The sequence below is a fragment of the Paenibacillus sp. FSL A5-0031 genome, assembly GCF_001956295.1.
Classification (GTDB): domain Bacteria; phylum Bacillota; class Bacilli; order Paenibacillales; family Paenibacillaceae; genus Pristimantibacillus.
In genome coordinates, this window is the sequence record NZ_MRTD01000012.1 from 57,672 (window position 1) to 173,014 (window position 115,343).

The 115,343-nt window shown below is 44.8% G+C and carries 84 protein-coding genes and 1 riboswitch (2 of these 85 cut by a window edge); of the genes, 77 read left to right on the top strand and 7 right to left on the bottom strand.

Features of this window, described 5'->3' with window-relative positions; all coding sequences use genetic code 11:
- From BK120_RS36055 to BK120_RS21065, 41 genes are all read left to right on the top strand, one after another.
- A protein-coding gene (locus BK120_RS36055; protein ID WP_076269435.1) for an ABC transporter substrate-binding protein crosses the window boundary here: on the top strand, nucleotides 1–372 show its end. The gene continues 993 nt to the left of window position 1, outside the view; the window shows 372 of its 1,365 coding nt (coding positions 994–1,365); the start codon falls outside the window, past its left edge; its stop codon occupies nucleotides 370–372.
- Between the two features lie 25 nt (nucleotides 373–397).
- Nucleotides 398–976, top strand: a complete 579-nt coding sequence (gene lepB, locus BK120_RS20865; RefSeq protein WP_076269436.1) for a signal peptidase I — start codon at nucleotides 398–400, stop codon at nucleotides 974–976.
- A gap of 448 nt (nucleotides 977–1,424) precedes the next feature.
- Complete coding sequence (locus tag BK120_RS20870) at nucleotides 1,425–2,351, top strand: ABC transporter permease (protein WP_076269604.1); 927 nt, start codon at nucleotides 1,425–1,427, stop codon at nucleotides 2,349–2,351.
- A 34-nt stretch (nucleotides 2,352–2,385) separates the two neighbouring features.
- Nucleotides 2,386–3,270 (top strand): carbohydrate ABC transporter permease, encoded by an 885-nt coding sequence (locus BK120_RS20875; protein WP_076269437.1) that lies wholly within the window; start codon nucleotides 2,386–2,388, stop codon nucleotides 3,268–3,270.
- 56 nt (nucleotides 3,271–3,326) lie between these two features.
- The gene (locus BK120_RS20880) at nucleotides 3,327–4,883 is read left to right on the top strand and encodes an extracellular solute-binding protein (RefSeq protein ID WP_076269438.1); all 1,557 of its coding nucleotides are present in this window, start codon (nucleotides 3,327–3,329) and stop codon (nucleotides 4,881–4,883) included.
- Nucleotides 4,884–5,156: 273 nt separating this feature from the next.
- Nucleotides 5,157–7,325: a carbohydrate-binding protein gene (locus tag BK120_RS20890; RefSeq protein WP_256710971.1), complete on the top strand. Its 2,169-nt coding sequence runs from the start codon at nucleotides 5,157–5,159 to the stop codon at nucleotides 7,323–7,325.
- 98 nt (nucleotides 7,326–7,423) lie between these two features.
- A complete protein-coding gene (locus BK120_RS20895; RefSeq protein ID WP_179089845.1) occupies nucleotides 7,424–8,086 on the top strand; it encodes an HAD family hydrolase in 663 nt (220 codons plus the stop codon).
- A gap of 97 nt (nucleotides 8,087–8,183) precedes the next feature.
- On the top strand, nucleotides 8,184–9,293 hold the full coding sequence (locus tag BK120_RS20900) for a GntR family transcriptional regulator (protein ID WP_076269439.1): 1,110 nt from the start codon (nucleotides 8,184–8,186) through the stop codon (nucleotides 9,291–9,293).
- Nucleotides 9,294–9,586: 293 nt separating this feature from the next.
- Nucleotides 9,587–10,909, top strand: a complete 1,323-nt coding sequence (locus BK120_RS20905; protein WP_076269440.1) for an ABC transporter substrate-binding protein — start codon at nucleotides 9,587–9,589, stop codon at nucleotides 10,907–10,909.
- A 67-nt stretch (nucleotides 10,910–10,976) separates the two neighbouring features.
- Complete coding sequence (locus BK120_RS20910; protein ID WP_076269441.1) at nucleotides 10,977–11,861, top strand: carbohydrate ABC transporter permease; 885 nt, start codon at nucleotides 10,977–10,979, stop codon at nucleotides 11,859–11,861.
- A gap of 5 nt (nucleotides 11,862–11,866) precedes the next feature.
- Nucleotides 11,867–12,691 (top strand): carbohydrate ABC transporter permease, encoded by an 825-nt coding sequence (locus tag BK120_RS20915; protein ID WP_076269442.1) that lies wholly within the window; start codon nucleotides 11,867–11,869, stop codon nucleotides 12,689–12,691.
- Nucleotides 12,692–12,729: 38 nt separating this feature from the next.
- Nucleotides 12,730–15,762, top strand: coding sequence for an alpha-mannosidase (locus tag BK120_RS20920; RefSeq protein ID WP_256710972.1), 3,033 nt, complete (start codon nucleotides 12,730–12,732; stop codon nucleotides 15,760–15,762).
- 136 nt (nucleotides 15,763–15,898) lie between these two features.
- Nucleotides 15,899–18,652: a discoidin domain-containing protein gene (locus tag BK120_RS20925; RefSeq protein WP_076269443.1), complete on the top strand. Its 2,754-nt coding sequence runs from the start codon at nucleotides 15,899–15,901 to the stop codon at nucleotides 18,650–18,652.
- Between the two features lie 198 nt (nucleotides 18,653–18,850).
- On the top strand, nucleotides 18,851–20,074 hold the full coding sequence (locus BK120_RS20930; RefSeq protein ID WP_076269444.1) for an enolase C-terminal domain-like protein: 1,224 nt from the start codon (nucleotides 18,851–18,853) through the stop codon (nucleotides 20,072–20,074).
- A gap of 31 nt (nucleotides 20,075–20,105) precedes the next feature.
- The gene (locus tag BK120_RS20935; RefSeq protein ID WP_076269445.1) at nucleotides 20,106–20,942 is read left to right on the top strand and encodes an NAD-dependent epimerase/dehydratase family protein; all 837 of its coding nucleotides are present in this window, start codon (nucleotides 20,106–20,108) and stop codon (nucleotides 20,940–20,942) included.
- A gap of 275 nt (nucleotides 20,943–21,217) precedes the next feature.
- The gene (locus BK120_RS20940; protein WP_076269446.1) at nucleotides 21,218–22,348 is read left to right on the top strand and encodes an ABC transporter ATP-binding protein; all 1,131 of its coding nucleotides are present in this window, start codon (nucleotides 21,218–21,220) and stop codon (nucleotides 22,346–22,348) included.
- A complete protein-coding gene (locus tag BK120_RS20945; RefSeq protein WP_083682272.1) occupies nucleotides 22,345–25,296 on the top strand; it encodes an extracellular solute-binding protein in 2,952 nt (983 codons plus the stop codon). The genes BK120_RS20940 and BK120_RS20945 overlap by 4 nt, the downstream gene beginning before the upstream one ends.
- Nucleotides 25,293–26,264 carry a carbohydrate ABC transporter permease gene (locus BK120_RS20950; RefSeq protein ID WP_076269448.1) on the top strand — a complete coding sequence of 324 codons (972 nt, stop codon included), beginning with the start codon at nucleotides 25,293–25,295 and terminating at the stop codon, nucleotides 26,262–26,264. The genes BK120_RS20945 and BK120_RS20950 overlap by 4 nt, the downstream gene beginning before the upstream one ends.
- Before the next feature lie 4 nt (nucleotides 26,265–26,268).
- A complete protein-coding gene (locus BK120_RS20955) occupies nucleotides 26,269–27,126 on the top strand; it encodes a carbohydrate ABC transporter permease (protein ID WP_054027383.1) in 858 nt (285 codons plus the stop codon).
- A 27-nt stretch (nucleotides 27,127–27,153) separates the two neighbouring features.
- Nucleotides 27,154–29,169: a YIP1 family protein gene (locus BK120_RS20960; protein WP_076269449.1), complete on the top strand. Its 2,016-nt coding sequence runs from the start codon at nucleotides 27,154–27,156 to the stop codon at nucleotides 29,167–29,169.
- Nucleotides 29,162–31,390 (top strand): DUF5696 domain-containing protein, encoded by a 2,229-nt coding sequence (locus BK120_RS20965; protein ID WP_076269450.1) that lies wholly within the window; start codon nucleotides 29,162–29,164, stop codon nucleotides 31,388–31,390. Before BK120_RS20960 ends, BK120_RS20965 begins: the two co-directional genes overlap by 8 nt.
- Nucleotides 31,390–32,283: a carbohydrate ABC transporter permease gene (locus tag BK120_RS20970; RefSeq protein WP_076269451.1), complete on the top strand. Its 894-nt coding sequence runs from the start codon at nucleotides 31,390–31,392 to the stop codon at nucleotides 32,281–32,283. The genes BK120_RS20965 and BK120_RS20970 overlap by 1 nt, the downstream gene beginning before the upstream one ends.
- Nucleotides 32,280–33,263 (top strand): carbohydrate ABC transporter permease, encoded by a 984-nt coding sequence (locus tag BK120_RS20975; protein WP_076269452.1) that lies wholly within the window; start codon nucleotides 32,280–32,282, stop codon nucleotides 33,261–33,263. The genes BK120_RS20970 and BK120_RS20975 overlap by 4 nt, the downstream gene beginning before the upstream one ends.
- Before the next feature lie 208 nt (nucleotides 33,264–33,471).
- Complete coding sequence (locus BK120_RS20980; RefSeq protein WP_076269453.1) at nucleotides 33,472–34,839, top strand: ABC transporter substrate-binding protein; 1,368 nt, start codon at nucleotides 33,472–33,474, stop codon at nucleotides 34,837–34,839.
- 259 nt (nucleotides 34,840–35,098) lie between these two features.
- A complete protein-coding gene (locus BK120_RS20985) occupies nucleotides 35,099–37,084 on the top strand; it encodes a methyl-accepting chemotaxis protein (protein ID WP_076269454.1) in 1,986 nt (661 codons plus the stop codon).
- 147 nt (nucleotides 37,085–37,231) lie between these two features.
- A riboswitch (cobalamin riboswitch) is annotated at nucleotides 37,232–37,433 on the top strand.
- A 149-nt stretch (nucleotides 37,434–37,582) separates the two neighbouring features.
- Nucleotides 37,583–41,326 carry a DUF4430 domain-containing protein gene (locus BK120_RS20990; RefSeq protein WP_076269455.1) on the top strand — a complete coding sequence of 1,248 codons (3,744 nt, stop codon included), beginning with the start codon at nucleotides 37,583–37,585 and terminating at the stop codon, nucleotides 41,324–41,326.
- 76 nt (nucleotides 41,327–41,402) lie between these two features.
- The gene (locus tag BK120_RS20995) at nucleotides 41,403–42,923 is read left to right on the top strand and encodes an S-layer homology domain-containing protein (RefSeq protein ID WP_076269456.1); all 1,521 of its coding nucleotides are present in this window, start codon (nucleotides 41,403–41,405) and stop codon (nucleotides 42,921–42,923) included.
- 221 nt (nucleotides 42,924–43,144) lie between these two features.
- Nucleotides 43,145–45,274 carry a right-handed parallel beta-helix repeat-containing protein gene (locus BK120_RS21000; RefSeq protein WP_076269457.1) on the top strand — a complete coding sequence of 710 codons (2,130 nt, stop codon included), beginning with the start codon at nucleotides 43,145–43,147 and terminating at the stop codon, nucleotides 45,272–45,274.
- Nucleotides 45,275–45,459: 185 nt separating this feature from the next.
- Nucleotides 45,460–47,238, top strand: a complete 1,779-nt coding sequence (locus BK120_RS21005; protein ID WP_076269458.1) for a glycerophosphodiester phosphodiesterase — start codon at nucleotides 45,460–45,462, stop codon at nucleotides 47,236–47,238.
- A gap of 33 nt (nucleotides 47,239–47,271) precedes the next feature.
- Nucleotides 47,272–47,997 carry a uracil-DNA glycosylase family protein gene (locus tag BK120_RS21010; RefSeq protein WP_076269459.1) on the top strand — a complete coding sequence of 242 codons (726 nt, stop codon included), beginning with the start codon at nucleotides 47,272–47,274 and terminating at the stop codon, nucleotides 47,995–47,997.
- 38 nt (nucleotides 47,998–48,035) lie between these two features.
- A complete protein-coding gene (locus BK120_RS21015; RefSeq protein WP_076269460.1) occupies nucleotides 48,036–48,824 on the top strand; it encodes an SGNH/GDSL hydrolase family protein in 789 nt (262 codons plus the stop codon).
- Nucleotides 48,821–49,732, top strand: a complete 912-nt coding sequence (locus BK120_RS21020; RefSeq protein WP_076269461.1) for an ABC transporter ATP-binding protein — start codon at nucleotides 48,821–48,823, stop codon at nucleotides 49,730–49,732. The genes BK120_RS21015 and BK120_RS21020 overlap by 4 nt, the downstream gene beginning before the upstream one ends.
- Nucleotides 49,725–50,696, top strand: coding sequence for an ABC transporter permease (locus BK120_RS21025; protein ID WP_076269462.1), 972 nt, complete (start codon nucleotides 49,725–49,727; stop codon nucleotides 50,694–50,696). Before BK120_RS21020 ends, BK120_RS21025 begins: the two co-directional genes overlap by 8 nt.
- A 42-nt stretch (nucleotides 50,697–50,738) precedes the next feature.
- On the top strand, nucleotides 50,739–51,122 hold the full coding sequence (locus BK120_RS21030) for a hypothetical protein (protein WP_372239012.1): 384 nt from the start codon (nucleotides 50,739–50,741) through the stop codon (nucleotides 51,120–51,122).
- Nucleotides 51,123–52,544: 1,422 nt separating this feature from the next.
- Nucleotides 52,545–55,034, top strand: a complete 2,490-nt coding sequence (locus BK120_RS21035) for an outer membrane protein assembly factor BamB family protein (protein WP_076269463.1) — start codon at nucleotides 52,545–52,547, stop codon at nucleotides 55,032–55,034.
- Between the two features lie 13 nt (nucleotides 55,035–55,047).
- The gene (locus tag BK120_RS21040; protein ID WP_076269464.1) at nucleotides 55,048–55,698 is read left to right on the top strand and encodes an HAD family hydrolase; all 651 of its coding nucleotides are present in this window, start codon (nucleotides 55,048–55,050) and stop codon (nucleotides 55,696–55,698) included.
- A gap of 4 nt (nucleotides 55,699–55,702) precedes the next feature.
- A complete protein-coding gene (locus tag BK120_RS21045) occupies nucleotides 55,703–56,320 on the top strand; it encodes an NUDIX hydrolase (protein WP_076269465.1) in 618 nt (205 codons plus the stop codon).
- Nucleotides 56,321–56,483: 163 nt separating this feature from the next.
- Nucleotides 56,484–57,185, top strand: a complete 702-nt coding sequence (gene sigK / locus BK120_RS21050) for an RNA polymerase sporulation sigma factor SigK (protein WP_053374990.1) — start codon at nucleotides 56,484–56,486, stop codon at nucleotides 57,183–57,185.
- 276 nt (nucleotides 57,186–57,461) lie between these two features.
- Complete coding sequence (locus BK120_RS21055; RefSeq protein WP_076269466.1) at nucleotides 57,462–58,628, top strand: DUF4317 domain-containing protein; 1,167 nt, start codon at nucleotides 57,462–57,464, stop codon at nucleotides 58,626–58,628.
- Between the two features lie 96 nt (nucleotides 58,629–58,724).
- Complete coding sequence (locus BK120_RS21060) at nucleotides 58,725–59,237, top strand: sigma-70 family RNA polymerase sigma factor (protein WP_372239013.1); 513 nt, start codon at nucleotides 58,725–58,727, stop codon at nucleotides 59,235–59,237.
- Nucleotides 59,238–59,631: 394 nt separating this feature from the next.
- Nucleotides 59,632–60,546, top strand: coding sequence for a phosphotransferase (locus BK120_RS21065; RefSeq protein ID WP_076269467.1), 915 nt, complete (start codon nucleotides 59,632–59,634; stop codon nucleotides 60,544–60,546).
- A gap of 617 nt (nucleotides 60,547–61,163) precedes the next feature.
- On the opposite strand, the gene BK120_RS21070 is transcribed toward BK120_RS21065, so the two are convergent.
- The gene (locus tag BK120_RS21070; RefSeq protein ID WP_076269468.1) at nucleotides 61,164–62,015 is read right to left on the bottom strand and encodes an AraC family transcriptional regulator; all 852 of its coding nucleotides are present in this window, start codon (nucleotides 62,013–62,015) and stop codon (nucleotides 61,164–61,166) included.
- Between the two features lie 175 nt (nucleotides 62,016–62,190).
- Between BK120_RS21070 and BK120_RS21075 the strand changes: the two genes are divergently transcribed.
- The 3 genes from BK120_RS21075 to BK120_RS21085 all read left to right on the top strand — a co-directional run bounded on the left by BK120_RS21075 (nucleotide 62,191) and on the right by BK120_RS21085 (nucleotide 66,976).
- Nucleotides 62,191–63,579 carry a family 4 glycosyl hydrolase gene (locus BK120_RS21075; RefSeq protein ID WP_076269469.1) on the top strand — a complete coding sequence of 463 codons (1,389 nt, stop codon included), beginning with the start codon at nucleotides 62,191–62,193 and terminating at the stop codon, nucleotides 63,577–63,579.
- A gap of 537 nt (nucleotides 63,580–64,116) precedes the next feature.
- Nucleotides 64,117–66,264 (top strand): sensor histidine kinase, encoded by a 2,148-nt coding sequence (locus BK120_RS21080; protein ID WP_076269470.1) that lies wholly within the window; start codon nucleotides 64,117–64,119, stop codon nucleotides 66,262–66,264.
- A 4-nt stretch (nucleotides 66,265–66,268) separates the two neighbouring features.
- Nucleotides 66,269–66,976: a response regulator transcription factor gene (locus tag BK120_RS21085; protein WP_144376810.1), complete on the top strand. Its 708-nt coding sequence runs from the start codon at nucleotides 66,269–66,271 to the stop codon at nucleotides 66,974–66,976.
- Between the two features lie 277 nt (nucleotides 66,977–67,253).
- Here the strand turns inward: BK120_RS21085 and BK120_RS36295 are convergent, their stop codons facing one another.
- The 4 genes from BK120_RS36295 to BK120_RS21105 all read right to left on the bottom strand — a co-directional run bounded on the left by BK120_RS36295 (nucleotide 67,254) and on the right by BK120_RS21105 (nucleotide 72,327).
- Entirely contained in the window at nucleotides 67,254–69,623 is a 2,370-nt protein-coding gene (locus BK120_RS36295; RefSeq protein ID WP_076269471.1) for a flagellin N-terminal helical domain-containing protein, read from the bottom strand.
- 157 nt (nucleotides 69,624–69,780) lie between these two features.
- On the bottom strand, nucleotides 69,781–69,981 hold the full coding sequence (locus BK120_RS21095; RefSeq protein ID WP_076269472.1) for a carbon storage regulator: 201 nt from the start codon (nucleotides 69,979–69,981) through the stop codon (nucleotides 69,781–69,783).
- Between the two features lie 477 nt (nucleotides 69,982–70,458).
- Nucleotides 70,459–70,620, bottom strand: coding sequence for a carbon storage regulator (locus BK120_RS21100; protein WP_076269473.1), 162 nt, complete (start codon nucleotides 70,618–70,620; stop codon nucleotides 70,459–70,461).
- Nucleotides 70,621–71,523: 903 nt separating this feature from the next.
- On the bottom strand, nucleotides 71,524–72,327 hold the full coding sequence (locus BK120_RS21105) for a helix-turn-helix domain-containing protein (RefSeq protein WP_076269609.1): 804 nt from the start codon (nucleotides 72,325–72,327) through the stop codon (nucleotides 71,524–71,526).
- A 558-nt stretch (nucleotides 72,328–72,885) separates the two neighbouring features.
- On the opposite strand from BK120_RS21105, the gene BK120_RS21110 reads away from it, so the two are divergent.
- The 10 genes from BK120_RS21110 (at nucleotide 72,886) to BK120_RS21160 (ending at nucleotide 83,115) form a co-directional block, all read left to right on the top strand.
- Nucleotides 72,886–74,343: a sulfatase family protein gene (locus BK120_RS21110; protein ID WP_076269474.1), complete on the top strand. Its 1,458-nt coding sequence runs from the start codon at nucleotides 72,886–72,888 to the stop codon at nucleotides 74,341–74,343.
- 437 nt (nucleotides 74,344–74,780) lie between these two features.
- Nucleotides 74,781–75,410, top strand: a complete 630-nt coding sequence (locus tag BK120_RS21115) for a chromate transporter (RefSeq protein WP_076269475.1) — start codon at nucleotides 74,781–74,783, stop codon at nucleotides 75,408–75,410.
- A gap of 18 nt (nucleotides 75,411–75,428) precedes the next feature.
- Complete coding sequence (locus BK120_RS21120) at nucleotides 75,429–75,962, top strand: chromate transporter (RefSeq protein ID WP_076269476.1); 534 nt, start codon at nucleotides 75,429–75,431, stop codon at nucleotides 75,960–75,962.
- Nucleotides 75,963–76,132: 170 nt separating this feature from the next.
- Nucleotides 76,133–76,999 carry a formylglycine-generating enzyme family protein gene (locus BK120_RS21125; protein WP_256710978.1) on the top strand — a complete coding sequence of 289 codons (867 nt, stop codon included), beginning with the start codon at nucleotides 76,133–76,135 and terminating at the stop codon, nucleotides 76,997–76,999.
- Nucleotides 77,000–77,488: 489 nt separating this feature from the next.
- Entirely contained in the window at nucleotides 77,489–77,935 is a 447-nt protein-coding gene (locus BK120_RS21135; RefSeq protein ID WP_076269478.1) for a MarR family winged helix-turn-helix transcriptional regulator, read from the top strand.
- Between the two features lie 60 nt (nucleotides 77,936–77,995).
- Nucleotides 77,996–78,808, top strand: coding sequence for an NAD(P)H-binding protein (locus BK120_RS21140; protein WP_076269479.1), 813 nt, complete (start codon nucleotides 77,996–77,998; stop codon nucleotides 78,806–78,808).
- A gap of 293 nt (nucleotides 78,809–79,101) precedes the next feature.
- Nucleotides 79,102–79,971, top strand: coding sequence for a YitT family protein (locus BK120_RS21145; RefSeq protein ID WP_076269480.1), 870 nt, complete (start codon nucleotides 79,102–79,104; stop codon nucleotides 79,969–79,971).
- 251 nt (nucleotides 79,972–80,222) lie between these two features.
- A complete protein-coding gene (locus BK120_RS21150; RefSeq protein ID WP_076269481.1) occupies nucleotides 80,223–80,963 on the top strand; it encodes an S-layer homology domain-containing protein in 741 nt (246 codons plus the stop codon).
- Between the two features lie 399 nt (nucleotides 80,964–81,362).
- A complete protein-coding gene (locus tag BK120_RS21155) occupies nucleotides 81,363–82,502 on the top strand; it encodes a hypothetical protein (RefSeq protein ID WP_076269611.1) in 1,140 nt (379 codons plus the stop codon).
- Nucleotides 82,503–82,548: 46 nt separating this feature from the next.
- The gene (locus tag BK120_RS21160) at nucleotides 82,549–83,115 is read left to right on the top strand and encodes a CPCC family cysteine-rich protein (RefSeq protein ID WP_083682276.1); all 567 of its coding nucleotides are present in this window, start codon (nucleotides 82,549–82,551) and stop codon (nucleotides 83,113–83,115) included.
- A 153-nt stretch (nucleotides 83,116–83,268) separates the two neighbouring features.
- On the opposite strand, the gene BK120_RS21165 is transcribed toward BK120_RS21160, so the two are convergent.
- Nucleotides 83,269–83,877, bottom strand: a complete 609-nt coding sequence (locus BK120_RS21165) for a hypothetical protein (RefSeq protein ID WP_076269482.1) — start codon at nucleotides 83,875–83,877, stop codon at nucleotides 83,269–83,271.
- 702 nt (nucleotides 83,878–84,579) lie between these two features.
- Between BK120_RS21165 and BK120_RS21170 the strand changes: the two genes are divergently transcribed.
- The 3 genes from BK120_RS21170 (at nucleotide 84,580) to BK120_RS21180 (ending at nucleotide 87,470) form a co-directional block, all read left to right on the top strand.
- Complete coding sequence (locus BK120_RS21170) at nucleotides 84,580–85,845, top strand: alpha-L-fucosidase (protein WP_076269483.1); 1,266 nt, start codon at nucleotides 84,580–84,582, stop codon at nucleotides 85,843–85,845.
- Nucleotides 85,838–86,752: a metallophosphoesterase family protein gene (locus BK120_RS21175; RefSeq protein WP_076269484.1), complete on the top strand. Its 915-nt coding sequence runs from the start codon at nucleotides 85,838–85,840 to the stop codon at nucleotides 86,750–86,752. Before BK120_RS21170 ends, BK120_RS21175 begins: the two co-directional genes overlap by 8 nt.
- A 148-nt stretch (nucleotides 86,753–86,900) precedes the next feature.
- The gene (locus BK120_RS21180; protein WP_076269485.1) at nucleotides 86,901–87,470 is read left to right on the top strand and encodes an SF0329 family protein; all 570 of its coding nucleotides are present in this window, start codon (nucleotides 86,901–86,903) and stop codon (nucleotides 87,468–87,470) included.
- Between the two features lie 21 nt (nucleotides 87,471–87,491).
- Here BK120_RS21180 and BK120_RS21185 read toward each other — a convergent pair whose 3' ends face one another.
- Nucleotides 87,492–88,241, bottom strand: a complete 750-nt coding sequence (locus BK120_RS21185) for a helix-turn-helix transcriptional regulator (protein ID WP_076269486.1) — start codon at nucleotides 88,239–88,241, stop codon at nucleotides 87,492–87,494.
- 141 nt (nucleotides 88,242–88,382) lie between these two features.
- Here BK120_RS21185 and BK120_RS21190 point away from each other — a divergent pair, with 141 nt between their 5' ends.
- The 20 genes from BK120_RS21190 to BK120_RS21290 all read left to right on the top strand — a co-directional run.
- Nucleotides 88,383–89,312 carry a nucleoside hydrolase gene (locus tag BK120_RS21190; RefSeq protein WP_076269487.1) on the top strand — a complete coding sequence of 310 codons (930 nt, stop codon included), beginning with the start codon at nucleotides 88,383–88,385 and terminating at the stop codon, nucleotides 89,310–89,312.
- A gap of 508 nt (nucleotides 89,313–89,820) precedes the next feature.
- Nucleotides 89,821–90,459: a glycoside hydrolase family 11 protein gene (locus BK120_RS21200; protein WP_076269489.1), complete on the top strand. Its 639-nt coding sequence runs from the start codon at nucleotides 89,821–89,823 to the stop codon at nucleotides 90,457–90,459.
- A 304-nt stretch (nucleotides 90,460–90,763) separates the two neighbouring features.
- Nucleotides 90,764–91,612, top strand: a complete 849-nt coding sequence (locus BK120_RS21205) for a formylglycine-generating enzyme family protein (RefSeq protein ID WP_076269490.1) — start codon at nucleotides 90,764–90,766, stop codon at nucleotides 91,610–91,612.
- A 227-nt stretch (nucleotides 91,613–91,839) separates the two neighbouring features.
- Nucleotides 91,840–92,886 carry an LLM class flavin-dependent oxidoreductase gene (locus BK120_RS21210; RefSeq protein ID WP_076269491.1) on the top strand — a complete coding sequence of 349 codons (1,047 nt, stop codon included), beginning with the start codon at nucleotides 91,840–91,842 and terminating at the stop codon, nucleotides 92,884–92,886.
- Between the two features lie 273 nt (nucleotides 92,887–93,159).
- Nucleotides 93,160–93,840, top strand: a complete 681-nt coding sequence (locus BK120_RS21215) for a response regulator transcription factor (RefSeq protein WP_076269492.1) — start codon at nucleotides 93,160–93,162, stop codon at nucleotides 93,838–93,840.
- The gene (locus tag BK120_RS21220; RefSeq protein ID WP_076269493.1) at nucleotides 93,837–95,228 is read left to right on the top strand and encodes a sensor histidine kinase; all 1,392 of its coding nucleotides are present in this window, start codon (nucleotides 93,837–93,839) and stop codon (nucleotides 95,226–95,228) included. Before BK120_RS21215 ends, BK120_RS21220 begins: the two co-directional genes overlap by 4 nt.
- Nucleotides 95,229–95,301: 73 nt before the next feature.
- Complete coding sequence (locus BK120_RS21225; protein ID WP_076269494.1) at nucleotides 95,302–97,002, top strand: S41 family peptidase; 1,701 nt, start codon at nucleotides 95,302–95,304, stop codon at nucleotides 97,000–97,002.
- Entirely contained in the window at nucleotides 96,999–97,622 is a 624-nt protein-coding gene (locus BK120_RS21230) for a hypothetical protein (RefSeq protein ID WP_083682278.1), read from the top strand. The genes BK120_RS21225 and BK120_RS21230 overlap by 4 nt, the downstream gene beginning before the upstream one ends.
- A gap of 307 nt (nucleotides 97,623–97,929) precedes the next feature.
- Complete coding sequence (locus BK120_RS21235; RefSeq protein ID WP_076269495.1) at nucleotides 97,930–98,634, top strand: ABC transporter ATP-binding protein; 705 nt, start codon at nucleotides 97,930–97,932, stop codon at nucleotides 98,632–98,634.
- 2 nt (nucleotides 98,635–98,636) lie between these two features.
- Entirely contained in the window at nucleotides 98,637–100,961 is a 2,325-nt protein-coding gene (locus BK120_RS21240; protein ID WP_076269614.1) for an ABC transporter permease, read from the top strand.
- Nucleotides 100,962–101,448: 487 nt separating this feature from the next.
- Nucleotides 101,449–103,785 (top strand): glycosyl hydrolase family 18 protein, encoded by a 2,337-nt coding sequence (locus tag BK120_RS21245; protein ID WP_076269496.1) that lies wholly within the window; start codon nucleotides 101,449–101,451, stop codon nucleotides 103,783–103,785.
- A gap of 372 nt (nucleotides 103,786–104,157) precedes the next feature.
- Nucleotides 104,158–105,981: a sensor histidine kinase gene (locus tag BK120_RS21250; protein WP_083682280.1), complete on the top strand. Its 1,824-nt coding sequence runs from the start codon at nucleotides 104,158–104,160 to the stop codon at nucleotides 105,979–105,981.
- Entirely contained in the window at nucleotides 105,981–107,483 is a 1,503-nt protein-coding gene (locus BK120_RS21255) for a response regulator transcription factor (RefSeq protein WP_076269498.1), read from the top strand. Before BK120_RS21250 ends, BK120_RS21255 begins: the two co-directional genes overlap by 1 nt.
- 292 nt (nucleotides 107,484–107,775) lie before the next feature.
- Nucleotides 107,776–109,164, top strand: coding sequence for an ABC transporter substrate-binding protein (locus tag BK120_RS21260; RefSeq protein ID WP_256710974.1), 1,389 nt, complete (start codon nucleotides 107,776–107,778; stop codon nucleotides 109,162–109,164).
- Nucleotides 109,165–109,255: 91 nt separating this feature from the next.
- Nucleotides 109,256–110,122, top strand: a complete 867-nt coding sequence (locus BK120_RS21265; protein ID WP_076269499.1) for a carbohydrate ABC transporter permease — start codon at nucleotides 109,256–109,258, stop codon at nucleotides 110,120–110,122.
- On the top strand, nucleotides 110,119–111,024 hold the full coding sequence (locus tag BK120_RS21270; protein ID WP_305953900.1) for a carbohydrate ABC transporter permease: 906 nt from the start codon (nucleotides 110,119–110,121) through the stop codon (nucleotides 111,022–111,024). The genes BK120_RS21265 and BK120_RS21270 overlap by 4 nt, the downstream gene beginning before the upstream one ends.
- 375 nt (nucleotides 111,025–111,399) lie before the next feature.
- Complete coding sequence (locus tag BK120_RS21275) at nucleotides 111,400–112,506, top strand: Gfo/Idh/MocA family protein (protein ID WP_076269500.1); 1,107 nt, start codon at nucleotides 111,400–111,402, stop codon at nucleotides 112,504–112,506.
- Between the two features lie 111 nt (nucleotides 112,507–112,617).
- A complete protein-coding gene (locus BK120_RS21280) occupies nucleotides 112,618–113,421 on the top strand; it encodes a sugar phosphate isomerase/epimerase family protein (RefSeq protein WP_076269501.1) in 804 nt (267 codons plus the stop codon).
- 34 nt (nucleotides 113,422–113,455) lie between these two features.
- A complete protein-coding gene (locus BK120_RS21285) occupies nucleotides 113,456–114,850 on the top strand; it encodes a sulfatase family protein (protein ID WP_076269502.1) in 1,395 nt (464 codons plus the stop codon).
- Nucleotides 114,847–115,343, top strand: partial view of a Gfo/Idh/MocA family protein gene (locus tag BK120_RS21290; RefSeq protein WP_076269503.1) — the 5' portion only. 508 nt of this gene lie beyond the right edge of the window; only the first 497 of its 1,005 coding nucleotides appear in the window; the start codon lies at nucleotides 114,847–114,849; its stop codon lies off the right edge, out of view. The genes BK120_RS21285 and BK120_RS21290 overlap by 4 nt, the downstream gene beginning before the upstream one ends.

The window sequence follows — 115,343 nt, forward strand, 5'->3', positions numbered from 1 at the left end:
ATGCTGAGCGGATCGAAGCATAAAGAAGAAGCATATAAATGGATTAGTTTTCAATTCGAGATGGAAGCGCAGAAATGGAAAATCGAGAAGGGAGCGAATGCTTCCGTTATAGATCCGGAGCTGACAGCTTATATTGATGAGGTTCCCTTATGGCAAGGGAAAAATATCGAAGCCGTGAAGATGACCAAGGATAACAGCCTCGTATTGCCCGGCGCCACGATACCCGGTTTTTCGGAGTACAACTGGATCAATGTTATTAATGATATCGTATTTCAAGGTGCCGACATTAACCGTATTATTCCAGAGACAGAGGCATGGAACAAAAAAACGCTGGAGCTGCGGGAGCATTGGAAGCGGAATCGTGATAAGTGAGAGCAGGCAGCGGAGGGGATGTTTGATGAGGACGAGATGGAAGGTTATGTTTATTGTTTTCTCGGGCGTCGTAATGATCATGGGTGGCTGTAGTAAGTCCATTACGGATACGGCTACAGAGAAGAGAATAGAGTTCATTCAAAACCCGGATTCCTCATTGACGAAGGTAAAAGTAGAAACGGATGGCATGCTGTCAGAGCTCGGTTATACGCATCCCCATCCATTTGCTTTAAACAATGAGGTGTTGGTTGATTTGAATTATTATAAGGAAAATCAAGTATCTCGCGGGGATATTACCTTATTCCAAGTTAAAAAAGATAAACAAGCGACGGATATAGCAAGAGTTGTTGGGCTTCCTGGTGAGGCGGTTCAGGTTAAAAAAGGGCAGGTTTATATTAATGGGAATAAACTGGATACCTTTTACGGCAGCGATCCTTCTTCCGATAAAAATGATTCTATGAATAAGCCATTGCAGCTAAAGGAGAATGAGTATTTTATATTGGCGGATGTACGTTGGCGAGGATTCCATGACAGCCAATCAGCGAGTGCTTTTGCCAAAGAGGAAATAGTAGGTAAAGTAGTCGGCTATGAGAACAAACGTTAAGCAGCAAAGTTGGTTAGGAAAGTAACCAAGAGTAATGGGAGCTATGACGTTCTTGATGAACAAAGCTACAAATGGATACAAAGCTTAATTGGTAAAAACGAAGGAAGAAGTCTGTTACTTCGTTATGTGCATGTAGAGATCACCGGTTGTTTAGGTGGTCTTTTTTTGTTTGAACTCGTATGCATAAAGAATATTTGCGGCGTCTCGGCGAGGTGGAAATGGAGCTGTAAGCACGTATGTGTTCTTACAGCTCGAGAAAGGACTTGGTTTGTTGTCGGTAAGCGCAAATATGCACTTATTGAGTAGATGAGGCGTCTGATCGAGGTGGAAAAGGAGCTTTATGCATAGGAGGATAATCTTAAACCACAAAGTATAAGATTGGCTCATAGTAAGCCCAGGCGGGCTCCCTTAGAATAAAAGTATCACATCAATGGAAGGGAAATCGATTATGAAATCTAATGGAGTCATTCGGGAATTACTTAGAAATCGAACGCTGCTGCTCATGTTCCTGCCCGTCGCGACGCTCCTTTTTCTCTTTAACTATTTGCCGCTTGCAGGTCTAGTCATCGCCTTCAAAGACTTTGACTTTGCTAAAGGAATTTTCGGAAGCGATTGGATGCACCCGCTGCTGAATAACTTTGATTATTTGTTCTCTTCTCCGACCGCTTTTCGGGCGATGAGAAACACGATACTGTTAAACGCATTGTTTATTACAGTCGGGCTCATTTTTGAAGTAGGGTTTGCCTTGCTGCTCAATGAGATTAGAAACAAATATTTTAAAAGAGTTACGCAGTCGTTAACCTTTCTTCCTTTCTTTATTTCGTGGATCGTAGTCGGAGTGTTCGCTTACAACTTAATGAACTTTGAGAGTGGAGCGATTAATCGTGTGTTAGAGACGATAGGCTTGCAGCCGATTGATTTCTACAGCGAAGCCGGATTATGGCCGCTCATTCTAACGATAGCGGTTCGCTGGAAGGTTACCGGATACGGCACAATCATTTATTTGGCGGCATTAACGTCCATCGACAATTCGTATTATGAAGCAGCGTCCATCGACGGTGCGACAAGATGGCAGCAAATCCGTTTTATCAGCATTCCGATGCTACGGCCAACGATCATTATCTTAACCTTGCTGGCTGTTGGCAGAATCATGAACGCCGATTTTGGAATGTTTTACGCAATGGTCGGCGATGCTTCTCTCTTATTTCCTACAACTGACGTTATTGACACGTTTGTTTATCGCAGCTTGCGCAAATCAGGGGATATCGGCATGGCATCTGCGGCGGGCTTCCTCCAGTCGTTCATCGCATTCGTGCTCATTATCGGCAGCAATTACGCGGCACGCAAAATAGACAAAGACTCGGCTATTTTCTAAAAACGTCCATTCACATCAAGGGAGGATCATCTGCATGCATCTGAAGAGATTTTCAATTTCACAATTTATTATCATTATAGCGATCTCCTTGTTCAGTCTGTCCTGCTTGTTTCCATTCATTATGGTCATTTCAGGCTCGTTAAGCACGGAGAAGGACATTATGGATTATGGGTACACGCTATGGCCAAAGAGCATTACTTTCGATTCTTATCGCATTTTATTTCTAGGCTCTAATCGCATTATTGATGCGTATGGTGTAAGTCTTCTCGTTACGGTAGCAGGAACAATACTATCCTTGCTCGTAACGAGCATGGGCGCATACGTAATGGCGAGACGGTCATTCAAGTATAGAAACATTTTGTCTATCTACGTCATTATAACAATGCTGTTTAATGGCGGATTAGTACCTTGGTACATCATTTGCGTGAGATATTTGGATCTAAAAGATACACTTTGGGCGCTTATTTTACCGATGCTCGCTAATGCATTCAATATGTTCCTCATTCGCAATTTTATGTTATCCATACCCGAGGATATGAATGAATCGGCCAAAATGGACGGCGCGGGCGACTTTAAAATCTTTTATCGCCTCATTGCACCGCTTTCCTTGCCTGTACTTGCAACCGTCGGTTTATTCGTAGCACTGAGTTACTGGAATGATTGGTTTCTAGGTCTCATGTTTGTCGATAAGCAGGAGCTCCAACCGCTGCAGCTGCTGCTGCGAACGCTCATCTCCAACGTGGAATTTCTGAAGAGCTCGAGCAATGCATCCGCTATGCAGCGAATATCAGCGCAAATTCCTTCGGAATCGATCAAGATGGCGCTTACGGTCGTTACCATAGGCCCTATCATTTTCTTGTATCCGTTCGTTCAACGTTTTTTTGTCAAAGGTTTGATGGTGGGCGCAGTAAAAGGATGACTATCTCGGCTTCAGCCGTGTAGTATATAAAACATAAGCTAAGGGGAGAGGTTCAGATGCAGAAAAGCATAACAAAAATGCCGCTATTTATTGCTGTCATTATGCTGCTAAGCGTTATTCTAGCAGCATGCAGCTCAAGCAACAGCAATACGCCAAGCAATAATGGGAAGGCGACTAATGCGCCAACTGGCGGAACCGAAGAAGTGAAGCAAGAGGATGAGGTTACGCTGAAGTTTTATTTTGGCGGTGATAAAAAAGCGGCTACGGATGAGGTTTGGTCCAAAGTTAGCGAATATGTGAAAGCGAAAGGTCTTAACGTGAAGTTCGATATTAACTTCATTCCGTTTGGCGACTTCAAAGAAAAGATGCTCGTTATGGCCGCATCCGGCGACAACTGGGATATGAACTTTGACGGCGACTGGCTTTCGTACAAGCAGATGGCTGCAAAAGGTTCATACATGGCATTAAACGATCTGCTGCCGGAATTTGCTCCTAACTTGCACAAGAAATATGAGGAGCAGGGTACACTTGCTGCTGCAACGGTAAACGGCAATATCGTAGGTCTTCCATGGACGATGAAAATGAATGAGCGTAAATTTACTGGCTGGCGCTCTGATCTTGTTGAGAAAGCGGGACTTGATATTCCAGCAGGCTCAATCAAAACGATTGAGGATGTCGACAGACTATTGCGCGAATTGAAAAAAGCGTACCCGAACGAAAGAATTTCCCGGACGCCGCCGGTATCCCTCATTATGATTCGTGATGAGTGGGTAGATCTTAACTTCCACGGCCTTGGCTTCTATTTAAGCGATGATAAAATTACGATTAAAGCGGTTGAGCAGCAACCATTCTACCTAGAGGCTGCAAAGCTGGCTAAAGTTTGGTATGACGATAATTTGATTAACCGTGATGCGATGATCGATAAGTCAGACGAAGCAGCAGAGTGGAGAAATGGCAAAAAGCTGTTCACTGTAACATCGCATGAATGGGTAAGTGCTAATCCTGGTTTCTCTGATCCGTCGTTCAAGATGGAATCGGCAGAGCTTTATCCTGACAAAAGATTCGTTAACCGTACGGCTCTTGCCAATGTCGTTGCCATTAACCGTAACTCCAAAAATCCAGAACGAGTGCTTCGTTTCTTGGATATGATGGAAACCGACAAAACGTTGTATGACCTTGTGCAATACGGTATTGAAGGCAAAACCTATGTATTGAACGGGGAAACGGCTGAATATCCGGAAGGCATGGAAACAACGACGAGCAACTATATGGAGTGGGGCGGACAATGGGCATTCTGGAAGCCGCAATTCATGCGTCCGACGATGACATACGGAACGGATTTCTGGCTGAAGGAAGCTGAATTTGCAAGCAAGCCTAATAACGTCAACTCGCCAATCGACGGCCTGTTTATCGCTGAAGATAATATGAAAAACGAGATTGCAAAGCGTGATACAGCAAACGATGAGCTGAACAGACCGATAGAGTTTGGCGTGGTGAAGGATGTCGAGAAGGCAGTTGCTGCTTATATCGAAACGCAAAAGAAAAATGGACTTGATGTCATCATCGCTGAAACTCAAAGACAAATTGATGAGTTTCTTGCGAAGAAAAAATAAAGTGTGACGAATGAGAAGCCGACCTTATGTAGAGGAAGGCTTCTCATTTGACAACGATTGAAAGCGGATACATTGGATGAGTATGAAAGAAGCTGCTGCGAAACGGCAGTTCTCTTGTATCGCATTTACAACCAGCAGCCTTAAAACGCGAGCCTGGTCCCCCGGGGGACCAGGCTTTTTTCGATACCCCAGAAGCATTGAAGGAGGTGGTAGGATCGAATAAATAGGGATTGGAGCAGCCGCTGTATCATCCATTTTTTGAGGAGGGAATTTATGCTGGTTAAAGGAAGAAGACAGGTTTACGTCATCCTATTGCTTGTTCTGGTTCTTATTTCAACGCAGCTCTCGTTATCACCATCCATGGTATCGGCAGCTGGCAATTTGGCGATGAACAAAAGTGTAACGGAAAGCAACCACACTCAGAACTATGTAGCTTCAAACGCAACGGATGGCAATCAAGCAAGCTATTGGGAGGGAGCTGCAAGCAGTTATCCGAACTGGATTAGGGTCGATTTGGGCAGCAGCCAAGCCGTCAATCAAGTGGTTCTTAAGCTGCCGCTTGCTTGGGGTGACCGTACGCAAACCTTATCTGTGCAGACTAGCAGCGATGATGTTAACTACAACACCATTGTTGCTTCTGCGGCCTATACTTATCAATCTGGTACAAATGCGGTCACCATCAACTTTACAAGCACCAATGCGCGTTATGTCAAAATAAATGTGACGGCCAATACTGGAGCGACTGGCGGACAAATATCGGAGCTTGAGGTGTATGGACCAGTTGTGGCAACGCCAACGCCTTCACCGAGTGCGACGACAGTTCCAACAGCTACACCTGCTCCAACAGCTGCGCCAGGCTCGATATCAGCTTTTGTTCAAACGGCAGCTTCCGCCTTTAACAGTCAATTCGGCACGCAATTGGAAAACTCCAGTGAAGGCGGTCAAAATGTCGCTTATGTGGACAACGGGGATTACCTTGTATTTAACAATGTGAACTTCGGGAGCGGAGCCTCATCGGTTGCGCTGCGTGTGGCAAGCCAAACAACCGGCGGCAATGTTGAAATTAGACTGGACAGCTTAAGCGGCACGCTGGCAGGTACCTGCGCGGTAACGACTACGGGCGGCTGGCAGTCATGGACAACCAAAAACTGTTCCATTAACACAATAAGCGGAGTCCATAATCTATATTTAAAATTTACTGGAGGAGCAGGTAATCTGTTTAATATCAATTGGTTTAAATTTGCTGCTGCCGCAATTGGCGGCGATGTAGTCGGAAAGGTGTTTGCTGGCTACCAGGGCTGGTTTACCGCTGGGGGTGACGGATCACCTCTAAACAACTGGACACATTGGTCCAAAAACAATAATAATCTGACAGCGAATTCCAACGTAAACTTCGAGATGTATCCGGATTTAAGAGAGTATACGAAGCTGTATCAAACGAACTTAGGCAATTTAGGCAACGGTCAGCCAGCCAAGCTGTTCTCCTCTTATGATCAAGAAACGGTGAACAAGCATTTTGAATGGATGCAGACGTACAACATTAGCGGCGCAGCGCTGCAAAGGTTCGGGGCGGATGCAAACTATGCGCCCAACAATTGGAATCAGAACCGCGACAGCGTAGCTGTGAAGGTGAAAAATGCTGCAGAAACCTATAACCGCAAATTTTATGTGATGTACGACATTACGGATCTCAATCCAAGCCAGTGGGTCAATGCGGTCAAAAATGATTTTACCAACAATGTTGTTGGCACGATGAATTTAACCTCATCCACTGCCTATGCCAAGCAGGACGGTAAGCTGGTCATTTGTATTTGGGGGATCGGGTTTACCGATCGGCCGGGAACAGCAGCGGAATCCGCAGACCTAATCGCTTGGTTCAAGAACCAAGGCTATTATGTGATCGGCGGCGTTCCTACTCATTGGCGAAATGGGGATAATGATTCGAAGCCTGGATTCCTCGATGTGTACAAATCACTTGATATGCTGTCGCCTTGGTTTGTCGGTCGGTTCAGCCAGCTAGCGGGCGCTGATCATTACAAGACGAATCAGTGGGCGCCGGATTTCGCATTTACTCAGCAGAATGGCATCGTATATCAGCCCGTGATTTGGCCGGGTTTTGCATGGAAAAACATGAAAAACGGTCCCGTCAACGAGATTCCTAGGCTGCATGGCGATTTCATGTGGCGACAGGCTTACAATTTAAAAAGTTTAGGCATCAATACAGGTTATATTGCGATGTTTGATGAATATGACGAGGCGACAGCGATTGCCAAAGCCGCAGAGAACAGTTCGATGATTCCGAACAATCAATATTTCCTTACGCTCGATGCGGATGGCGTAGCCGTATCCTCTGATTTCTATTTGCGGTTGACTGGCGATATTGCCCGTCTTTTCAATAATGAAATCCCATTAACCGCAAATCATCCGACCAGCCATCAGTAAACATTCACAGCTTTAAATGAAAAAGGCGTTCCCCTAGCGGGATCGCTTTTTTCATGATTATAATAGAGAGAGTTAGTAGTAGGAGAGGAGAGATTGTTTTGAACAACATTAAACATATTATTTTTGACTTTGATGGTACACTGGCTGATACTTGGCCGGTGATGTATCAAGTGATTTCAGGTGTATTCCAGAGATATGATGGCAGGCAAGTGTTGATTGAGGATATGTACGCATTGGCAGGGCCGACGGAGCTTCAAATTATTGAACAGCATCTGAACAATCGCGAGCAAGTGGAAGCAGCCATAACCGAATATGTAGCTGAATACGAGCAGCGTCATGACGAGCTCGTAGAGCGAAATACGGAAATAGCAGATTTGCTAGTCTCATTGCGGCAATCAGGCATCGGTATTGCCATGTTCACAGGCAAATCGCGGCGTACGCTCGATATTTCGCTGGACAAGCTGGGCTGGGAGGTTAGCTTCGACAAGATTGTAACGGGCGATGATGTGGAGAAGCGCAAGCCATCAGCGGAAGGGATCCATCTTATATTGAACGAGCTTGGTTGGGCAAAGGAAGAAACTATTTTTGTCGGCGACAGCAACGATGATATGCTGGCAGGTCAAGAAGCTGGAATACGTACATTTGCTGCTCAGTGGATGGCTGTCGTGCAGGATAAAGATTATCGCGTCTTGCCGGAGCGGATTTTTAACGAGGTGGAAGCGTTCAAGCAGTTTGTACTTGAGCAAGTAGAGAAAGTATAAATAGCAGCTTCTTATACAACTGTAGCAGTTGTCGATTGACACAGATGATACAAATGGAATATAGTCATGGTATTCTTAGTCGCAAGAAAGGAATGCCATGTCAAACTATCCCTATACCCGAATTAAAGATGATATTAAGCAGCGCGTGTTGGAAGGAGAATGGCTTGCGGAGATGCGTTTGCCCTCCAGCCGCAGCTTTGCGCAGGCATATAACTCCAGTGTAAATACAGTAGAGAAAGCAATAAAAGAACTGTGCGCGGAGGGGCTTCTCAAAAGAGACAATCGCAGAGGAACCTTTATTGAGAATGGTGTTGTATCTCCACTCGGTCAGAACAGATCTGGGCTTGTAGCCGCCTCTGTCATTGGAATAGAAAATCCGCTATGGGCTACTGCATTAAGAGGAATTGAGGATGTACTTCATCTGCACGGCTATCACCTTCTCAGCTATAGCGATGACCGAAGCCTCGATAAGCTGGAGGCACTCGTTAAAGGCGCTGTAGCTAAAGGGGTTGATGGTGTCATCTTAAGTCCTATTTATGACAAGCATCATGAGGAGCGCAATCAGCGTCTGTACCGTTTGCTGGCGAGCAGCAAAATTAAGGTTGTTTTCCTTGACCGGCATTTATATAACAGCAACATCCCCTTCGTTACGAGTGATAATGTCGCGGGCGCATACAATTTGACGAAGATGCTCATTGAAAAGGGGCATCGCCGAATTGCGTTTATTCGCAACTCGGACTTGAGTACGTTTAATGAACGGCTGCTCGGTGTGAAGCAGGCGTTTATTGATTCAGGCCTTTCGTTTGATTCTGACTTAGATATGCTGATACCGACCGAATTTGAAAACTTTGAAGAGGAATTTGAGTCATTCAGCAGTAAAATAGCGGAGAAGCTTAACAAGACGCCATGTACAGCTGTTTTCGCTGCGAATGATCAAATTGCAGAATCGGTCATTTCGGCGATGACACAGCTTGAGCTGCGTTTCCCTGAGGATTTATCGCTTGTGACCTATGATGCATTAAATCTTAACCGCAAGCTGAAGCTGAATGTTACGGGCGTTAATCAACCGTTTTATGACATGGGACGAACGGCAGCAAACCAGCTTATGAATCTGCTGGAGGGCAAAGAGCATCTATCCGTGCTCGGTCAAATCTGCAAAGCTGAAATTAATGAAGGCAGCTCTATTATGCCAGTGAAGCTCACATAAACAGAAATATGATGGGCCATTGTCGTTCGCGACAGTGGTCTTTTTTTGTATTAACTGTATCAAAATAATAATATATTAAAGTAAACTATTGACACAGATAACGTTTGGAACTAATATAACGTTATAAAAGTAATACAGATTAATTGTGTTTGTATTACTTTTATGATACAGAAACAAAATATTCGGTCATTAACACGTACGACAGTATGAATCAACCATCGATTGTAAGCGTTATCGGACAGATCGGGGACGAGACGCTGACGATAAACAAATGTACAAGGGGGATTTAACAAATGAGAAGACGGTTCGGCAAGCTGGCAATTATATTATTAATTACGGTTTTAATGGCGGTTCTGAGTGCTGGCTGTGGAAGCAATTCGAATGATAAGGGCAATGCTGGAAATGAAAGCGCTGGCAACAAAAATGCCGCATCTGGAAAAACCGAGAAGCTTGTCTATTACGGATTCTCAGAGTGGGTTACCGATCCTAATTTTGCACCGGTGTTTGATGAGCTGAAAGCGAAGTTTGCGAAAGAAAATCCAGGCTTTGAGGTGGAATTCCAAAGTGACCCTTGGGGAACTTGGGAAACGAAGTACAAGGTTATGTTCGCAAGCGGCAACGCGCCCGATGTATTTATCGTAAACAATCCGGACTTCCCCACCTTTGCTAACTCCGGTTATTTGCTAGATTTGGGCGAGCAGCTTAGTGAAGAGGCATTCAAGGACTTTTTCCCTGGCATCTTGTCCATGTATACGTGGAACGGCAAGCATATGGCTTTGCCCTATACGACGGATGCTAGGGTGCTGTGGTACAACAAAGAGCTATTTAAACAAGCGGGTCTTGATCCCGAGAAGCCGCCAGCAACATGGGCAGAGCTGAAGGACTATGCTTTGAAAATTGCAGATGCAACAGACGCAGCAGGTTTCGGAATGGATTTAGGCCTGAAAGAGTTTCCAGCGCAAAGCTTGTTCACTGCATCAAGCGGAACCATTATAAATGTGGATGGCAGCGGCAGCATCACTCCGAATGTCAATACCGCGGAGTTCAAGGACTATCTTCAATTATTAAAGGACATGGGACCTGCTTATGAAGCTGATTTTGCTACACTGGATCATCTGAAGGTGGCTACTTTGTTCGCACAGCAAAAGGTGGGCATGGTGCTTGCTGGAACTTGGGTAACGGATCAGAACCCAGATTTGAAGGGCGCTGCATTTTACGGTCAATCACTCGTTCCAAAATACAATGCCAGCGCTCCGGACGGCTCATTCGGCGGTGGTTTCGGAATCGGAATATCAGCGAAAAGCAAACATCCCGAGCAAGCGATTAAACTAGCGCAAATGCTGACCTCAGTCGATTTCAATGCACGCACGATGAGCGATGTGCCAGCCAACAATGCATCGCTTGCTGTATCTAAATTCGCAACCGATCCCGCTTACAAAATTTTTATGGATCAAATCAAATTTGCTAGACAATCTCAGCCGAAGACACTTTTCTACAAAGAAATTGACTCCGCTATATACGATACGGTGTCTAAAGTACTGATAGGCAATGAAGCCATTGATGGGGAGATCAGCAAGCTTGAAACGAAAATAAAAGAAATTTCGACTCAAAAATAATTGGCGGGGCAGATGAATAAACATTCGTCTGCCCTAACTCCTAATCGATGAACCTGGAGGCATCAAGATGATTCGTAAACGGCTTTTTCGACATTCGGTTCCCTATTTATATCTGCTGCCCTCGTTAGTCATTATTATGAGCCTGCTGACGTATCCGCTGCTTTACAATCTTTATGTCAGCGTGCATCGCTGGCAGTTAAGCAGACCTGACAAACCTTTTATCGGGCTTGATAATTTCACAGCCATTGTAAAAGATGATATTTTCCAAACGGTATTGTGGACGACGGTTAGCTGGACTTTGATTGGCGTGCTGCTGCAAATGGCAATTGGCTTGATAAGCGCTCTGTACGTGGATGAGAGAAGGCGAAGCAAAGGGGCGCTCAGATCGCTGCTGCTGCTTCCGTGGGTATTGCCCGGTGTGGTCACTGCACTGATGTGGAGCTGGATGCTGCAATCAGACATGGGGATTATAAATGAGCTGTTAAAAATCTTTCATATTACGAGCGAAAATATTTCTTGGTTAGGCTCTGATCATATGGCGCTTGGCACTTTGATTTTCGTAAATACATGGAAAGCTTTCCCGTTTTGGTTTCTTATGCTGCTTGCAGGCTTGCAGGATATTCCGAATGAGCAGGTGGAGGCGGCTCGTATTGACGGAGCGCGTTGGTTTGGCATTGTAAGGTATATCAAAATACCGCATCTAAAGCCCATTATAGGGGCCACGGGTGTCATTACGACCATTTGGACGCTCAATTATTTTGATCTCATATGGGTAACGACAAAGGGCGGACCAATGGATTCAACCTCTACGCTGCCCATTTATACCTACCGCCTAGCATTCGAATTTTTTGATTTTGGCAAATCATCGGCTATGGCGCTTATTAGTTTGGTCATTATCGGTATCGTTTGCTTGCCTTATATGCGAGCTATGCTGAAGTCTATTAAGGAGTGACATAAGTGAAAGGGATTCGTCTTGGAGGTCACATACTATTATTTATTGTCATTGCTGTCATCATCTTGTTTCCCTTATATTGGCTGCTTGCGACTTCAGTTAAGCCGTCTGCCGAAATTTTTGCCGCACCACCAACGCTGTTTCCTGAACAATTGAACTGGGATCATTACCGCAGCGTTTTCCGTGATTCAGAAATTGTTGTGTATTTTATAAATTCGATGCTGATTACGGCTGTAACAGTATTTATTGTGCTGATTATTGCAAGTCTCGCTGCGTACAGCATGACCCGTTATACATTCAGAGGAAAGCTAACTTACTTTACCGTCATTTTGTTTGCACAAGTCATGCCGCTTACGACATTAATCGTTCCGTTATACATCCTGTGGGGCAAGCTGGAGCTGCTGAATACATATACCAGCATCATTTTGACCTATTGTGCGATTTTGCTGCCGATGGCGATATGGTTGTTAACCGGTTATTTCAAGGGTATTCCGAAGGATATTGACGAAGCCGCAACCATCGATGGCTGCTCCTCATTCGGAATTTTAGTGCGGATGATTTTACCGCTTGCGCAGTCCGGGCTCGTTGCTGTCGGGTTAACCGTCTGTATAACGGTATGGCAGGAAATTATGGTTGCGATGACGTTTGTAAGCTCAGATGCCATGAGAACGCTGCCTGCGGGCATCAATACTTTTATAACAAAATCGGGCATTCAATGGGGCCCCCTTACGGCCTCGGGCATTGTGACCACACTGCCGGTTCTTATTATCTTTATTATTTTCCAGAAGGCGCTCGTTAAAGGACTTACCGCAGGTGCGACAAAAGGTTAGGCCCCCGAGTGCCCATCAAGAAAAACGAGGAGTTTATTATGCAACCGAAAGAATGGCTGTACCATATTGAGAAATGGCTAAAGGAGAAAGAGCAGTATTTGTATCGTCATATTGCACCTCTGTCATTCGAATATTTACCTGCCGATTGCCGGCTGTCGTACGAGGAGGCGCTTCAAGGACATTACGTCCAATTGGAACCGGGCACCGAGTGGGGCGAGAAATGGCATTATGGCTGGTTTAAAGCAAGCGTGCGTTGTCCACTAGAGGCAGCAGGAGAACGTGTGGAGCTGCAGCTGGCGCTTGGCGGAGAAAGCACAATATATGTAAATGGCAAACTCGCAGGCGCTTATGATTTGCAGCATCATTCCCTTACTTTGACAAGAGAAGCTTTTGGCGGACAATGTTTTGAGGTTGTGGCCGAGGCGTATGCAGGGCATGACCGTGATCTTCCGATTTACGGACAGTCGTTTTTGACGATTCTTAATGAAGAGCTATATCAATTTTTTATTGATCTGAATGTGCTGCTCCAGCTTCGAGCGGTCCTCCCGCCAAGCTCATTAAGGGTTTCCGAGCTTGATCAAGCCTTCTTAAAGCTGATTGCATTCATGAATTGGGGTTTGGAAGGCGAAGAGCTGACGAAGCAGGCGATACAAGGCAGGGTGATCATGAAGCCTTTGCTTGATTGTGTGAACGGTTCAACCGTACCGAAGCTGTATATGATGGGGCAATCCCATTTGGATATCGCTTGGCTGTGGCCGATCGAGGAGACAAAACGCAAGATTGCCCGTACGATGTCTAATCAGCTAAGTTTGCTCGATGAATATCCGGAATATCGTTATGTGCAAAGCCAGCCTTACTTGTTTCAATTAGCAAAGGATTTATATCCGGAGTTGTACGATCGAATAAAGCGTTATGTAGCGGAAGGAAGAATTATTCCCGAAGGCGGCATGTGGGTTGAGCCGGATACGAATATTCCGAGCGGTGAGAGTTTAATCCGTCAGTTTTTGTACGGCGAACGTTTTTTTAGAGAAGAATTTGGCGTAACTAATGAAATGCTTTGGCTGCCTGATGTATTTGGCTATTCCGGCAATCTGCCTCAAATTATGAAAAAATGCGGAATCAACTATTTTGCATCGATAAAAATGTATCAAACCTATGATAATATTACGGACCCCTTTCCGTTTAATACGTTTACGTGGGTAGGCATAGACGGCTCAGCAGTGCCCGTGCATCTGCTTGATTATGGTCCATTCCCAAATCCGGCTGATGTGAAATACGCCAGCTTCCAGTGGGAAGAGAGAGTGCAAAAGGAAGGGATCTCCACGCGACTGGTGCAATTCGGCTATGGAGACGGAGGCGGCGGGGCAAACCGCGATGACCTCGAGTTTCTGCGACGGATGGCTAATCTCGAAGGAATACCGCAAACCGTCATTTCTTCCCCCATCGAATACTTTGAGGATTTGCAGCGAAGAGGCATGCCGGATGCTCATTATGTAGGCGAGCTCTATTATCCGGCGCATCGCGGGACACTTACCTCGCAGGCTAAGATGAAGCGGGGCAATCGTAAAAGCGAGATTGCGCTTCGTGAAGCAGAACTGTGGGCCGCTGCCGCTTATTTAAGGGGACGCGCAACCTATCCGAAGAAGCTGCTCGATGAGGCATGGCGCAAGCTGCTGCTCCTGCAATTTCATGATATTTTACCGGGGACATCCATCACGAGAGTGCATGAGGAAGCGGAGGCTGATTTCGAAGAACTGCTGCAATTGGCGGCAGAACTAGGCCAAGCAGCTGCATCTGCGCTCACGGATGGGTCCAATGATGGCATAACCTACTTTAATTCACTGCCTTGGGTTCGGACAGCACTCATTGAGCTGCCAGACAACTATGTTGGCGCACGGAATTCTGAAGGGGAATTACTAGACCTTCAGCTTTATGGGGATAAGAAAGTTGCTAAAGTGGTCATTCCCGCGATGAGCCATCTCTCTGTCATGCCAGATGAAGCAGGAGAGATAAGCGAAGGAGTCAGAGCAACCTCGAACAGTCTAGAAAACGAGTGCTTAAAAATGACCTTTAATGATTACGGTGAAATCACAAGTTTGTTCGATAAGGAAACGAATGAGGAATGGGCAAGCGGCTTAAGCAATCAATTTCTGCTTTACCGTGATCAGCCTTCTAATTATGATGCATGGGAAATTGATCGCAGATATGCGGACTCTGTCATTATTTTGAGGGAGCCTGCGAAAATGACGGTCAGCACTCAGGGGGCTCTGTTTGCTGAAATTCAGCTGAAGCGTACGATCAATGAATCTGTTATTTTGCAAAAAATTCGTTTGGAGCGCGGCAGCAGAAGGGTTGATTTTCGTACAAAGGTAGATTGGAGAGAGAAGCATAAGCTGCTTAAAGTAGGCTTCAAGGTTAATCTCCACGCTTCTGAGATGATGAATGAAATTCAGTTCGGTTATGTGAAACGGCCCAATCACCATTCACGCCCGCATGATGCTGATCGTTTTGAAGTGAGCCAGCACAAATGGTCGTCAATCGTGGAAGGGGATCGCGTATTTTCTTTACTCAACGATGGCAAATACGGGCTGAACGCTTGCGGCAAGGAAATGAATTTGACCCTGCTTCGCTCGCCGACCTGGCCGGATGATCGGGCAGATGAAGGTCAGCATGAATTCACCTATGCGCTTCATGTTTGGAACAACGGCTTTATGAGCAGCCCAGTCATACGCGAGGCTTATGAACTCAACTGTCCGGTGCTTGCCGCTGCTGGACAGGCCGAACCTGCCGCTGCGCTTCTGACATGCGATCAGCCTAATATTATGATTGACACGATTAAGCTTAATGAGGGTGACTTGGATGATTGGATTGCTCGAATATATGAAGCGAAAGGAGCCTCAACTCGCTGCTCCGTACAATCCGGATTCGAGCTAGCATCGGCATGTGAAACCGACATGCTGGAGGAGCAGCCCATTCGCACGCTTGAAATCATACCTGGCTCTAATACCATTCTGTTATCCTTTAAGCCTTTTGAGGTGAAGACGATTCGTTTCAGAACTATCCTTCATTAAAGTAATCCATGCAGCACTCGCTCTTCTAGCAGGAGCGAGAAGCTGCTTAGGATATAACGCTGTGTAAGAAAGGAGGATATGTATTTTTCTTTTCTTTTTATGTAAGCGCTTTATAATTGAGGGGGAGGCAATGTTCATGGTTCAAAACAAGTGGAGAAAACATTTGAAAAGAGGAGGAGTGACGGTTTTGCTGTTTTCACTGTTAGGCGCTTCAACCTTCGGTACCCCGTTTGGTCCTGAGCGAGCGAATGCGGATGGTTTGACAGCGGCTCATGCTCAGCGTATCGCAGCTGCTTATCAAGGTGTCTATACGTCACCGCCATCCAACAGTAATTTTTCACGCACGCCGAATGCGCCTTTGCTTGGAAACGGTGATGTAGGTGTGACCATGGTAGGCAATATTGACAATATGGTCATGGTGCTCGGCAAAAATGAATTTTGGTCGCTTGCCGAAGGACAGGTGAAGTCGATGGCAAGACTAAACATTGCAGTCGCTTCAATGAATGGGGCGTCCTATCTTGCAGAGCAAAAGCTTGCCAGTGCGCAAGTTAACGGTACGTTTAGTCTTGCTGGCAATACGATTCGAACAGAAAGCTGGATGCAGGCAACGGATACCGTAAATAATTTACTGCTTACCAAGTTTACTTATACAGGCAGCGGGTCCAAATCAGCAGCCATCTCGCTTGCCAAAGGCAATGAGAACAGCTATGCCAGCTCATCTGGTTCATCAGGAGATGTGCTCTATCTGGATGTCAGGGGAGATAGCGCGGATACGATAAGCGGCTATAATACAAGAAAAGTGAGAATTGCCACTCGAATTGTAGGCACAGCAGGTTCGATCAGCGGCAATACGCTAACGTTTACGATGACGCCGGGCAACACGTATTCGCTGGTTACGAGTATAATGAGCGATGCTGACAGCAGCGGTTACCAAGCGGCAGCGATAAACAATGTCAGCTCCAAAACGCAGGCGAATGTGGATGCACTGCAGACAAGCCATCAGAGCTGGTGGAGCAGCTTTTATGGCAAATCCTTCATTGAAATTCCGAATAAGACAATTGAGCAGTCATTTTATGCGTCGCTTTATTTGATGGGCAGTACGTCTCGAGCTGGGGAGATGGCACCTGGCTTATGGGGGAACTGGCTAGCCCGCAACGGTGAATGGAAAGGCGATTATCACCTCAACTACAACTACGAAGCCCCCTTTTATTTTACATTGCCAACCAATCATATTGAGCTTGCAGAAAACTATGACAAACCAGTACTGGATTGGATTCCAAAAGGACAGGCGTTAGCGGCGGCTAATGGTTATAGCGGCGTATTTTATCCTGTTGGACTGGGACCTCTTCCGAATGGGTCAAGTGACGGCAATATCCATGGTCAAAAAACGAATGCTGCTTTTGCTGCGACCAATATGATTATGCGGTATTACAATACGAATGACATGTCCTATGCAAGCATGGTGTATCCTTATCTGAAGCAGGTTTCGGCATTTTGGCAAAATTATTTGGTTTGGGATGGAGCGAGATATGACATTGTCAACGATGCGCAGCATGAGGGTGATGCTTATCCGCAAACGAATGGCATCATGTCGCTTGGCCTTGTCCGTTATTTGCTGCAGGGAAGCATCGATATGAGCGTCGCATTAAATCAGGATGCGGCACTGCGGACGACTTGGCAAAACATAGTAAACAATCTTAGTCCATTCCCAACGTTTACACGGAACGGCCAGACCGTATTTAGGTACACGGAGATTGGCCGGGAATGGAGCACTGATAATGCCATTGGTATTCAGCATATTTACCCTGCTGGCCAAATCGGGTTGTCTAGTGACGCTTCAACACTTCAAACAGCCAAAAATATGGTAGACCAATTGGGCAGCTGGAACGACGGCAATGGCACAAACACATTTTATCCTGCAGCAGCAAGGGTCGGTTATAATCCAGCTTCTCTATTAACTCGTTTAACCTCGTTCATTAACGGCTACAGCTATCAAAATCTTCATATTGCAACGAACGGCGGCGGTATCGAAAACTTTAATACGGTTCCTGCGACAATCTCGGAAATGTTCTTGCAGTCCTTCCAAGGGAAAATAAGAATATTCCCGAACTGGCCGGAAAATACGGATGCAAAGTATGGCGATCTGAGAGCTGATGGGGCGTTTCTTGTTTCGAGTGAAAAAAGAAACAATCAGGTGCAATATGTACGATTGATTAGTGAAAAAGGCAAATCGGCAGCAATCGTCAACCCATGGCCGAATCAAACGGTGCGTGTTTACCGCAATGGCGTAGATGCTGGAACTGTAACGGGCGCTGAGTTTACGATTACAACTTCAGTTAATGAGACGGTGCACCTTGCACTGAGTGGTACAGCTTACAGCACGATTGTGCAGCTGATGAATCAAGCGCTAAGCGGGGGCGGTGTGACAAACCCTGGCAATCTCGCGCTTAATAAAACGACAGCTGCAAGCGATACCATTGGGGGAACGGAAACGAAGGAGAAAGCAGTTGACGGATCTGCCAGCTCGAAGTGGACATCGCTGCCACTGAGTTCAGCGCCGGGAGATAAATGGCTGAGTGTGAATTTGGGCGCTAATGTCATGATTAACCGCTGGGTTGTGAAGCATGCTGGTTCAGGAGGAGAGTCTGCGGCTTACAACACTAAAAATTTCAAGCTGCAAAATAGTAATGACGGTGCAGTCTGGACGGATGTTGATGTAGTTACAGGCAATACAGCTTCGGTTACAGATCGCACAGTCGTGCCTTTTAGCGCCAATTATGTGAGGCTGTATATTACAGCTCCAGTACAAGATAATGCTGGATACTATCAAGTGCCGGGCGATCGAAGCAATGCTCGCATTTACGAGCTAGAGTTGTATGGACCGTCATAATTTCTTTTGATTTATGCTGTAGAAGAGAGTGTCCAAATAGGGGATGCTCTCTTTTTTTATATTGTAACTACTAAGGCAATAAGCATCATAGGATTAGGAAAGAGGCTAACAATAGGACAGAAAGTTTAAAAATGCCTCATGTGGAATGCCGTGTGATTGACTTAAACTAAACGAGACACGGAAAGGAAAGGTGAGGGCATGGCGAAAATAACGGGAATCAAATGTATTCGAACGCGTAAGAACGGAACTTGGACGATCGTAAAGGTGATGACCGATCAAGACGGGCTTTATGGACTCGGCTCGGCTTCGGATGTCTACAATCCGGAAGCCGTTGTACAAGTTATTGAGCAATTGCTGGCGCCGCTTCTGATCGGCAAAGATGCCGCTAACATAGAAGATTTGTGGCAGACGATGTATATGAGCGGCTATTGGAGAAACGGAGCTATTTTGCATACGGCTATCGGCGGTATTGATATGGCATTATGGGATATTAAAGGGAAGGAAGCGGGGTTGCCGGTCTATCAATTGCTCGGCGGGGCAAGCCGCGCGGCTGTTCCTTGTTATGGACATGCAGGTGGATCGGATATTTCCGAGCTCAAAGAGGATGTGCAGCGTTTTATGGAGGAGGGCTATACCGTCATTCGCGTACAGATGGGCGGGTATGGGGGAGGCGGCTTCATTAACGCTGACAAGGCGAACCTGCCGGAGCGTGCTTGGACAAAAGGTCCAGTGTTTGACGAGCAGGCTTATTTGAATGCCATCCCGAACATGTTCGAGCAATTGCGGACAACGTTTGGCATGGGTATCCAGTTTACGCATGATGTCCATGAGCATTTGTCGCCTATCAATGCGATCCAGCTGGCGAAGCGGGTTGAGCCCTATGGTCTGTTCTTTCTTGAAGATGCGCTCGCACCGGAGCAAATTAGCTGGTATCGCCATCTTCGTCAGCAGAGCGCAACGCCGCAGGCGGTTGGCGAGCTGTTCGTGAATCCGCAGGAGTGGACGGAGCTCGTTAAGGAGAGACTGATTGATTTCATTCGCGTTCGCGTCTCGAAGGCTGGGGGCATTACGCCATGCCGCAAAATAGCAGCGCTGTGCGAGGCGTTTGGCGTACGTACCGCGTGGCAGGAAGGCGGAGAGAATGATCCCGTTAACCAAGCGGCAGCGGTACATCTTGATATGGCGATATGGAATTTCGGCATTCAGGAAGTGAACCATTTTAGAGCGGAAGAGCTTGATGCCTTTGAGGGGCATATCGTTAGAAAGGGCGGTTATCTTTACCCTTCGAACAAGCCGGGTCTTGGCATTGAGCTGGATGAGCTGAAGGCGCAGCTGCTCGTTGGGGATAACTGGAATCGCTCCGCATATCACAATCCTTATCATCTGGATCGAAAGGCTGACGGTACGCTTGTGCGGCCATAATACAAAGTTGGAAATTGGAGGTGCTTCTTCTATGAAAACAATTGCAGTAACTGGCGGGAGCGGCAAGCTCGGAACACAGCTCATTGGGGCGCTTCAGCAGGATGGCTATCAGGTTGTTTCCTTGGACAACGAGCGGTCAAATCAGCTGCATTGCAAGCAAATAAAAGTAGATTTAAATGATTTCGGGCAAGTCGTTTCAGCGCTGCACGGTGCGGATGCCATCGTACATATGGCTGCTATACCTGCACCGCTTGGCCATACGTACCCGCATATATTCGCGAACAACACGGTTGCAGCGTATCATATTTTGGAAGCCGCCTCGATTCTTGGTATTCGCAAGGTTGTTATGGGCTCAAGCGAGTCTTCTTACGGCTTTGCATGGGCACCGACGCCGTTTGCACCGGATTATTTGCCGCTGGACGAGGATCATCCGCAGCAGCCGCAAGAGTGCTACGGTCTGTCGAAGGTAGTGAATGAAGTGACCGCTGCGATGTTCGATCGAAGGAATGGCATGCAGGTCATTTCACTCCGTTTCTCTATGATTACTAAACCTGAGGATTACAAGCATCTTGCGGTTGATAAGCCGGATTCCTTTAAACATATTTTATGGAGCTATATTGATATACGAGATGCAGTCAGTGCATGTATCGCGTCGCTTCATGTGGAGGACCGCGGAGCGATTTGTCTCAATATTACGAGCAACGATACGCTTAGCGAATGGTCAACCGAGCGTTTGCTGCAGCAATTTTATCCGGGAGTCATCGATCTGCGCGCGCCTTTAACTGGACGGACAGCCGTAGTCAGCAATCAAATGGCGAAGGATACGCTGGATTGGAGCCCTAAGTATTCTTGGGCAGACCATCGGTAAACAGCTGAATAAGTACAAATGAAAGAGGCCAACTCAACAGGTGCAAACCTAGCGAGGCGGTCTCTTTTTTTATTGGCAGCAGAAGAGACTGATTATGGATTTGTTTCCATTATAGAAAGCGCTTTCTAAGAATGGAGGGAAAATAGTGATTTTCAGCTGATAGAGGCTAATTTTTGACAACAAAAGAAAATATCACCTCATATTTGCCGGCGAATGTATGCGTTAACATTAATAGTAGCAAGAGGAAGACAATACGTCATGAGAGGTGAGCAAGGGTGGGAAGCATTACGTTTAGCCATGTATATAAGCACTATAAAGGGGAGTCGCGTCCGGCGGTCAACGATTTCCACCTTTCCATTGAGGAGGGGGAATTCCTGGTGCTCGTCGGTCCTTCCGGCTGCGGCAAATCAACAACGCTCCGGATGCTGGCTGGCCTAGAGGAAATCACCGAAGGAGATCTGTACATCGATGAGAAGTTCGTAAATTATGTCTCGCCCAAGGACAGAGATATTGCGATGGTATTTCAGAACTACGCCCTATACCCGAATCTAACCGTTTACGAAAATATCGCGCTAGGACTTAAACTTCGCAAGACGGCAAAGCACGATATCGAGCTAAGGGTCAACCGTGTGGCGAAAATTTTGGAAATATCGCATCTGCTGGAGCGCAAGCCAAGCCAGCTGTCAGGCGGTCAGAAGCAGCGTGTCGCACTTGGCCGAGCGATAGCAAGGGAGCCGCAAGTGTTCCTCATGGATGAACCGCTGTCGAATCTCGATGCGAAGCTGCGTGCTCAAACAAGAGCGGAGATCATTAAGCTTCAGAGCGACCTCAAGCGGACGATGGTCTATGTGACGCATGATCAAGTCGAAGCGATGACAATGGGAACGCGGATTGTCGTTATGAAGGATGGCGTTATCCAGCAGGTTGCCCCGCCTCGCCAGCTTTATGATGAACCGACGAATTTGTTTGTCGCCGGATTTATCGGCTCGCCCCAAATGAATTTTATGGAGGGGAGCCTAGTCTTGGAGGATGGTCTTTATTATTTCGTTAATAAGCGAATAAAGCTGCTCGTTCCAGAACGTCATTATGCGCATTTTGCGGTAAAAAGCGGATCGCTTCGCAACTGTGTGATGGGCATTCGCCCAGAGCATGTATGGCTGAAGCGGGAAGAAGCAAACGCGGAGGAGGAAGATTTCTTTCGATGCGTAGTAGAGATGACGGAAGTAACGGGAGCCGATTCGTACGTGTACGTGAAGGTAGGAGAGAAAACGCTCATTGGCAGAACGGAGCCGGAGATCGTTTATCACAAAGAGGAGAAGCTTGTCGCTAATTTCAACATGAGCAAGGTTCATTTCTTTGATGAGGAAACCGGCGTATCTTTGGCAGCTGGAGGAGAAGACAGATGAGGAGAATGAGGATGCTGGGCATCGCTCTTCGTCTCATTCTGGTACTGGCGCTGGTGTTCGGAGTCATCCGCTGGATTACGGCCAGCGAACCCGTTCTTCATGCAACCTCGGTGAGCACGGAGCAGCTGCTGTCCTATAAGAGCAAAACAGAGGAGCTGCCATACGCGATGCTGATGTACCAATATCCGGAGGCGGCCAAAACCGACGAGAGTCTTCCGTCCATTCTGATTTCACCAACCGAATATCAAGCTGCTGCTGAAGAAGCGGCGGTCAGGATTGATAAGGAGCAAGGTGAAGCTGCGCTTTATTGGGAAAACGAAAAGGGCTGGGTGGAATGGACGTTCGACGTGCCGAAGGGCGGCTGGTATGAGCTTCATATTGATTACAAGCCTTTAGAAGGCGGGAACGCCTCCGTCGTACGCGGCGTTCAAATTGATGGGCGATATCCTTTTACGGAGTCGGCACGCATTGAACTGGAGCGACTTTGGAAGGATTCCAAATTTCCATATGATCGCAACGAGATCGGACAGCAAATTCGTCCTCCGCAAACCGAGCTAGCCGGTTGGAGCGCAAAAGCGGCAACGATATTTTCTGCTTCATCCGAGCCAGTACTCTACCAGTTGGAACAAGGCCAGCATAAGCTGCGGTTGGTTGGGGTGAGAGAGTCCGTCGCGCTCCGAGAAATAGCTTTCAAGCCAAAGGAAGAAATTCCAGCTTACGAGTATTACAAAAACTTGTATCCGCCGGAAGAGGAGAAGCAGAGCTGGTTCAGCATGATTGAAGCGGAGCAGTTTCAGCGGAAATCAAGTCTTGCGATTCAGACCGATTTTTGGTCGGAGCCTTATATTTCACCTGACCCGAAAGGGCGAATTACTTATAACGTCTTGGGCGGTCAGCGCTGGCGATTGCCGGGCGAGTGGGTGGAATGGGAGCTTTCTGTGCCAGAGTCCGGCTGGTATGAAATCGACCTGAAAACATTTCAAAACTATCGCAATGGCTTTGAGGCATATCGCACCATCTCGATTGATGGGAAGACACCGTTTCAGGAGCTGCTTCACTACGGTATTCCGACGAAGAAGGAATTTGACATTGGCACGCTTGCTGATGCAGAAGGCAAACCTTTCCTCTTTTATTTGGAGAAGGGCGCACATGTCCTGCGCATGACCGCTGACTCCTCACTCGTTCAGCCCGTTTATCTGGCTTTGAAGGAGACGCTGGATCAGCTTGCAATATTCGACCGGCATATACGATTGCTTACAGGAAACTATAGCAAATCGGCTTTTGACGCCAACATCGATTCAACACGAACGTGGAATATGAAGAAGCTTGATCCAGATGTGGAACAGAAGATGACGGAATTTGTCGCTCAGTTAACGAATATTCGGAATTATATCAATGGTCTCAATAAAAAGGATTCTGATTTATCTGAGGCGATCAAAGGTTCCGTAGCGATACTCGAGAAGATGCTGGTGGATGTGAACGAAATACCGAATAAAATCAATGATTTCTCGACGATTCAGAACAATATTGGGACGTGGATGGCAACGCTGACTCAGCAGCCTTTGCTCATGGATTATATCGTCGTTCGGACGCCAAATACGGTGACGGATCTGAAAGTGCCTACGACGCTTTCAAGAGTGCCTTACTCGATTGCTGATTTTGGCCGCTCCTTCTATTTGGACTACGACACGCGCAAGCATAACAAGAAGGAAGCACTTACTATCTGGGTGCAGCGCGGTCGGGATTACGTCGAGCTGCTGCGTGAGATGGTGGATAATGATTTCACGCCTCGGACGGGAATTGAAGTCAATATCAATCTAATGACCAACCCGAACATGCTCATACTTGGAAATGCGGCAGGAGACGTGCCTGATATTGCGCTTGGCGTTGGGGAGTCTACGCCAGCTGACTTCGCAATGCGGGATGCGGCCGCGGAGCTGTCTGACTTTCCAGGCTTCAAGGATGTGCTTGATCGATTTATTCCCGGCGTCAGCCGTTCGCTTAGCTACGACGGAAAAATGTATGGACTGCCAGAGGTGCAGAACTTCCAGATGATGTTTTACAGAACCGACATTCTAGAAGGCTTGAACCTGAAGGTTCCGGATACATGGGATGAAGTGTTCGATATTTTACCAACGCTTCAGGAAAACGGGATGACGATGAATTATCCGAAAAGCGATTTCACTACACTTTTTTTCCAAAATGGTGCAGAGGTGTATTCGCAAGACGGTTTGAAGGGTGCGCTCTCGAGCGATGCCGGCCAGCAAGCATTCAAGCGCTGGACGGAGCTCTACAAGAAATACAATCTGCCGATTGACATTCCAGCATTTTTCCAGCATTTCCGTGATGGAGATATTCCTATAGGTGTAGCAGATTTCAACACCTATGTGCAGCTGCTCGTTGCTGCTCCGGAAATAACCGGACACTGGAAAATCGCACCGCTGCCGGGCATCGAGCAAGAGAACGGCGAGGTAGCAAGATGGTCGCCGCAGGCTATATCTGCCGCAATGATCATGAAGAAAAGTGAGCGGAAAGACGATGCTTGGAAGTTTCTAGAGTGGTGGACCTCTGAGGAGGTGCAATCGCAATACGCCAAAGACGTCGAGTCCTTTTATGGCATTGAGTTCAGATGGAATACGGCGAATGTCAATGCGATGAAGTCGCTCACTTGGCCGAGCGATGACCTGAAGGCGCTTCAAGAGCAGGCGCGCTGGGCGAAAAACATGCCTTATGTACCGGGTTATTATTTCTTGAACAGAGAGATGGAGTTTGCGTGGAATCGGACGGTTCTCGAAGGCATACCTGCGCAGGAATCGCTTGAGGCTGCTCAGCTTTCCTTGCAGCGGGAAATGAATCGCAGACAAAATGATTTTGGCATATCGGCTAATGAGGATTTGAAAATTCCACAAATTAAACAACCTTACGAATGGGAGGAACCGCACAAATGAATACGCAGCTTTCTCCCAGCATTGCTAAGCCGAAGCAGAAATCCGCTTTGCGTGTGAAATGGAATCGCTTTTGGCGGGAAATGAGACGTGATGCTTTTTGTTATCTGTTTCTTGCGCCGTTTCTCATTTGCTTCCTAATGTTTATCGTCATTCCGGTTGTTATGGCAGCGACGCTTGGATTTACGTCCTATGACGGCTTTGGATCGCTTCATTTTATCGGTGTACGAAATTACATCAGCTTGTTCACACAGGACATTATTTTTCTAACTAAAGCGATTCCGAATACGTTTTTGTTCGCGTTAATCGTAGGGCCGGGAGGATATATTTTAGCATTCCTGTTCGCATGGCTCATTCATCAGCTGCCGATTCGCATTCGCGATTACTACACGCTTGCGTTTTATGCACCGTCTATGGCTGGCGGCGTCGCATTATCCGTCGTTTGGATTGCGACGTTCAGCGGTGACCGCGTCGGTTATTTTAACAATTTTTTGCTTAAGATGGGCTGGATCGACAGTCCGACGATTTGGTTGCAGGACCCTAAATATTTGCTCAATATTATGATCATCGTATCGCTCTGGGTTAGCTTCAGCGTTGGTTTTCTCGCTATGCTGGCTGGTCTTCAGACGGTAAATCGGGAGCTGTACGAGGCTGGCCGCATAGACGGGATTTCCAGCCGCCTGCAGGAGGTTTTCTACATTACAATTCCGTCGATGAAGCCGCAAATGCTGTTCAGTGCGGTCATGTCGATCGTAGGAACATTGAAGGCGGGAGGCATATCCACCCAGTTGACGGGGATGGCGATTACTCCTTCCTATTCAGGGCATTTGATTATTAATCATATTGACGATTACGCTTTTATCCGTTTCGAGCTCGGTTATGCATCTTCGGTCTCAGTCATGCTGCTGATCATCAGTTATTTTGCAATGAGATTTGCTTATCGGCTGTTCGGATCAAAGGAGGAGCTGTAAAACCATGATTCGAAAACTTCGCAGAGTGACGCCGTTTCAGATCATCCTTGTCACTGTTTTTACCGCGCTGGCCGCATTCATGTCGCTGCCGATCGTGTTTATTTTGAACCATGCCTTCAAGCCGCAAAATGAGCTTTTTCTTTTCCCGCCGCGATTTTTGGTGCAAAACCCAACGCTGCGCAATTTTGAATCGCTTATCTTGCACGCATCAAACGCGACGGTTCCGTTTACCCGTTATTTGTTCAACAGTTTAATTGTAGCGGGACTTACGTTGTTTACGGTCATCATCGTCAGCACTATGGCAGGTTATGTGCTTGCGAAATACCAGTTTCATTTCAAGCAGCTGATCTTGTCTCTTATTACTTTATCGTTGATGTTTGCACCCGAGACCGTTGGGATTCCGAGGTACTTGATCATCAGCGGAATCGGCATCAACAATACGTATTTCGGGCATATTTTGCCGGCATTAGCTTCTCCGATCGCCGTATTCATGCTGGTGGGCTTTATTTCGCAAATTCCGGGAGAACTGCTGGAAGCAGCCAAGATTGACGGGGCCAGCCACTTCGGTATTTTTACCAAAATGGTGCTTCCGCTCTCCGTTCCCGCCATAGCGACCATATCCATCTTCACATTCCAAGGCGTGTGGGGCGATGTGGAGACGTCAACCTTATTCATGCAAGAGGAAACGATGAGAACGTTAGCTTTCTATGTCAATAGTCTGCTTAGCGGACTGCAAAACAGCGTATCGGGACAAAACATGGCCGCCGCTGCCGGCTTGCTCATGTTCGTGCCGAACCTAATTATCTTCTTGCTCTTCCAGCGAAGAGTGCTGGAGACGATGGTCCATTCCGGAATTAAGTAATTCAAACCAGCAAAGGAAGTCGTGACGATGAAGAGATTTCTAATATTCCTGCTTCTTGCGGCGACCTCCATGCTTGTCGCACCAGAAGCGATACACGCGGAGCTTCCCTATCGAACGGCCTACTATGACAGCAATCAATCGACTTGGCTGCGTATACAGCCGGTTTATTCACCAGCTGAAACGAAGGGAATTCGCTTTGTAGAGCCGATCGATCTGCAGGTGGGCACAGATGATAAGGTTTATGTGGCTGACAAAGGAGCAAACCGAGTTATTGTGCTTGATAATGACGGAGCGCTGCTGCAGACGATTGGCGAAGAAGAGGGAGCCGGCATGCTCAGTGCGCCAGAAGGCTTATTCGTTACGCCGGAAGGGGTCGTTTATGTAGCCGATTCGGGCAATCAGCGCATTGCTGTCTTTCGTGCCGACGGTACGTTCGACCGAGAATACAAAAAGCCCGCATCAACTTTTCTGGAGCAGGAGCATTTTGTTCCCGTAAAGCTTGTCGTTGATCGGCGCGGCGTCATGTATGTCAGCTTGAACTCCTCCTATCAGGGCTTGCTGCGCATGAATGATAAAGGGGAATTCATGGGTTTCTTTGGTGCCAATAAAGCGCAGCAAACGGTACTCAACTGGCTGAAGAAGCTCGTTCTCAACAAGGAGCAGTTGGATAAAGAGACGGCAAGCCTCCCCCGGCCAATCTCCAATGTTGCTATTGATAAAGATGGATTTATCTTTACAGCAACGGCAGCGGGATTCGGGCAGGGCGCTATTCGCAAGCTAAATGCGGGCGGTGTCGATGCCTTTAAGAATAAAACGCTTGTGAACGGCCATGGCATCGTTGATGTTGCAAGCGATTCAAAAGGCTTCTTATACAACATTGATATGGAATCGGCAAACATTAATATTTATGACCAAAATGGCGAAGCATTGTTTGCTTTCGGGTTCATTGATAACGCAACACAGCAATATGGTGTTCTTGGATTTCCGACGAGCATTGGCGTAGATTCCAAATTCGGCGTCTGGATTTCTGACAGCCGAACAGGTACAATTCACAAATTTGTTCGCACGGAATTCGGAAGCGACGTTATGAATGCGTTAGGCCTCTATTTGGAAGGCAAATATGAAGAGAGCAAGCCTTATTGGGATCGCGTTTATGCCCGCAATGATATGTACAATGGTACATTTCAAGGACTAGGCAAGGTGTATCTGCATGAGAATAACAATGAGGATGCGTTGACCTTCTTGAAAACAGCCTTTGATACGAAGGGCTACTCTAAAGCGTTCTGGCAAATCCGACTAGAGTTTTTGCAGCAGCATTTCATATGGATCGTTTTAGGTTTGGCAGCTTTGTATCTCTTGCTTAGGTATAGCCGAATGCTGCTTAAAAAGCAGATTCAGCGCCGCCCTTTGCCTGAATCTTGGCAGCGCCCGCTTGGCGATTTGCGCAACCTTTGGTACGTCATGCTCCATCCTTATCATGGCTTTTACAAGCTGAAGGAAGCTAGAGTTGCACCTTGGATTATTATTTTGATTTTAGTTTCGGTTGTAGCGATGAAGATCGTTACGATTTATTACACCGGATTTTTGTTCCATCCCGTGGAGCTCTCGCAGGTCAATCTATTTGGAAGTCTGGGATTATTCGTAGTTCCTTGGGTAACGTGGATCATCGCGAATTATCTCGTATGCAGCGTGAAGGACGGGGAAGGGAAATTCAGAGAGGTTATTCAAGGCAGCACCTATGCGCTTGCACCATATCTGTTCTTTTCCATTCCAACATTACTGCTGTCCAATATCGTGACGCTTGATGAGCGAGTGATCGTGGACTCATTAAACACCGTTATGTTCCTCTGGATGGGTGTCATGCTGATCGTTATGACGCAGGTCATTCACAATTTCGATTTTGTGGAGACGCTCAAAAATATCGCCATCACGATATTTACCATTGGCACGATTTGGCTGTTTGCCTTTCTCGTCTTCGGATTGTCCTACAATTTATACGATTTCTTCTATCAGCTATACAAGGAGGTGACCTTCTATGGTTGAGTTCATCAAGCGTACTTCCCTTCGAGTAAAGCTTGCAGCAATCGCAGTTTGCGCGTTACTTATTATCATTTTGGTTGTTATCCTGCAAGGAGATGAGCTCTCGCCGGCACAAGCTCTTGCCTACACAGGGATTAAGGAGAGAGCAGTGAGCAAGGCTCCTCTCTATGAAGGCGAGGCTTGGAAACCGCAAGCGGGAGCTGATGGTTTCGCAGAAGCACTAGCAAGCGATAACTTCGCGCTTTATATTCAGCCCGCAAGCACACAGATTGCTTTGGTTGACAAACGTACTGGATACAGGTGGAGCAGCAATCCTTCAGAAGCTCAGCTAAGCAGCGAAACGGTTAAAGGTGTGCTGCTTGCCAACTTGAAATCGCCTTTTGTTCTCACTTATGTAAGGACACAAGGAAAGGATCAGACGATCAGGGAAGTGCTGAACGCGAATGATCCGAAAGTGCAAACAACGCTGATCAAAACGGCAGAGGGGCTTCAGGTCTCCTATGTTTTCCCGGAAAAACAGCTGGGCTTTACGATCCAATACGAGCTTACGTCAAAGGGGCTTAAGGTACGGATTCCAACGGAGGGAATTAAGGAGGACGGAGAATATGCCGTCTTTACGGTAGACTTGCTTCCCTACTTTGGCGCTGCTTCCTCAGAGGAGGATGGATATATTTTTGTTCCAGATGGACCAGGCGGCTTGATCCGATTTGACAGCGAGCGGGCTGGCGTGTCTAGAGGTTATATCCATCAGGTATACGGCCTTGAACTAACCAATACCGGAAATTGGACGCGTTCAGGTGAAAGACGTGAGAATATTGCTTACCCGGTGTTCGGCATGAAACGAGGCAGCAATGCCTTTATGGCGGTGCTTACGGAGGGCGGTGATTCGGCGAATATTGCTGCGATGCCGCCAGGTCTCAAATCCAATATGTATAACGTATTTTCCAATCAGATCTACCGTGAGGAATATTTGTACAGAATGAGCCGGCTTGCCGCACCGCTTAAAGCGGTACAGAAACAGCGATTGGATACGGATAGAGAGGTTGAATATCGCTTTCTTAATGGAGATGACGCTGGTTATGTCGGAATGGCGAAGGCTTATCGAGAGTACATGACGGAAACCGGCAAGCTGAACGAACCGTTAAAGCCTGTTGAACACACCCCTTTGTATTTAAAAATTATGGGGGGCAACTATACGGAAGCCTTCAGCAAAATCAAATATATTACGGCAACGACCTTCCCGCAGGCAACGAATATCGTAAATGGGCTGCTGGAGAAGGGTGTCGCTAATCTGAAGGTCATTTATTACGGCTGGCAAAATCAAGGCGATTACGATCTTTATGACCGTTTTCCAATTGAGGAGTCGCTAGGCGGCGAGACGGCTGCCAAGGCTTTTGTCTCCAATATGACAAAACATGGCATTGACGTCATGTTCGAGGATGATTTTGTCTGGATCGATTCGGACAATTCCGATTTATCTGGCAAAACGAACGGTATTCGCGGCATTGATGAGACGGTATTTGTTGATGAGGGATGGTTTATCAGCAAGCCGTCACGCACCGTTGCCATGGCCTATCAAACGATTGAGAAGCTGAAGGAGATTGGCATATCCGGCATTTTGTACAACTGGATGGGTGAAATGGTGTTCCATGACTATGATCCGTCAGGCATAGAAACTCGTTCGGACACGATTGCTGTATACGATGGCTTACTCGAATACACGCAGAAGACGCTTGGCACGGCTGGCGTATATCGCGGGAATGACTACGCAGTTGGCCAAAGCGATTTTATTGCTAATTTGCCGCATGAATCCAGCTATGATTTCATGGTCGACGAGACGGTTCCTTTTTATCCCATCGCGCTTCATGGTTATGTATCGTATTCGTTTGGAGATGGCAATCTTCGTAATGATGTAGAAACTGAGTTTTTAAAAGCCATTGAATACGGAGCTGTACCTTCTTTCTTCCTCACTCATGAGGATTCACGGAAGCTCAAGTACACGGCTGCGAGTTTCTTATTCAGCAGTCAATATGAGAAGTGGACAGACCGCATTTTAAAGGAATACGAGGCTTTTGATTCCCTAGCAGGTTTGTATTCCCAAACGATTAAAAATCACGAAAAGCTGTCTGAAAATCGGTTTGCTACCGTTTATGAGGACGGCACACGGGTAATCGTCGATTACAACAGCAAGACGTTCGTCGTAGAGAAGGGAGCGGGCGCATAATGCAAGCAAAAGCTAGAGTCCGTGCAGCGCGCCTTCATCTCTGGAAGCGCTACGGGATGGGACTGCTGTTCATGCTGCCATGGATTATTGGGTTTGCGATGTTCGTCATTATCCCGATTAGCTGGTCGTTATTTATGTCCTTTAACAAGGTGCAAGTAGCGGTCGGAGGATTTAAATATGAATGGGTCGGATTGCGCAATTTTCGGGATGCTTTTTTGAAAGATAACATTTTCCCAATTGAACTTATCACTTATTTCCAAGAAATGCTGCTAATGGTTCCGATCATCGTTATTTTTGCCCTGCTGATCTCATTAATGCTGAATCAGAAATTTCCTGGACGATTTATTTTCCGCGCGCTGTTTTTTCTTCCAGTTATTTTTGCAACAGGGCAAGTGCTCTCAGAGCTGTTCTTGCAAGGAGCAGGAGATATTCCATTCCTGGAGCAGTACAATTTGCTTCCGATTGTAGAGGAATATGTTGGCAAGCAATTTGCAGAGACAGTAATGGCAGTGTTGGGCAAAGCGATTCTAATTTTATGGTATTCCGGTGTGCAGATTCTTATCTTTATTGCGGGTTTCCAGACGATTTCACCAACGATTTATGAGGCTGTGCGGATCGATGGCGCCTCCCCTTGGGACAGCTTCTGGAAAATAACGCTGCCAGCCTGCGTGCCATTCATCAGCTTGAATGTGCTCTACACGATTATCGACCTGTTCACATTCCCGCTTAATCCTGTGCTGAAGCATATCAAAGACAACATGTTTAAGGTCGATACCGGTTACGGCTACGCCAGTGCGCTCGCTTGGATTTATTTTGGACTCATCTTCGCGCTGATCGCCCTCGTATTATGGCTGTTTAACCGGAGCCTCAAGACAAGGAGGGTACATTCATGATTACTGCGATGAAGTCTGAGTTCGAGAAGGTTAGCCGCAGCGTAAGGGGAGTTCTTTGGGGCCGCAAAGCCCAGAAAACGAAAATGCTGGTGCTCGGACGAAGCTTGTCTGACGGATTGCTGGCGAAGCTCATCATCTATTTGCTGCTCTCGATTGTCGCTTACCTTTATTTACAGCCGATTCTTTATATGGTCAGCACGATGTTTAAGAACATGAGTGATCTTCTTGATCCGACGGTAAAGTGGATTCCGCGCGAGATTACTTGGGAAAATGTGACGAAAGCGCTGAAGGGTCTGCAATACCCGGAAGCGCTCAGAAACACTGCCCTTATATCGGTGACATGCTCGCTCGTACAGGTCATTATTTGTGCGATGACCGGCTATGCGCTTGCTAGGCTGGAGCTGCCATTCAAGGGACTTTTTACGGCGCTGATCATATTGACCTTCTTGATTCCGCCGCAGGTTATCATCATTCCGCTATACGTTATTTTCAGCAAGCTCGGCTTGTTGAATTCGATTTTTGTGTTTCTCATACCGGCTATATTCGGGCAAGGCCTTAAGGGCGCCTTATTTATTCTCATTTTCCGGCAGTTTTTCAAAGCGCAGCCGCCAAGCTTGGAGGAGGCAGCGAAGCTGGACGGAGCTTCTACAGCGAGGCTGTTTTTCGGAATTATGCTGCCTCTGGCAAGGTCAGCGTGCTTAGTCGTGTTTCTCTTCTCATTTATTTGGTACTGGAACATGTATTATGAGCCATCGATGTTTCTTACCAAAGGCTTCACGCCGCTGTCGATCCGTCTAGATATGCTGGAGGATGTGCTGAATCCGTCATTGCTCGGAAATACGCGAACCATCGTTAATCCGATTACGGAGAGCACCAAAATGGCCGCAGCCTTCCTTATTATTTTACCGCCGATCATCGTGTTTATGTTCCTTCAGCGCTGGTTCGTCAGCGGTATTGAAAGAACGGGAATTGTTGAATAGTTCTTTGTCTGCGCTAAGGCGCAGCAGCTCTTTAGGGGGGTGATGTTTCGGCAAACAGCTGCTGGAACGGTTTCAACGTTATAAAGAATGCTAAACCGCAAAAAACGAGGGGAAGGCTTACGAAACGAAGCTAGTTTTGCTCTTCAAAACTTAAAGCTTAAGCTTACGAAGCCAGTTTTGCTTCACAAAACTTTTAGGAGGCCAAAAAATGAAAAACAAAAGCGCTTTGACATGGATGTTGTGTGTGGTCTTGTTATTTTCAGTCGTTCTCTCAGCTTGCTCCGGCAATGGAGAAAAGAAAACGACTAACACTCCTTCTAATAATACAGCGACAGATGCACCTACCGATGATGCAGCGAAACCGGCTACAGAAGAGAAGCATGAGCCTGTTACGATTAAACTCATTTCATGGTCTGATTCCTACACAGAATTATACAAAATGTTTAACGAAAAATATCCATGGATCACAATTGAACAGGTTCCTGTAAATGGCAAACCAATTATGGAGATCATCGCTACTTTGGAAGCGGCAGGAACACCAGCCGACTTAACTTGGATCGACAGTGATTTGATCTCGTTTGACCAAGCTGGCTTGGTTGAGGATTTGACTCCTTACATCGAGAAGGATATGACATTCCAAGATATTCAGCTGCCTCAAGGATTTTTTGATACGATGACGTATAAAGACAAAAAATTGGCTGTGCCATTCGTTGACGTACCGATGTGGATACTTGTCAATAAAGATTTGCTTGCTAAGCATGGTGTTGAAATGCCAGCAAATGATTGGACTTACGATGATTTCCGCGATGTAGCCAAAAAAATTACCGATCCAGAAGCAGGGGAATATGGCTTAACAACACAGCCAGAATTTCAAATGCGCGTTCTTAGCACAAAAGCAATTGCTGACGGACATGCTGCAAACATTCATTACTTAAATGAAGATTTGACACAAAGCTTGCTCAATACGCCAGATGTAATGAACGATGTTAGATGGCTTTCAGATTTTGTGTGGAAAGACGGCTCCATGCAGAGCAATGCGAAAGCTAAGGAACAAGGCGATGTTTCGAGAGAATTTATTAACGGTAAAACGGGCTTTGCGATCGGCGGAGACTGGGTACTTCCAGGCCTCAAAAAGGATGCGAAGTTTGAATGGGATGTTTTGCCTTTCCCAAGAGGAAAAGTAAGCCAACCAGGTTATAGTATTTATGGTCCGCTTTCACTGCTGAGCGGTTCCAAGCATAAAGAAGAAGCTTTCCTATGGATTAGCTTCCAATTCTCCAAAGAAGCGCAAAAATGGAAGATTGACCAAGGAGCAAATGCTTCGGTTATCGATCCTGAATTGACAGCTTATTATGATGAAACGCCAATGTGGGAAGGCAAAAACAAGGAAGCTGTAAAAATTGCAAAGGAAAATGCAAAAATTCAGCCAGGTGTAACCATTCCTGCTTGGTCTGAATACAACTGGAACAATATTTTGAATGAAATTATTTTTGATGGAGCAGATATTAATAAACTGATTCCAGAAACGGAAAAATGGAATAAACGTACGCTAGAGGTTCGTGAATCGTTGAAATAATCGGAGTCTACCTTTAGTAGGCTAATCTCGAAATCACCCTATGTCGCTTAGTTTGCGGCAATAGGGTGGTTTTTTTGTATTAATAAGGTATGTAGATAGCCTAAGCTTAGTAATTCATAAACTTAGTCATATAAAATAATTAATAATTTCAATATAAATATGTATTATTTAAGAAGTTTCAATCTAATTGGTTTAATTTACATAACATTTTAGTTAAACTGGTTTAATATAGATAAATTAACAGTGGGGGTTATCAAAAATGAAGATGGGATTACGCTCGTTGACGAATAAATTTATGCTAGTCATGGCCGCCGCATTAGTCATAATCGTTAGTGTGATTCTCATGTATGAATGGAAATCCACTCGTATAGCTGTTGAGCAGCAGCTTCTGGAAAAGGGTCGCACGATGGTTTTATCGCTAGCTCGCACACTTGAGAATGTTACGGAGCAGGATTTTAAAACAGGTGTTGTGCTGGAGGATGGTACGAAATGGGACGGAAACAAGCTTAAAGAGGATTTTTTCAACGATACATTGACTGTAAATCCTGAAAGTGAGAAAGTGGCTGAAAAAAGACTAAAGGACTCATCCTATGCGGGGAAAGAATCGATTTTGTACAATGGAGAGTCCATTCCGCTATCTCAATATGAACTGAAATATGATAGTGCCTATGACCGTTATACGGATTACCGCTGGCAAGGTATTATGGATAGTTTTCTGACGGAGGAAAATGTTATTTTTGCTATTGCAGGCGCATATTCAGAAAATCCGAATTTTGCGGGCTATATCCCAACACATAATAGCATTTACAGCCCTGTGGGAGAAGAATCAAAAGATACTTGGGGCGACGAGGGACTTCTTAGTCAAAACTACCGGGCCAATCGGATTTTTAACGACAAAACAGGCTACAATGCCGCTACGAACACGAAGACGGATGATGTCCTCCTGCAAAAATATAATAGACTCATAGACGGGAAAACGGTAGAAACGTGGGATATTTCCTATCCCTTAATTATCGATGGCAAGCATTGGGGCGGCGTACGTGTTGCATTGTCAAAAGAAAAGGCCGATGCGCTCATCGCTTCAGAAAGAACGATGGTTGTCATGCAATTTGGCGGCCTGATGGCTGTTGTTTTGGTCGTTTTGTTTCTGCTATCACAATTTATGGTAGGACGTAAGCTTCGTAATATTGTTCATGCAGCAATTAATCTTAATTCTAGCGAAGCGGATCTTACCTATCGTATAGAAAATAAAGGAAATGATGAAATTGCTCGCTTAGGCGAAGAAATCAATCATTTCATTGCCCATATGCAAGGCTTAATGCGGACGATTCGGAACAATGCCGCATCCGTATCGGATTTTGCTGGTCGATTGGGTGTAGGCTCGCAGCAAAGCCGAGAGCTCTCTTCGCAGCTAGCTTCCTCTGTGAATGAGATGGCAATTGGCGCGGAAAATCAAGCAGACGGGGCAGTTGAGGCAGCAAGGTCTATGGAGGAAATGGCGACGAGCGTAGGAAGGATTGCTCACTCCTCGAGCCAAATGTCGGAAGCATCGAACGATATGCTGCAAGCAGCGGAGCTGGGCCATGAAAAATCGGATCATGCGGTTGGTCAAATGGAGCGGCTTGGCGCGGCAACGGCTTCGATATCACGAGTGATCGGACAGCTTAATGAGCGCTCATCCGAAATCCAAGAGATGGCAGGCACGATTGCTGCTATTGCAAATCAGACGAATTTGCTCGCTCTAAATGCTGCTATAGAAGCGGCACATGCAGGGGAGTATGGCCGTGGATTTGCAGTTGTATCAAGTGAAGTGAGAAAGCTGGCTGAACAGGCTTCGGCTCATGCGGGCCATATCGAAGAAACGATTAATGAGGTGCTAGCCTTGACTGCCGATGCTGTTGGCGCGGTCACTGCAGGAGAGCAAGAAATGGAACAAGGATTACTCATCGTTCAGGAGCTGAAGGTATCTTTTGACACGATATGGAAGGAATCCCGCCTTGTAGCCTCCCAAATTGAAGACGTATCTGCTTCAACGGAGGAGATGGCAGCAGGCAGCGAGGAAGTGAGCGCTTCCGTTGAATCGATGGCGCAGGTCGCCAAGGATACTTCCACTCATGCTGCGCAATCGGCAGCGGACACTGAGCGGCAAAATCAGCTCGCAGCTGAAACGCAGCAGCTTGCTTCATCTGTAAATGAGCTTTCGGAGGAGCTTCAGCGCTCGATTACGAGATTCAAAATTGAGTAATTTGGAGCTGAAGTAGATTTTTGATGAAATACTAGTCATAGGCGCATGAAATCGAATAGGGAATCGTACAAGTTGAAAAAAAACGGTCAGAACCTTTGTCTAATCCTTTCAAATTTGATACAATTCACAAAACAAGCACTTACAATTTCATAGAATAGCTAATATGGTGCTGCCGTGAATCTATCATTCACAAGCAGCTTAATAGGGAAGTTCGGTCAAAATCCGACGCGGTCCCGCCACTGTATCGCGGAGCAGATGATCATGTTGTCCACTGTCATATCATGACGGGAAGGAGATCGTCTATGCAATGAAGCGAAGCCAGGAGACCTGCCATAGGAGCGCTCTATATTTCTCACGAGGATGGGAGGGAGATGTTTATTCGTGCTTTTGCAATAGGTGGATTCCTATGCTTCCATGCGCACGTGTTTATCCAAACATCTTTCCACAAACGGAAAGATGTTTTTTTGTTGCCAAAAATGATTAAAGGGAGAGAAAACATTGCTTAATTTAAAAAGATTTATGAAAAAGAGTTTGCCTGCAATTTTAAGTTTTGTATTGGTGTTTACTTTATTTGCACCACAAGTAGGTAAAGCGGCAGATCATTCTGCGAATACGTCATTGAACGTGATGATTGATAAGACGGTTGAGTATTATAAAAACAAGAAAAAGCCGTTGACATCGTGGGTGGAAATCGTAGCGCTTTGGGGCGCTGGCGTAAATTTGAACGACGGCGACTGGCAACTGCCAAGCTGGGAGACACAGGAGCCTACAAATCCGGTACTAAAACCGGATAATGGAGGAACTGAGCATATCCGTTACATATTCGGACTGCTTGCTATGGGCGAAGATCCTGCTCATGCGTGGGAAACAGATCGCAATCTGTATGCCGAGCTGGCATCGCAGCAAGATGCTGCTACGGGAGCAATTGGTTCAACAAACAAACATATGTGGGCAATGCTTGCCCTTGATACTGGCGAAAAGCTAGGCAGCAACGTTGGGAAATGGGATGCAGTTGCTAAGAAAAAAGCAGTAGATTTTTTACTAAGCAAGCAACTGGCTGATGGCGGCTTTGCTTACTTCGGATCGAAGTCTGATCCAGATATGTCAGGGATGGGTCTGTTAGCACTTGGAAATTATCAGGATGACAGCGCTGTTCAAGCGGCAATTGAAAGAGTGAAAAGTTATTTACAAACGATAAAGCTAAACCAAGAACATATTATGTTTAGCGACAATAACTCGAATAGTCTATCCACTGTAGTGACCGGAATAACGGCCATTGGCGAGGATATTTTGTCTGATGTCTGGACAGCGAACGGTAAAACGGTACTTGATTCTTTCTCTTTGTTCCAGCTTCAGGATGGATCATTTAAATACCTTCTTAGCGGCGGATCTAATGGAATGGCGACTGAGCAGGCGCTTATTGCCCTGCTTGATATTAAATATCAGAAAACGGTATGGCATCGTTTAGAGGAAATTAAACAACCTATTTCTGTTAATATGAGTGTTGATGGCGTTACGGGTTCTGTTTATGGCAAGCAACCGGTAAGCTTCACTCAAATTAAAAAGCCAACAGTGTTGGATGCGTTTAAAACTGCTTTGGATAATGCCTCACCAGCAATTTCCTACAATATTGTAGACAGCAGTTATGGCCCTTATATTAAAGGGGTTGCAGGACAAAATGCGGGCACCTTTGGCGGCTGGGATGGCTGGGTGTATACAGTCAACGGCATAGCTCCGAACGTAGGTGCAGGCTCTTACAAGCTTAAAGCTAACGACGAGGTTCGTTTCTTCTATAGCCGTTATGCAGATATTACAACTGGAACAACGCTTGTAAATGGCGCAACTAATCCATCAGTTGATGTAAAGCTTGTTGGAGATGAGTTCAACAGCAACGCGCTAGTGAAAAACAATTGGAAAATTAACTCTGAAGTATCAGGACTAACGATTGAGTCGATCGTGAAAGAAAGCGATCAAAAGATCAAAATTAATTTGTCAGGCAAAGCTACAGAAAAAGCAGTGACCATCCAAGCACTGGGAGCAGCTTTAGTTGGTAAAATGGACAGTACTACAATTACGCTGCGGGTTCCTGTAACCGCTAAGCTGCAGGTAGATGGCCGTTCCAGTTCGATTTATAGCAAACAAGCAGTGACGGTGAAAAACACGGTTAAGCCAGTCACTGCATTGGATGTGCTAAAACAAGCACTCAATCAAGCAGATCCTAAAATTAGCTATAAAATTGAAGACAGCAGCTACGGACAGTATGTTTCTGCCATAAACGGAGAAGCAGCGGGTACGTTTGGCGGTTATGATGGCTGGATGTATGAAGTGAATGGCATTGCTCCAATGGTTGGAGCAGGTGAATACGAGCTTAAAGAAAACGATGAGGTTCGTTTCTATTACAGCAGATGGCCGGCTATTTCTTCGGGTTCGAAGATTGCCAATGGTGCTGTAGATCCATCGATTGAAGTAAAACTTGTAGGCGATGAGTTCACTAATCAAGCAACGGACATTAAAAACTGGTCAATTGATCCAGGAAATACAGGTCTTCAAGTTAATACCTTTACGCGAGATGGAAATAAAATAACGATTTCGTTAACTGGAACTGCAACTGGCGGCGCGATTACGATTAAAGCGCTTGGGGCTGCTTTTGTTGGCGGACAAGATAGTGAAGATCTAATCTCAATTGCCGTACCACGTGTTGTTGGGGATACAACGGATCAAAGCTTTGCCATCAACAAGAACGAGAAAGAGGTTGTAGTTGGCGCAGCAAGCGGTGGTCAAGTAACAAACAATGTAACCCTTACATTTGAAACAACAGCATTGCCAAAAGTAACAGCGACACGCGGTACTACAGTTCTTGAAATTCCAGCTGCTACAGTGGTGACAACAACGACATGGGATAAAGCGCTAGCACTCCCAAAAAATCTAAGCATCGATGAAAGTGGTCTGGCTTCCAAGCTGGATGCCGTTTTATCAGCTGACAGCAAGAAAGTGGAATCCATAGCCGTTCGCATTCAAGTTGGCGGTTCTGCAAAAATTCAATTTAATCAGCATGTATCCATCACGCTGAAGGGTCAAGGCGACAAGGAAGCTGGTTTCATTGATCAAGCAGGTGTATTCACGCCTATTAAGAAATACGCAGATTCATCCGTTCGTATGGATGAGGTTTATGCTTACAAAAAAAATAACGATTTAGTTATTCAAACGAAACATTTTACACAATTTCTGGCTTACAAAACTGCTGCTGTAACCAATCCTGGCGGTAGCGATGGCGGTACTGCTCCAATTGTTCAGAAGGTTACACTGTCCGTTGAGAAACGTTCGATAAACGAAGGCGATTTCGTTGCACCAATTACGGTAACTATACAAGATGGCGATACTGCTTTTACTGCACTGAAACGTGCACTTGAAGATAAAAGTATAGCAATTGATTACTCCGGATCAGGTTCAAGCACTTATGTAAAATCGATTGGCGGTCTTGCTGAATTCGATAAAGGCAAGGAAAGCGGCTGGATGTACTCCGTTAACGGCGTTTTCCCTAAAATTAGTGCGGGTTCCTATACTTTGAAAAATGGAGACGTGCTGCGCTGGCAGTATACGAAGGATCTAGGTAAAGATCTTGGCGCTCCAACAGAGCCAGGTGAATCAGGTGGAATAGGCGGAGTAGGCGGTGGCGATAAGCCAGAGCAGCCTAATGCGACGAAATACTCAGATGAATCAAAAATTGCAAGCTGGGCTTTGGAAGCAGTAAACAAAGCAACGGCACTAGGCTTCATGCAAGGCACAAGTACGAGCAATGCAACATTCGAGCCTAAACGTAATTTGACGCGTGCTGAATTTGCAGCGCTAATGGTTAAGTATTCCGGAGCAGACCCTATTATGGAGGATTCCGGCTTTAAGGATGTTAACAGTGGGGCATGGTATTATGGTTATGTTAAAGCAGCCAAAGAAAAAGGATTGATGTCAGGTGTAACTGAAACTTCTTTTGCACCGAACCAACCGATTACAAGACAAGAAATGGCTGCCGTTTTAGTTAGACTTAAAGGTCTAGCTGATGCGAATGCACCACAAGCAGCAATTAAGGATCGTGACGCTGTTGCAGCGTGGGCTGTTCCTTATGTAAATGTAGCGTACCAAAAAGGTCTGATGACAGGAGATAACGGCAAGTTTAATCCACAAGCTCTTGTTACACGTGAGATGGCAGCTGTTACGATCATCCGACTTCATGAATTGAAATCATAATTTACTAAGCTGTCTCGTAGGCTATTGCAATAGCTGCGGGACAGCTATTTTCTTGAAAGGAGAGTGTGGATTCAGGATGAACAAAAAAACCGTATCACTTAAATCGTTATTATTGATGGTTATATACGCATTAATGCTTTCTTGCGTCAGTACGGCTCTGTTGCCTATGCAGCGCGCGGCAGCGGCAGAAACGATGGCGGTAGAGAATGAAATGACATCAGCTGCGAAACAAATCTTAAGCAGCGGTACCATTAGCGATTGGGAAGCGATTGCCTTATATCGTTCTGGTCATGCGGTGCCAGCAAGCTATTTGAGCGGGTTGGCTTCTTATTTAAAAGAGAACAAAGGTGAATTCCGCAAAGTAACCGATCTTGAAAGAATGGCTATTGCGATTAGAGCGGCAGGTGAAGATGCAGCCTCCTTCGCTGGCTACAATCTCATTCAAAGCATCTACAATCATTCGAGAATGACGAATCAAGGCACAAATGGCGTGATTTTTGCATTGATTGCTTTGGATAGCGGCAATTATGAGGTGCCAGCAAGTGCCTTATGGACACGTACGAAGTTAATAGATTGGCTGCTCAGCCAGCAAAATACGAGTGGAGCATTCCCGCTTTCGGAGAAATCCGAGGATAATTTAGATATAACCGCCATGGCGATAAGCGCACTCGCTCCTTACCAAGAACAAGCAAAAGTGAAAAGTGCAATCGATAAAGCTGTAAAATGGCTGTCTTCTGAGCAGCAAGTAAATGGCGGCTTTAACGCGTTTGGTGATGACAACAGTGAGAGCGTAGCTCAAGCTATTATTGCTTTGTCAGCTGTGGGAGTTAGTCCAATGGAATCCAGTTTTATGAAAAAGAACGGGAATCTCCTAACGAGCTTATTAAGATTCCAGCTTGCGGATGGCAGTTTTGCACATGCACTTGGTCAGCCATCAAATGAGATGGCAACGGAGCAAGCGTTGATGGCACTAGCCGCGTACGATCGCTATAGCAAGCAAAAGCCGGCGCTGTTCAACATTTCGGCGGATACAGAATTGACGGGCAGCAAGCCGCAATTTGTAGACAATAACCTCATTTCCGTATGGGCCTATGATGCTGTTTATAGCGTGTTCGAAGCCAAAGTTATGGTAGGGGTAAGCGGTTCGGAGCTTCGCTTTGATCCGAAGAAGCAGATGACAAGAGCCGAATTTGCAACCTTGCTCATCAATCTATTGGAGGAAGCCCCTGCTAATGAAGCAGCCAAAGTGTTCAAGGATGTTCAGCCTGGCGCATGGTATTACGGAGCCATTATGCGTGCCAAGGAACTGGGCATCATTCAAGGGATTACAATAGACTCGTTCAAACCGAACCAAGCGGTAACAAGACAAGAAATGGCGATCATGATTGCCAAAGCTTTTAAGCTTAAGGGCAGCACAGATTCGCTTCCTTTCAAAGATGAGAGCAGCATTCATGAAAGTGCAAAAGCATACGTCAATGCCGTATATGTAAACGGCTTGATGCAGGGCTCGAACGGAAGCTTTAATCCGAAAGCGGTCGTTACGAGAGAAATGGCAGCCGTGGTGGCAGATAAACTGCTGGAATTGCCGGCAGCCTAAATTAAGAAGAAGCGAAATGAAAGAGCAAGCTGCTCTTTTGTTTCGCTTCTTTTTTTTGCATCTAACTACATAGGAAGGAAGCCCCTTTTTTCACTAAACGAACCAAATTCGGGATTTTGTTCTTTATAAAGAATATTGGTAGTGGTATATTTAAGAGGTTGAAAGGAGGAACACTTATTTCTTGCAATCAGATGATTTGAACCGCAAATAGGAGGCTTAAAGTGAATATATTAAAGCTAGTCATGTCACTAATGCTCGGATTACAGCTATTGCTAATACCTAATCAGGCTTCGGCAGAAGCGCCGGATTCCAAAGACTATTATCTAATTGAACTTTCTAAGTTTGGCATTTATAACGATGGCACACATCCTGTCGAGACAACAAAGGGCATTAACAATGCACTGCAATGGGCAGTTAAAAATGGGAAAACGACGACGTCACTGCCGCCGGGTACCTATTTAATCGATAAAGCTAACCGGATTAATATGGTTAGCAATATGGTGTTTGATCTCCCGATGGATGCGGTGCTCAAGAAGGAAACAAATGATAAAGAGTCGTATCAACTCATGTATTTGGGTTATGGCGTTCATAACGTCACGCTGAGAGGCGGGACCTATGTAGGTGACAGGGAAACACATAACTATTCTAAAAAAGACAATAAGCACAGCTCAGGCACACATGAAGCTGGTTATGGCATTTTTACGCAAGGAGCTTATGATATTACCATTGACGGTGTGAAATCGATTAATTTTACAGGCGATGGTCTCATACTGGGCGGTTACGGCACGATGGCAAAGGATTTGTATGAAGATCATTTTGTATTAGGCGCATTCGATGATAAAGGAAAAAATGTCGCGAATGCCAAAAAGCTTCGAACGAAGCAGCCGCTTAATTTTACGAACACGATTTTTAAAACGGAGAAACAATTTGAATTGTCGAATGCGATTAAACTGCCATATAAATTTGATATCTTCTTCTATAAAGCGAACGGAGCTTTTATTAAGAAGCTGGTAAATGTGAAGGTGCGCGAGCTCATCGACATACCGGAAGGAGCGACGCAGTTCCATCTTGTATTCGAGCAAGCGACCAAAAAAGGCGCCTATGTGGAATTTTGGAACAAAAGTGTAACGAAAAACGTGGTTGTGAAAAATTCTGAATTTGCTTATAACCGTAGGCAAGGGATTACGGTCGGCGGTGCTGACCAAGTACTTATTGAGAACAACGTTCTTCATCATATCAAAGGGACGATGCCGCAGTCGGGAATAGATGTGGAGGGCGGTTTTGGCGAGAACGGACACCGCAACAGCAATATTACGATCAAAAGCAATAAATTTCACGATAATGCTTCGTACGATGTCATTCTATATGATGGAAAAGACGCAATCGTAGAAGACAATCATTTGGCATCAAAAGGTGCGATTGGGCTAGCCATCTCCGATCCATTTAAAGGGGCCATGATTAAAGGCAATCACTTTGACGGCTCTCGCATTGCAGCGGCTCATGATGCCACATTTATCGATAACAAAATGAATGATTCCTATACGTCGTTTACGGGTCCTAATATCAAAATAGATGGCATGACCTTTACGGACTCTATGTTTTTAATTAGTGCGAAGGATGCTTTTGGAGTGAGTGCATCGAACATCGTTATGAATAACAACAAAAAGAGTGATTCTGGTCTATCGCTTTGGGGAAAACCGATTCGTCTGAAAAACATAACGATTAACGGCGAGGGCAAGCTTAGGGTCGTAACGGGCGGAATAACCGAGGGCTCGATCATCGATAACTTAAAGGTAACCGGCTTTAATACCGATTCCGGGTTAACGCTGCCTCCTGCCACATACAACAACTGCGAATTTATCGGAGCCGCGGGAACGGGCAAATTTGGATCGATTGCGATTTCACAAGCCGGCAAATATGTGTTCGATGGCTGTTCCTTTCAATCACCGCCAGCGCTTAGCACATTAGTGATTGCTGAACATCCGAAGCTTGATTTGACGATCAAAAATTCGACGTTCGAGCTATTAGGCAACTCTCAAGCTATTAGTATACAATCGGCGAAAAACCTGCTGCTGGAGAATAATACGATTACAGCGGAAAAACTAACCTCCGATAAAACAGAGATTGTTCGCATTAACGATTATTGGAAACGGAATAATCCGCATGACGTTCTGAAGGCCGTAATTAGAGGGAATACGATTACAACCAATTTAGCTGCGATCGGGATCACCACATTATATGCGGGAACAGGAGCGCCAGCCTATCTCATTGAAAACAACACCTTATACACAGCTAAGCTGGTTCAAAAGAAAAATGATATTTTGAAAAATAATTCGATTAAGAAAAAATAGCTGGCAGACTTTAGCTTTGATAAAAATGAGCATCCGTTTTCTTCATTTGAAGAGAACGGATTTTTTATTGTATTTTTCCGATTCGACGCGGGGGTAGGTAAATAGCTATAATAAGGAAATGAAGTTGCTTAGCAATTCCATTTCTTGCTTTATTGATTACCATACAATGAATAGGATGAATGTTCATGCTCAAGCGGCTTGGTAGAAGTATCCGTGATTTTCGTGAAACATATAAGCAACATTTGTTGTTTGAATATTTATTTATGCTCCTAACGAGCTTTGTTATTATTCCGATTATTTCTTTTATATTTAACCGTATGCTTCGTGTACTTGGAACGGGCTCTGTATTAAATGGCGATGTTTACAAAATTGGGCTGAGCTACACGGGCGTTGCTGGATTAATCGCGATCTGTTTAGTAGCTGTACTTGTGCTTTTTATCGAGTTTGGCGTGGTCATTACGATTTCTCAGCAGCATTATTTTGGCAAACAGGTATTGATCTCAGATGCCGTGCTGACGACGCTGAGACAGACGCCTAAACTATTTGGATTCGGTTTGATTCAGCTGTTGTTTTTCCTATTGTTTCTTGTGCCATTTATTGAATCGCCGCTGTCCACTTCCCTTTTTGCACAATTTAACGTCCCAATATTTTTTAACAGCCGCGTCTTGAGCTCGTCTATGATGATGCTTTCTTTATACGGTTTGTTGCTTTTGGCGGGCGTGTACACCATCTTGAGATGGATTTTTGTTTTGCACTTCATTATGATCGAAGACAAATCCATTCGAGTAGCCATCAGAAGCAGTCTCTTATTGACGAAGGGAAAGCGGCTATCGATTTTTGTTAATTTATTTTTGCTAAATGTGTTCGTATTCGCGCTTGGTTTTGTCGTCATCTCGTCTGTTGCTTATTTGCCAGCGTGGCTGGACATCAATGTGCTTAAAGCGGTGTCCAATCATTATTCATTAACGCTAACAACGGTACTAACCTATATGTTCACTTTGCTGCTCGTGCCGATTAATATCATCTTTTTGACAAGGCTCTTCTATCACTTTAAACGTACACGGGGCGTGATGCCGCGAGATCAGCTCCGTTTATTCAAAAATGGCTGGGTTGGCCCGCTTGAGCAGCGTCTTATGACTTTTCTAAAAGGCAGAACGAGGAAACGAGTGCTCTACAGCTCTATATTGGCTGCTTATTTAGCGCTTGCGCTGTTTGTCAGCTATGCTGCTAATGATCAATTGGTTTATGTAAAATGGAGCGTGCTCTTGTCTGCTCATCGCGGCGATACGCTCGTTGCGCCGGAAAACTCGCTGGAAGCGATTCGCAGCTCAGTGGCGCAAAGCATTGATGCCGTTGAAATTGATGTACAGATGACAAAGGATGGCGTAGTTGTCCTGAACCATGACTATAATCTACAGCGTATGGCGGGTGTGCCGAAGCGGGTGAGCGAGCTGGACTATGAGGAAATTGCGAGGCTGAACATTGCCAAAGCTGGCGGTGAACCCGATGAGATTGTGCGAATCCCCATGTTATCCGAGGTGCTTGGAGAAGTGCTGGGGAAGTCGAAGCTGATCATTGATCTTAAGCCATACGGTTCAGGCGAACAATTGGCTGAGCATGTTGTTGCATTAATTGAACAATTCGATATGGTGCAGGACTGTTATATTCAATCATTTGATCGGTCTACGCTTCAGCATATTCGGTCACTGAACCCTGAAATAAAAATTGGGCAAATTTTATATTTTGCACTCGGTGATCTTTCGCTTCTTGATGTTGATTTTTATACCATCGAGCAGATTATGCTGACAGAGCAGCTCGTGGAGCGTGCGCATAAAAAAGGCCGTGAGGTATGGGTGTGGACAGTGAACAGCGAGCGGAATTTAAAAGAGGTGCTTAAATTCGAAATTGACGGCATTATTACCGACTATCCTGCGCGCGCACACAATATGGTTGAGCTGAAGTAAGAATATACAGATTGAGCGGAGGGGCGGTTAACGGTGACACAAATTGAAAAATATAAATCCTTTATTGAGTCGCTCCCGCCCGGCAGCTTGTCCAAGGAGCAGCTGTTTGTAGAAGAATTGCTTCTTCATGAAGAGCATGACATGTCGATTTATTACGTGCCTTACGAATATGTGAATATTGCTGCTAAAGTGATGATTATTGGCATTACGCCAGGCTTTACCCAAATGGAGGTAGCCATACGCAGCGCGCGGGAGGATCTTGTAAATGGGGTGTCTTATGACCTCATCGATCAACGCGCGAAGAAGCTTGCCAGCTTTGCAGGCTCTATGAGAAAAAATTTAATCGACATGCTTGATCAAATTGGATTGCCAGCAGCACTTGGCATAAAGAGCAGCGAGCTGTTATTTTATGAGCTTAGAGATTTACTGCATACAACTTCAGCAATTAGGTATCCCGTGTTCATAAAGGGCAAAAATTACACCGGGCATAGCCCTGTTATTTTGAAATCAGAGACGCTTTATCACTATGCTGAGAGTATCTTTCTTCCAGAATTGCTGGCGGTAAAAGATGCGCTTGTCATCCCGCTTGGCAAGTCGGTATCCGATGTAGTCAAGCATTTTGCTGACAAGGGATGGATAGATAAAGAAAGATGCTTGTTCGAAATGCCGCATCCCTCAGGAGCAAATGGTCACAGAAAAAGCCAGTTTGAACAGAACAAAGCACAGATGCAGCAGCAAGTAATGACATGGTTCAGCTAACTATATAACAGCTACAGAAATAGAAAGGCGTGACGGGGATGCATAGTAAAAAAGTTCGTATGATTACCTCTTTTGCGTTTCTAGCCAGTCTCTTATGGATATTTGCCTTAGGCTGGTCGATAAAGGATTATTTATTCGGAACAGCAAGCCAATCATCTGTATCGCAAGATACGGAACAACCAGCAGAATCATCAAGCGGATTAAAGATTATTGCATTAGGGGATTCGTTAACGAGAGGAACAGGCGACATCGAAGGAAAAGGGTATGTAGGTTATGTCAGCGATCAACTGAAGCAGTCCGGTAAAGATGTTTCCTTAATTAACTTAGGTATTAAGGGGCTTACCTCTTCAGAGCTAGTGGAGCAGATGAAACAAAAGGAAATCGAGCGGCAAATTGGACAAGCAGACATTATTCTGATGACCATTGGCGGCAACGACTTATTTCTCGGTGGCCAATCGCTTACGGATCTGTCTGAGGCAAGCATTTCGGGATTAGAAGAAGCGTTTTTGAATCATCTAAAAACGATTTTGACGAGCATTCGTGCCGTTAATACAGAAGCAACCGTTTATTTGCTTGGATTGTATAATCCGTTCAGCGAGTTCCAAAATGGTGAGTTGATGTCGACTGTGGTTAGGAACTGGAATAGTAAAACTGCGGAGACTCTGGCACAGCATTCGAGAGCTGTTCTGGTTCCGACCTATGATTTGTTTCAGCTGAATGCAGAGAAACTTTTATTTACGGATCATTTCCACCCGAATGAGATAGGGTATCGCTTAATGGCTGAGCGGGTAGCCGCGTTAATTGCTGATGCAGGAGGACAATCATGAGCGACATTACATTAGCAGTGCAGGGTTTACGGAAGGTGATAGGCAAGCGGACGATCATCAAGGATTTAAGCTTTGAACTGAAGCGCGGCGAAGTGTTTGGCTTTCTAGGCCCTAACGGAGCAGGAAAAACGACGACGATTCGGATGCTGGTCGGCTTAATTAAGCCAACCTCCGGCACCATCCATATATGCGGCTTGGATATTGCGAAACATTTTACAAAAGCGATGCGGCACTTAGGATGTATCGTAGAAAACCCAGAGCTGTACCCGTTCCTCAGCGGAATGGACAATCTTCGCCACTTTGCCGTTATGATTAATGGAATTACGCAGGAGCGGATCAATGAGGTTGTTGCGCTTGTTGGCATGCAGGATCGAGTGAATGATAAGGTAAGCACCTATTCACTCGGGATGAGGCAGCGGCTTGGGATTGCTCAGGCACTGCTTGGCAAGCCTGATGTCCTCATATTGGACGAGCCAACGAATGGGCTTGATCCATCGGGTATTAGAGAAATGCGGGCTTTTATTAGGTTTCTAGCTGAGGAAGAAGGATTGACCGTGCTCGTATCGAGCCATTTGCTGCATGAAATTCAATTGATGTGTGATCGGGTCGCGATTATTTCCAAAGGCGAGATCATTCGAGTGGATTCGGTTAAGCAGCTGTTGTCCAGCGAAGAACGTCTAGTATGGCGGTTGCAGCCGCAAGCGCTGGGACGATCGATACTTGGCGATGTTACGGCTGTCCTTGGTGAGACAACGGATACGGTTACGACAGCTTACGTTGAAAACGCAGTTGGAGAGTGGAATCGCAAGCTTGTTGAGGCTGGGGTAAGTGTGCTGGAGATGAATCGGAAGCTTCCCGCGCTTGAAGATCTATTTCTTGAGCTGACAGGAGGCGAGTCGATTGATTAATCTCGTTCAAAATGAAATGACGAAGCTGGTCGGCAAACGACGTTTTATCGTTATCTCTATCATTATTATCGTTCTTCTCTCGATGTTTACGTATGCGCAGGCGAAACAGGCAGAATCCATAAAGGAGCGGCTGGGTGACGTGGATTGGCGTACCGAATTGCAGCAGCAAATTGTGGACATGCAAAATCGGTTGAGCAGCGCAGGACAGTGGCGAGAGCAAATTCAAATTCAAATCAAACAATCCGAATATTATTTGAATAATAATGTGAATCCTTCTGAGCCGGGAGCGCCAACCTTCATTAGAGGTTTTGTTCAAAACTCGGCGGAGCTGTTTCTCCCGTTGCTCATCATGATTATTGCGGTAGATATCGTCTCCTCAGAACGGAGCATGGGAACGATTAAGCTGCTGCTTACACGCCCGGTGAGCAGGTTTAAAATATTGCTCAGCAAATATATCGCGCTGATTTTGTCCGTTTCCTTAGTTATTTTCATATTCGGTTTGTTGTCTTACCTCATCTCAGCCATTATGTTTGGCAATCAAGGCTGGTCGGCTCCCGTATTGACTGGCTTCTCTACACAAGGAGGCGAGCTCGACATATCAGGCGTCCGCCTGGTGTCACAATGGCAGTTTATCATTCAGCAGTTTGGACTTGCATGGTTTATCTCGCTTGTAGTGGGAACGTTATCGTTCATGCTGTCCATTCTGATGAGAAGCAGCGCAGCCGGTATGGGTACAATGCTTGCATGCTTAATCGCAGGTGCTATTCTAAGCAACATGGTATCCTCATGGGATTCGGCCAAATATTTGTTCATGGTCAATCTTGGTTTGATGGACTATGTCAGTGGATCTGCTCCTCCGATCGAGGGCATGACACTTGGCTTCTCGCTTGCCGTGCTGGCCGCTTGGATGGTCGGTTCGCTGCTCGTTTCGTTTACGGTGTTTATGAGAAAAGACATTTATTGATCGTGCTGCAGGTTGTCTAACTCATCCTAAAATGCTTCCTCTATGCATAAGCATGTAATAGAGAGGAGCGTGATAAGGTTGGACAAAACGGTACGCAGATATTACCAGCAAAAACAAAAGCAAAAAGAAATAGAGCAGGAGCTGACAGAACTCAGGCAGACCATTATGAGCTACTTGGCTGAGCAGGAAGCAAATGAGCTGGAGATTGGGAGCCATAAAGTAAAAGTGGTTGTGCAGGAGCGTAAGGAATACGATGACAACAAGCTTTATGAGGCGCTGCCAGATCCGGAGCTATGGCGAATGTTATCGAAGCCGGATGGCACAAAGATTGCAAGCTTGGTCAAGCTGAACGTCATTAATGAGGAAAAGCTGAAGGATACTTTTTCTACAAAGACGGTTAAGCTGCTTCAGGTGGATAAGAAGTAAATTTATGAAAGGACGATTCGGTCAAACGAATCGTTCTTTTTTTGTGCGCGGCATTTGAAGCTCGCTAGGGGATGATTAGCGCAACTGGAAATGTCGAGCTGTTGGGGAAGCGGTTTGTCAACACGACTTACCCACGAGGCTTATCCCGCCGAAGCAGTTTTGCGGCGCGAGCTATACGGAAATAGAATTAGAAATTAGCTCTATTTCACTCAAACTGACCAAAACCGCACAAATAGAACTAAAAACTAGTCTTATTATTGCGTGTATCCCGCCGAATTTCCTCTAAAGCGCGAACTACACGGAAATAGATCTAGAAATTAGCTCTATTTCACTCATACTGACCAAAACCGGACAAATAGAACTAATAACTAGTCTTATTATTGTTTGCATCCCGCGGAATTGCCACTAAAGCGCGAAACTTACAGAAATAGAACTAGAAATTAGCTTTATTTCACTCATACTGACCCAAACCGCACAAATAGAACTAAAAACTAGTCTTATTATTGCGTGTATCCCGCCGATTTGCCTTTGAAGCGCGAAACTTACAGAAATAGATCTAGAAATTAGCTCTATTTCACTCATACTGACCCAAACCGCACAAATAGAACTAAAAACTAGACTTATTACTGCGTGTATCCCGCCGAATTGCCCCTGCAGCACGAAACTTAAAGAAATAGAACTAGAAATTAGCTCTATTTCACTCATACTGACCCAAACCGCACAAATAGAACTAAAAACTAGTCTTATTATTGTTTGCGTCCCGCCGAATTGCCTCTAAAGCGCGAACTACACGGAAATAGATCTAGAAATTAGCTCTATTTCACTCATACTGACCCAAACCGCACAAATAGAACTAAAAACTAGTCTTATTATTGTGTGTATCCCGCCGATTTGCCTTTGAAGCGCGAAACTTACAGAAATAGAATTAGAAATTTGCTCTATTTCACTCATACTGACCCAAACCGCATAAATAGAACTAAAAACTAGTCTTATTATTGCGTGTATCCCGCCGAATTGCCCCTGCAGCACGAAACTTACAGAAATAGAACTAGAAATTAGCTCTATTTCACTCAAACTGACCAAAACCGCACAGATAGAACTAAAAACTAGTCTTATTAATGCGTGCATAAGGTACTTCAATCGCCATCCTGCTAAGTCAAAAAGGAGGCAATGCAACAACAGGCTTCTTAAATTGTCACTAGTTGATGTTTCTCTGTGAAATCAGAGAGCTGATACTTTAAATAGTCTCTCAAAAAGTCGTACGGATTCTTCATTGTCCTGAATTCTCTGAATCAACTTACAGACAACATGTAACTGTCATCCTAAACGCAACTTTTTCTTCATTCTAGTCGTCATACTTACCAAATAAAGCCAAACTACGGGTGCATTAGATTTTTAGTGTGCAATGGAGGCCTTGTATTTATGATTATCAAAAAATATCAAACGACAGCAATCGTTGTGCTTCTCGCCTTACTCGTTGGATGTGAAGGCAATGCCATTAACGACATGCCATCAAATCAAATATCCGCTAAGGAAACACCCGCGAATGTTGTGCAACTCGTCCAAAAAGAAGAAGCCGCAACTCCTATACCGATTACGATCGATACGATTAAGAGTGAAATAAAAGATGATTTAACCCAAGATCAGGTTCATACGCTTTTTGGAATACCAGCATCATCTGGAGAGAATTACATCATGATGAACGGTAAAATGAGTGTCATTGACCAATACATATATGAAGAGGGCCAATCAAAACTCGTCATTCAATGGTCCAAGGAAGGGCAGCTGCTATACGCTGTATTCTACGATACGGATGCTTCAGGGAAACGCAGGAGCTTCCTGCCTGCCATTAAGGGGCTGTCGTCATCCTCATCAGAAAATAATCTTGTAGCTAGAGAGCATGCGATAGAGCTGGATAAGCCAGTTACATTATATATGAACACGAATGCCTATGAGTGGTGGGGAGGAACACGTGCTGTTAAGTTCATCTCTGTAGATGCACGGGCAAAATATAAAGTCGTTACATTGTCGAATGATTTTGCCGAAATTCAGGACGAATCGGGATATGGCGGATTTGTACCCGTGTGGTATTTAACAAAAGAAGCCGCTCAAGTGAAAGATATAGCACCTCTATCGTTAAAAGCAAAAGAAAGTGCTAAGGCGAAGTGGTATCCGAATTCACAAGGTGATGCCACAACAATGAAAGAGGGAGATACCCTCTATGCTTACAAGCAATATGGGGATTGGTATGGAGCTGCCGTACCGAATAGTGCTGAAGGTGATAAATCCTATGGCCTTCTATGGATTCGTAAGGATCAAGTAACGTCAGCTGATGGTGCTGCGCCTTTGTTTGAGATTGAAAATAGCAAACAAGCGGTAGCTGCTGCTGTACGGAGTGTACTTGTGCCTGGTCTTGAGAAAGCTCGCGTGAAGGCGATCTTTGGTGAACCTTCGTTCGAAGAGTCTTCCGAAAATGTAGCACCATTAGAAGAAAAAGCTCGCACCCTTCCATTATGGCGTTATGAGGGTGAGCAAAATGAGCTTATCGTTGCTTGGTCAGAAGCGGGGACACTTCGGTATTCGATATACCGAGACTCCCCCGAACTAATTGCGCCACAATATGGTGTTAGTGCTCAGGGACCTCTTGCACCTTCGCTGCATATGCAGTGGGATTGGCGCTTCAAGTCCGATCTCGGTTTCAATTTTCTACTTGAGAAGGTTGGTAATGTTCTGCTCATCGCAGGCGAGGATGGCGGTTTTAGCGGAATGCACAATAATTCGAATATATATGCGCTTGACTCAGCTACGGGTCGCAAGAAATGGCAGTTTGATTTTGGCTTTGGAAGACATGATTACGGTTTATCGCAAGATAAAGAACGAATAGCGTTTCTTAAAAGCTCTATGAAAGAAGACCGTCCAGTTCACACGCTTCAGGCATTAAAGACAGCTACCGGACAAAAAATGTGGCAAAAGAAGCTGGACAATGGTAAGGATGTAACCTCATTTGCTGTATCCAAAAACGTGATCTCAGCCGTTCAATCAAAGCGAGTCAGCACAACGGAAGAAAAGTTTACTTATGATCTCATCGGGTGGAGTATGGGAACAGGCAAGCAGCTTTGGAATATTGAGCTAGCTCAAGAATCAGAATTGGTTCGTGATGTCGGCAATCAAGACGTACTGCTTGTACAGGTTGGTGAGGACATGAGCCCTGTCATTTTGAATGAGCTGCAGGCATACGATCCGTTGACTGGAAAGGTGCTCTGGAAGAAGCCGGAGCGTAAAGCGGCCTTAGACCAAGAAGTGATGGATAGTGTTCGTTATGCGGAGCGTTCGAAAGCTTTTTGGACGAGGACGGTGGATGAATTAGTGTTAGTAGATGCTAAAACAGGCAAGGATGGGCTTCGCCTGCCTCTTGCCGGTTATAGCCGTTACGATATTATTGATGAAAATTATATCTTTCTACAGCAGTCATCTGATAATAACTTGTATAGTGAAAACGTGAAAAGCTCCTTAATCGAAGTTAAGTTAGGCAGGCCGTTATTTACACTAGAAGGAAGAGCTGAATTCGGGAAAATAGAAGGAAGCTTGTTATATTATCGCCTGAACGGTAAAGCGATGTCTTTTGATTTGAAAAAGGAAGAGCAGCGCTGGACAACATCGGGGGTTCCTGGCAAGCAAACGGATGGCGCTTCAGTTGTTCATTATGGCGGCAAGCTGATCGGCGTCTTTCCGGGTCTCGGTAATATGTATGTGTTAGACGAATCGACTGGAGAAGCAGTGAATAGACTCTCAGACGTTCGAGTTGGGTATTACGATTTTACGCCAAATCAACTGCTGAGTGGTTATTTATCGGTTATTGATGGGCAGCTTTATGTAGGCTCCTCGAATGGGTATTTTAGTAAAATAAAATAGAAGGAAGTGTGTTATGCCAATTGATGCCGTATTATTTGATTTTGATGGGACTTTAGCAGATACTTTGCCATTATCGTTTGAAGCTTTTAACACCGTCTTCAAAACATATGACAATCGAGATGTTACCAATGAAGAGCTCATAGCGATGTTTGGTCCGACAGAAGAGGAGATCATTGCAAATCATTTCAGGAATGAAGAATTCATCTTACAAGCGATTATGGACTATTATGAGATTTACAAGCAGGGGCATTTTGATACCATCGAAAAGGATCAGGCTATTATTGATTTGCTAGAACATTTGAAAGGAAAGGGGATCAAGATAGGAGTCATCACAGGAAAAAGCAGGCGAGCGTTCCAGATTTCATCTGAAGCGCTGAATTTAATAAGTTACTTTGATGTGGTGATTACTGGGGATGATGTCGTGAAGCCCAAACCTGATCCCGAAGGTATATATAAAGCGTTAGAAATCCTTGGCGTTAATAAATCCAAAACCGTATTTATTGGCGACAGTAATGCCGATATTGTGGCAGGTAAATCTGCTGGCTTACGGACTTATGGCGTGCAATGGCTGTCAACGTTCCAAAGCAGCGTGTTTGATATACCGCCTGATGCTATTTTCAGAAGCGTATCTGAATTTCTTGACATCATGAAAGAAGAGGGATAAACCGATGGAATTGAAGTGGTTAGAGTGGGCGAAACAGATGCAGGCGATTGCTCAAACGGGACTTACGTACACGAAGGATGTTTATGATATAGAACGTTATGAACAGCTGCGGCAGATGAGTATAGAAATTATGATGAACTATACTTTGGTCAGTCAGGAGAAAATTGCTCTAACTTTCGCAAGTGATTCTGGTTATGCGACTCCAAAGGTCGATATTCGTGGTGTGATTTTTAAGGAAAATAAAATACTGCTTGTTCGCGAGAAGTTGGATGGCGCATGGGCATTGCCGGGAGGTTGGGCGGATATCGGTTATTCGCCTTCGGAGATTGCAGTGAAAGAGGTCAAAGAAGAATCAGGGTTTGATGTTGCGCCCGTTCGTTTACTCGCTGTATTGGATAAAAAATTTCATGATCATCCGCCTGAGCCTTACCATGTATATAAGTTTTTTATACTTTGTAAAATCGTTGGTGGAGAGGCCACTGTCGGAGTAGAAACAAGTGCGGTTGATTTTTTTGAGATGGATCAATTGCCAGAGCTGTCTGCGGAGAGAAACACCAAAAAACAGATTCAAACGTTGTTTGAGTTTCTGGAAAACCCAAATAAAGAGATTATTCTGGATTGACCTGTTGTAATAATCGGGATCGTAATATTTTATATACCTTGAGATGAAGCGGGTTTATTTTCAATTGTCGAAATCCCGTACATGCACTTCTAGGCGGCTACCCACATATAATGGAGAACAGACTTCAGTGTTCATCTGTAATACATCGTGGGGGTGACTGAGCATGCCAGGATTGTTTTCGGCAATAGCACTATTTATTAAACAGCTTTCGCTACTTGTCTCTTATGTCAAAAATAATGCTTTTCCCCAGCCTCTTCAAGAGGAGGAGGAAACTAAACATCTGCAACTGATGGCGGAAGGTAATCAACGTTCACGAAATCTTTTGATCGAACATAACCTTCGACTTGTCGCTCACATAGTGAAAAAATTCGACAATACTGGGGAGGATCTCGAGGATTTGATCTCGATCGGGACGATCGGTCTGATTAAAGCGATCGAGAGCTTCCAAACCGGGAAAGGGACGAAGCTCGCTACATTTGCTGCTCGTTGTATCGAGAATGAAATACTTATGCATCTGCGGTCTTTGAAAAAGACTAGGAAAGACGTATCACTTCATGACCCAATTGGAACGGATAAGGAAGGCAATGAAATTACGCTGATCGATATCCTCGGTACTGAAGCGGATGATATCGTCGATAAAGTGCAATTGAAAATTGAAAAGTCGAAGATATATAAGAATTTGGATATACTTGATGACCGCGAGAAGGAAGTTGTTATTGGACGGTTTGGTTTGGAGCATGGCGGGGATGAGCGGACGCAGCGGGAGATTGCGAAGGAGCTTGGGATTAGTCGGAGTTATGTTTCAAGGATAGAGAAAAGGGCTCTAATGAAGCTTTATCATGAGTTTTATAAGGCGAAGCGGTAAGAATGGCCTGAGCTCTTATAGTACATCTGACATTATCGTATGTAGCAATAAAGTTATGAATAGATTGAACTATGTTACATCAATAAAAGGAACCAAACGATATAGATTCCGTTTGGTTTTTTTCTGTATACGCATTCCACACATGTCGAGTGTGTGGCGGTGTTGGTTTGGAACGGAACTGAAGATAAGTAACATTAACAGCCCTTCTAGCGAAGGGCTGTTATATCGTTTATACTGATAAAACCAATTTACTTCTTAGGAGTTGTCTAACGAATCATGATAAAGAAAGAAGTCGCGCATATACGCAAGCAATTTAAGCTGGATCACGATATGATGAATATTAACGACATTCTCAACGTGTATATTATGAAGGATAGCAACGAGGTCTATCATTGGGAGAGCCAGGCGTTTGCTCTGGTGGATAGAGAGAAGCAGGAGTTGTATATGGGGAATTTCAAAAAACTGCTGACCGGAGAATTGGATCAGAAGTTGTTCGAGTTGAAGTTTCAGGAGGAAGCAGAGGATCCGACGCGAGTGATACTTCACCAAGGTTTGTCGACAGGCAATCCTGAAGAATGGAAGGACCTGATGCTGCTGTTGGTGGATAAAATGTTGGTGGATACCAAGTATGAACAGGATACAGTAGTCACGTTCGTTCGTGGACAGTATTTCCGGCCGACCAAGGGCAGAAATGAAGAAGCCGAAGAGAGCGGGAAGGACGAGCTGTTCGCGCATCCGTTCATTCTATGCAGCATGAATTCCACGGAGAAGCAAAAGAAGACTCTCTTGTTCGATTATGTGGAGAGGGAATTTAAGTACAATGTCATTGTAGATCCGATTATCAAGTTAAGTTCGCCGGAGCACGGGTTCTTTTACCCTAGCGTGACGGATAACTATTCCGATGTGAACCGCATTCTGTATTGTACGGCAAAATCGAATTATCCAGATCCGCACTTCATCGGACAGGTCTTAAATGCCGAAAGATCCATGACGGCAATGGAAGAGAGGGCTATTTTCGAAGACATCGTGAAGGAAGTGGTGGGCGAACAACTCGACGTAGCCACTCTCGCACAGGTGTACGAGGAGATCCACCAAGTAATCGAAACTAACGAAGATAAAGAAGAACCCCCGAAGTTGGATTATAAAGATGTGGAACGTGTGCTGACAATAAGCGGCATAGATAACGTGACGACGGATAAAGTGGAACGCGCGTTTCAAACGATCGTCGACGATAGGAACTATGAAATGAAGGCAAGCAGCGTTATGCCGAAATTCACTTCAAAATCGATTAAGATCGATACAAAGGTAGCCTCGATTTCGGTCAGCCCGCAGGATTTAAAATATGTGAGACAGGTGAATTATCAAGGGAAACGATGCATCCTGATTGAGATCGATGAAGATGCCGTAATCGAAGGATTTACGCTCAGTACAGAGACGTTATAGACTCAGTTGACAGCGTTGGTTGATGCGGTTGCAGCCTTTGAATAGGTCGGCGCATAATGTGTTCTTGAGGGAAAGAAAATATTTTAAGGGGACGAGCTGGAATGTGTTGACGTTTGGTTTACATCAGGTTGTGTCCACAACGTCAAAAAATTCGACAATACTGGGGAGGATCTCGAGGATTTGATCTCGATCGGGACAATCGGTCTGATTAAAGCGATCGAGAGCTTCCAACCGGGAAAGGGACGAAGCTCGCTACATTTGCTGCTCGTTGTATCGAGAATGAAATACTTATGCACTCATGATCCAATTGGAACGGATAAGGAAGGCAATGAAATTACGCTGATCGATATCCTCGGTACTGAAGCGGATGATATCGTCGATAAGGTGCAGTTGAAAATTGAAAAGTCGAAGATATATAAGAATTTGGATCTACTTGATGACCGCGAGAAGGAAGTTGTCATCGGGCGCTTCGGGCTGGAGCATGGCGGGGATGAGCGGACGCAGCGGGAGATTGCGAAGGAACTTGGGATTAGTCGGAGTTATGTTTCTAGGATAGAGAAGAAAGCGCTTATGAAGCTTTATCATGAGTTTTATAAGGCGAAGCGGTGAGACTCAAATAAGTTCATATATAATACCTGATCTATCGTATGTAACGATAAAGTTAGGGTTTGATTGCACGATGTTATATCAATAAATGAAACCAAATGGCAGAGATTCCATTTGGTTTTTTCTTTATGTATACGTACTCCGCACATGTGGAGTGCTTAATATTGATAATTCTGAAACAATAATTGAGATGTGACGATGCGGCTCAAAGGCATTGATTGTAATGATATGATCGTGTACGCTTAGGTACTGGTATTAAGCGAACGGGCAGTTTAGCGGAACAAGACGGTTAGATTGTTCTCAAACATAATATTAAATCCATGGTATGATGTGCGGGAAATGGGTCAAGGTTAGGTGAGCAGATTTTCTATTTTTGCGAAGGAGGAGATAAAGCGATATGGAAAGTTCGAATCAATGGGATGCAGAATGGGAAGTATCAGAAGAATTGGCTTATAAATTAATAAGCAGTCAGTTTCCGCAGTTAGCTACAAAAAGTGTAAAAAAACTAGGGCATGGCTGGGATAACACTGTTTTTCTTGTCGGGTCCGAATATGCATTTCGCTTTCCAAGAAGAGAAGTTGCAATTAATTCTTTAAGGATGGAAGGAAAGATACTGCCTAAGCTTAAAGATTATTTTTCCATTGCATATTCGATACCACTATTTTTTGGGGAAGGGGATTATAATTATCCTGCACCCTTCCTAGGCTACCCCTATTTATTCGGAGAGTTTCCAATCGGATTAACTGACAAGCAACGAGCGCTATCAGCAACAACGCTCGCGCAATTTTTAAAAAGCTTACATGCATTCCCTGTGCAAATTGCCCAAGAAAATGGAGTTCAACATGACCATAGAAATCTGACTGATATTGCGATGCGTAAGGAGAAGATACATAAATTCATTTCCGATCTTGCCCTTCATTTCAGTAAAGAAGAATATCATGCAATATCAAATTATTTGGAACAGCTCAGAACTGAAAGAGTGAATCAAAAGTATGTATTCCTTCATGGTGACCTTCATTTTAAAAATATACTGGTAGATGAGAATGGAATTGTTTCAGGGATTATCGACTGGGGAGATATCAATATAGGACATCCTGCTTGTGATTTGAATGTTGTGTATAGCTTTTTACCTCCGGATGCGCGTTCTGACTTTTTCAAAGAATATGGGGATGTAGATGAAGAAACGAAGATCTTATCTCGATTAATTGCCATATATATTCCCATTTTGATAATGATGCAGGCAATTGATGATAAAGATGAAAGGTTGGTTGATGAAGCAAAAGCGAACATAAAACGTGCTCTATCAGATTAAGAAATGTCATTCCGCTAACGAGGAACGAAAGTTGAAGAAATCGCCTTATCATAGGTGATCTTTTTCTTTATTTATCAAAAAAAATTACGATAATAGTGCCTTGATTCATCGCAATATTACGTACTCCAGTCATGTGGAGTGCGGAAACATGAACTATATTTTATGGGGACGAACTGGGATGTGTTGATGTAAACACGCAAGGACGTTTCGCTGTAAGGATAAGGAAGGCAATGAGATCACGTTGATCGATATCCTAGGTACTGAAGCGGACGATATTGTGGATCGGGTACAGCTGAAGATTGAGAAGAGCAAAATATATGTTTGTTGAGGCTTAATGTAATGATGAGATAATAAAACTGATCTCGTAAGGAATAGATTAAACATTTTGGCGAACAAAAAGAGCTGTACATCATTCTAAAAGCAGGAGGATCTATAAAAGGTTTTTCAGGGTTAGATGCTGATAAAGGATCCCCATCTTATCAATTTATTAATGATATTTATATAAATTACTTTGAACCTCAGCGATCGCTATCGGGTCAATGAGAAACAAGTTATTTTCGTGCCTGAGCTGAAACGGGGGACGAAAAGCTGTTAGGGGCATGTCCTCTGACAGCTTTTTACTCGAACTTTGACGGTGCAACGTTATAGTATTTTTTAAAAGATTTCGAAAATGTAAACGGATCAGGATAACCCAGAAGGTTAGCAATTTGTTGAATCGTATATTTCTTTTCATTAAGATATTCTCTCGCCCTGTTCATTTTAATCTGGTAAATATATTGTCCCGGAGTAATGCCCAAGGCTTTCTTGAAATAAGTGATAAAATACTTTTCTGATATGCCTACAAACGCTGCAAGCTCATTTATTTTAATAGATTTGTGCAGATTGTTATTAACGTATTTGAACACTGGCTGCAACACGTCCAAATTGCTCTGTACTTTTCTTGACGTTCTCCCATTCAGAAATGTGCCGGTATATTGGCCAAGTCCGTGGAGTTCAATAATTTTGGCAATAACGGCCGTCAGACAAGCCTTTAAATATAAACGGTTCCCAGGTATGCTTCGTAATAGATTCGATTGCGTAAAGGCTTTGCCGAACAAAATGGCTTCTTCCCGGATCAGCTCTTGCGGTATGACTCCCGAGAGCTGAAAATCGTTTAGAATCCGCTCTTGCTTGCCGATTTCAAAATCGAAATGAATGTAAATAAACCGGCACCCCTTATTACTAGCTGCTGCCATATAGGGAACCCCTGGGTAAAAAAAAACCACATCTCCCGGGTTTGCTGTATGTTCAAAACCATCGATAGTAATGGTAACGATTCCGGATTGAACGAACCAAAGATCATAGTCGGTATGAGCCTTGTGTTCAATCCATTTCGTGTCGTGGGTAAGCTCAAAGAAGGATTTCATTCGAAGCGAGATCAATTCCGACAATTCATTGAGAATCCCCATATCCGTCATATTCTTATCCATTGGCATCCCTCTACATTCCTCAACCAGAAGACATTTCTCATATTATTTTAGTATATCACTGGATTTGTTAATCACAAATATTCGTACTATTTGACATGAAGGTGAAACTATCTCATATTCTACTTTTAAACCATTCTCCTATAATTAGGTTATAACTAGTTAGGAGGACTTGATCATGATGGATTCGAAGGTTTCACAACCAAAGGTAGTTATCATTGGGGCTGGGAGTCTTTTCTTTGGGCGGCAGTCAATCTGGCAAATGGTTCACTCTAAATATTTGAATAATGGAACACTTTCTTTAGTAGATACTGACGAAGAAAAACTATCCAAGATGGTAAGGCTCGCTGAAATGGTTGCAAAGGAAAACAATGTATCTCTTAAAGTGGAAGGCTCGACGAATAGGAGACAGGTATTAAAGGGCGCGGATTTCGTCGTTCTCAGCTTTGCTGAGGATACCGTCAAATACCGTGGCATCGATTGCCAGGTTTCTCTAAAATATGGAATTCGGATGTGTTCTGGGGATACCATCGGTCCAGGCGGAATCTTCAGGGCAATGAGAGAGCTGCCAGTTATTATGGAATGCGCTAAGGACATTGAGGAGCTTTGTCCCGATGCGTGGGTAATCAATTACATCAATCCATCTACCGTCCATGGGATCGCCTTAAGCCGATATGCGCCGAAACTTAAATCCTTTGCGCTTTGCGACTCCCATCACATGCCGAGCAAGAAAGCTTACTACGCGATTCGAGCGGGTATCATTCAGGTTCAAAGCGAATTCAATGAGGAGATCGACCGGAGATTTGATTTCCGCGTTGCCGGTGTCAATCATTTCACCTGGCTGCTTAAGGCGGAGTATGACGGAAAGAATGTTATGGCTCCGATTGCCGAGGCTTTAAGGAGGTCGGCAGGAACGGAAAACAACGGTGGAGATAGAGGGGCAAAGGCGCTTTATAACGATGCAATCACTTATGAGCTTTATAACATTTTCGGGTATATTCCAACATGTACGGCCCATACCAAAGAATATGTCCGGTATTGGCAGGGGCTTGGCAAGAATGAAGACGTCATCCCGCCTTTATCGATTTGGGAAACGGAAGACCGGTATAAACGGCATGAAGAAATGTGGCGGCAAGTGGATGACTTCATCTCAGGGAAATATCCTATCAGCGATTATATGAAATCTTTCGGACCCGATCACGCTACGGATATTATCGAAAACATGGTGGGGAATTTGAACAAGCGGTTCTTTATTAATACGCTCAATAACGGTGCTGTGACCAACATGAATAACGACTCGTTCCTTGAGTTGTTAAGCGAAGTAAGCATGGATGGAATCAAACCGCTTCATATGGGTGAAATGCCGAGGGGAATCCGGGGCATGCAGGAGCTGGTGCTGGATACGCACGAACTGACTGCGGAGGCTGTTGTTGAACGGAGCTACACGAAATTGAGAAGAGCGATGATGACCGATCCGCTTGTGAATTCGATACATGATGCGGATTTAATTATTAAAGAGTTGTTGGAAAAGGAAAGGGAGATCATCCCCGAATATTGGTATGAGTAAACAAGTACGGCAAACATAAAATCTGAAACGATACATCGGGTGGTTTGGTTTGGAGCATGGCGGGGATGAGCGGACGCAGCGGTGATAATGGCCTGAGCTCTTATAGTACTTCTGGTCTTATCGTATATAGATGTGAAACCAGATGTTATTTCAATAAATGAAACCAAATGGCAGAAATGTCGTTTGGTTTTTTTACTGTTTACACACTCGAAACATGTGTAGTGCTGTGTGTCGCTCGTAAGGAAGTAGTAGTTAAGAGCCGCATTTACCTGTATATTGAAGTTTGAATGTATTTGAATCTACCGCTATGATCTGCATCGGTGATTCTGCTTCGTTACCCGTTATATTCTTGGGTTTGCACGTTAATTAACCGTTCGGTGGGGGACGGTTTTTTCTTACGTTCAAAAAAGGACCTTATCGTGATGTTTGTGTTCAACGCCTCGTAGATATTTGCAGGGTACATTTACCTATAATGATGATATTATTTAAATAATCAACTTACTTATTGTGCTCTTGCAGATTGGGGTTTGGTTCATAATGAGGGGAATTCTCCGATTCGGTTCTCGTACTATCTTGTTTCATATCATTGCTGCCGTTGTTGTTGGTTTGGTTGCAAGCTATGCCGTCATCTCTGTACCAGACTCTCCTAAGTTTCAAAGTAAAGAAGGATTTCTGGACTTAACACAGGTTCATGTCAGTGAGAATCCACTAAAGTTAAAAGGAGAGTGGGCGTTCTACTGGCATGAACTGCTATCGCCTGAGGACATACAGAATCGCTTAGCAAGGGACGGAAATCATGACCGCTGGATCAGCATCCCGAACTCCTGGCTAGGTTATCGGTTAGATGGTCAGCAACTGAACGGTACAGGCTATGCTACATTTCGGGTGGTCATAGAGCTTAGTGAGCAGGATCGGAACGAGCGGCTTGCTCTGCGGCTGCCTACCATCTTTCATGCGTATAAATTATGGGTTAATGGCGAGCTGCTGGCAGAAGTTGGTGTGGTTGGTCAGGACAAGAGCAGCGTGATACCGCATCTGGCAACGAAGCTGCTGTTCTTCCAGCCCAAGAATGACAAGGTGGAGCTGGTTATGCAAGTTGCCAACTTCCATCATAAGCGAGGCGGAATCACCAAGTATATAGAGCTCGGCGGCAGTGATGTATTAACGGTCAGTAAAAATCTGAAAATCGCTGCTGAAATGTTCATCACCGCAAGCCTACTGGTGATTGGCGTGTATCACCTGCTGTTGTTCATCCTGCGACGCAAAGACAGGGCTCCATTGTATTTTGGTCTGTTCACCTTGTTGTTCGGTATCCGATCATTGCTGGTCGGCGAACTCTTGATCACACAATTGTGGCCGGCTATTCCATGGGGATTGCAGTTCAAGATTGAATACCTGATTCTTTGCTGCAGTGGGTATATCATCACGATGTACTTTGATTGCATCTTTCCAAATTATGTGTCGCGTTGGTTTCATCTTGCTACGCGGATAATAACCGGCGCATTCTGTATCGTTGTCGTTGTAACTCCTGCACTTATATTTACAAAATTATTGCTGATGATCGGTGTAATGATTGTTCTGCATATGGTTTATTTGATGGTTGGTCTGGTCCAAGCGGCTATGTGGCGTATGGAGGGAGCGCTGATCTTCCTGCTGGTGTCGGTGGTTGTTTTAGTTACGGTCATCAACGATTTTTTATATTACAACGAATGGTCACGAATCGGAAATACATCTCCGCTTGGTCTGTTGGTGTTTACGATCGCACAGATGATTCTGCTTTCTTCAAGATTTACGAGGGCGGAATCGAACGAGGAGAGGATTGCACGTGAACTGCAGGACGCTAACAACAAGCTGACCGAAATGAATATGAATTTGGAACGAACCGTGCAGGAACGCACTCAGGCCTTATCCGCTGCTCATGATGATCTCCGCACGTCGTATGATCGGTTGCTTCACTCCGAGGAAGGGAGGAAGAAGCTCCTTGCCTATATAACGCACGATCTGCGTATGCCGCTGTCCAGTATGCTTGGTTATGTAGAAGCTGTGCAGGACAGGGTCAAGCCGGAACGTAATGAACAGTACTTGAAGTATATCCGGGATAACACGATAAGGGTTAACCGCATGATCGAGGAGTTGTCCTTCTTGTCGCATTTGGAGACGGGACAAGTCTCATACCGAATGGAGCAGGTTCATATCGTTCACTTCTTGCGCCGGTTCTATGAACAATATGAGCTAGTTGTGCGTGACGCAGGGTTGGATTTCACGCTGGATTTCAGAGATGTGGAAGAACAAGGCCCCAACGTGCCTGTTGTCGAAATGGATTCACAAAGATTAGAGCAGGCATTGTTTAATCTAGTGTCGAACGCGATGAAGTTCACTTCTAGTAGTGGGGCGGTGCGTATTGCACTAGCTGTTGAAGAAGAGGATCATACCCGCTGTGCAATCATTAGCGTGCAAGATTCAGGCATAGGTATACCCCCAGAGCAGCTCGAGCAAATCTTCGATCGTAATTACAGGTATGATCGACCGGGCCTGGAGAATGGTATAGAGGGCAGCGGGCTCGGGCTGGCGATTTGCAGGGAAATCGTCCAAGCGCATGGAGGGACGATTCGAGCGGAGAGCGACGGCAAGACGGGGGCGATATTCTATGTATCGCTTCCTTGTATTGTAGAAGAAAGAAGGTGACAGCATGATGGACATACACAAAATTATGATCGTCGATGATGATCCCAATATATGCGAGATTGTTCAGGTATATTGCGAGCGTGAGGGCTTCTTATGCTCCTACAGCTACAGCGGGGCAGAAGCCATGAAACTGCTTGCGTCGTTCGAACCGGATTTGATTGTACTGGATGTATTGTTGGCTAATGAAAACGGCATTGATTGGTGCAGGAACGCACGTATCTTCACGAATGCGCCGATCGTGTTTCTGAGCAGCCGTGAGGAGGACGAGGTCAAAATCAGCGCATTATCCTATGGCGGCGACGATTATGTGACCAAGCCGTTTAGTCCAGGAGTACTCATGGCCAAGATCAAGGCTCATCTTCGCAGAGTATCGACGGGCAGAAGGGAACAACTGCTAGAGTTAGCGGGTTTGACGCTGGATTACTACGCACAGTCCGTCATCATGGGTAGTGAAACTATTTTTTTAACGAAAAAAGAGTTCAGTCTATTGTCCTATTTGGCACAAAACGTTAATCGTGTCGTCACTGTCGATATGTTGTTTCAGCTCATCTGGGGAATGGAGAGTCTGGAGGATACGAGAACCGTCGCTGTACACATCAGTAATTTACGTAAAAAAATCGAGGCTGACCCTGTCAATCCTGAGAGAATCATTACGATTCGGGGGGCCGGATATATGCTGGTTGCCAGGAGTGCGTTGCAAGCGAGAACATAGCGTTAAGGTTTAAAATCCACACTGATGATACCAGAGAGTCTTTATACGCAGTAGCAGCGATGAATACTTCGTTCGTATTAAGGGGTATTGTAACTAAAACGGCTGTTTATAAGTGTTCGTATGAGAGAGAGGATTCCAGACTTCATGCCAAACAACCTCCAATTCCACCTATGATAAAGTGGAGATGGAGGTTGTTTTTACATGAAAAAATAGTAATAAGTGGAAACCAAAAAGTTATAAATGGGCTATTGGGAAAACCCTTCGGAATTTCAGGAAATTAACGTAGCAATTGCAGTACGCCTTGCGGCTGTTGGTTCGCTTGAGCCAACATAGATTGTGCTGCTTGAGTAAGAATATTGTTCTTAGTGAACTCCATCATTTCCTTCGCCATGTCTACATCACGGATACGCGACTCAGCGGCAGTAAGGTTTTCAGAAGCAGCTCCAAGGTTGTTAATGGTGTGATCCAAACGATTTTGGTATGCACCTAATTTGGAACGTTCGGCGGATACAGCATTAATGGAATTATCTAGTACTGCAATTGCTCCAGAAGCCTTAGTAGCATCCGATACATCAAGGGAGTACTCAACATTAACGTTATCAGTGCCATTATTGGTTTGTTTCGTAGTTGTCCAAGCAGCACCCGTAATCACTTTTCCACTTTTATCTTTAATTACTGCAGATGTATCAGAAGAAGTTAACCCGAGAGCACTTGCACGCATGTCTGCAACATTCATGGACAAGGACTGGCCTTGGTTTGCTCCGACTTGCATCGACAAGGATTTGTCCTCAACAGTACCTTCAACTGTAAAAGCGGCTTGACCATTCGTGTTTGCGCCAATATTTACTTTGAGGCCATTTCCAAAATCGATCGTGGAGTTGGCTGCAATATCAGATTTCTTCGTTGTATCACCAGTTGTTGTGTTTGTCAGCGTAGCGGTTTTCGTTGTTGCGGCAGTAACGCTAAATCCATGTGTAGTAGGGCCAGTAAGTGTACCGATAGTAAGATCTACGCCATTACCTAGGTTATAAGTGCCGCCATCCTCAAACGTTAACGTTTGCGTGCCAACCACAACGCCGCCATTGCCATCGTGGACGGTTGCAGTATAAGCATTTGCGGTACCGACGGTAAGGTCAAAAGTGTTAGAAGCGCTATACGTTGTACTATCAGCACGTGTATCAATGCTTACTCCGTTTGCGAAGGTAACTGTGCTGCCGGCAGTAAAGGCTACTTCAGGTCCGCCATCAAATGATGCTGCAAGCTCGTTAGTGACAGTAAAGCTATCAGTTCCATTGATAATTGTGTTACCAACGCCGTGGGCAATCGTGAAATCTCCAATTGTTACACTACCTGCAGCAGCACCTGCAGCAATAGATGTAGTACCTACAGTGCTGCCGCCTTTACTTAATGTAACTGTGCTGCTCACATCAAATGTTTGGTGATTTCCGGCTGCGTTAGCTCCAGCTAATGTGGTGTTAACCCCAGTAGCGGTTTTAAAGCTCACACCGAAGTCATTGGTTGATCCCAATGCCTTGAATTGATAATTTTGTACGTTGTTATCAAGAATAACTTTGTCTGTTAAAGCTGTAGTGCCGTCGGTATCCATTAATTGAACACTAAAAATACCGTTGCCTTCATCTGCATAAGCAAGTTGATATCCTACTCCATTGCTCAGTGCCGAAGAATTATCTAAACTCAAAGTAAGGGCACCAGCCGCACCTGCGGCAACAGTACCATTGTTTACCGCACCTAAAACGCCTACAGTTTTTATATCAAAGCTTCCAGACACTGGATTGTTACCTGTAACCGTAATACCATCGGCCGTAAGGCCTGTATTTGCACCGGTGAATGCGCCGGTTGCAACAGAATCTGTTCTAGTAATTGTTACTTCATGTGCACCGTTAGCCAAAGTAGAAGTAGGAGCAATCGAAACGCCTGTTACAGAGCCTACCGGAGTATCAAGCGATGCATTCTTCGTTTGCGTTTGGCCAATACGAATTTCATAATCGCCGTTGTTAAGACTTGAATTTGCCCCAACGCTAACGTTTTTAATTGCATTATCAGCAGTATGGGTTGCGGATTTCGTTACAGTGTCTGTAACATCTACTGTATAATTTCCTGCCTTCAGAGAACTGTTCTTATCTAAGTCCGGATTCGAAATAGTCGTCGTTCCCGCATTGAAAGGATTAGTGGTTTTATCAATCGTTACAACACCGGATTTTTCCGAAATATCCCCATTTAACAGTTTTTTCGTGTTGAACTCGGTCGTATTGCCAATACGGTTAATTTCAGCTGATAATTGGTTGATTTCCTTCTGGATTTCGCCGCGGTCATCAGCAGTGTTCGTATCGTTGGCAGCTTGCGTTGCGAGTTCTTTCATACGTTGAAGGATGCTATGTGTTTCGGTCAAAGCGCCTTCCGCCGTTTGAATCAGGGATATCGAATCTTGCGCGTTGCGCTGTGCTTGATCCAATCCGCGGATTTGTGCTCGCATTTTTTCGGAAATCGCAAGACCTGCAGCGTCGTCGCCCGCACGGTTGATACGAAGACCGGAAGACAATTTCTCTAAAGATTTCCCTGCTGCACCTGTGTTACCTGCTAATTGGCGGTGTGTGTTCTGTGCTGCAATGTTGTGGTTAATTCTCATTTCTCATTACCTCCATGTGGTGTGTTTTAGGTACCTATCCGTTGGCATCCTTTGAAGCGCATACCTTGTACTCACAAGTCGTTGATGGATTGCGCGCTAATCCAAAACAAGGATTTGTAAGTCAAACTGTTATCTTCCTTGACTTCACCACTCGTCCTTAAGTGGCAGGAGCTTCGACCTTTTTTGCCGTTTCTAAGGCTATATTGTTTTCTTCCCATAACTCTCCACGAACAATAGAAATATGCTTTGGTGCTTCAATCGCCAAACGTAAATGGCCTTCATCGCTCTTAATGACCTTTACCATAATGTTGTTGTCGATCAGCACATATTCTCCGGGTCTTCTCCCTAACACGAGCATTAGCTCATCCCCTTATCCCGCTTAGTAAATTGTCATAAAAAAATGAGCAAATAAACCACTGCCATTCTTCCTCCTGAAGAATGACGGCGACTCATTTGCTCATCCTAAGTCTCGTAATTATTTAATAAGTATTCAATTGTAAAAAACTACATTTAAACAGCAAAAAGACGAATAAATAGGCATCTGTTTCAAATGTTCCTCCTTGAAACTACATGCGTATTTACTCGTCCATGAGTAATCGAATATGAGATTAATTTATATATCGACAATGTATTTGAAATGTTTAGTCTTTTTGAAAAAAAATTTGAAAGTTATTATTCTAAATTACGAAAGCCTATGGTTTCAGTCGTTTGTGAAAAATGGGATAGGGCATCTCATAGGCTTTTGCACATACGAAGCAAGTCCTTGTTTAAATATCTAAGGAAAGCTGCAAGTAAATAGAAGGGTCACTAGTGTTGCATAAATCTTTAGAATTATTTAGTCGGAAAATTCCGGAAGTAATTCTCCGCGAACGATAGAGATATCTTTTGGCGCTTCAATAGCCAAGCGTAAGTGCCCCTCTTCACTTTTAATTACCTTTATGATAATTTTTTCGTTTATTACTATGTATTGTCCGGGTTTTCTTCCAAGAACCAGCATCAGACTCACTCCTTTACAGTGAAGGACCTTTATATGATTTGAACTTATTTTACGAGAATTATCATTCATTCAATTGAAGCTTTCAAATTGTTTCCAGCAGCAGTAACTTTCTACCATCCCCATAACCCTTAATGAGAGTAAGCAGCAGGGAGGGGCAAGCTCAGTAGCAACGCTAAAAACAAGCTGACCATTCACCTTTTCATAGAGTTTTTCCTCCATGTATATTATCATGATAGATTAGCCTATTAAGGAAACTCAAAGAAAACTTTAAGTTCGTGCCCAAGATAAAGCAAACCAAAGAAAAAGATTACAAAGATAATTGGCTGTAAGAACGTTGATTCGATACGATATTAAGCGATTTTAACAAATGTCGCGGCAAAGCGGTCGCTTCCCGCAAACGGGACATGTGGAGTGTTTAATATTGAAGGTGTTAACAATGGTTGAGATGTAACAGCATCGCTCGTGAACGTTATGACATGCTGGATTGGTACTTGGCTAATTTAGTCTTGGATGTTTTGATTTCACGCGGAGGGAATTGTGTGTAGTTTATGGAGCGGTGTCCTCCCTTATTATTAACTTTTATATTGGCTTAAGAAATTCGTAAGGTATGAGTAAGAGAAAAGAGAGACGGCATAGCTTGTCATGATGGATACTATATAAATGCAGGAGATTATGTGGGAGAACTGAACAGAGGGATTATTCACGGATTAGGTTTTTAACAACATCCGATTCAATCAAAGTGTCTTAGAATATGGCTACCATTATACCTGAGATTTCTACTACGAGTGCTACATCCCGTAGGTAGGCAACGTGTGAAGCAGAGCTCTTCTAGACAATGGATAGTTTCCTTCTTTATAACCGGGCCCGCAGATACCTGCGGGCTGTTTTGCTATGGTACAGAGCTCAGGTGAACAACTGGGCCGCGTCCTGCTGGTTCCCGTAGGTCATGAAGTCTGTAGGTGACATCGAGGTGTGTTTTTTGAATACCCGGAAAAAGTAAGAGGTGTCATAGTAGCCTAAATAGTTTGAGATATTGGAGATGGACATGTCGGAGTTCAACAACAGGTTACATGCTTCTATCACGCGCAATTGATGGATGTATTTGATCGGCGATTGTCCGATAACCTCTCGGAATACGGCGATCGTATAGTTCGGTGAACGCTGAATTAATCGTGCCAGATCCTTGATCTCAATCTGTTCGCGGTAGTGGTCTAGCAAATAGTGTTTTATCTTTTCGGCATATTTCATTTTGATCGGTATAACCTCGGGCTTCTCTAGTTCTCTTGCAATGATGCCAATCAGCTCTTGCAGGATGCCGTGACAAATGAAGGTTCTAAAGTTCTCCCCCTGCCGCGTTTCCTCATATAAACGTTCAAATCTTCTATGCAAGTACTGAAGCCTCCACAGCTTGAAATGTACAAATTTCTTATCGTGAAGAAAAGGAATGAATGGCATAGCATCAACTTCATAGTTGAAGATGATCGTAAACTTTTGGTGTGGGCCGGAAGGGTGATTTTCACCGGCGCGACGCGAGCCATGTGGAATAAACATAAAGTCTCCCCGTTCACCGGTATAATCTTCGTTTTCAATTCTGTAAGTAACTTTGCCCTCCATGACAAGAACAAGCACATTGTAATTGATAACCTCGGAATGCGTACGCCAATTCGGGATGAAATCGTCAAAATGTACAGCTCTAATTGTCAGCATAAGCATCACCCGTTTAATGAAAATGGTTGCCTTTATTATAGCATTGATAATTATCATAATGTAAACGAAAACGTGTTGAAATCCTCAACTTAGTGTTGAAATGTACATCTTCCGGAGATTATGTACATCGACAAAGAAAAGGGCTGACTCTTATACTGAAGATAATACTTAAAGAAGGCGCTATCATTCTAGGGAAAGGGATAACGACATGAGACCAAGGAAATCAGTGGGCGAACGAGAGCACGGCAAGCGGTGCCGTTGCGGGAGATTTGAGCGAATTCTCAAAGCAGGTGATGCTTCGTAAGAGCGACAGCATCAAGACTGTCCGCGAACAATTTCTCAAGAAATTATGGAGAAATACCCGAATATAAAAATCGAATACAGGCAGCTCAGTCCTCAAGGATGAGGTTTTTGCATTATTCGAAGGGATGAAGGATGACGGCAGCTACCATCCGAAAACGATGGGAATCTTGGAGCAATCAAGGGCTAATTTCTTGCAGGGAGCTGCAGAAGTTGCATGGACGAACGACTAATAATCGAAGTAAAGGAGATTGAACGATGCGAGTATTGCTGCTTGATCTTGATTCCACCAGACCTGACCATCTTGGCTGTTACGGGTACCATAGGAATACCTCACCCCATATTGACCGGATAGCCGCCGAAGGAGTCCGCTTCGATAATTATTACACGTCCGATGCGCCGTGCTTCCCCTCTAGAACGGCGCTTATGACAGGGAGATTCGGCATTCATAACGGGGTTGTCGGTCACGGAGGGACAGCTGCGGATGTGCGCCATGAAGGCGAATCCCGCGATTTCCGCAGCAGGTTGGCCAGTGAAAGCTTCCCTTCGCTGTTCCGCAGCGCGGGGATGAAAACCTCACTTGTCAGCCCGTTCGGAGAAAGGCACACCGCCTGGACGTTCTATGCCGGCTTCAATGAAATTTACAATACGGGCAAGGGCGGCATGGAGTCGGCCGAGGAGGTGACGCCGGTCGTGCTCGAGTGGCTTGAGCGCAATGCCGAGCAGGATGATTGGATGCTTTACGTAAATTATTGGGACCCGCATACACCATATCGTGCGCCGGAGGAATTCGGGAACCCGTTCAAGGACGATCCGCTCCCGGAATGGATTACCGATGATATATTTGCAGCGCACCGGGAAAAGGTGGGACCGCACAGCGCGCACGAGATCAACATGTATAACAACCGTGTCTCGCCCCAATATCCCCGTCATCCTGGGGAGCTTGTGGATCGCAATGATCTCCGCCGTATGATTGACGGGTACGATTGCGGTGTGCGCCATATGGACGATAACATCGGTATGATTCTGAACGCGATGGAGAAGAAAGGCATTCTGGACGATACCGTAATTATTATAACGGCTGATCACGGAGAGAATATGGGCGAGCTTGGCATCTACGGCGAACATGGTACGGCAGACCAAGCGACATGCCGGATTCCGATGATCATCCGCTGGCCGGGCTGCATAGCCGGTCATGTGGATAGAGGCCTTCACTACCATCTGGATTTGCCGCCGACGATGGCGGAGCTGTTGGGACTTCAGCAGGCGCCGAGCTGGGACGGCCGCAGTTATGCCGACTCGATACTGACGGGCGAAGATACGGGACGCGACAGCCTCATTATTTCGCAATGTGCACATGTGTGCCAGCGCAGCGTAAGGTTCGACGAATGGCTCTACATCCGTACCTACCACGACGGCTATCATTTGTTCGACAAAGAGATGTTGTTTCATATCAAGGATGACATTCATGAGCTGTATAACTTGGCTCCCGCCCGCCCTGACATATGCAGAGAGGCTGCATACCGCCTGCTCGACTGGCATGATGAGATGATGATGTCGATGGAGCACGATGTTGACCCGCTCTGGACCGTCATACGAGAAGGCGGGCCCTATCATGCCAAGGGCAATCTCAGCGAATATGCCGAAAGACTTATCGAATCGGGCAGAGGGCGTTACGTGGAGGAATTGAGAAAGAGGCATCCACAAGAGAATTAGCAGTGAAAAAGTTGGAAAAATAAACGTTTGAAGAAACGCCAGCAGTCCTTTTAAATCGATTTTCATGAGAGAGTTGTTCTCTTCAGTGAAAAAATGATTTAAAGGACTTCTGGTGGCTTTTTTTTGGCAGGAGACTTTGAAGACCGTGATCGGTTGTGAGCAGCTGTGCGTTTCGTGTCGCAGCCGGATAAATCAAAGGGAATGGGTTCATATTGCCCGTTCTTATAGTTTACTTCGGATTAGGTTCACATCTTTCTACCTTCTTCACTTAAAACCTAAATGAAATTAAGTCGAGTTTAAACATTGGGATATTTGGTAATTAAATAAAAACACTATGTTTATTTTGATATAAATTCTTTTAATTTGTTTTATCAGTAATTCTTTATTCCAAAACGGAAAAAAGATGATAAAATGGATGTAATGAAGGGGGGGGTCCAGTGAAGTTGTTTTTTGCGCACTTTGGTAAACTTAACCAGCTTTTTTGGACGTTCTTCAAAATTGGTCCATCTAGCTTCGGCGGTGGTTTTGCCATGATGCCGATTATCGAACGGGAGGTTGTCATCAAGCGTCAATGGTTTACTGAAGATGAGATGGCCGATATGCTGTCTATGGCGGGCATGGCTCCCGGAGGAGTCGCTGTGAATGCGGCTGCATTCGTAGGCTATCGGAAAGCAGGCGTCATCGGTGCTGTTGCAGCCATTGCAGGCGTTACACTTCCAACGTTTCTGATTGTGATCATCCTTAGTTTCGTTTACCTGTTTTTACGTGACGAACCAAAAGTCCAAGCAGCCCTGAGAGGTATTCATGCCGCCGTCATTGCTTTGATCTTGATGGCTGCCTACCGAATGGCCAAAGTATCGGTGTTTGACGTGTCCACTACTTGCGTGACGACGATCGCGCTTTTGTCGCTGCTGCTGTTGAGTATTAATCCGCTCTATGTGATCCTCCTCGGCTTAGTCGTGGGGCTGGTTATTGTAAAGAGTAAAGAGTGGATCGGTCTAGAGGTTCGAACCGAGAGAATGGATATCAATGCAAAGTCATTGCGTGAGCCCGAATACTTTATCTGACGAACGGAGGCACGAGTCATGCTGTGGGAATTATTCATTACCTTCTTTAAGATTGGCTCCGTTTCATTTGGCGGAGGGTATGCTGTCATTCCCTTGATTCAATATGAAATTGAAGCCCACGGCTGGCTGACGAACAGTGAATTTCAGGAAGCGGTTTCTCTTGCCGGTATGGCGCCAGGACCGATCGCAACGAACAGCGCTACCTTGATCGGGTATAAGTCGGCTGGATTGGCCGGGGCAGTCGCGACGACGTCAGGCATGATTCTGCCTTCACTCGCAGCCGTTATTTTGCAGGCAGCCGTATTTTTTCGCCAAAGCCGCAGCAAATGGTTCCGATCAACCTTTTATGGTCTTCGTCCTATCATTACCGGACTTATTATTTATGCGGCCATCTATTTTGGCTTTCTTAATAGGCGTGAGGCTGGATTCACATGGAAGACTTTCTTTACGCTTGCGATATGTTCCGGGTGTATGTTTTTGATGATCAAGTATAAACTTCATCCGATCGCCGTTATCGCTGCAGCAGGGGCGGCAGGAATTATTCTATTCTAAACGAATGATTAATGAATCATGAATAGGCATCATGTTTGGAGGGAGGCGAAGGAGTGGATCAAATGAAATCCTGTTGTGCGGTAAGCAGGCTGCAAGCGAACATTGAGCCCAGTGTTATAGAGGTCCCATCACCGTCACAAACTGCCGTTTCGGAGCCGGATCACATTGACATGGATTGGGTTATCATACCGGGTGGTTCTTTCGAAATGGGAACAATTACTAGCGAAGGGTTTCCAAGCGATGGGGAAGGTCCGGTTCGGAGGGTGGAACTCGAAGCCTTCAAAATCTCGGCTTGCGCCGTGACGAACGCGCAGTTTCGGGCATTCGTGGATGCAACCGGATATCGAACTGAAGCAGAAAGCTATGGATGGTCATATGTCTTCCATTTGTTGGCATCAGACGAAACGAACATCAGGGTTAAGAATGTACCTCGGCAAGTCCCATGGTGGCTTGTCGTTGATGGAGCAAATTGGAATAACCCGGAAGGACCGGATTCGAGCATTGAGGGTCGTATGGATCATCCGGTCGTTCATGTCTCTTGGAACGATGCCGCGGCGTTCTGCTCCTGGTCCGGGACAAGACTGCCGACGGAAGCGGAATGGGAATATGCGGCACGAGGTGGTTTACAGGGCAGAACCTATCCTTGGGGAGACCTGCTCAAGCCGGACGGCAGGCATATGTGCAATATTTGGCAGGGAAAGTTCCCAATTAAAAATAATGCAAGCGATGGTTATATCGGTACTGCTCCTGCTCAGTCGTTTGATCCGAACGGTTACGGACTGTATAATATGGCAGGCAATGTATGGGAATGGTGTGCGGATTGGTTCAGTCCTGCCTATCATCGACAAACGTCTTCAGTTAATCCACGATACACACAGGATACAGGCAAAAGGTCGATGAGAGGCGGCTCGTATCTGTGCCACCGCTCCTACTGCAACCGCTACAGGGTAGCGGCGAGAAGCGGTAATACACCAGACAGCTCAACGGGCAACATGGGCTTCCGCGTGGCCGCGGATCTAGTCCCTAAAGTAACTTAATGGCTATCGAAACGGAATAAATGGAGTATCTTAATACCTCACGGTAACGGTGAATATTACGCCATGTGATCATGGAGTTTAAAATCACGGTTGACCGGAGGTTTTTTTGTCGTCACTCTTGTGCTGAAACGTTCGGCGCGAAGTTGGGCCTTCTGGAAATTTTATCTAATAATTCAACTGAAAAATATCATAACTGATTACCAGAGGTTGGCGCTGGAGAATGAGAAGGGTATCAATCTAATTCAGGGTTATTTTTTCAACTGTTGGAGCAATGGTCAAGTCATCATAATCGAGATGAAAGATAGAGCCGCTTGCTTCTGAAAAAAGTCCATTAGCATAATCATAAAGTTTCCCATTAGGCCATGTTATTAAGCTCCTATGAAGAATAATGGAAAAGGTATATCTCGGGTTGGATATATGAATTTGACAAATATTACATATACGTAGTAAATTAAGTTAAGTGCTTAACTACTTTTTGGTGGTGACTTTATGAAAGAGTTGCAAGAATACATTCATGATTTACCTTTACATTCGCTCGCTTTTTTTTCCTTAGTTGAAGTAACGGCAAATTTAGTCGATGTATCGGAAAGATATTGGCAATCCAAAGGTTTGAATGGTGCTAGAATTCGAATTTTGGTTGAAATTATGAAGGAAGGAGGCACGATACTACCCTCGATGCTCGCTAAGAAAATTGGCGTAACCAAACCAAATATTAGTCTTTTGCTTATCCCGTTAGAAAATGACGGATTAATTCGCCGAGCAAGCCATCCTATGGATGGTAGAAAAACGGTGATTTCAATAACAAGTGAAGGCCAGAGCCTCCTGTTGAAAAACTTACCTGAAAATCGTCAAAGGATTGCCGAAAAAATGAAAGTGCTGGAAGAGCATGAATTGAGACAACTCCTTGTTTTATTAAATAAACTACAAAGAAAGTGACATTTTTTAGGTATTTGGTTAAGTGCTTAACTAAAATTATAGCAGAAAGGATGAAATTTGATGTCGATCGTCATTACAGGTGCCAATGGTAAATTAGGAAGTTTAATTATCAAGCAACTCCTTCAGAAAGTTTCGGCAGATCAAATTGTTGCCTGTGTTCGGAACCTTGAGAACGCCAAAGAATTTCTTGAGCAAGGAATTGAAGTGCGACTATGTGACTACGATAAACGTGAAACTCTTGATCAAGCATTTACCGGAGCTTCTAAGCTATTATTAATTTCAAGCTCTAATAAGGATGATACCATTAGGTTGCGTCAACATGCGCATGTCATAGAAGCTGCGAAAAAATCGCAAGTGGAACAACTCCTATTTACAAGCTTTGCTTTTCTAGGAAATGGCTCAATTCCACCCACTAATTTGTACTTGGCTACTGAGCAGGCTATTCTCACATCAGGAATTCCACATACTTTTCTCAGAAATTCTTTATATACTGATTTTGTTGGAGTACTTGGTTTGGATACTGCCATAGCTACAGGTGAACTAAGCATTTACCCCGGAGAGTGGAAATTTAATACTGTGACACGTAAGGATCTTGCTTTAGGAATAGCAGTAGTTCTCTCCGAACCAGGTCATCAGAATAAGACATATGAACTTACTGCACCTCGTCCTTGGACCTTCACTGATCTTGCGATAGTTTTGTCTGAACTTTCAGGTAAACCCGTTTCAATCCGTCAAGATCCTCAGATCCAAAACTGGATATATGGGTTTTTAGGCAAGATTAATACTTCCTCGACCTCAGCAGATTTGGAAAGAATAATTGGCGGTCCAGTCACTACATTGAAAGAAAGTATTAAGCAATTTATTACAACTTGAAAAGTTCCTAATATAAGCCAATTGGCAATATCAGATGAAGAAGATCTTTGTTATATGCTTCATCATTTGATTTAAGGCTTTTGTATGGAGAGTAGGTTTAGAATTCTAGTTCGAGGTCGCATTTGCTCTTCTGTTATGAAGTGGTTGCGGTTTGTTGTGGGTTGCGTAGGGTAGACGAGCCACTATAGGAATGTAATAATTGACTTTAGGCGAATTGATATTTAAAATTTTAAAGGGAAAAATGTTTACATTTAGTGAAGTTAAAGAAACGAGAATAGGAAATGAGGTTTAAAATGAAGAAAGAGAATAAACAGACAGCAGTATTGGTCGCGGTGCTGCGAGGACTCATTGTTGTCATCGGTGCTTTTATTACGGCCTATGGCCTTGAGGCAGTATTAATTCCGAACAATGTATCGGACGGCGGCGTGACGGGTCTTAGCATCGTAGGGTCGAATCTATTCGGGTTGCCTTTGGGACTTCTCATTGCGATTCTGAATATACCGTTCGTATATTTAGGGTATAAACAGATTGGAAAAAGCTTCGCGATATATTCCGTGATCGGTATTGCTTCACTGGCCGTGGGTACCGTCGTTATGCACCATATTACTCCGATTGTAGAAGGCGATACGCTCCTCGTCACCGTTGTTGGAGGCATCATTATCGGTTTGGGGATGGGTCTTGCTCTTCGGAACGGCGGCGCGCTGGATGGCATTGATATGTTGGCGGTATTGCTTTCCCGGAAGCTTCCTTTCGGTACAAGCGATCTTATCTTATTCCTGAACGTATTCGTATTTATCGTCGTCTCGACGGTATTTGGATTACAGGGTGCTATATTATCGGGTATTGCTTATTTTATAGCTTCCAAGGTGATACATATCGTCGAAGAAGGCCTCAGCGGAGCTAAAACGTTTAAGATCATTACCAAGCATCCTGAAAGCATGATTGAAACGATTCGCAATCGCTTGGGTCGCGGCGCTACGTATAGTGTGGTGCAAGGCGGCTATTCAAATGAGCATTTTAAAGAAATCACATGCGTCATTAACCGTCTGGAAGAGCGAAAAATGAAAGAAATTATTCGTGAGATTGACGAAAATGCTTTCATCATGGTGTACGAGGTTGCTGAAGTAAAAGGTGGCAGCTTTAAGAAAAAGGACATCCACTAAAATATTTCAAAGGCGACATTCTGGGAATGAGTTCGGTACTGTACCGGGCTCATTCCTTTTTATTTTGCCTTCACTAGCTCATCTCGAATTCGGAGATAGCCTTAGCACTCTTTTTTAATCTATCGTCCATAAAAATTTTTTTAGTGTGAAAAATAATAGGCTCTTCGATTGTATTACTAATGTAAGGGCGAGATCAGAAACAACGAATGAAATATTTGAATTTTAACTAAAAACTCTACGAGGTGAAAGAAATGAAAACAAAATTCAAAATGATTACTATGTCCACTATTACCGCATTATCATTAACCTTTGTAGGTCACAGCTATGCAGCTGCCAACCCTTTCTCGGATATAACGAATATCGCGGTAAAAGATAAAATTGTTGCCTTACAAGAACAAGGCTTAGTCCATGGTATTTCAGACGACTTATTTGCCCCGAATGACACCATCACAGCGGCACAAGGCATTCAGCTTATCGTTAATGCCGCAAATTTGAATCTAGATCTAGTAAGATTCCTTGTAGAACCTAAAGCTACGGATTATTTCAAAAACGCAGACAACAATGCTTGGTATGCGAATGCCTTAATTACGGCAAGCGTTAATGGAGTCGTACTGCCAGCCGATCTGAATCTTAACAAGAAATGGACGCGTGAAGAGTTCACTCACCAGCTTATTAGCACGATTGAAACGCATAGCAATCTTCCAAAGATTAAGCTTGTTCCTGCCCAGATTAACGATAGCACGGATATAACAGTTGATTATGATGGATCCATCCAGCGGGCGCTAGCTTATAACGTAGTGAAACTAGATGAACAAGGGAACTTCCATCCTAAAGCTGAAATCTCTCGTGCTGAGGCAGCAGAACAAATCTACAATGTACTCGAATACATTAAGGCACATCCTGCACCATCGCCACAAACAGATCAAGAATTAGAAACAAACTCAAAAAGATCACCATCGTCAACAAGTCCACAAATACCAGGAGCAAAATAAGATCTACGAAATCGGATTTCTCAAAATGATAAAGCGATCTCCCTAATTATGGGGGATCGCTTATTTTGACTGTGTTCCTCTTTGGAGCTCGCTTCAAGGAACGATTCTCCTTCAATATTGATTTTAGGCAGACTCTGACCATTTCTTGTATGAGTTGTTATATGGATTCCGACCCAAGAGATTGGTTTGCAGGAGGAGACAAAGCGGGGGAGAATTTCGTCCCCAAACGTCGGATGCCATCCGATTAGAACCTATGGTTTTATAAGGCGAAGAGATAATTGACGAAAAAGGCTGATGAAAATCATCGGTCTTTTTATTATCTAAATGACGAAGTGCAGGGAAATGTCATTAATTGTTGAATTTAGGATAATGAGAAATGTATTGAAAGGGTTGAATTTCTTGATCGATGTGCAATATTTTTTTAATTTGTGTATAGATGCTGAGCAAAACTATGAAATATATAAAAATGCGGCTGTAGGACGTATAGATAGGAAAGAATATACGATTAACAAACGATATGATTTTGAACCATTCTGGTTTGAACGAAATAGCCAGAAGAGAGGAAGCATATCGAAGAAAGAATCGGAATCCTACTATGGTTTTGATAACAGAGGAAGAATAATAGTTTCAGCATGTGATGGGATGAAAGATACTCATGGTTATACGGAGTATGATGATTCATTTATTCTAACAAGAGTGTATACGAATGGTAAAATTGATTCGATAAAAGAATACAAAATCGAGGATGACCGGCCAATTAGTTGTGTAGAATTTATTGTACGTCATGGATTAATTGTTGAAGATTCTTGGTATCGTTTTGAGGAATACATATATGAGAATGAAAGACTTTCTTGTGTTCATCATCCTCAGTTTAGCGGGAAAAGAGGTTATGAATCTAGAGTAAATACGTATTTTGAATATGATGCTTCTGGAGCCTTATACAAAGTACTTGATAATCAACAAGGTTTACTATACATCAATATCTCCAAGCCTGAAGCTGTTCATTTACGTGAAGTAGTTAAGAAGGGATTAATTGCAGAAACAGTGTCACTATTTGATCGTATTCGCCAACAATTATCGGGAGAACGACTTTGTTTCGTAGCGATATATTTACACGGTGAGCCCAATGGTTTATATGATCCAATTTACCATCCAGGTCTCGAAAAAATTAGAATGGAGCAACTTGAACAGAACAAAGGTCTACATACATTCTGGAATTCTGGAGAGCATCCAGGTAATTATCAGGTTTCTATAAACAATAGTGAATTGCTTGAAAATTTAAGAAAACTCATCAACTATTGGGGTTTTAAAAGCAATTGGTGGGTGCAAGGAAAGAAATTTTGGCATGAGGTTGCTTATGCCATAAACGAGCTTGATTGGTCAGAGTCTATTCCCATTACAGACGATTTCATTGTTTATGTGGACTGGGAAGGATTGGATGTATCAAAGGGAGGACTTCTTAACAGCATTCCATATCATAAATTAGAAATTTTGAGACAGAAAGGATTGCTAAAAAAATCTAAGGGTATTCACGTCTAAATTTCAAAATAAAACAACATAACCCTCTAAAGTGAGGTGTAACAGATTGGAACGTGAAGATGCAATTCTACATATTATCAAAAATATGATTAACATAATGCCTAATACATTACGGTATGAAGTATTGTTAAACTGGTGGGGAATCGATCAAGAAGATGCTGTTTTTAACAATTTACCGGATTTGCTTAAGTATGAAATATTGAATTCTGAAGAACCACCAGAGTATGTAATGGATGATAGATACAATTCACTTATTATCGAAGCACTAAAAGTAAAATATATTGGAGTTAGGAATGAATTTTTATCTAAAAAAATATCAGAGATATTATACACTAGTCATGTGGTAGAGGGAGTGCAAGAGGAACTAATAACTTGTCCTTGTTGTGAATATAAGACGCTTCCCCAAAAAGGCGAATATGACATATGTCCAGTATGTTTTTGGGAAGATGATGGAAACACAGACCTACAATACTATAGTTCTCCTAACCACATGTCTCTTGCACAAGCACGTGTGAATTTCACTAATTTTGGTGCAGTGAACAAATTGTCGTTACAATTTCTTGAAGCAGATAGGCTTGAGTTGTATAGTAAGTGGAAATATGACTGGCCTTGAGGGATGAAACCTTCAAGGTTTTCTTTTTATCCAGACTAGTGTCGAGAAGCAGGAGGAGAATATCCCCAAATGAACCTTTTTTTTTTCACACCTGTGTGATATTCCTCTGAAATATCAGTACGCTCATAAGGTTTAGTTGTAAATTTCATATTTTTATTTATTTAAATATTTATTTAAATAATTTTGTATTTCAACAGATGCTGTCGCATTTAATTTTATATAGTTCTCTACTCTATTATCTTTATCACCGTAAGATATTTTTGTGTAAATTGTTTTGTATATATCTTTGGTTTCTAAATCAATTTTGTTCTTATCTAAAATAAATGCTCTGCCCAGTGTTGCCCCAAGGGCGTCGCCAGTAGGTGCTATTCCTATAGCCATATCATTCAGTGTATTGGATTGGTAAACAGAACTTGTATTTAATTTATCAATCATTTCTGGTTCAAGATAGAAAGACATTATAAGATTTTCCATCTTTATTATTGTCTTTTCTATGAAAATTTCATATTGGATCCGATCTGCATCATTTTCTTTTAATAAATCAATACTAGCTGACAGAGTATATTCTTTTGGTAATTCTTTCGAGAAACTATTATTGGATATTGCATTTAATAAGTCCTTTTGTTCACTTGTATATGTGATAGCTTCACTCTTATTCGTAGAATTAGTGGCATCATTATCTTTTTTATTTTGAATTAAACAACCGGAAAGTAATGAGACTGTTAAAAATAATAATGTGAAAATGGCTAAAAATCTTTTCATGGTGAGAACTCCTTTTTATATACCAGCAATGTATAGTCTCTTTGCGAATAACCGTTAATAGGTGTGAATTTCTTTGTATCGCATCCCGTTGCATAATTTATAAGTATTCCTGTGTAAGTAAACTATTTATTACCATACCACATTTATCCCTACCATATGTCTATGATATGGACAAAAGTCCACATTCTTCAAACCAGTTCAGAAGCATAAGAAATAATTCGTAGATGACTCAATGCCAAAACCGTCCGTACAAGCTACTGTAATCAAAAAAATGGTGCAATTGCTGCGTGTGGTTCAAGAGATCAGAGGTCATCACGATAATTTATTCTAGTTAGATTTAGCTGATAGTACGCGCTTTATGCAATATAAAGAGCTCTTGTTTGTATATTGTCAGAACAAATACATCTTCACCCTGTTTGTCTAGATAAGCTGTTTAAAGCCAAACAAGGCATCTTCTTTAATAATTATTTATTAAACGTGCGCATGAAAAAGTCTAAAGAGTTGTTGATTAATTCCGATAAAAAAAGTATATGAAATTGCTACTCTAGAGGTAAAGTATCGGAAATTGGTTTAGTTTTATAAAAAATCAAGGAATATACTGGTGTTAGCTCGAATGAATATCACAATAAAGTGAAAATGTGTTAGTAGCTTATTTCCTAGTGTGAATAAAAATACTCCATTAATGAAGAAGAGGTGCTTAAGATGACAGTAAATTCTATTATTAAGCCAAGCCCGAAACAACTCGAGTATCAATCCTGGGAGTTCGGATTATTTGTGCACTTTGGTCTACGAACGTTTTATGAAGGGTACGTAGATTTTGATCCAAGAGGCATGTCCCCCGAGTTGTTTAACCCGCAGCAATTGGATTGTGAGCAATGGATCCGTACGGCGAAGGAAGCCGGAATGAATTATGCTGTACTTACGGCTAAGCATCATGATGGGTTTTCTAATTGGCCGTCGAAGTATAGCTCGTTCTCTACGAAACAATCGCCATGGAAGGATGGTCAGGGTGATGTTGTTCGGGAGTTTATAGAGGCTTGTCGAAAATATGATGTAAAGCCTGGTTTATATTATTCTCCTTTTGACGGATCTGCGGATTTCTATAACCAGGATGCAAGCGCTTACGATGATTATTTTGTAAATCAAATTACAGAGCTGCTAGGTCAATATGGAGAGATTGATATTTTGTGGTTTGACGGTTGTGGCTCGGAGGATCATGAATATGATTGGAAACGAATCATTGGAGAAATTCGTCGCCTTCAACCGAATATTTTAATTTTTAATATGGGAGATCCTGATTTCCGGTGGGTCGGGAATGAGGATGGCATTGCGCCGATTCCTTGTTGGAATGTTGTGGATTCGCTTGAGTTTTCGATCATGACCGAGGAAAAGGAAGCATTGACAGATAAGCTATGGCTGCCTGCGGAATGTGATGTGCAGATGCGAGCGAATTGGTTTTATAGCGATAGCGACGAGCATACGATCAAAAGTCTCGATCAGCTCATGGGCTTATACTATTATTCGGTAGGGCGCGGTACGAATTTGCTGCTGAATATCGGCCCGGATAGACAAGGCTTGCTGCCTTCGAAAGACACAAGCCGACTCGCTGCAATGGGCGCAGAAATTAGAAGAAGATTTGACAGCCCTATCGCGACCTTGGAGCAATGTACTCACAACCAGAATGAATGGGTTTATGAGCCTGCTCATCCACATCTGATTGATCATATTGTTATTCAAGAGGATTTATCTTCTGGGGAGCATATTTTGAGTTTTCAAATCAATATTATGACAGAGAAATCGCATCGTACCATAACGGTATATGAGGGACAAAATATTGGTCATAAGGCTATTGTACGAATTCCGCCTGTTAAAGTTCGAGGCGTCTCTCTAACCGTGACAAAGTCGCAAGGCGAGCCTGCTATTAAGGAGCTATCATTTTATTATGTTGGGGAGATTCGGAATGAATAAAGCATTAAAATTCCGTACTGACGGTACATTCAAAATAGTCCAGTTTTCTGACACTGAGTATATGGATGATGCCGCTGACCTAAATGAGCGAACCGCTAACATGATGCGAACCGTCATGGAGACGGAGCAGCCTGATCTTGTTGTATTTGCAGGTGATGTCATCGGCAGTTTGCGCTGCAGCAATCCAGAGCAGTCATTCCGAGATGTAGTATCGACTATAGAAGCGATGAAAGTCCCTTGGGTTGCTATTTTCGGCAATCACGACTCGGAAGCGGGAATTACAAGGGAACAGCTTATGAATATTCAACTGAGCCATAGCTATTGCGCCGCTGAACGGACGGCTGAGCATGTCAGCGGTGTAGGCAATTATGTGTTGAGCATACAGGGTAGTGATGAACGTTTCGCGGCAGCTTTATATTTTTTGGATAGCGGCAGTTACTCTGCCCTTCCTCACATTCATGGATACGATTGGATTCGCAGAGATCAAATTGACTGGTATGCGGCACAATCGAAGGCATTCACCGATCAGAATGGAGGACAACCTATTCCTTCCCTAGCTTTCTTCCATATTCCATTGCCAGAGTATCAAGAGGTATGGGATAAGTCTGAGTGCCATGGCGAAAAAAGAGAAGAGGTTTCTTGCCCTCGTATTAACAGCGGTTTATTTTCCGCAATGGTAGAGATGGGCGATGTTATGGGAACCTTTGCGGGGCATGATCACGGAAATGATTATTCGGGCGAGCATCAGGGCATTCGCCTTTGTTATGGACGCTCTTCAAGCTATATTATATGGGATACGGATATTCCAATTGGTGCAAGAGTGATTGAATTGCAACAGGGATCCAAAACGTTTGATACTTGGCTGAGATTAAGTGATGGATCGGCTCAGCAGCGCTCAATAGGGTAATATTTAGAAACCGTCAATAAACGTTAGAATTTGTTATAATGGATAACAAGCGTTATGTTGGCCTCCACTCACAGCGGTGGAGGTTTTTTCATGCTACGAATCCCTTAATAGGTATTTATTATATAGAACATAGAAATTAGGAGGCAATATGTCCTGGAGCAAATTGAAGCAACAGCTTGAGAGTTTTCTATCTCCTGCTTTACTTGGCAGGTTCGAATATCGTGCAACCAGCTATCGCTATTTACCTGACAAAGCTGGTCAATGTTATATTGCGGTAGATAAAAAGAACGTACTCAGTATGAGTGATAGCACTACTTTAATTAGATGGTATCAGACGGAGCTGGAAATTAAGAATGATTCAGCTATCGAAATTCCTATCAACCATGAAGAAATTGAAGCGGTGAGAAAAGATACCAATGGGAAAGTTCCTGAGGATCGTCTAAAAGTAATGGCAAGAAGCAGAAAACTATCCGAATATGCTAAGGAAATTTTTTCAGCACAATCATCATTAAGTAAATCAAATTTTGTCGTTGTCGCTAATAAGTTTTTATCCACTTCTATAGAGGAAAGCCTAGAGAGCAATGATATTTTATTAAATATTCTAGCTTTGGTGGACAGACGAATTGGGAAAAAGCGGCTTTTAAACATGGCCGAGAAGATGATGTTAAAGCATCCCATTGTGCAGTATTTTTATGAACTACGGCTTAATACGTTATGAGAATAAGTAACTCATTCACCTCTAATTACCGGCGAGCTCTCTATACTGCTTCGGGGTTATCTCCGTTTCTCGCTTAAACAGGCTGCAAAACTGCGCATCCGTTGAAAAGCCGCATTCCATCGCGATAACCGATATTTGCAAGGGGGTATGCCTAAGCATTGTTTTGGCGTGCTCAATCCTACGCTGCAAAATATATTGGCTGGGAGATAACTTGATCTTCTCTTTGAACAAATGACGAAACCGATCATAGCTATAACCAGATTGGTCGGCAAGAGCTTGGAAGTCAATTTTCTGCGTATAGTACTCATCGATGAAAGCCTGGGCGAATCGGATAATGTCATGACGGCTATCTGGTTCTTGGGCAGGATGAGCCCGCAGTGCTTCCAAATATAGGCGTGAAATCAAATTATCGAGCAATTGCTTATAGAAGGGGGGCTTATCACGAAGCTCTTTGGCCATCATCTGCATGAGGCCAAGAATAGGCCTTGACGGGGAATCTTGGTAGATTCCTTCTTTCAAGGGAGGATAGATGGTGCTGGTGAATCCCGTAAACATAACCTTCGACGGTTTGCCATGCCGTTCATCGTGAGGCGTGCAAGGTGCTATTATCGCGTAATCACCTGCCTTGAAAACATGTTCGGCATCCCCGATTCGAGTTGTCCCCTGACCGCAGTCGTAATAAACCAGCTCATAACACTGATGATGATGCATTGCAATATGCTCATGCTTCGCTCTCGTTTCTTGATAAAAGAAATCCAATGAGGCTGCCATTCATAGCTCTCCTGTCATCGTAGCCAATTCGTGATATAGAACGACCGTATGATGCTACTACATTATTTAAATTATTTATAAAATGAATTCATTATAGCATGGCTGAAAAGCCAATTCATTATATAAATGGAGGTAGATGATATGGGTCTAGATTTCGGGGCATTGCCCGTAGATGAGCTGGTTCGCAAGTTGGAGGCACCGGGTAGTAGAGTTAGGATGGTGCTCGATACGGATACCTTTAACGAGATCGACGACCAATTTGCGGTTATTTATGCGCTATTATCACCAGAAAAAATAGAGCTTCAGGCTCTATATGCAGCACCGTTCCATAATGAGCTCTCTACGGGGCCCGATGACGGGATGGAAAAAAGCTATAAGGAAATCATTCGCATTCTTAAGCTAATGAATCGAGAGGATGTCCCCGTCTATCGCGGCTCCGAAGCTTATTTGCCTACTGATAGCTCCCCGATTCGCAGCGAGGCAGCTCTAAACCTAGTAGAACGCGCAATGGCAAGCGATAAGAATGATCCATTATATGTAGTCGGTATCGGTGCCATTACGAATATTGCGAGTGCCATTCTGCTAGAGCCGCGAATCATTGAGCGCATCGTTGTAGTCTGGCTGGGAGGCCATGCTCTGGATTGGCCTGACACTCGCGAGTTTAATCTCGAACAGGATCTCCATGCATCGAGAACCGTAATGAACTGCGGAGTGCCTTTGGTCCTTATCCCATGCATGGGAGTCGCTTCAAACCTTCGTACGACACTATCGGAGGTTAGAGATTATGTAAAGCCTTCCGGCGCAATTGGAGAGTACCTCTATGAGACGTACAAAAACTGCAAGGATGATCATTTCGCCTATTCCAGGGTGATATGGGATATCTCGGTTATCGCATGGCTGAATCAGCCCAAGTGGGTTCCTTCGCGGCTTATTCCAAGCCCAATCATTTCCGAGGACTTCCGCTGGAGCACGGATAGCACAAGACATTTGATACGCTGCGCAAGTTATATCGACCGTGACGCTGTATTTCAAGATATGTTCTCAAAGCTTGCTCTAAGCAAAGTGGAGTAACAAGATGATCTAGCTGAGAATAAGCGTTGAAGGCTAGCTCATTTTAGGTATTGTAGTTACGTATCTCGCATTTGCTTAATAGGTTATAGCGAAGGGTCCCTGTCATTCCAAGCGGAAGGATAGGGGCTTTTTTGATAGCTCTTACTTTAAAAAGGGAATGTCGACGATATTGAGGGTCGGGTGCAGACCTTGGTTCCATGAGCGTTTCGAAATATTAGTTAATATGTGGGGGCAAATCTATAATTTGTTAAGTTGTAATGTATGCGCTTACTTTCTATAATTTAGTTATTCAAGACACGAATTGTCTTGTATGGAAAGAAAAATTCCTTTGGATAGGAGGGACAGATTTCACGTTATTTGAAACAGGACAAGTTATGCACTGTACTGCAAGTAAAAACAACCGACAAACAATGAAAGGAGAGAGATTTATAAAAATTTATAAAAGGTAATATTCAAGTAGTATGTAGGCAAGCAGTGACAAACACCAAATTTTAGGAGGTAATAATATATGTTTAAGTTTAAAAAGAAAGTGTTTACGCTAGTTATTGCAGCTTCCATGAGTATTTCCAGCTTGTTTGCAGTATCCGCAAGTGCAGCGACAGACTACTGGCAAAATTGGACTGATGGTGGCGGCACAGTAAATGCTACTAATGGATCTGGTGGAAATTACAGTGTCAGCTGGTCAAACACCGGAAATTTTGTGGTTGGTAAAGGCTGGAATACTGGTTCACCATCTAGAACAATAAACTATAATGCCGGCGTCTGGGCGCCGTCCGGCAATGGGTATTTGACTCTCTATGGATGGACAAGAAACTCACTCATTGAATATTACGTCGTTGATAGCTGGGGGACATATAGACCTACAGGAACATTTAAAGGCACAGTGTCCAGTGATGGAGGAACATACGATATTTATACGACGCAACGAGTCAATGCACCTTCCATTGACGGCACAAAAACGTTCACCCAGTTCTGGAGTGTCCGCCAGTCTAAGAGAGCGACAGGCAGCAACGTCGCTATCACTTTTGGCAACCACGTAAGTGCATGGCAGAGTAAAGGAATGAATCTCGGAAGCAGTTGGTCTTATCAGGTGTTAGCGACAGAAGGCTATCAAAGCAGTGGCAGCTCTAACGTAACGGTTTGGTAATAGGTCATCTTCAATTAGGGCAATGGATTGGCGCCTGATGAATCTAGTGTGTTGAGAATGTGTTTAATCTTTTGATCATGATAAGGTCGTTCGGTCTCACAGCCTGCGGCCTTATCTATTTCAAAAAATGATAGAACCTACATGCTACTTGACTATTATCTTTTAGAATCCATCCAGTTGGATCCTTCAGTTTGGACGCATTGAGGAGATCGTTTCCCATTAAACGCTCCTCAATGCTTCCAGAGGAGAATTGTAGTCTGTCACGGACTATAGTTTTTCCTAAACGTATAAAGGAGATATAACAATGAGAAAACTAATCGTTTTTCTTATCATAGCAATAATGGTTGTTGTCAGCGCTTGTTCGCAAGAAAAGCCTGATAAAACTTCGCATAAAATACCTGATGACTTTGTCTTAGTCAAAGGCGGACCGTTTATGAACAAGAAGTCCAACTACTATGGTGAAAAAGTAGCATTATCGAACTTTTATATCGGCAAATATGAGGTAACTCAAAAAGAGTGGATTGAGATTATGGGAAGCAATCCCTCGGAATTCAAAGGCGACAATTTGCCGGTAGAAATGGTGAGTTGGTATGACGTTGTGGAGTATTGTAATAAGAGGAGTATCAAAGAGGGATTAACACCGTATTACTCAATAGACAAGAATAATAAAGATCCGAAAAATACAAGTGAAAACGATATTCTAAAATGGACAGTAACGATCAATGCAGGAGCGAATGGTTACCGATTGCCGACAGAAGCAGAGTGGCAATATGCTGCAGGTGGTGGTCAGAAGAGCAAAAGTTACACCTACAGCGGAAGCAATAATGCAGATGATGTAGCATGGTATTGGAAAAACGCTGGAGATAAAATGTTATCAGGAGAATGGAACTGGCCTATAGTAGAGAACAACCATAACAAAACAAAATCCATCGGTGTGAAGAAACCCAACGAGTTAGGGCTTTATGACATGTCAGGTAATGTAAGGGAATGGTGCTGGAACGGGTTTGGAGACTCGGAAAGCAATAGTAACTCTACCCGAGTTGTGAAGGGCGGAGGCTGGCTTGGTGATGTTGGCGAGTTATCTTATCTGAGCAATTTTGAGGCAAATGGCATGGGTCCCGATCAAGGTTTTCGTGTGAGTCGCGACGAATAAAGCTATAAAACCCCAAGAAGAAGGGTCAAAAAGCGTTGATTGACAATGCTGTGTAACGATGATAACTTAAAAAATATAAAACACATTAAACTAATCGGAATTACAAGCTGGCTGGACAACCGGAAGCATGGATTATTAAATCCATGCTTTTTTTTATGTTCAAAAAGGGTAGGTTTAGAATGAACCTATTAGAGATGGAGTCTGGCTTAGAGAGGAGAGTGCAAATCTTGAAATTTGCTTTGTTTAGCCTAATGATGAATATACCGAATGCTGTAAGCGGGGAAACATTGACCACTCATCAGAAATTTGAGAACGTACTTAAACAGGCTGTCCTTGCTGAAGAACTCGGCTTTGATGCTTATGGCATTGGAGAGCGGCATGGAGCACCGTTTATCTCATCTTCGCCACCAGTCGTTCTGACCGCGATTGCTGCCAGAACCGTAAAGATTCGTTTGCTAACAACAGTTACCGTTCTAAGCGTTCTCGACCCAGTGCGTGTTGCTGAGGACTATGCCACACTGGATCATCTCTCGGGAGGTCGACTCGAGATGATTATTGGCAAAGGAAACGACCCGCGCCACTATCCGCTTTTTGGAATTACCGAAGACGAACAATGGGAATCCCTTGCAGAGCGATATGCACTCCTGAAGCGCTTGTGGAACGAAGAGAACGTAACCTGGCAGGGGCGCTACCGTTCACCGCTTGATAATGTGACTACCGAGCCAAGGCCCTTTCAACATTCAATTCCGGTCTGGCATGGAAGCGCATCTAGTACGCTGTCGACCGAATTAGCTGCGAAATATGGTGAACCGATTTTTTCCTCCAATACGTTTCACCCCCAGGCTAAATATAAAGCATTAATCGATCATTATCGCGAGAGATTGGCCCATTACGGCCATGATCCTCAAAAAGCAATGGTTGGCTCGGGATTTGGAAGCTTATATCTAGCTAACACCACAGAGGAAGCAGTCAAACGATATAGGCCCTATTACGATGCTTTCCATGCAACGGCTGCATCGCAGCACAACAACTCGCCTTTCAAAGACCTCGAGGACAATGTACAAAATGGGCCTGCCTTGATCGGCAGCGCTGATAAAGTGATCGAGAAGATTTTAAACTATCATGAAGCTTATGGGCACCAAGTGGTCAGCATCAGTGTAGATGGCTTGTCAGAAATGGAGCAACGTGAGCAAATTGAACGATTTGCCACCGAGGTTGCACCTGTGCTGCGTCGAGAGGTTCCTAGTACAGTATGGAATAGTCCCCAATCATAGAAATCGTGTTTGATGGTAATGAACCAATCGTTGTGATGTCACAATGCTTGGTTCATTTTTTTACCAGAAAATTGAGTTTTAAAGCTCCAGACAATCAGAAGATGTTATACTTTTAAAGCAGCCGTATTGTATTCGTTTTGGCTGCTTTTTATATTGTGCTTCTGATTGTGTCCGAATGCGACCGCGTGGTCCGTCCAGTAAATATAAGTTGGGGATTGCAGCGTTCAACATTCAAACGTAAGGCTATCGTTTTCCAAGTGGAGGATTGTTTATATGGTCAATATTCTTATCGTGGACGATGATCCTAACATTCGCGCCTTGATGCGCCTTTATTTGAAGAATGAAGGATTCAATCTGACCGAGGCGGACAACGGAATCGATGCGCATGCTATCGTCAAAGGTTCAGGAATCGATCTGGTCATCCTCGACATTATGATGCCGCATATGGACGGATGGGATTTGTGCAGAGAAATTCGGAAAAGCGATCCCGACATTCCGCTTCTGATGGTAACGGCCAAGGGCGAATCGGGTCAAAAGATAAAAGGCTTCCAGCTCGGGACTGACGATTATATGACGAAGCCGTTTGATCCAGTTGAGCTTGTGATGCGGGTTAAAGCGTTACTGAAGCGATCCCGTATTGCCTCGTCCCAGGTCATACCGTTGGGCGAAATCGTACTGAATCGGAAAACGTATAAGGTCATGCGGGGAGAAGAGGAATTAGCATTGCCGCTGAAAGAATTCGAGCTGCTGTTCATGCTTGCCGGCCACCCGGGGCAGATTTTTACGAGAGAGCAGCTGATTACCCAGATTTGGGGCATGGATTACGAAGGCGACGATCGAACCGTCGATGTACATATCAAGCGGCTTCGGGAACGCTTTGCCGGGGACGTCCGCCATTTTCGCATTGAAACGGCACGCAGCGTCGGCTATCGTCTGGCGGTGAATCCGGGATGAAATCGTTATACGTTCGCGTCGTGCTGACTTTTCTGGCCGCCATCGTCATCAGCTTGATCTCATCCCTTCTTCTCGCCCTTGCTCTATTCCAGAATGATCTGAACGCTACGGGTAAAAACGATATGACCGCGGCAGGTGATCGTATAATACGCGTGTACGAGCAAACGAATCCTCCGGATTTGGATGTGTTCATGAATGATATGGCTGAATTGGTTTCCTATACCTTGCAGCTTTACGACGGCAATGGCGGGATGAACTCCTATGTCCCGACCAAAGGCAAGAAGGTCGAAGCGATTAACTCGGAATCGGTTCGCATGGTACTGCGCGGAGAACCGTACCGTTCGCAAGGAAAAGATAACGGTACGTTCGTCGGCCTTCCGTTTTCTTCCGAAGGAAAACATTATGCTTTAATTTTGCAGAGCTCTTCCAAGAACGAAATTACGATCTTTCGATTATTATTCACTATTCTGTTCCTCATGCTTGCGATCGGAAGCTTATGTATTCTCATTGCCGGCAGATATCTGGTGAAGCCTCTTCAAGCGATGACGGAAGCGACTAAGCGGTTGGCCAAAGGGGACTTTGAGGTTGAGTTGAAAATCAATCGCGGAGACGAGCTCGGAACTCTCTCGCGGAGCATTAACGACATGGCTAGGGAAATCAAGCAATTGGAGCGGATGCGACAGGATTTCGTATCAAACGTGTCCCATGAAATCCAATCTCCGTTAACTTCCATCTCCGGATTCGCGAAGGCGCTAAAAGATGGCAATCTGTTTATTGCAGAGGACGATCGCGTCCAATACTTGGATATAATCGTTACCGAGAGCGACAGATTATCCAGACTCAGCGATAATTTGCTGAAGCTCGCTTCCCTTGAATCGGATCATCATCCGTTCGAGATGGAATCGTATAAACTAGATGAGCAAATTCGACGAGTCATCGTCGCGTGCGAGCCTCAGTGGTCGGCCAAACGCATTCGCGTCGACATAGAGTCCCCTTCGGGAGCTGGCGCACGGATAACGGCCGACCGGGATCAACTCAATCAAGTTTGGATGAATTTGCTCGGGAATGCCATCAAGTTCACGCCCCGCGCCGGTCAAGTTCTCATCGCGATCAGCCGGCCTCATCCTCATGAGATTGCCGTTGCGATAAGCGATTCCGGGATCGGCATTGCGCCGGACGATTTAAGCTCTATTTTCGAGCGCTTCTACAAAGCGGACAAGTCGCGGGCCCAAGACCGAAGCGGCAATGGTCTCGGACTTGCCATCTCCCACAAAATCGTTGCTCTCCATCGCGGAAGCATAGAGGTGAAGAGCACCGTCGGACTGGGCACGACGTTTACCGTGACGCTTCCCGCTGCCTTGCATAACGATTCCGCCATTTGCAAATAAGTTCACGCTCCGTTCATATTTCTCCAATACACTCAGTTCGATTCACATATAACTGATCGGAGGAATAGAAACGATGAGCTTTATTCAAGATGTTATCGATTCATTAAAATGGTTGACTGTCTGGGAAATGATCTTATGTGCACTAAACTTGTTCGTCTTGCTGAGGTATGCTTGGCCCATTCTCAAAAATAACCGCTGGTTGGATTTTATACCGAGCGCAGGTGTAATCATTGCGATTATTAGCCTTATGAAAGGCGACGCCTCTTTACTGGCTCTGTTGATTTACTCCTCTACGGCCATCCTATTCTTAAGTACTGCGAGAAGAGTCTTTAAACCGGCCATTAAGCCGATGTCTTCGAAATTTCGCTTCGTCATGGTTATCGTTTGCGTCCTTGGTACTCTTCCTACGCTATTGGCATTAACCGTTGCGGGAGAAGTTCGATACAATCCGGTGAGCGATTTAAGCCATAAGAGCTATTCCAAAGCTTTTATCGCGATGAACGAAAGACTGTCTGCCGAATACCCTTTTGGAGACTGGAAAAAAATCGATTGGGAGGCAAAGAAAAAGAAATACGAGCCTCTTTTCCTCCAAGCGGAAAGCAACCATGATCCGAGCCTCTACTATAAAACTTTAAGGGATTACCTCTTTTCTTTCCGCGACGGACATATCGAAATCGCGAATGAACATCTTTACGACGATAATAACACGTTTAAAAATGAAGTCGGCGGCGGATTCGGAATTAGCGCCGTTCAATTGGATAACGGCAAAGTATTGGTTAGCTTACTGTTAGCTGGCAGCCCGGCTGACAAAAGCGGAATCAAGCTCGGAGCCGAAATCATTTCGTGGGACGGGAAAAACGTTCGGGAAGCATTGGACCAAACGTCCTGGAGCGAGAACCCATCGGCAACCGAAGGAGATCGAATTCAAAATCAAGGGCGTTTCTTGGCAAGAGCTCCAATCGGCAAAGAAATCCAAGTCGAATTTCGGAATCGGGATGATGAAGCGAGCAAGACTGCGACGCTTACAGCCTACGACGATCAATACGAGACCTTGAAGAAAACGAAAATTAAGCTAAAAAAAGAAGATCCTCCCGTAGAAGGCGAGGTCCTTCGAGAGGAATACGGGTATGTGAAAATCAGATATTTTCTTCCCGGAACGACGCAATCCGATCCCGCACAAGCGCTGGACGACCTATTAAAAGAGTTTCAAGAGAAAAGTGTAAAGGGAATCATCATCGATTTACGCGATAATCCGGGCGGAGACGACGACCTTGTTGCCCAAATGGCAGGACATTTTGTGAACGAAAAGAAGATCTATGAATACGTCAGTTACTACAATCGAAATACGGGTCGTTTCGAAATCAACCGCGCCGAAACCAGAACCATTCATCCTTCGCATATTTACTTTTCAGGGAAAATCGCGGTCCTCATTAATTCTAACACCGCGAGCTCAGGGGAAGGACTGCCTTTGTTCTTAAAAGGAATGCAAAATGTCAAGATTATCGGCTTTGCGTCCACGAACGGTTCGTTCGGAGTCGTATCCGCTCCTATAGAAATGAAAATGCCGGGAGGATATATCGTACAGTTTCCGGATGGCAGATCTCTTAATCAAGACAAAACGATTCAAGGCGATAGCGATGAACGCGGATTTGGCGGAGCGGCTCCCGATATCACGGTTCCGATGAATGAGCAAACGTTTAAGATGAAATATATCGATGGGCAAGACGTGGAATTGAATTATGCAATAGATTTTTTGAAGGAGAAAAACAGATGACCATAATTGACAAATTAGCATCGTCACTTAACCGCAAAGACGAAGGTCCTAACCAGGAGCTAGCGAAATATATTGCCGATCGAGATGATAAGGGAGCGGTAATAGAACTAGTTGATAACTTGCATAACAATGACAAGAACATCCAAAGCGATTGCATTAAAGTTCTCTATGAGATTGGAGATCTTAGGCCATCTTTAATTGCTGAATACTGCAAAGAATTCGTAACATTGCTTGATCATGGAAACAATCGACTTGTTTGGGGGGCTATGACAGCACTAGATGCGATAACTCTTGAAAATCCGGAAGTCATATATTTAGCACTTGAGAAAATTGTTGATATTACGGACAAAGGTTCAGTAATCACCAAAGATCACGGGGTAAGTATTCTGATTAAACTTTGTTCGCTCAAACCATATGCGGATCATGCATTCACATTACTCATCGAACAGCTTAAGAAATGTCCGACCAATCAGCTACCAATGTATGCGGAGAATGCAATAGCCATCGTTAACGATAATAACAAAGCCCTTTTCATAAAGACGCTTTCCTCACGACTGGGCGATATTGAAAAGGATACAAAACGAAAGCGTGTGGAGAAACTGATTAAGAAATTGAGCTGAAGCTTAAGTGAAAAGTTATTATTCAAGAGGAGTAGCCTATTACAGGCTGCTCCTTTTTTTGTGAGCAAGTGGAGTTAACAATCATAACTGAAGGCTATCATCAGATTTTGTTGGCGATACCGTGACAATAGATCGATCAAACTCCTTCTGGAGACCGAGCGCAAAATACATCGACTGAGGGAAGGTCATTTCTTTTGGATGGTATATGATGGAAAAATAGTGCAGTAATGGGGCGTTGCCTCCATAAGTTAACCGGTGAAACAACAAACCATGTTCTAAAAAAATAGGATACGAGGAGATGAAAGTAGTGAAAAAGTTAATCGATTTCAAAAATGTAACTAAAGAATACAACATAGGTGAAGTGACAATAAAGGCGCTAGCGGGTGTTGATTTTTCCATAGCAGAAGGGGAATTCGTTGTCATTTTAGGTGCAAGTGGTGCCGGCAAAAGTACAATTTTGAACATACTTGGCGGAATGGATACAGCTACTTCAGGTCAAGTGTTTGTTGGTGACCATGAAATCACAAGATTAGGCGAAAAAAAATTAACAGAATACCGTGGTGAAAAGATAGGTTTTGTATTTCAATTTTACAATTTGATTCCGAATTTAAACACGTTAGAGAATGTTGAATTTGCGACGGAAGTATGCAAAAACCATTTGGACGCTAAAGATATTTTACATAAAGTGGGATTAAAAGACCGAATCAAAAACTTCCCTTCCCAGTTATCTGGAGGGGAACAGCAAAGAGTTGCTATCGCGAGAGCGGTTGCCAAAAATCCTTTACTGCTGCTTTGTGATGAGCCAACCGGAGCTTTGGATTATGTAACGGGCAAGTCTGTCTTGAAGCTTCTTCAAGATTTGAACAAAGATACGAAAAAATGCGTTGTTGTGGTCACGCATAACTCTGCGATTGCTCCTATGGCTGATAAAGTCATAAAGGTTAAAAGCGGAATGATAGAGAGCATCACTATAAATGAGGAAAAACAAAGTGTTGAAGGGATTGAGTGGTAATTATGAAATTATTTTTGAAATCATTAAGAGATATCAAACAATCGATAGGACAATTTACAGCTTTTGTTTTGGTTATCGCAGTAGGAGCTTTCTTCTATACGGGGCTTGTAACTTTGAGCGACAATCTTGGCGCGTATACGAAGGGTTATTTTAAAGAACATCATCTAAGTGACTTAAATGTATACTACAGCCAAATTTCAAGCGATGATGTAGCTCGTCTAAGCGAGATTGCAGGTATTCATAAAATAGAAGGACGGTATAGCTTTGATGCCACGCAAGCTTTTAAAGATTATAAAGCGATTTTGAAAATCCATTCCATTCCTGAAAAAAATGAAATAAATACGCCTACGATCATTATGGGCAATATCCCGTCAAAACAGGATGAAATCGTAATAGATTCCGCTTATGCCAAGGAACATCATTTTCAACTAGGTGACACAATCAGTATTAGCAGGAATGGAAGAAGCTTTAATTTTACAATTAGCGGCTTGATTGAGAATGTTGAACATACTAAAAAGAACGAAACGCAGGACCATAAAACCAGCGGAATCGCTTATATTAGTGAAGAGACAATTCCTGCAATCGCAGACGGCTTTTACTATAATGAAGTCATGATTGAGGCGCAAGAGGGTCACGATATTGATAAAATAGGTCAAAACATTGAGGAACAATCCAAACCACTCCCTTATTTAAGCCAAGAAAGTAAAGAACGGTCTTTCAATTACTCTCAATTGAACCAAACGATACATAATAATAAATTGATGAGTAAGGTTATACCTCTTGTTCTCTTTTTAATTGAAGCAGTTATTCTGTTCCTTACGATGTCGAGAATTATTGATTCACAAAGAAACCAAGTAGGCATTATGAAAGCATTAGGTGTGAAAAACAGAAATATTATGCTTCATTATATGGGGTATCCTGTGCTGGCAAGCATCATAGGTTCTATCCTTGGTTATGTCATATCCGCTATTGTATTTATTCCATTAATTACAGCGTCGAATGCAAGAGCTTACTCTATGCCTGACATTTCATTTACACTTTCAGTACTTTCTATTATTCCTCCTATTATTTTCTCCAGCGCTTTTGGAATCCTGTCATGTTACTTTAGTGGCAGAATGATATTAAATGAACGTGCAGCCCAGGCGATGCGCCCTAAACCGCCAAAGAAGATGAAGAAGCTGCTCATTGAAAAAATTCCGGGTATTTGGAGCCGAATTTCCTACAGCCATAAGCTCATTTTGAGAAATATATTTTTAAATAAACAAAAAGCTTTTGCGAGCTCCGTTGGTGTTGTTGTAAGCACTGTTTTATTGATTACTGCATTTGGCACACAAATGTCTTTGGTGAAGGTGGCTGATCAAGTTGAAGAGGTGTATACCTATGATTTGAGAGTCGATTATGCAATAGGAACATCTTCTGATTCGATTAATCTCCCTTCCAATATTGCAAAAAGTCATAGATTATCCACCTTTCCTGTTGCCTTTATAAAAGAAGATGTCAAAGAAAATGCCACATTAGTTGTTACGGAAAAAGAAAACGACCTTATTCATTTCTTTGATGAAAATGATCAAAGAATTCGTTTAGAAAACAATGGTGTACTAATACCCAAATCTTACGCTGACAAGTATCATATAGCTGAAGGCGATACAATCCAAATGGAATTTACAGCACCAGAGCTTAACCAAAAATCGGTGAACATGAAGGTTTTAAAAATATCTAACCAATATTCGAATCCTTCGTTTTATAGCACACCCGAATATGTGAATAGTTTAGGCATAGACTATCGCCCAACCTCGGTTTTAGTTAAAGCGAACAGCTCGGCGGATCTGATAAGCGTTCGTAATTTCTTTGAGCAGGATCAACGTGTAGACACCATTGCAGATAAGAATGATCTAAAGAAATCCGCGCAATATATTTTGAGGCAAAATAGTTTTGTATTCATTATGTTTATCATTTGTGCGGTCATACTCTCCTTTGGGGCTATCTATACGATATCTTCCATTAACATTTATGAAAGGATTCGTGAGCTTGCAACACTGAAAGTATTAGGCTATCAAAAAAATAAAATAAACCGGCTTATCTTTTCCGAAAATATTATTTTAACCGCCTTTGCGGTAATTGTAGCGTTACCGATCAGCGGCTATATCTATACTATTATTGTTCAGGCATTGTCGAGTCCCCATCAGCAAATCCCAGATAAATTAAACATAACGATCATGCTAGTTTCTATTCTTCTTGCGTTCTTACTTACTACGCTTTCTAATTTACTGCTTCGGCGAAAAGTTTCTCAAATTAATATGATTGAATCATTGAAAAGTATGGAATAGAACGTATTGATCGTTTCATTAGAGTAAGGTTTTCGAATTCACAGGGCATTTATGTTAAACACGCTATAGTTTAGCGTGTTTTTTTGTGCTGAGATACCTTTTGCTAATAGCGAACTCAGAAGGTACAAATGGCAATAGAAGGATAATATTAAACGATTCCGTTTTCTGTGAAGTTGAAATAAAAACCCATTTTCAAAGAATAAGAGATATTTATCCCTTAATAACATAATCAACCTTCTTTTTGGTTGTGGAGACACCTCGTACAATAAAGGGAGAAACATATCAGATACTCGCTTTACACCGCTTTTCCCCCCCCGATCTTCTTTGTGCAATCTTCTTTTCTCTTGTTCAAACGACTTAGCAGAACTATGATGTGACGGTTTTCCTTTGTTTTTATCCTTACTTTAGGAGGTGACTGAGCAGAGTCTATTTGATATTCACTTATTGAAAGCGATTTCAAAATCGAAGGAAGAGGTGTATTTAAGAAATGGTACTAGGCGGAGCATCGGTACGAAAAAGTAGTGTTATCCTGTTGGTTGCTTTTCTCATCCTCTCATTGTTTTACTCCCTAGCATTTGGTGGACAGAAGGTAGAAGCAGCTTCAAATTCAAAGATAATTGGGTATTATCCCTCTTGGGGTGCCTATGGCAGAAATTACAATGTCATGGATATGGATGTTAGCAAGGTGACTCATATTAACTATGCGTTTGCAGATATTTGTTGGAATGGCATTCACGGAAATTCAGATCCGACAGGGCCTAATCCTGTGACATGGGCTTGTCAGGACGAAGCGGGTACGATTAACGTGCCAAATGGGACAATCGTATTAGGCGATCCTTGGATCGACACAGGGAAAGCGTTCCCGGGGGATACGTGGGATAAGCCGATAAAGGGAAATCTTGGGCAGCTGATAAAGCAGAAGCAAGCTAATCCTCATTTAAAAACAATTATCTCCGTAGGCGGATGGAGTTGGTCGAACCGATTCTCTGATGTTGCGGCCAGTGCGGCCACAAGGGAGACATTCGCTAATTCAGCGGTAGACTTCCTGCGAAAATATCAATTCGATGGCGTTGATCTCGACTGGGAATATCCGGTGAGCGGAGGGTTAGCTGGCAATAGCGTAAGGGCTGCTGATAAGCAAAACTATACGCTGCTGCTTCAGAAGATTCGCGAGAAGCTTAATGCTGCGGGTGCGGCGGATGGTAAAACTTATTTGCTGACGATAGCCTCAGGTGCAAGTCCGACGTATGCACAAAATACCGAGCTAGGTAATATTGCTGCGATTGTCGATTGGATCAACATTATGACATATGATTTCAACGGTGGCTGGCAAACCGTAAGCGCCCACAATGCTCCGCTGAATTATGATCCTGCAGCAGCGGCGGCGGGCGTTCCAAACGCAGCAACTTATAACAGTGCGTCTGGCGTGCAAGGGCACTTGGATGCCGGTGTTCCAGCTAGTAAAATTGTGTTGGGAGTTCCTTTCTATGGTCGGGGCTGGGCCAATTGCGCAGCGACCGGTAATGGGCAGTATCAAAGCTGCTCTGGCGTACCTGCAGGTACATGGGAAGCGGGGTTATTTGATTATACAGATCTCGAAAACAACTACATTAATAAAAACGGCTACACACGTTATTGGAATGATACAGCGAAAGTACCTTACTTATATAACGCTGTTAAACGTACTTTTATCTCCTACGATGATACAGAATCACTCGGGCACAAGACAGCCTTCATTCAAAACAAAGGGCTTGGCGGTGCCATGTTCTGGGAGTTTAGCGGTGACCGAAACAAAGTTCTATTAAACAAGCTGGCGAGCGATTTGGCAGGATCCGGTAGTGCAGATATCATTGCGCCATCGGTACCGGGCAACCTTCAATCCACTGCAAAAACATCAAATAGTGTAACATTAGCTTGGGGTGCGTCCACTGACAACGTTGGCGTGACGGGTTATACCGTGACTTATGGTTCTACAAGCGTAAACGTCACGGGAACAAGCACGACAATTAGTGGGCTTGCTGCTAATACAGCCTACACGTTTACTGTGAAAGCGAAGGATGCGGCTGGCAACATTTCGGGAGCGAGCAATGCGCTTTCGGTAACGACGAATCCACCTGCGGGAGACACAACCCCGCCAACAGCGCCAACGAATCTTCAAGTCACAGGCAAAACATCCTCCAGCGTAAGTCTTTCATGGACGGCATCTACTGACAACGTTGGCGTGACGGGTTATACCGTGACTTATGGTTCTACAAGCGTGAACGTCACGGGAACAAGCACGACAATTAGCGGTCTTGCTGCTAATACGGCATATACATTTACTGTAACAGCGAAGGATGCAGCTGGGAATATTTCGGGAGCGAGCAATGCACTTCCAGTAACGACGAATCCAGCTGCGGGAGATACAACCTCGCCAACAGCGCCAACGAATCTTCAAGTCACAGGCAAAACATCCTCCAGCGTCAGTCTTTCATGGACAGCATCTACTGACAACGTTGGCGTAACCGGTTATACCGTGACTTATGGTTCTACCAACGTGAACGTCACGGGAACGAGCACGACAATTAGCGGTCTTGCTGCAAATACGGCATATGCCTTTACTGTAGTGGCGAAAGATGCCGCGGGCAATGTTTCGAGCGGCACATCAGTTGCCGCTACGACTGATGCTAACGGTGGAACGGTAAGTGCTTGGGCACCTAATGTAAGCTACAAAGCAAACGATCTCGTTACTTACGGAGGCAAAACCTATTATTGTATTCAGCCTCATACGTCATTAGCTGGCTGGGAACCATCGAATGTGCCAGCACTATGGGGTTTGAAATAAGCAAGAGCAGCCGCCCTGCCTAAGGGCGGCTTTTTTTATTTTTTAAAGGCTAAATAAAAGGAATAACAAGTTGATTATTTATTCATCTCAAATAGAATCATGGAAGGTAAACTAGCATGCGTGTCGAAAATAGAAGTTCACACTCCCAAACCTCCTTTCCTCCTTATTATTTGCTGTCTCGCATTTGCAATACTATACATTAAACAAATTAAGCGGAAGGAAGGCGCATCGCTAGTCACGCTGCGGGTTTCTATCACTATGTTTAACGGGTCGCTCAGCGCATACATCATTCCACTAGTTTATGAATGGTTTTTTCCATCACAGAGTCCTCATGCAAAAATAAGAGGAAACATCTTTATATAAGGAGAAGCCATGATGAAAAATTGGAACGACTACTTGCTGAAGAGTAAAATGTTCATCGTCTTCTCCGCGGTATCGCTGTTCATCGTCATGCTGACCTGTATTATTTTCTACTATAAAAATGTAAACGATATCAAAAATCAAACGTTAGCGCTTTCTGACACGATTTCTCGGCAGTTCAGCCGAACCTTCGAGCTGTATATTCAGGATATGGAGAAGCTCTCTGTGTCTATTATTGGCGATCCAATTATTCAAGAAAGTTTGATTGATCATTACGGAATTCCTAACCCCGTTACGCAGAACCAGATTGAACTGACGATCAACAATAGACTGTTCACCCATCTTCAGCCGCGCCCTCAGCTCCAGAGCATTTATATTTTCACCACGGACGACATCGCTTATTTTGTATCGAAGGCGGGGGGACCTAAGATAAGCTTCAATCTTCAAAGCGAGAGCTGGTATCAGAATCGGCTGGATATGCCGGGAGTCAAATTTCTGCTGCTGCCCGTCACGGCGGAGAATACGGGCGGTGATCGTGAAGCTCAGGTGATATCCTTCGTACGGAACATCAGCCGCATTCCATACCTTGATGTTTTGGGCTATATGAAAATTAATATTAATGTGAATGTCATCAAGGACATGCTTGTCAATTCCGACAGCAACGACGTTGAACGGAATATGAGAGCGTTCATCATTACCGATGAAGGCAGTGTCGTCTATGACGACAGGAATGAGCTGACGGGCAACGATGATACAGGAATTGATCTATCCATCTTCCAAGGCAATCATGAATCGAATGAGGTGGTGTGGAACGGCGAGAGCTATATCTATACAACGTCGAAATCCTCCTATACAAAATGGAATACGTTGATTCTAATTCCGAACGAATTCCTTCTGTCCAAGCAGAAACACTCTACTTATATTCTCATTCTCGTTGGCCTGCTCGCGATGGGGCTGATTGCGTTCGTGTCCTATATGCTGTCTTATCAGATGACGCTTCCGCTCCGTAATTTGATGAAAAAGATGGCGCGTGTCGAGCAGGGGGATTTGAGCCAGAGAATGGAGGTGGCCGGCAACAATGAGATCGGCCGTCTGAGCCGTATCTATAACAACATGCTGGATAGTATTACACGCTTAATTAGCGAAGTGTACACATCCAAACTGGCGGAGAAGAATGCGCAGTTATCGGCGCTACAGGCGCAGATCAACCCTCATTTTTTGTATAACACGCTTAACATTATGAAGTCTATCAGCCGGGTTCGAGGCATAGAAGAGGTTGCAGAGATGGCAGAATCATTGGCCGAGCTGTTCAAATACAGCATGACAAATCTTCATCATCCTATCCCGCTGCATGACGAGATGGAGCATATAAGCAATTACATGAATATTCAGCAGCACCGATTCGGTAATCGATTCGAGTTCAATATGGATGTACCGGAGGCGCTGCAGCAAGCATCGGTGCTGAAGCTTACCGTTCAGCCGCTAATTGAGAACGCGATCGTTCACGGACTGAGCAAGGTCAAATCAGGCGGTCGAATCGACATCGCTGTTAAGAGGCTTGGCAGTGAACTGATTATCGAAGTATCCGACAACGGTGGTGGTATTGAAGAGGAACGCATCCACATGCTGCGCCGAAGGTTGGAGAGAGTACAGGCGGTGGACGCTTACGACGAGGAGGGGCAGGGTATAGGCCTTTCCAATATCGCGCAGCGAATCAAGCTGTTCCATGGCATCAAATATGGAGTAGAGCTGATAAGTTCTCCTGACCGTGGAACGACGGTTAGGTTGACGATCCCGTATGAACGATTCGTCAAGGTGAAGGGAGAGGCCGACTGATGAATATATTTTTGGTAGAAGACGAGCGGTGGGCGCTTGCGGAGCTCGAGGCCCTCTTTAAGCGATACGAGCCTCTGCATCGTGTGCTTGCATTTGAGAACGGGGAAGATGCGCTGGAAGCAGCGAAATCCGTAGTCCCGCATCTTGTGTTGACCGACATTACAATGCCAGGCATTGACGGTGTGGAACTGCTGGCTGAGCTTGGCCGCAGCCAACCTGACGTCAAAGGTATCATTCTCAGTGTCCATGACGATTTTGCATATGCACAGCGGGGAATGCAAACTGGCGTGACGGACTACTTGCTGAAGCCTGTTAAAAAAGAGACGCTTTACAAGGCGGTAGACCGCTTGCTTGCGCGTATTGAAGACGAGTCACGCAGCCGGAGCGACCGTGTTGCATGGTCACTTCTGCAACGGCTGCTGGCGGCGGATGCGATGGAGCATGTTAAGCCTGCCGAAGCAGAGCAGCAGCGTTTGTTCATGGTGCTGCTGCTTCTGGAGAACTGGGCATCGCCGCTTACTTGGAAGGATGCTGGGCTTGAGGCATCGGATATTCTCGCGCATTTCGTGAGCGTCTTGAACAAGGAGCAGGATAGTCACTGCATTACGATTGACGGCCGCCGCAGAGTACTGCTGCTGCCCGCTGGGAATGAAGCATTTACGCAGTCGCTAAAGACAAAGCTTCAATCGCTCTTTGAGTATGTGAATACCCATGGCATTCTTCTCCATGTGAGCTTCACATTAAAGAAAGAGCACGAGAGTCTGAATCGCAGCTTCATCCGCCTTGGCAAGCAGCTTGAAGAGCATTTGCGAATCGGCGAGCCGACCTTGGCATTACCGGATATGAAGCTGGCTGTGCCTGATATTTCAGAAGTATGGGTAAAGGTGCGTGCACTGCAAGCACAGGTTAAAGCGGGCGATATGGCAAGAGGACGAGATACGATATCGCGTATCGTCAAGGGTCTTCAGTACAAAGAGGTCACCCAAAAGCAGCTGGTGCAGTTTGCTAGCGATTTGTTCTATTCGTTGAAGTTCAATTTGCAAGCAGAATCATCGATTCTACTGCAGGAGGATATGAGCTTGCTGCACGAAGTGACCGACTATGAGCCAATCAAGGAATGGCTTATGGCAGCAGTATTCGGGATTGCAGGGACACACACATCAAAGGAACAGAAGCCTAAAGGGCTCATTCCAGTGTTGATGAACTGGATTCATGCCAACTATCAAGGCGACCTTTCCCTTCAGCAGTTTGCTTCTGATCATCATGTCAGTCTTGGACATTTATCCAGATTGTTCAAAAGCCAAACGGGCTACACCTTCTCCGATTATGTGAGCGGGTACCGGATCAGCAAAGCAAAGGAGCTGCTAGCCGACGGCACGTCGCGTCCTTCTGAAGTCGGCGAGCTGGTAGGTTACGAGGATGCCAAACATTTCTCTCATTTGTTTAAGAGAATAACAGGCGAAACACCGACCGCCTTCGCAAAACGCAAAATGAGCGAATGATCCAAGTACTAGCAAGCAGTTAGACGACTTGCAGGCGATGCAATCTCGCAAGCTGGAAGTTTCCTCGCCCGAACCACTTCCTGTTGTGAAAAGGAAAAATTCCCCCCTTAAAATAGCAAATGAGCAGGTATTCATCAAAAACATAAACCCTTAGACTGAAAATACGAGGGAACCCGGGCCCTTGGAACGGAAGCTCGCTCTTTATGGAAGCGTATTCATCATATTGTAACTTACAGCATCAGTGATGCAAAAAGAGGCAACGATGGACGGCTGCCGAAAGGAGCAAGGGTCCATGCCTACAAAGGGAGGCTCCAGAACGATGAAACGAACGACTGCCAAAACACTCGCATTTGTGACAAGCGTGATGATGATCTTGCTGCTGCTCGCTGGATGCGGCAGCAGCAACAACACCCCCTCTGCGACGAAGAACAACACCGGCGCTACGAACGGGAAAACGGACACGACAAGCGAACCTGCAGCGAAAACGACCTTAACGCTGATGGTAGGCAATTCAGGCACAACGCTCGAAGCGCTTAAGGCGGTTGCCACTGAAGCAGAGAAAAAGCTGAATATCACCATTGAGTATGACATCAAACCGGATGGCACGGAAGGCGACAACCTCGTCAAGACGCGCCTGGCAACAGGAGATATGTCCGACCTTCTCGTTTATAATACGGGCTCGCTGCTGAAGGCAGTTAATCCGGTGGATAACTTTCTCGACCTGACGAATGAATCGTTTATGGCGGACGTGCTTGATTCCTTCAAAACAGTAGTTACGGTCGATGGCAAGGTGTACGGCGCGCCCGTCGGATCAAGCTCCGCCGGTGCGATACTTTACAACAAGAAGGTGTACGGTGAGCTCGGATTAACCGTCCCGCAAACATGGACCGAATTCATGGCGAACAATGAGAAGATCAAAGCTGCGGGCAAAACCGCTGTTATCGCGTCCTACAAGGATACTTGGACGTCCCAGCTGTTTGTTCTCGGTGATTACTACAACCTGCAGGCGCAGGTTCCGAATTTCGCAGACGATTACACGAACAATAAGGCGAAGTACGCAACGACACCAGCTGCACTGCGCAGCTTCGAAAAGACGGAGGAACCGTTTAAAGCAGGCTATATGAATAAGGACTTCCTAGCCACAACATATGACGTTGCTTTGAAAATGCTGGCCGATGGCACAGGTGTACACTATCCGATGCTGACTAGCGCACTTGATTCCATCTTGCAAAATAGCCCAGACAAGATCAATGACATCGGCGTTTTCCCAATACCGAGCGACAGCGCAGACGTCAACGGACTGACGGTATGGATGCCGAGCGGTCTGTACATCAACAAGAACAGCAAGAAAGTAGAAGCCGCCAAGAAGTTCGCGGAATATTTCGTGTCTAAGGAAGGCCAGGATATATTTGCCTCCAAAGTCAAGGCGGCAGGCCCCAATGTGATTAAAGGAATTGAGCTCCCTGACGATGCTTACGAGGGTGTCAAAGAAATGCAGAAATACTTCGATGAAGGCAAGACGGCACCTGCGCTGGAGTTCGTATCGCCGGTCAAAGGCCCGAACCTTGAGAACCTCACTGTCGCTGTTGGCAGCGGCATCACCTCCGCGCAGAAGGGCGCCGAGGATTATGACAAAGACGTTCTGAAACAAGCGCAGCAGTTGAATCTACCGGGCTGGTAGAACGCCCGCCGCATTCGGGAATTTTAGTTGAAGACGGGACTCCGCGCAAGAAGCTGCGGAGTCCGTTTTCTCCGGAAAGAAGGGGAGAGCCATGACCAAGCTGACGATTCGGACTTACTCTTATTTATTTCTTATTCCCGCATTTCTAATCTACTTCGTCTTTTATTTGCTGCCAACGGTATTATCGCTCTTCTTCAGTATGACGCGTTGGACGCTCACCGATTGGAATTACATCGGCTTTGACAACTATGTCACTTTTTTCTCAGAGACGGCGCTCAGCATCGGCTTCAGGAACACGTTAATTTATGCGGTTGTAACCTGCGGCCTCAAGGTCATCCTTGGCCTCTTGCTCGGTGCGTTCCTCACCTCTACCGTTTTATTTAAAAACTATTTGCGTTCTGTTATTTTCTTCCCAACGCTGCTTAGCACGATCGCGGTCGGAATCGCCTTCTCGATTATGATGCATCCTTCGCAAGGGCTGATCAATACAAGTCTGGCTGTATTTGGTATTAACGGACCCGATTGGCTTGGCAATACGAAGATTGCGCTTCTGTCTGTCGCCTTAGTAGACGTATGGAAAGGTATCGGCGTTGCTACCGTTATTTATATCGCAGGCATTTCAGCCATTCCAGGCGAATATTACGAAGCGCTCAAAATCGATGGCGGGAGCAGCATGAACGCATTCCGGTATATTACCGTTCCCTTAAGCAGACCGGCGATGAATTCGGTCATCATTCTCTCATTCATCGGAGGGCTCCGTTCCTTCGACCTGATCTGGGCCATGACGAAGGGTGGGCCGGGTTTCACGACCGACCTGATCGCCTCGATCATATATAAGCAGTATCAAGCGGGCTTTTATGGCCTAGCAACTGCGGGCAACGTCATTCTGTTTGTCGGTGTGTCACTACTGGCGTTTCCTCTGTATAAGTACCTGACGAAAAGTGAGGTGCACTTATGAGCAGCGAAATGAGCCGAATGATGAATAAAGGCGTGGGCAAACCGCTGAACCGCGGCGACAACAGGGGGATAAGCAGCGCAGCTAAGAGGATTATCGTTGCCATGTTCTCGCTGGTGCTCAGCACCGCCATTTTTTGGATTCCGTTTTATTTTGTCATTATCAACTCTTTTAAAAATCAAGCCGAATCTGCACTTATGAATATGTCGTGGCCAAAATCATTTCATATTTTGGAAAATTACAGGGATGTGTTGACTGCTGCCGATCATATGCTTGTCCGCGCTTTTTATAACAGCATGCTGCTGACGGTATTATCGATCACTGTACTGATCATCGTCAGTGCGATGGCTGGATTTGTGCTGCATCGCAGAGAAGGGGGGCGTTTTTCTTCCTTCTTAAACTTTCTAGTTTTGGCAGGCTTGATGATTCCGCCCGCGATCGTGCCAACGATCTGGGTACTCGACTCGATCGGCCTGTTCAAGACGCTGGCAGGCATCACTTTCGTGGAGGTTGCGCTGCACTTTCCGTTTGCAGCTATTTTGTACAAAGCGTTTGTGGCAACGCTGCCGCGTGAAATTGATGAGAGCGCATTAATTGACGGCGCGGGCGGCGGGCGGCTGTTCTTTAGTATTATTTTTCCTCTGCTAAAGCCCGTTACTTCAACCATCATTGTGCTGGAATCGATAAATGTATTTAATGACTTTGTTAATCCGCTTTACTTCTTCCCAGGCTCCTCCAACGCGACGGTGCAATTGACGCTGTACAACTTCATGAGCCGGTTCACGACATCGTGGAATTTGTTATTTGCCGATATTGTTCTAATCTCTATTCCGATGCTCATTCTGTTTATTTTCTTTAACAAAAAAATTGTAGCCGGCATGACAGCAGGCGCTATTAAGGGATAATCAAGCATGGACTGCAGTACTTGAGTACGAACGAATTTCATTTGATTTTGTCCTCACTCAGAGAGCCGCAGTCATTAGGATTGCGGTTTTTTTAGGATGCTTGCGGTGAATCGGTAGCTGAGAATCCCACTTCTTGAGAACCTTGATCGACCTAAGCATACCAGCTGTCTGATGTACATTTTAAATCGAGCCTGTCCTTTTTTAAAAGCAGTCTCGATCGGAAAGGTTTTTGTCCCGAACCGCCATGATTTGGACAGAAGTTGGCAGTATGATGAACTTATAAAAGCGTTTACAACTATGACGGCTTGGCGATTAGGCTATCGATATGATCTAGGAAATTCATTATCCAATTCAAAGGACGAAAGGAAGTTGAATATGGCGGTCAAAATTGGAATTGTAGGCATGAACGGGATCGGCAACAACCATGCGAATTGTTACAAGGAGGATGAATTGGCTGATGTCGTAGCGGTATGCGATGTCATTAAGGAGCGCGCCGACGCAGCTGCGGAGAAGCACGGTGTAAAAGCGTACTATACGCTTAAGGACATGATCGAGAACGAGCCTGATATTCAGGTGATCGATGTGACGACAGGCGGCATTGACAACGGCAGCTGGCATTTTGAACCGGCGATGGAAGCGATGTCTTACGGAAAGCACGTGCTCGTGGAGAAGCCGCTGTGCAACGATGTGCGAGAAGGCCGCGAGATGGTGGCATTTGCTGAGAAGCAGAAGGTGTATCTAGGCTGCAACCTGAACCATTACTTCACACCGCCGGCGGAGAAGGCAAAGCAATATATGGAGAGCGGCGAGGTGGGCGAATTAATCTATTGTCTTGCCAAAATGGGCTTCAACGGCGGCGAGCTCAACTATGCGCTTGCCAGCTCGGATAAAGTGAAAGGCCACCCTTACTTCCATATGCGGGCGTTCCTGACCCACCCATTCAGTGTTATGCGCCATTTCTGCGGTGATATTACGCACATCCAGACGTTCTCCGACCGTCCAGGCTTCCGCCGGAGCGCAGGCGATGTTATGGTGTCCATCAACAGTATCCATATGAAGTTCGCAAATGGTGCAGTTGGCTATTTATTGAGCCAGCGCGGCGATGCGGTCTACGGACTAGGCGGCTGGTGGAGTCTTGAGGTTGGGGGTTCGAAGGGGACATTCACCATTGAGAACTGCGTCGAGAAAGTGTCGTTCTGGAAAGCGGACAAAGGCATTCCAGCGATCAGCGTTCCGATTGAGCCTGAAGTGACGGATTTCGGAACAAATGATTTCAACCGGACTTTCAACCATCGTCTGCATGCATTTCTGGAGGATGTTGACAACAAGGTGTCTCCGGATGCGCTGCGCGCCAGCGGACGCGATGCGCTTGCTGTGCTGGAGTATGTGCATGCTGTACAGGAATCGTATGAACGCGGGGGAGAGGTCGTTCGTCCTCAGCCGCTTCCGCCGCTGCACGGTGATCCGTTTTATCTGAAATAATCTCAGTAAGATAGCGCGGTACTATTTTGTTGCTTGCGATATCTATGCAGGTATTGCAGGAACATGAACTAATACATGTTTTACTAATCCATTATTCAGGAGGACTCATACATGATTAAACTAGGTGTCAATTCCGTACTGTTCAAAGAGTTCAATTTCGCTGAAGCGGCGAAGCATATTGCGGCCAGCGGCTACGACGGTGTAGAGATTGCCGCCATTCAAGGCATGTGCGAGCATCTGGATCTCAGCCGCTGGAAGCAGCAGAAGAGTGAGCTGCAGGCGATTGTGCAGGAAAACGGCCTAACGTTTCTGTCGACTGAGGTGGCATCGCTCAATGAGGAGCGGCTGCTCCCAGCGTTTGAAGCTGCCGCTGAAATTGGAATTCCAATCGTAAACGTTGGTCCTGGCGGAAAGCTGGGTGTCGAAGAAGACCTGCAGGCGTCGATCGAGATGCTTGCGCGGATGGCGGAGAGAGCGGCTTCATTTGGCATCACGCTCTGCGTCAAAGCTCATGTCGGCAATGCCATTCACAATACGCCGACCACGCTGCGGGCGATGGAGTCGATCATCTCCCCGGCGTTTGGCATCGACATGGACCCGAGCCATATCCACCGTGCCGGCGAAAATGCGGAGAAAGCGCTACCCGCTGTGCTTAGTCGCGTAAAGCATGTTCATATCCGTGACTGCAAAGGACGGGAGCAGGGACCTGGACCGATCATGCTTCAGGCGTGCGGACGGGGCGACATCGATCTATATGGCTACTGCAAAGCGATGGTGGACGGAGGTTACGACGGGCCGGTCGTCGTTGAGGTCATTGGTGCTTCACCTGAGCATACGCTTGCGCAGGTATCCATCGTAGCCGCTGAGTCGTACGGCTATCTAAATGCGGTTCTTAAACAGCTGAACGCGCGATAAAAGCATTATTTTCATCCAAAAGGAGGATTTCAAAATGACTAATAAGAAACCAAATATTCTACTGTTCGGCATAGATAGCCTTCGTCGGGATCATATGAGTGCGTATGGTTATTCGAGGCTGACTACTCCGCATCTGGATAAAATTGCTGCCGAGGGCGTTCTATATGAGAAACATTTCAGTCCGGGCATTCCGACAACGCCAGCTTATGCATCGATGCTGACGGGTATGGATGTGTTCGGAACCGACGTTGTAGCGCTGCGCCACGAAGGACCGCTTGGCAGTCACGTGAAGACGCTGCCTGAGCTGCTTGCGGAGAACGGCTATAACACGTCATGTGTCGGCTTCTCGGGCAATCCATCATCGCGCGGTTTCCAAACATATCTCGATTATGAATCTTGGGTGCCTGATGAGTCGGGACGTACGCCCAAGGCACAAAATTTAAATGATGTTGCCATTCCAGAGCTGGAGCGGCTGGCGGCAGAGGATAAGCCGTTCCTGCTGTTCATGCGGCATATGGATCCTCATTCCCCGTATTTGCCGCCTGCGCCGTTCGAGCGGATGTTCTACGGCAAGGACGAGAAGGACCCAGCCAACGACTCCATGGAGCCGGTTTACAATTTTAAGCCGTTCGCCGACTTCTTGAAGTCATGGATTCCGGAAGGCGTCACTGATGAAGCCTATGTTGGCGCGCAATATGATGGAGCAATCGCTTATATGGATGCTTGTATCCAAGGTATCTTCGAGAAGCTGAACGCGCTGGGCTTAGAGGAAGAGACGCTTGTCGTTATTACGTCGGATCACGGCGAGACGCTGTATGAGCACGACTGTTATTTTGATCATCACGGCCTGTATGACTGTACGCTTGTCGTGCCGCTTATTATTAAGTTTCCGGGGCGTTTGCCTGTGGGAAAACGGGCTCAGGATGTGTCGGTCATCTCGGATATTATGCCGACGCTGCTGCAGTTGATTGGCATCGACAGCGACATTTCCTTCGACGGCCGCAGCCTGCTTGAGCCGGTTGCGAGCGAAGATTCAGAGCGGATAAGCGAGCTGTATTTGACGGAATGCACGTGGATGCGCAAGCACGGCTGGCGCACACCGGAATGGAAGCTTATCCGCTCGCTTGAGCCGGACTTCCATTTTAAGCCGGAGGTAGAGCTGTACAATCTGATCCAAGATCCAGAAGAAAACAACAATGTGGCGGAGCTGCAGCCGGAAGTCGTTGGACTGCTTACGAAGCGGATGGAGGACCATATTGCAAAACGTGAAGCGCAGACGGGTCGTACGAATCCGATCTATACGAATCTGAATTGGCATGGCAAAGGCCAGACGTTCACCTCGTCTGAGCAGGCATACGAGTCACTGCATATCGGCAATATTATTGGCGCGCGCTCCCTTCAATCCAAGGAGGAGGCGGCATCCAAATGATTCGGGTTGCTGTCGTTGGTGTCAATCATATTGGGAAAATCCATTGCCGTGCTTATCGGCAGCATCCAGACACGGAACTTGCGGCTGTCTGTGACCTGATGCCAGAACGCGCGGAAGCAGCTGGTCTTGAACATGGCGTTCCAGCGTATACCGACCTGAGAGAGCTGCTAGCTAAAGAACAGATCGATCTAGTCGTCGTAGCGACGGCGGGGGTTGAGAAGGGCAGTCATCATTTTGAACCCGCGATGATTGCGATCGATGCTGGCAAGGACGTCCATGTAGAAAAGCCGATTTCTAACCGAATTGAGGAAGCGAGGACGCTGGTTGCTGCCGCCCGGGAACGGGGCGTTCGGCTCGCTTGTAATTTGAATCATCGATTTACGCCGGCTGCTTACAAAGCGAAAGAACTGATGGAAGCTGGCAAGCTAGGCTCCCTTCTCTTTGTCAATATGCGGCTAACGATTCAGAATCCGCAGGAGGATACGGAATGGCT

What these genes read in the sequence shown, in the direction of transcription:
- BK120_RS20970 (WP_076269451.1), top strand. Translation starts at nt 31,390, where the DNA reads ATGCAAGCAAAAGCTAGAGTCCGTGCAGCGCGCCTTCATCTCTGGAAG.
- BK120_RS21225 (WP_076269494.1), top strand. Translation starts at nt 95,302, where the DNA reads ATGAGCTTTATTCAAGATGTTATCGATTCATTAAAATGGTTGACTGTC.
- BK120_RS20945 (WP_083682272.1), top strand. Translation starts at nt 22,345, where the DNA reads ATGAGGAGAATGAGGATGCTGGGCATCGCTCTTCGTCTCATTCTGGTA.
- BK120_RS21230 (WP_083682278.1), top strand. Translation starts at nt 96,999, where the DNA reads ATGACCATAATTGACAAATTAGCATCGTCACTTAACCGCAAAGACGAA.
- BK120_RS21200 (WP_076269489.1), top strand. Translation starts at nt 89,821, where the DNA reads ATGTTTAAGTTTAAAAAGAAAGTGTTTACGCTAGTTATTGCAGCTTCC.
- lepB (WP_076269436.1), top strand. Translation starts at nt 398, where the DNA reads ATGAGGACGAGATGGAAGGTTATGTTTATTGTTTTCTCGGGCGTCGTA.
- BK120_RS21080 (WP_076269470.1), top strand. Translation starts at nt 64,117, where the DNA reads ATGAGGGGAATTCTCCGATTCGGTTCTCGTACTATCTTGTTTCATATC.
- BK120_RS21105 (WP_076269609.1), bottom strand. Translation starts at nt 72,327, where the DNA reads ATGCTGACAATTAGAGCTGTACATTTTGACGATTTCATCCCGAATTGG.
- BK120_RS20985 (WP_076269454.1), top strand. Translation starts at nt 35,099, where the DNA reads ATGAAGATGGGATTACGCTCGTTGACGAATAAATTTATGCTAGTCATG.
- BK120_RS20960 (WP_076269449.1), top strand. Translation starts at nt 27,154, where the DNA reads ATGAAGAGATTTCTAATATTCCTGCTTCTTGCGGCGACCTCCATGCTT.
- BK120_RS36295 (WP_076269471.1), bottom strand. Translation starts at nt 69,623, where the DNA reads ATGAGAATTAACCACAACATTGCAGCACAGAACACACACCGCCAATTA.
- BK120_RS21135 (WP_076269478.1), top strand. Translation starts at nt 77,489, where the DNA reads ATGAAAGAGTTGCAAGAATACATTCATGATTTACCTTTACATTCGCTC.
- BK120_RS21255 (WP_076269498.1), top strand. Translation starts at nt 105,981, where the DNA reads ATGAATATATTTTTGGTAGAAGACGAGCGGTGGGCGCTTGCGGAGCTC.
- BK120_RS20890 (WP_256710971.1), top strand. Translation starts at nt 5,157, where the DNA reads ATGCTGGTTAAAGGAAGAAGACAGGTTTACGTCATCCTATTGCTTGTT.
- BK120_RS21215 (WP_076269492.1), top strand. Translation starts at nt 93,160, where the DNA reads ATGGTCAATATTCTTATCGTGGACGATGATCCTAACATTCGCGCCTTG.
- BK120_RS21015 (WP_076269460.1), top strand. Translation starts at nt 48,036, where the DNA reads ATGCATAGTAAAAAAGTTCGTATGATTACCTCTTTTGCGTTTCTAGCC.
- BK120_RS20935 (WP_076269445.1), top strand. Translation starts at nt 20,106, where the DNA reads ATGAAAACAATTGCAGTAACTGGCGGGAGCGGCAAGCTCGGAACACAG.
- BK120_RS21250 (WP_083682280.1), top strand. Translation starts at nt 104,158, where the DNA reads ATGATGAAAAATTGGAACGACTACTTGCTGAAGAGTAAAATGTTCATC.
- BK120_RS21120 (WP_076269476.1), top strand. Translation starts at nt 75,429, where the DNA reads ATGCTGTGGGAATTATTCATTACCTTCTTTAAGATTGGCTCCGTTTCA.
- BK120_RS21005 (WP_076269458.1), top strand. Translation starts at nt 45,460, where the DNA reads ATGCTCAAGCGGCTTGGTAGAAGTATCCGTGATTTTCGTGAAACATAT.
- BK120_RS21020 (WP_076269461.1), top strand. Translation starts at nt 48,821, where the DNA reads ATGAGCGACATTACATTAGCAGTGCAGGGTTTACGGAAGGTGATAGGC.
- BK120_RS20920 (WP_256710972.1), top strand. Translation starts at nt 12,730, where the DNA reads ATGCAACCGAAAGAATGGCTGTACCATATTGAGAAATGGCTAAAGGAG.
- BK120_RS21275 (WP_076269500.1), top strand. Translation starts at nt 111,400, where the DNA reads ATGGCGGTCAAAATTGGAATTGTAGGCATGAACGGGATCGGCAACAAC.
- BK120_RS21035 (WP_076269463.1), top strand. Translation starts at nt 52,545, where the DNA reads ATGATTATCAAAAAATATCAAACGACAGCAATCGTTGTGCTTCTCGCC.
- BK120_RS21145 (WP_076269480.1), top strand. Translation starts at nt 79,102, where the DNA reads ATGAAGAAAGAGAATAAACAGACAGCAGTATTGGTCGCGGTGCTGCGA.
- BK120_RS21185 (WP_076269486.1), bottom strand. Translation starts at nt 88,241, where the DNA reads ATGGCAGCCTCATTGGATTTCTTTTATCAAGAAACGAGAGCGAAGCAT.
- BK120_RS21265 (WP_076269499.1), top strand. Translation starts at nt 109,256, where the DNA reads ATGACCAAGCTGACGATTCGGACTTACTCTTATTTATTTCTTATTCCC.
- BK120_RS21260 (WP_256710974.1), top strand. Translation starts at nt 107,776, where the DNA reads ATGCCTACAAAGGGAGGCTCCAGAACGATGAAACGAACGACTGCCAAA.
- BK120_RS21040 (WP_076269464.1), top strand. Translation starts at nt 55,048, where the DNA reads ATGCCAATTGATGCCGTATTATTTGATTTTGATGGGACTTTAGCAGAT.
- BK120_RS21165 (WP_076269482.1), bottom strand. Translation starts at nt 83,877, where the DNA reads ATGAAAAGATTTTTAGCCATTTTCACATTATTATTTTTAACAGTCTCA.
- BK120_RS20900 (WP_076269439.1), top strand. Translation starts at nt 8,184, where the DNA reads ATGTCAAACTATCCCTATACCCGAATTAAAGATGATATTAAGCAGCGC.
- BK120_RS21175 (WP_076269484.1), top strand. Translation starts at nt 85,838, where the DNA reads ATGAATAAAGCATTAAAATTCCGTACTGACGGTACATTCAAAATAGTC.
- BK120_RS20980 (WP_076269453.1), top strand. Translation starts at nt 33,472, where the DNA reads ATGAAAAACAAAAGCGCTTTGACATGGATGTTGTGTGTGGTCTTGTTA.
- BK120_RS21095 (WP_076269472.1), bottom strand. Translation starts at nt 69,981, where the DNA reads ATGCTCGTGTTAGGGAGAAGACCCGGAGAATATGTGCTGATCGACAAC.
- BK120_RS21170 (WP_076269483.1), top strand. Translation starts at nt 84,580, where the DNA reads ATGACAGTAAATTCTATTATTAAGCCAAGCCCGAAACAACTCGAGTAT.
- BK120_RS21270 (WP_305953900.1), top strand. Translation starts at nt 110,119, where the DNA reads ATGAGCAGCGAAATGAGCCGAATGATGAATAAAGGCGTGGGCAAACCG.
- BK120_RS21240 (WP_076269614.1), top strand. Translation starts at nt 98,637, where the DNA reads ATGAAATTATTTTTGAAATCATTAAGAGATATCAAACAATCGATAGGA.
- BK120_RS21030 (WP_372239012.1), top strand. Translation starts at nt 50,739, where the DNA reads ATGCATAAGCATGTAATAGAGAGGAGCGTGATAAGGTTGGACAAAACG.
- BK120_RS21065 (WP_076269467.1), top strand. Translation starts at nt 59,632, where the DNA reads ATGGAAAGTTCGAATCAATGGGATGCAGAATGGGAAGTATCAGAAGAA.
- BK120_RS21070 (WP_076269468.1), bottom strand. Translation starts at nt 62,015, where the DNA reads ATGGATAAGAATATGACGGATATGGGGATTCTCAATGAATTGTCGGAA.
- BK120_RS20875 (WP_076269437.1), top strand. Translation starts at nt 2,386, where the DNA reads ATGCATCTGAAGAGATTTTCAATTTCACAATTTATTATCATTATAGCG.
- BK120_RS20995 (WP_076269456.1), top strand. Translation starts at nt 41,403, where the DNA reads ATGAACAAAAAAACCGTATCACTTAAATCGTTATTATTGATGGTTATA.
- BK120_RS21280 (WP_076269501.1), top strand. Translation starts at nt 112,618, where the DNA reads ATGATTAAACTAGGTGTCAATTCCGTACTGTTCAAAGAGTTCAATTTC.
- BK120_RS20905 (WP_076269440.1), top strand. Translation starts at nt 9,587, where the DNA reads ATGAGAAGACGGTTCGGCAAGCTGGCAATTATATTATTAATTACGGTT.
- BK120_RS20955 (WP_054027383.1), top strand. Translation starts at nt 26,269, where the DNA reads ATGATTCGAAAACTTCGCAGAGTGACGCCGTTTCAGATCATCCTTGTC.
- BK120_RS21075 (WP_076269469.1), top strand. Translation starts at nt 62,191, where the DNA reads ATGATGGATTCGAAGGTTTCACAACCAAAGGTAGTTATCATTGGGGCT.
- BK120_RS20880 (WP_076269438.1), top strand. Translation starts at nt 3,327, where the DNA reads ATGCAGAAAAGCATAACAAAAATGCCGCTATTTATTGCTGTCATTATG.
- BK120_RS21100 (WP_076269473.1), bottom strand. Translation starts at nt 70,620, where the DNA reads ATGCTGGTTCTTGGAAGAAAACCCGGACAATACATAGTAATAAACGAA.
- BK120_RS21140 (WP_076269479.1), top strand. Translation starts at nt 77,996, where the DNA reads ATGTCGATCGTCATTACAGGTGCCAATGGTAAATTAGGAAGTTTAATT.
- BK120_RS21220 (WP_076269493.1), top strand. Translation starts at nt 93,837, where the DNA reads ATGAAATCGTTATACGTTCGCGTCGTGCTGACTTTTCTGGCCGCCATC.
- BK120_RS21125 (WP_256710978.1), top strand. Translation starts at nt 76,133, where the DNA reads ATGGATTGGGTTATCATACCGGGTGGTTCTTTCGAAATGGGAACAATT.
- BK120_RS21190 (WP_076269487.1), top strand. Translation starts at nt 88,383, where the DNA reads ATGGGTCTAGATTTCGGGGCATTGCCCGTAGATGAGCTGGTTCGCAAG.
- BK120_RS20870 (WP_076269604.1), top strand. Translation starts at nt 1,425, where the DNA reads ATGAAATCTAATGGAGTCATTCGGGAATTACTTAGAAATCGAACGCTG.
- sigK (WP_053374990.1), top strand. Translation starts at nt 56,484, where the DNA reads ATGCCAGGATTGTTTTCGGCAATAGCACTATTTATTAAACAGCTTTCG.
- BK120_RS20975 (WP_076269452.1), top strand. Translation starts at nt 32,280, where the DNA reads ATGATTACTGCGATGAAGTCTGAGTTCGAGAAGGTTAGCCGCAGCGTA.
- BK120_RS21180 (WP_076269485.1), top strand. Translation starts at nt 86,901, where the DNA reads ATGTCCTGGAGCAAATTGAAGCAACAGCTTGAGAGTTTTCTATCTCCT.
- BK120_RS21055 (WP_076269466.1), top strand. Translation starts at nt 57,462, where the DNA reads ATGATAAAGAAAGAAGTCGCGCATATACGCAAGCAATTTAAGCTGGAT.
- BK120_RS20910 (WP_076269441.1), top strand. Translation starts at nt 10,977, where the DNA reads ATGATTCGTAAACGGCTTTTTCGACATTCGGTTCCCTATTTATATCTG.
- BK120_RS21045 (WP_076269465.1), top strand. Translation starts at nt 55,703, where the DNA reads ATGGAATTGAAGTGGTTAGAGTGGGCGAAACAGATGCAGGCGATTGCT.
- BK120_RS21150 (WP_076269481.1), top strand. Translation starts at nt 80,223, where the DNA reads ATGAAAACAAAATTCAAAATGATTACTATGTCCACTATTACCGCATTA.
- BK120_RS20925 (WP_076269443.1), top strand. Translation starts at nt 15,899, where the DNA reads ATGGTTCAAAACAAGTGGAGAAAACATTTGAAAAGAGGAGGAGTGACG.
- BK120_RS21110 (WP_076269474.1), top strand. Translation starts at nt 72,886, where the DNA reads ATGCGAGTATTGCTGCTTGATCTTGATTCCACCAGACCTGACCATCTT.
- BK120_RS21285 (WP_076269502.1), top strand. Translation starts at nt 113,456, where the DNA reads ATGACTAATAAGAAACCAAATATTCTACTGTTCGGCATAGATAGCCTT.
- BK120_RS20965 (WP_076269450.1), top strand. Translation starts at nt 29,162, where the DNA reads ATGGTTGAGTTCATCAAGCGTACTTCCCTTCGAGTAAAGCTTGCAGCA.
- BK120_RS20930 (WP_076269444.1), top strand. Translation starts at nt 18,851, where the DNA reads ATGGCGAAAATAACGGGAATCAAATGTATTCGAACGCGTAAGAACGGA.
- BK120_RS20950 (WP_076269448.1), top strand. Translation starts at nt 25,293, where the DNA reads ATGAATACGCAGCTTTCTCCCAGCATTGCTAAGCCGAAGCAGAAATCC.
- BK120_RS21245 (WP_076269496.1), top strand. Translation starts at nt 101,449, where the DNA reads ATGGTACTAGGCGGAGCATCGGTACGAAAAAGTAGTGTTATCCTGTTG.
- BK120_RS21205 (WP_076269490.1), top strand. Translation starts at nt 90,764, where the DNA reads ATGAGAAAACTAATCGTTTTTCTTATCATAGCAATAATGGTTGTTGTC.
- BK120_RS21085 (WP_144376810.1), top strand. Translation starts at nt 66,269, where the DNA reads ATGATGGACATACACAAAATTATGATCGTCGATGATGATCCCAATATA.